This window comes from Streptomyces sp. NPDC001744 (genome assembly GCF_042892575.1).
Classification (GTDB): Bacteria; Actinomycetota; Actinomycetes; order Streptomycetales; family Streptomycetaceae; genus Streptomyces.
In genome coordinates, this window is record NZ_JBIAUG010000007.1 from 56,074 (window position 1) to 168,835 (window position 112,762).

Here is a 112,762-nt window from a genome sequence, read left to right on the forward strand (position 1 = left end):
GGTCGGTGGTGGACAGGACCGGGTAGGTCGCCGGGAAGAGGTACCCCTCGGGGTTGCCCCGGGCCTCGGCGGGCAGGGGGAGCGCGGCTCCGGCCGCGGTCGCGGTCTTCCGGGCGGTTCCCCGGGGGAGGCCGAGCGCCCGGTCGACGGCCGTGTAGACCTGGGCCGACCGCCAGCCCTCCGGGACGAGCAGGGGACGGGGCCGTTCGGCGGCCGGTCCGCCGCGTGCGAGCAGCAGCGCCACGGCGACCGCGACGGCCGCGGCGAGGACGGCTCCGAGGAGGAGGGCCACGCGGCCGCGCCGGGTGAGACGGGGACGGCGGGGCGGCCGGGGAAGGGAAAGACGGCGCGGGGGCGCGTACGGGGACGGCGACCGGTACGTCATGGGCGCACGCTAACCCGGCCCGTACGAAAATCGGGGGAACCCGGGCACGCGGCGGTCACCGGCCCCCGGGACGGACGATCACCCGTTCCGGCGCGCGACCGCCGTCGCGTCCGCCGGGGCTCCCTCCTCCGGCGCCGTACGGGCGTCCCTGCGGACCAGGGCGGCGTACCGTCCGTCCCGGGCGAGCAGTTCCTCGTGCGTCCCGCGCTCCACGATCCGGCCCTCCTCCAGGACGACGATCTGGTCGGCGTCGCGGACGGTGGAGAGGCGGTGGGCGATGGTGATGGTGGTGCGGTCGGCCGAGAGGGCGTCGACGGCCCGCTGCACGGCGTGTTCGGTACGGGTGTCGAGGGCGCTGGTGGCCTCGTCGAGGATCAGTACGGGCGGGTCGCGCAGGATGGTGCGGGCGATGGCGAGGCGCTGCTTCTCCCCGCCCGAGAAGCGGTGGCCGCGCTCGCCGACCAGGGTGTCGTAGCCGTCGGGGAGCGCGGCGACGTGGTCGTGGATGTGGGCGGCGCGGGCGGCGGCCTCGATCTCCTCGTCGGTGGCGTCCGGTTTGGCGAAGCGGAGGTTGTCGGCGACGGAGGCGTGGAAGAGGTACGTCTCCTGGGAGACGACGCCGATCGCGCGGGCGAGGGTGTCGAAGTCCAGGTCGCGCACGTCGACGCCGTCGAGGGTGACGCGCCCGTCGGTGACGTCGTACAGCCGGGGCACGAGGAGGCCGAGGGTGGACTTGCCGGAGCCGGTGGGGCCGACGACGGCCAGGCTGCCGCCGGCGGGGACGGTCAGGTCGACGGCCTCCAGGGTCGCGCGGCCGGGGGCCTCGGGGTCGTACCGGAACTCGACCTTCTCGAAGGAGACCTCGCCGCGGACCACGGGCAGCCGGACGGGTTCGGCGGGCTCGGTGATGTCCACGGGCAGGTCGAGGTATTCGAAGATGCGCTGGAACAGCGCGAGGGAGGTCTGCATCTGCACACCGGTGGAGAGCAGGCTGACGGCGGGCCGGAAGAGGCCCTGCTGGAGCGAGACGAAGGCGACGAGCGTGCCGAGGGAGATCGCGGTGCCGGCCGAGCCGACCGCCAGGCCGGCGGCCCAGTAGATCAGGGCGGGCATGGCGGCCATGACGATGCCGATGGTGGACATCCGCCAGCGCCCGGCCATGGAGGAGCGCACCTCCAGGTCGACCAGGCGCTCGGACTCCTCGGCGAAGGTCCTGGTCAGGGAGTCGGCGCGGCCCATCGTGCGGCCGAGCAGGATGCCGCTGACCGAGAGGGACTCGGTGACGGTCGCGGCCATGGCGGCCATCTGCTTCTGCCGCCGGGTGGTGATCCTCTTCCGTTCGCGGCCGACGCGGCGGCTGATCCAGACGAAGACCGGCAGCAGGAGCAGGGAGACGAGGGTGAGGCGCCAGTCGAGGGCGAGCATGGCGACGACGGTCGCGACGACGGCGGTCAGGTTGGAGACGAGGGAGGTGGCCGTGGAGGTCACGGTCGCCTGCATGCCGCCGATGTCGTTGGCGATGCGGGACTGGACCTCGCCGGTGCGGGTGCGCGTGAAGAAGGCCAGCGACATGCGCTGGAGCCGCTCGTAGACGGCGGTGCGCAGGTCGTGCATGACGCGCTGGCCGACGGTGGTCGAGATGAGGGTCTGGAGCACGCCGAAGACGTTGGTCAGGACGGCGGTGACGATCATGCCGAGGGCGAGCAGGCCGAGCAGCCCGGTGCGGCCCTGGGGGATGGCGACGTCCAGGATCTCCCTGAGCAGGAACGGCGAGGCGACCGAGACGAGCGAGGCGGCGCCGACCAGGAGGCCGACGAGCGCGAGGCGCGCGCGGTAGGGGCGGAAGAGCCGCAGGATGCGCCGCACCTGGGCGGGCTCCTTCGACTCCCCCGGGTCACGGGGCGGAGGGGTCCATTCGGACCGGTCGTGGGGGCGCATGGGCTCCTTCGGGGGTTCGCTGTCGAACAGAGCTTAGGTCACTGTTACCTATGCTCACAATGAACTGCGTCCTGATATTGTTCCCGTATGGACACCCCCGACCGTACGAGCGGCGCCGACCGTACGAACGACACCGGACCGTCGGACGGTCCCGGACCCGCGGACGGCCCCGGCCGCGCGAGCCGCACGGCCGGGGCGGGCAGCACGGACGGGACCGACGCCGACGGGCTCCTCGCCGAACAGCTGCTGCGGCTCACCCGCCGTCTGCACCGCGTCCAGAAGCGCCACCTGGAGCCGGTCGGCATCACCCCCGCGCAGTCCCGGCTCCTCCGCACGGTCGCGTCCTTCGGGGAGCCGCCCCGGATGGCCGACCTCGCGGCCCGTCTGGAGGTCGTCCCCAGGGCGGTGACCAGCCTCGTCGACGGCCTGGAGGCGGCCGGCCGGGTGCGCCGGGCGCCCGACCCGGACAACCGCCGCGCGATCAGGATCGAGCTGACCGACGCGGGCCGCGCCACGCTGGGAGAGCTGCGCAACGCGCGCCGGGCGGCCGCGGAGGACATCCTTGATCCACTGACCGTCGACCAGCGCGAGGTCCTCGGAGGACTGCTGTCCGCCCTGGTCGCCCCCGGCCCGGAGGGCGGCTGCTGACCCCTCGGGCACGCCGCGCCGAAGGGGAGCCCGACATGCCGCTGCTGGAACCGAACCCCCGGACCCTGCGCCCCGGCGTGAAGCGGACCCCGGCCCCGGACCGCGTACCGGACCTCAGGGCCGGGGGGACGCCCCGGCGGCTGCGCGAGGAGCTGACCGAGCTGCTCGGCCCCGGGAAGGTCCTGTCGAAGGTCTCCGACCTGGTCCGCTACGCCTCCGACGCGAGCCCCTACCGCTTCGTCCCGCAGGTCGTCGTGGTCGCCGAGGACATCGACGACGTCTCCGCCGTCCTGTCGTACGCGCGCGGCAAGGGCCGCGCGGTGGTCTTCCGGGCCGCCGGCACCAGCCTCAACGGGCAGGCGCAGGGCGAGGACGTCCTCGTGGACGTGCGCCGCCACTGGACGGGGGTGGAGGTCCTGGACGGCGGCGCCCGCGTCCGGGTCCGCCCCGGCACCACCGTCGCGCGGACCAACGCGGCGCTCGCCCCGTACGGCCGCACCCTCGGACCCGATCCCGCCAGCGCGATCGCCTGCACGGTCGGCGGGGTGGTCGCCAACAACGCCTCGGGCATGACGGCGGGCACGACCCGCGACGCGTACCGGACCGTCGCCTCGCTCACCGTCGTCCTGCCGGGCGGCACGGTGGTCGACACCGGGGACCCGCGCGCCGACGAGGAGCTGGCGCGGGCCGAGCCGAAGCTCTGCGCGGAACTGCTCGCGCTGAAGGCGGAGATCGAGGCGGACGCCGGACTGACCGCGCGGATCCGGGCCAAGCACGCGCTCAAGAACACCAACGGATACCGGCTCGACGCCTTCCTCGACGGGGAGACGCCCGCCGGGATCCTGCGGGGCCTCATGGTCGGCTCCGAGGGCACCTTCGGCTTCATCTCCGAGGTCGTCCTCGACACCCTGCCGCTGGACCGCGAGGTCTCCACGGCCCTGCTCCTCTTCCCGTCGCTCCCGGCCGCCGCCGCCGCCGCGCCCCTGTTCAACGGGGCGGGGGCGCTCGCCGTCGAGCTGATGGACGGCAACACCCTGCGGGCCTCGGCGGGCGTGGCGGGTGCCCCGGCGGACTGGGCGGAGCTGCCGGGGCCGACGGCGGCGCTCCTGGTCGAGTTCCGGGCGCCGGACGCGGCGACCCGGGAGGCGTACGAGCGGGCGGCGGAGGAGGTCCTGGCCGGGCTCGACCTGGTCGCCCCCGTCGCGTCCGCGGAGAACGCGTTCACCCGCGACCCGGAGCGGATCGCCGGGTACTGGAAGGCCCGCAGGGCGTTCGTGGCGGCGGTCGGCGGTGCCCGCCCCTCGGGCACGACCCTGATCACCGAGGACTTCGCGGTGCCGCCGCACCGGCTCGCGGAGGCGTGCGCCACGCTGCTCGACCTCCAGGCCCGGCACGGCTTCGACGCGGCCGTGGCCGGGCACGCGGCCCACGGGAACCTGCACTTCCTGCTCGCCTTCGACGCGGGCGACCCCTCCGACGTCGAGCGGTACGCGGCCTTCATGGACGAGTTCTGCGCGCTCGTCGTGGAGCGGTTCGACGGTTCGCTGAAGGCCGAGCACGCCACCGGCCGCAACATCGCACCCTTCCTGGAGCTGGAGTGGGGGCCGAAGGCGACCGAGCTGATGTGGCGGACCAAGGAGGCCATCGACCCGGCCGGGGTCCTCGCACCCCGGATCGTCCTGGACCGCGACCCGCAGGCCCATCTGCGCGGTCTGAAGACGATCCCGACGGTGGAACGGACCGCCGACCCCTGCATCGAGTGCGGGTTCTGCGAACCGGCGTGCCCCAGCCGCGACCTGACGACCACTCCGCGCCAGCGGATCGTGCTGCGCCGGGAGATGCTGCGGCAGGACGACGGCTCGCGGGTCGAGACCCGCCTCCTGGAGGCGTACGGGTACGACGCCGTCGACACCTGCGCCGGGGACTCCCTGTGCGCGTCGGCCTGTCCGGTCGGCATCGACACGGGCGCGCTGATGAAGGGGTTCCGGCACGAGCGGCACTCCCCGCACGAGGAGCGGATCGCCGCCCTGGCCGCGCGGGGCTTCCGTCTCGTGGAAGCCTCGGCGCGGCTCGCGGTCGCCGCCGCGGACCGGGTCGGCGACCGGGTCCTGACCCCGGTGACGGGGCTCGTCCGCAAGGCGGTCCGCCCCGACCTCGTCCCCGGGTGGCTGCCGGAGATCCCGGGCGCGGCGGCGCGGCGGCTGCCCCGGACCCACCGTCCGGCGGCGGTCGCCGTCTACTACCCGGCCTGCGTGAACCGCGTCTTCGGGAACCCGGACGGAGAGCCCGGCCCCTCGCTCCCGGAGGCCGTCGTCGCGGTGTCGGCGCGGGCCGGGCGGCCGGTGTGGATCCCGGACGACGTGGCCGGCACCTGCTGCGCGACGATCTGGCACTCCAAGGGGTACGAGCGGGGCAACGAGGTGATGGCGAACCGGATCGTCGAGGCGGCCTGGGGGTGGACGGCGGGCGGGCGGCTGCCGCTCGTGGTGGACGCCTCCTCGTGCGCGCTCGGCATCGCGCGCGAGGTGGTGCCGTACCTGACGGAGGAGAACCGGGCGCTGCACGCGGAGCTGACGGTGGTGGACTCGCCGGTGTGGGCGGCGGACGAGCTCCTCCCCCGCCTCCGGGTGCGCCGCCGGGTCGGGTCCGCCGTGGTCCATCCGACGTGTTCGGCGCTGCGCCTGGGCGGCGGGGAGAAGCTGACCGAGGTGGCCCGGGCGTGCGCGGAGGAGGTCGTGGTCCCGGCCGACGCGGGGTGCTGCGCCTTCGCGGGCGACCGGGGCATGCTGCACCCGGAGCTGACGGCCTCGGCGACGGCCCGCGAGGCGGCCGAGGTCACCGCCCGGCCGTTCGACGCGCACTTCTCGGCCAATCGGACGTGCGAGATCGGGATGGACCGGGCGACGGGCCGGACCTACGGGTCGGTGCTGCTCGGTCTGGAGCGCGCCACCCGTCCCTGACCCTCCGTCGGGCGCCTCGCGTCCCCGGTCGGCGGGCCCCTCGCCCGGTCGACGGGCCCCTCGCCCGGGCGGCGAGGGGCCCTTCGTACGTTCGGGTGAGGCACGGGGGCGGTGCGGTTCCGCCCGGGGTCCGGAACAGTACAGTCCGGTCATCCGTCTCCCGTGTCCCGCCGGCACCCTTGCGGGCCGCCGGCCGCCGGGGCCAGGGTCCTGTGCGGGATTCATGAAACGGCCGTGCCCACACAGCTCCGGGAGGTTCCATGAACGAGCAGACACCGCGCACTCCGAGCCGGCGTACGGTCCTCAGGACCACGGCGGGGGCCGCCGGGGCGGGGCTCGGTCTCGCCGCCGGTACCGGAACCGCCCACGCCGCCCCGTCCGCCCCCGCCGCCGTGCCGCGGCGGCGGGGCGCCACCATGGCCGGGGTCCCCTTCGAGGCCCGCTCCACGGTCCGGGTGGGCATCGTCGGCTTCGGCAACCGGGGCGCCTCCATGATCGGCCACTTCCTCGCCCACTCCTGGGTGCGGGTGGTCGCCGTCTGCGACCCGGTGCGCGAGAAGGCCGAGCGGGCCGCCGCGCAGGTCGTCGCCGCCGGACGGCCGGCCCCCGCCCTGTACGCCAACGGCGAGGAGGACTACGCGAACCTGTGCGCCCGGACCGACCTCGACTTCGTGTACGTGGCGACCCCCTGGGACAGCCACTTCGCCGTCGCCCGGGCCGCGCTCCTGAACGGCAAGCACGTGGGCGTGGAGTGTCCGCTCGCGATGGAGCTGGACCAGCTGTGGGAGCTGGTCGACCTGTCGGAGCAGACCCGCCGGCACTGCCTGCAGCTGGAGAACTGCTGCTACGGCCGGAACGAGATGCGGGTCCTGCGGATGGCGCACGCGGGGAAGTTCGGCGACCTCCTGCACGGGGCGGGGGCGTACAACCACGACCTGCGCGCCCTGATGTTCTCGCCGACGTACTACGAGGGGCCCTGGCGCCGGCTGTGGCACACGCGGCTGCGCGGCGACCTCTACCCCAACCACGGCTTCGGCCCGGTCGCGAACTACATGGACCTCAACCGGGGCGACCGGGCGGTGCGCATCAGCAGTTTCGGCACCCCGGCGCTCGGACTCGCCGAGTACCGCGCGGAGCACGTGCCGGCCGGCGACCCGAGCCGGAAGGAGACGTACGTCGGGAGCGACCGGACGATCAGCCTGGTGCAGACGGCCAGGGGCCGGGTGATCCGCCTGGAGCACGACGTCTCCACCCCGCACCCGTACAGCAGGATCAACAGCCTGGGCGGCACCCGGGGCGTCTTCGAGGACTATCCGGCCCGCATCTACCTGGAGCCGGACCACAAGGACGACCAGTGGGGCGACTTCTCGGCGTACGCGGCCGAGTTCGACCACTGGCTGTGGAAGGAGCACGCCAACCCGCCGGGCGGACACGGCGGAATGGACTACCTCATGGTTTACCGCCTGGCGCAGTGCCTCCAGAAGGGGCTGGTGCCGGACTTCGACGTGTACGACGCCGCCACCTGGTCGGCCCCGGTGCCGCTGAGCCACGCCTCGATCAAGGCCGGCGGGGTGCCGCAGGAGATCCCCGACTTCACCCGGGGCGAGTGGCGCGCGGCCCGTCCGGGCGTGGACTCGGCGAAGCCCCGCTGAGGCACCGTGCCCGGCCCCCGTGCGGAGGGGGCCGGGCACGGCCCCGTTCAGCAGCGGCGCAGGTCCCGGGTCACGGTGCCCTGGACCGTCGTCAGGGTCCGGTCGTGACAGCCCCCGGAGCCGTACAGCCGGTAGCGCTCGGTCGTGGTGCCGACGGCGTGCCGCTCCTCGCGCGGCACGCCGGTGGTGTACGTCGCGTCGCCGGTGTACGTGTGGTCCAGGCGGGACCGGGACAGGCGCCGTCCGTCGCGCAGGACGAGGGTGTCGGCGCGGTCCCCGAGGGTGAGGACGGTCCGCAGCCGGTCGCCGGCGCCGACCGTGGTCTCGCCGTCCATCGTGTACGCGCGGTCGGTGCGGGTGACCGTGCGGCCGCTGGTCACGGTCTCCCGGTCGGTCCAGCGGCCGGTGAACGCGTCCGGGTTCTCCCCCTCGCCCCAGCGGTGCGCGGAGGTGTGCCCGACGGTCCGGGTGACGGTGGTGACGACCCGGCCGTGCGAGGTGTCCAGGTGGCCGCCGACGGTGAGGCGGTGACCGGCCCCGGTGTCGACCCGGTGGAGGGAGTCGGAGGAACCGGGCGTGTACACCGAGGAGTTGACCGGATCGCTCTCCTCGTGCCGGTCGAGGCCGCCGGTGACGACCCGGCTGCCCTCGTCCTGCCAGAGGAGGACGTTGGTGGGCGCGGACCAGCCCGGCAGACCGGCCGGGACGCCGGCGACGGCGACCTCCACGCGGTGGGGGCGCCCGTCGTTGAGGACGGCGGCGAAGGGGGTCAGGTCGTAGACGACCGGCTGGACGTCGAAGGCGCGGGGGGCGGGGGTGACGTACCAGAGGAAGGGGTTGGACCAGCCGCCGGTCCAGACCGTGGGGAAGGGGGCGGCGATGCCGGCGAGGCGCCCGTCCACGGAGACGCGGACCTCGCGGTGGGGTCCGCCGGCCGCCCGGCAGGAGTAGGGGGCGGTGTCGGGGACGGAGAGGTACCAGTACTCCTCGCAGCCCCCGCCCGACCCGGTGGCGTACACCTCGGCGAGGACGCGTTCGGTGTTGCGCGGGGTGGTGAGGGTGGGGCCGGTGAGCGGGAGCACCCGGTCGGGGGTGTCGGCGGCGGGCTTCACCCGGCCCCGGGCGGTGTGGAAGGTGAGGGTGACGCGGACGTCGAGGACGCCGGTGTACGTCTCGTTCACGACGTTGCCGATGAGCATCTCGACGGGCTGCGGGCGGCTGAGGGTGTCGCGGTACCGGGTGACGTCCTTCTCGACCGACCAGGTGATGCCGTCCGGCGAGGGCTGGGGCGTGGAGGTGCGGAGGATCTCGACGCCGCCGACGGTGACGTGTCCGAGCCGGTCGTACTGGCGGCCCTTCACCTTGCCCTCGAGACGCAGGACGACCTTGTTCCAGCGGGTGCCGCACTCCGCCGGCGGGACGTAGCTCCCCCGGTAGGGGGTGAAGTCGCGGAACCGCGCCGCCGCGAGGGTGACTTCGCAGCTGGGGGTCCCGGGGACGGCGACGGGCGGGGCGGCGGTGACCGGGTCGTGCCAGTCGGTGGTGAACTCGGCCGGGGGCGTCGGGCCGTCCGGCACCCCGGCGGTCGCCGGCTGGGCGGTGAACAGCGCGCCGGCGGCCAGCAGCAGCGCGCCGATCACGCTCGTGATCCTGAGTGGTCTCATGGGGCGGAAGTGAAGCGCGAGGGGGCGCGGCCGGTCCAGAGGACGAAGAGCGGACATGGCGCGATCTGTCCCTCATGGGGAAAAAACGATCGCCTCCCTCCGGTGGGGAAAGCCCACCTGGCACGGCTGACCGGGCCGTACACGCGCGGGGACCCGTGCCGGATCTCCGGACACGGCCGGCGCATCCGGCCGCCTTGTCCTTCCCCGGCGGCCCGAAGGGCTGCCGCGTGGCCCGGGACCGGTGCCCCGGGGCCCTGCTCCCGGCCGTGCGCCCCCGCACGGGTGGACCGGGAACAGGACTCGGCAACGGTCCCCGCAGCGGCCGGCCGGGGCTACTCCTGTCCGGCGCAGGGGTCGCAGCAGGAGGGGGCCGGTTCGACGCAGACGCTGACGGTGTCGGTGTTGTTGGTGGTGTCGGGGTCCTTCTCGTTGGCGGTGGCGGTGGCGGTGTTGCCGGTCGGACCGGCCTTGGTGGCCTTGGCCCGCAGCACGAGGGTGGCGGTGGCGCCGTCGGCCAGGTCGCCCACGGTCCACCGCCCGGTGGCCGGGTCGTAGCTTCCGTCCGTGCCGTCGGCGGACAGGAAGGCGAGGCCGTCGGGGAGCCGGTCGGTGACGGTGACGCCGCTGGAGTCGTTCGGGCCGGTGTTGCGGACGGTGATGCGGTAGGTCACCGTCTGGCCGACGGTGACGGTGGTCGCGTCGGCCGCCTTCGTCACGGCCAGGTCGGCGGCCGGCCTGACCTCCGTGATCTGCTCGTTGGAGGTGGACGTCAGGGGCTCCGGCGTGTCGCCGAGCCGGTTCTCGTAGGCGGCGGTCGCGGTGTTGCTGATCTGCTTGCCGCCGGCGGCCCGGTCGATGACGGCCCGGTACTCCACCGTGGTCCCTGCCGGAAGGGCCTCGGTGTTGGGCAGGCTGCCCCCCTGACCGCCGGAAGCGCCGTTGCCGAGATGGAAGACGACCTTGTTCGCCGCGGCGTCGTAGTACGCCTGGTCGTCGCCCCGGGCGTCGCTCTTCGCCCCGGCGTTCGGGCCGTCGACGACGCGCAGGGAGCCGGGCAGGTACGTCATGCCCTGGGGGACGACGTCGCTCAGGACGAGGTTCTCGGCTCCGCCGCCGCCCTCGTTCCTGGCGGTGATGCGGTACGTGACGACGTCACCCACCTCCAGCGGCCCTGCGGGAACGGCGGTCTTGGCGAGCTCCACGTGGGGAGCGGTGCCGAAGAAGATGCCGTCCAGGAAGTTGCCCACGCTGCGGTTGCCGCCGGCGGCGGAGAGGGAACGGAAGGCGAAGCGCGTCGTCGTCTGGCCTGCCGGAACGGTGTACGTGCCGGTGTAGTAGCCCCAGGCGGTGGTGCCGTCGGTGAAGCGCCTCTGCTCCACCGTGTTCCCCGGCGCCCCGATGTCCAGCGCCATGGTGTCCTGCCCCTGGCGGCCTCGGTGGTACAGCCGCCAGTACAGCTTCGTACCGGGCGTGGTCGGCAGGTCCTGGTAGAGCGTGGAGACCTCGTTCGCGTTGAGTTCGGCGAACTGGGCGCCGTCGGCCGCCGGCACGCCCTGGAACCCTGACTGCCACAGCTCGATCCTGTGGTCGGAGGCGGTGGTGAGCCAGCCGGGGACTCGTTTCGCCGCCTGCGTCTGCGAGGCGTCCGGCAGGATCTCCACGCCGGTCACGGCGGGCTGTTCGAAGCTGCCGTTGGCCAGGGTGACGCGGAGCGGAGCAGCGGGAGGTGTGGTCATGGTTCTTCCCCTCGGGTCGGCGCTTCGGAGGTGCGCCGCCGGCCGGCCGGTGCGCGCCGTGGCGGAGCCGAAGCATCCGTAGCGCATCGCATCCGCACGGATGCGTAAAGTGACGAGGAGGGGGGTTCGGCCAATCCCGCTGGGCACGTTTACAGAATCCGCCTCCGGGGTCACTCCCTCCGGACCGTCCCGCGGGAGGCCGGGGTGACCACAGCCGTCCCCCATGCCTCTCGCCTCTCCCCCGCCCGCCCCGCGATGGCCGAAAGCCTCCGCCGCTCCTTCGCGGTCGCCCCTGCTCGGAGTGAATCGGCCACCGGCGAAGTTGACGCTCCCGCGCGGTGGCGCGATCGGGGAGGAACGACGCGGTGACCGGGGCCGGACGTCACGACGGCCCTCATGACGTGTTGCGGTCGTGAGGGCCGGTGTCACGCTCTCCCGGGTTCCGCCCCGGCGCCCCGGATCTCCGGTGCGGGCCCCGCGCGTGCGGACGGGACTACGGGACTACACGTAGCCGAGCGCGAAGACCGCGCCGATCCCGCCGAGCACCATGAAGGCGGGCGTGAGGACCTTCAGCTCGACCCGGCTGCCGGCCCGGAACCGCATGAACTTGGGCGGGCCGACCGGGTACCAGAACTTGCGGCCGACGGGTATGGGCCAGAGGACCGGACAGCCCGACACCGTCAGGGCGTCGCCGATGTCGTGCACGAGGGCACCGAGGACGATCGGCAGCCCGAGCCACAGGTACTCCTGGCCGGGACCGGTGAAGAACCAGTTCGCGCCGTTGCCGGGGTCCTCCAGGACGTCCGCCATGATCCAGGCGCCGGCCGCGCCGAGCAGCCAGACCAGGACGTCGCTGGACGCCCGGGCGGCCCGCCAGAGGAGACCCTCCACGGCCAGGACCGTGTGGACGAAGAGGAGGGCGAGGACCGCCCACCGGCCGCCGCTGACCGCCGCCGCGGAGGCCCCGACGCCCATCAGGACCGCCCAGAGCCAGGTGTGGGTGAGGGTCCGGTGTCCCCCGGTCCGCCGGGGGTCGGCCTTGGAACGGGTGGCCTTGTAGACGGCGTACGACAGCTTGTCGATGATCCCGCAGAGGATCTTGGAGAGGGGCCCGAAGGAGCGCGATATGGTCGCGGACTTGTGGTCGAGGTCGGGAGCGAGGGCCGCCCCCGCGCAGATGAGCGCGCCGACGACGAGCACCGGCCAGGGCATCGGGCGGTCGTAGGCCGCCGCGAGGGCCCCGGCCCCCAGCCAGGCCGCCGCTCCGGACAGTGAGTGCGCCGGTCCCATCATGAGTGGCCCGCCCCGTTTCTCCCCTGCCGGATCGTTCGTTCGACGCCCGGTCGACGGACGAGCCTACCGCCGATGATCACCGCCGGCGACGGCCGGTTCCCTGATCCGGACGGAATCCAGGCAAGATGGGAGCGTGACCCTCATCGATCAGCTTCCGCCGACCGCCGACCCCGACGCCCTCTTCGAAGCCTTCTCCTCCTGGGCCGAGGAGCGGGGCATCACGCTCTACCCGGCCCAGGAAGAGGCGCTGATCGAGGTCGTCTCCGGGGCCAACGTCATCCTGTCCACCCCCACCGGATCGGGAAAGTCGCTGGTCGCGGCGGGTGCGCACTTCACCGCGCTCGCGAACGACCAGGTGACCTTCTACACCGCGCCGATCAAGGCGCTGGTGTCGGAGAAGTTCTTCGACCTGTGCAAACTCTTCGGCACCGAGAACGTCGGCATGCTGACCGGCGACGCCTCCGTGAACGCGGACGCGCCGGTGATCTGCTGCACGGCGGAGGTCCTCGCCTCGATCGCGCTGCGGGACGGCAAGTACGCCGACATCGGCCAGGTCGTCATGGACGAGTTCCACTTCTACGCCGAGCAGGACCGCGGCTGGGCCTGGCAGATCCCGCTGCTCGAACTCCCCCAGGCGCAGTTCGTCCTGATGTCGGCGACGCTCGGCGACGTGTCGATGTTCGAGAAGGACCTGACCCGGCGCACGGGCCGGCCGACCTCGGTGGTCCGCTCCGCGACCCGGCCGGTGCCGCTCTCGTACGAGTACCGGCTCACCCCCATCACGGACACCCTGACGGAGCTCCTGGAGACCAGGCAGGCGCCCGTCTACATCGTGCACTTCACGCAGGCGCAGGCCGTCGAGCGCGCGCAGTCGCTGATGAGCATCAACATGTGCACGCGCGAGGAGAAGGACAGGATCGCCGAGCTGATCGGCAGCTTCCGCTTCACCACCAAGTTCGGCCAGAACCTCTCGCGGTTCGTGCGCCACGGCATCGGCGTGCACCACGCGGGCATGCTGCCGAAGTACCGGCGGCTCGTGGAGAAGCTGGCGCAGGCCGGTCTGCTGAAGGTGATCTGCGGGACGGACACGCTCGGCGTGGGCGTGAACGTGCCGATCCGCACGGTCCTCTTCACGGCCCTCACCAAGTACGACGGCAACCGGGTGCGCACGCTGCGCGCCCGTGAGTTCCACCAGATCGCGGGCCGGGCGGGCCGGGCCGGTTTCGACACGGCGGGGCTGGTCGTCGCGCAGGCGCCCGAGCACGTCATCGAGAACGAGAAGGCGCTCGCGAAAGCCGGCGACGACCCGAAGAAGCGCCGCAAGGTGGTCCGCAAGAAGGCCCCGGAGGGCTTCGTCGCCTGGAGCGAGACGACGTTCGAGAAGCTGATCGCCGCCGATCCGGAGCCGCTGACCTCCCGCTTCAAGGTCACCAACATCATGCTCCTCTCGGTGATCGCCCGTCCGGGCAACGCCTTCGAGGCGATGCGCAAGCTCCTGGAGGACAACCACGAGCCGCGCAAGGCGCAGCTGCGGCACATCCGCCGGGCCATCGCGATCTACCGCTCGCTGCTCGACGGCGGTGTGGTGGAGCAGCTGGACGAGCCGGACGCCGAGGGCCGCACGATCCGGCTCACCGTCGATCTCCAGCAGGACTTCGCGCTCAACCAGCCGCTGTCCACGTTCGCCCTCGCCGCGTTCGACCTGCTCGACCCGGAGTCCCCCTCGTACGCCCTGGACATGGTGTCCGTCGTCGAGTCGACGCTCGACGACCCGCGCCAGATCCTCGCCGCCATGCAGAACAAGGCGCGCGGGGAGGCCGTGGGGCGGATGAAGGCGGACGGCGTCGAGTACGAGGAGCGGATGGAGCGGCTCCAGGAGATCTCGTACCCGAAGCCGCTGGAGGAGCTGCTCTGGCACGCGTACGACGTCTACCGGAAGTCGCACCCGTGGGTGGGCGACCACCCGGTGTCGCCGAAGTCGGTCGTCCGCGACATGTACGAACGCGCCATGTCCTTCACCGAGTTCACCTCCTGGTACGAGCTGGCGCGGACCGAGGGGATCGTCCTGCGGTACCTGGCGAGCGCGTACAAGGCACTGGACCACACCATCCCGGACGACCTGAAGACCGAGGACCTGGAGGACCTGATCGCCTGGCTGGGCGAGATGGTGCGCCAGGTGGACTCCTCGCTGCTCGACGAGTGGGAGCAGCTGGCGAACCCCGAGGTCCAGACCGCCGAGGAGGCCCAGGAGAAGGCCGACCAGGTCAAGCCGGTCACGGCGAACGCCCGCGCCTTCCGGGTCCTGGTGCGCAACGCCATGTTCCGCCGGGTGGAGCTGGCCGCCCTGGACAACGTGGACGCGCTGGGCGAGCTGGACGCGGAGTCCGGCTGGGACGCGGACGCGTGGGGCGAGGCGATGGACGCGTACTGGGACGAGTACGACGACCTCGGCACGGGCCCGGACGCGCGCGGCCCGAAGCTGCTCGCCATCGAGGAGGACGCGGCGCACGGCCTGTGGCGCGTCCGGCAGACCTTCGCCGACCCCAACGGCGACCATGACTGGGGCATCGGCGCGGAGGTGGATCTCGCGGCCTCCGACGAGGAGGGCCGCGCGGTCGTCCGCGTGACGTCCGTCGGACAGCTGTAGGAGGAGTTCCGTGGTGACCAATCCCGCCGAGAGGCTGGTCGACCTGCTCGACCTGGAGCGGATCGAGGTCGACGTCTTCCGCGGGCTCAGCCCGCACGAGTCGTTGCAGCGGGTCTTCGGCGGGCAGGTCGCCGGCCAGGCCCTGGTGGCGGCGGGCCGCACCGTGGAGAAGGAGCGGCCGGTGCACTCGCTGCACGCCTACTTCCTGCGGCCGGGCCGGCCCGGGGTGCCGATCGTGTACCAGGTGGAGCGGGTGCGCGACGGGCGCTCGTTCACGACCCGCCGGGTGACGGCGGTGCAGGAGGGGCGGACGATCTTCAACCTGACGGCCTCGTTCCACCTGCCGGAGGAGGCCGGGTTCGAGCACCAGCTGCCGCCGCGGCACATGACGGACCCGGAGAGCCTGCCGAACCTCGCGGACGAGATCCGCGACCACCTGGGGGCGCTGCCGGAGGCCCTGGAGCGGATGGCCCGCCGGCAGCCCTTCGACATCCGGTACGTGGACCGGCTGCGGTGGACCGGGGAGGAGGTCGAGGGCGCGGACCCGCGCAGCGCGGTGTGGATGCGGGCCGTGGGGCCGCTGGGCGACGACCCGCTGATCCACACCTGCGCCCTGACGTACGCCTCGGACATGACCCTGCTGGACGCGGTGCGGATCCCCATTGAGCCCCTGTGGGGTCCGCGCGGGTTCGACATGGCGTCGCTCGACCACGCCATGTGGTTCCACCGGCCGTTCCGGGCGGACGAGTGGTTCCTGTACGACCAGGAGTCCCCGATCGCCACGGGCGGGCGGGGACTCGCGCGGGGCCGGATCTACGACCGGGAGGGCCGGCTCCTGGTGTCCGTGGTCCAGGAGGGCCTGTTCCGCAGGCTCTGAGGACCCGGGGGCTCACTCGGACCCGGTGGCCGCCCCCGGCGGGTCCAGGCCCGGCAGGGCGTCCTGCTCGACCTCGTGGCGGCGGGCGCGGATGTCCGGGCCCGGCGGGTGGAGCTTGGCGTCGCAGGCCGGGCCGAGTCCGGTGCGGCGCGAGCCCGCGCCCGTCAGGGGGCGTCCGCAGAGCCGGCAGCGCACTCTTTCCGGTCCTTCCTCCGCGAGGGGGCCGATCGTCATTGCCAGTGGTTCGTCGCGCATGCTGAGATCAAACCCCATTCGGACGAGGAGCAGCCATGAGCCTGTACGACATCCCGCTGAAGACCCTGACCGGCGAGCCGGTCACCCTGGCCGACTACCGGGACCGCGCGGTCCTGGTGGTGAACGTCGCCTCCAAGTGCGGCCTGACCCCGCAGTACGCGGGCCTGGAGCGGCTGCAGAAGGAGTACGGGGAGCGCGGCCTCACCGTGCTCGGCGTGCCCTGCAACCAGTTCGCGGGCCAGGAGCCGGGCAGCGCGGAGGAGATCCGGACCTTCTGCTCGACCACGTACGGGGTGACCTTCCCGCTCCTGGAGAAGACGGACGTCAACGGCGAGGACCGCCACCCCCTCTACGCGGAGCTGGTGAAGGTCGCGGACTCCGAGGGCGAGGCCGGTGACGTGCAGTGGAACTTCGAGAAGTTCCTGATCGGCCGCGACGGCGAGGTCACCCGCTTCCGTCCGCGCACCGAGCCGGACGCCCCGGAGCTCGTGGCGGCCATCGAGGCGCGACTTGCCTGACACGGAGGTCGTCGGACGTCTGCGGGCCGCCGGCTGCGTCTTCGCCGAGGAGGAGGCCGCGATGCTGCTCGCGACGGCCGGCGGGCCCGCCGAGCTGGACCTGATGGTCGAGCGGCGGGCGTCGGGCCTGCCGTTGGAGCACGTCGTGGGCTGGGCCGGGTTCGCCGGACTGCGGATCGCCGTGGAGACGGGGGTGTTCGTGCCCCGGCGGCGGACCGAGTTCCTGGTCGAGCGGGCCGTGGCGCTGGCCGCGCCCGGCGCGCTCTGCGTCGATCTGTGCTGCGGTTCCGGAGCGGCGGGCGCGGTGCTGCTCGAACGGGTCGGGGGCGCGGAGGTGCACGCCTCGGACATCGAGCCGGCGGCGGTGGCCTGCGCCCGGCGGAACCTCGAACCGCGCGGCGGCCGGGTGTACGAGGGGGACCTGTTCGCGCCGCTGCCGCCGGGGCTGCGGGGCCGGGTCGAGATCCTGGTCGCCAACGTGCCGTACGTGCCGACCGGGGAGATCGGGCTGCTGCCGGCCGAGGCGCGCGACCACGAACCGCTCGTCACGCTGGACGGCGGCCCGGACGGGCTCGACGTGCTGCGGCGGGTCGCCGCCGGGGCGCCGGAGTGGCTGGCGCCCGGCGGCCATCTGCTGGCCGAGACGAGCGAGGGGCAGGCGGACCGGGCGGTGGAGGCGGTCTCCGCGTGCGGCCTGGAGGCGCGGATCGTCACGTGCGAGGAGCGGTACGCGACGGTGCTCGTCGCCACGCGGAGGGCGTAGCGGGACGGCCGCGGCCGCCGCGTGACGTGTACGGGGCGGTTGCGACTGCCGCGTGACGTGTACGGGGCGGTCGCGGCCGCCGCGTGCGGGGCGGGGCAAGTCGCGGCCGCCGGTCGTGCGGGGCCCTTTCCCGCGCCCCGTACGGCCGTCCCGTACGGGGCCGCGGGCGCCGCGGGGGTCGGGCGGCTCAGCGGCCGAAGGTGTCGATGTTCTCCACGAGCCAGCGTCCGTCCCGCCGCACGACGTCCACGGCGAACATGGCACCCGCGTAGACGCCCTGGTCCTGGGCCTTCGGCTGCCGCTTGCCGGTCCCGCCGGTCCCGGCCGTGCTCACGCTGCTCTGGTCGGCGTAGACCAGGACCCGGGCCCGGTCGCCGTCGATCCGCTCGACCGCGCTGTCGGTGACCGTCGTGGTGATCACCGTCTTCTGCTGGGCGGCCTGGGCGAGGACCCCGCCGAGCAGCGTCCGGTGCTGGGCGACGGCCTTGCCCGTGAGGAGCGTCTTCCCGGCCTGCTCGAAGGGGGTCGTGTCGGCGTGGTCGTAGGAGAAGAGGGCGGCGACGGCCGCGGAGGTCTGGCCCTTGATCTCGCTGGTGCGGGCGAGGTCGGTGAGGGCCGTGTTGGAGCGCGCCGGGTCGTCGCGGAGCTCCGACGCCCTGTGGTACGCCCAGCCGGAGAAGCCGCCGAGGAGGAGCGTCAGGACGCACAGGACCACGAGGGGGACGAGGGGGCGCGGCCGTGCCCCGCCCCCGGACTCCCCGGCGGACGCCGCCCGGTCCCGGGGCCCGCCGCGACCGGGACGGGCGGTGTCCCCGTCGGCGGTGCTCCCGCCGGCGTCCCGTTCCGGCGTCCCGTCCGCCGCCGTCCCCCGCGCGGGCTTCGCCGTCGTTCCCCGCCGGGTCCGCGGGGCGGTCTCGGTCAGGAGGCCCACCGGCGTACGGGACCGGTCGTCACCGGACGGCCGGGAGGCGGTCTCCTCGGGGGCGGGAGCGGGCGCCGACGGGGCGGCTAGGGCCTGGCGGCGGCGCTGGCGGTTGAGGTGGTGACGGGGCGTCGGCATCGTGCGTGTCCTTTCGGGTGCGGGCGGTTCACGTGGTACGGCCCGGTCAACCGGACGCCGTGCCGCCCACGGGGGCCTGCCCCAGGCCGCTGAGCTTCCACTGCCCGTCGGCGCGGGTGAGTTCGCCCAGCATGCGGCTGTCCTTGTCCGTGCTCTTGTTGTCGGGCGTCGTGACCGTGACGCGCAGGGCGACGAGCAGCCGGGCGCGGCCCGCCCGGTCGTCGAGTTCCGTGACGGCACCGGACAGCACCCGGGCCGTGGTCACCGTCTTCGCGCTCTTCACCTGGCTGGTGAACTCCTGGCGTCCGCCCACGAGCTGCTTGTGCAGCTCCCCGGTCGTGGAGGATTCCCAGAGGTCGAGCCCCTGCTCCACGCGCCGGTGGTCGAGCGTGTTGAGGTTCTGCACGGCCTGCTCCCCCGCCGCGAGCGCCCGGTCGCGCTGCACGGCGTACGCGGCGGAGTCGTCGTGGGCCGCGGCGTACCAGTCGTGGCCGGTCCAGGCCGCGAAGCCACCCGCGACGAGGGTGAGCCCGAGGGCCGCGGCCAGGACCGGCCGGATGCCCGCCGGGGTGCGGACCGGGCGTTTCATGGGGTGCTCCCGTCTCCCGCTCATCGTCAGCGGGCCTTGATGTCGGCGATCAGCCACCGGTCTCCCCGGAACTTCGCGGTGACGGTGAGCTGGGCCGCGGCGGTCGTGGCGGGGGCCTTGTCCCGCCGTGAGGTCTGGTCGAGGAAGACGAGGAGGCGCGCGTCGTCCCCGTCGAGCTCGATCACTCCGACGCGGACGGCCTGGGTGGTGAGGGTGACGCGCTGCTTGACCAGGTTCGCGCGGACCTGGGCGAACAGGTCGCCGTACTGGCGGGCGGCGCGTCCGGTCAGCACGGTCCGGGCGGAGCGCTCGGCCGCGTCGGCGCTGGAGGGGGCGTAGGAGAAGATCCGGGCGAGGCCCTCGCCGACGTCGCCGCCGACGCGGGTGGTGGCGGCGACGTCGGTGAGCGCGTGGTTGCGCGCGGACGGGGTGGAGCGGAGCTGGTGGGCGCCGTAGAAGAACGCGCTTCCGCCGAGGAGCAGGGCGACGACGGCCGCGGGCAGGGCGATCCTCCGCCACGGGGAGGTGGAGCGGCATCCGCCCTCGTCCTCCGGCGGCTCCTCTTCCGCCTCTTCCGTCTCCTCGGCCTTCTCGGCCTTCTCGGGCTTCTCGGGCTTCTCGGGCTTCTTCGTCTCCGGCGCCTTCTTCGTCTCCAACGCCTTCTCGGGCTTCTCGGCCTTCCCCTCGGTGTTTTCCGTCCGGTCCCCGGGCCGCTCGTCCGGGTCGGTGACGGCTTCGGCCCCGGGCGCCGCCCCGGCCGTGTCCGGGACCGGCTCCGTCCGACGCACCGTCTCCGCCGTCTCCGCCTTCTCCTCGGTTCCGGTTCCCCGGGCCGCCCCGCGCAGCAGTCGTGTCACTCGTCCTCGCTCCCCTCGGCTCCGGCGACGGGCACCGCGCTCAGCGCGGCGACCTTCCAGGTGTCCTCGCCGGTGCGCGTCAGGACGGCCTCCAGACGCTTGCGGTCGGTGGTCGGGGCGCCGCCTCCCCGGGGGGTGACGTCGACGCGGACGGTCGCGACGAGCTTCGCCGTGCCGGCCCTCGCGTCCAGGGCGGTCAGGGCCGCTTCGGTGACCGTGGCGCGCGCCGAGGCTCCCACCGCGGGCTCGGTGCGCCCCAGCTCGGTGTGGAGCGGCCCGGTGGACGCGTCGCGCCAGGCCCGGACGCCCGCTTCGGCGTGCTCGCGGGTCGAGGCGTCGAGCGTGTTCAGTACGGTGACGCGGTCCCGGCCCTCGGCGAGCGCGGTGTCCCGCTCCCGGCCGAAGGCGAGGCCGTCGTCGGCGCGGGCCTGCGCGTAGGTCCACGCGCCGGTCCCGCAGAACCCCAGGGCGACGACGAGGACTCCGGCGCCGAGCGCCCTCGCCCGCTTCACCGCGTGCTCCCGGTGCCGAGGCCGAGCAGTCCGGCCATGTCGGTCGCTCCGGCGTTCTGGCCGGGCAGGGCGAGCGCGCCGGGCAGCGACTGCCGCTCGTCCGCCGTGCCGGCCGGGCCCCCCGCGCTGCCCGAGGGCAGGGAGCCGGCCCGGGCCGGGACGGGCACGCCCCCGCCCTTCGGGGCGTGGGCCGAGCCGCGCACGTTGACCCCGGAGGAGGCGGGGGCCGTGCAGGAGGCGCCGGTGTTGAGGGCGGGCGCCGTCCCCAGGTCGAGCCCGTTGCGGTAGCGCGTGCCACCGTACCCGCTGGTGCAGGGCAGCGGCTTGAAGAAGGTGACGGCCATCCCGAAGTTGACCTTTCCTCCGTCGACGGCGGTGGCTCCGGCCGAGACGGCCGCCGGGAGCTTCACGAGCAGTTCCTCGATGCCGCGCTGCCGGGTGACGGCGACCTCCGAGGTGGTCAGGAGGTTGGCGAGGACGACGCCGAGGCTCGGGTCGAGGTCGCGCAGGAGCCCGCTGACCTGGCCCGCCGCGTCGGGCGTGACGGTCAGGAGGCGGCGCAGGTCGGCGTCGGAGCCCTTGAGGGTGGCGGCGAGGTCGCGCGCGCCGGTGGCGAAGCCGCGGATGGCGCGGCTCTCGTCGGCCTGGGTGCGCAGGACGACCTCGCCGTCCTGGATGAGCCGGGTGGTGGACGGCAGCGCCCGGTCGGCGGCCTGGACGAACCTGCTGCCGTTGTCGAGGAGGACCTGGAGGTCGTCCCCGTGCCCCTCGAACGTCTTGCCGAACTCGTCGACGACCGTGCGCAGGGACTCCAGCGGTACGGAGTTGGTGAGGTCGTTCATGCTGGCGAGCACGTCGGTGACCGGTGCGGGCACCTGCGTGTCGGTCTGTTCGATGCGGGCGCCGTCGGCGAGGAAGGGACCGCCGTCGCTCTCGGGGCGCAGGTCGATGTACTGCTCGCCGACGGCGGAGAGCCCGGCGACCACGGCCCGCGCGTCGGCGGGTATCCGGGGGGCGGACTTCTTGATGCGCAGCTCGGCCACGACCCCGTCGGCGGTGAGGTCGATGTTGCCGACGCGCCCCACGGAGACGCCCCGGTAGGTGACGTCGGAGTGGGTGAACAGTCCTCCGGTGCGGGCGAGGTGGACCTTGACGACGTAGTGGTCGGTGACGCCCGCGTAGCGGCCGAGGTCCGCGTAGCGGATGCCCAGGAAGCCGAGCACGAGGACGGCGATGACCAGGAACGCGAGGTTCTTCAGCAGTACGGTACGGGTGATCACCGGTTCCCGCCTCCGTTCGTCGGTGTGGTGACCGGCAGCGGCAGGGCCGTTCCCGTGCCCGGGGCGGTGCCGTTCCCCCCCTGCTTCCGGAGGCCGGCCGTACCCGGGTCCGGGGTCGGGGGCTGGGGCGGGATGGTCGGGGTCTCGTCCCTGGGGACCAGCGGCGGGATCACCTTCGTGCCGGAGGCGGAGGCGAGGTGCAGATAGGCGTTGAGGTAGTCGCCCTTGATGCCCCGCATCACCTCGTCGGTGAAGGGGTACGTCAGCATCACCTGGAGCGATTCGGGCAGGTCGGCACCGGCGTCCGCGAGGGCCGTCAGGGTCGGCGCGAGGGCCTTGAGGTCGGCGACCATGTCCTTCTTGCTCGCGTCGACGGTGGTGACGGCGACGCCGGACAGCGTGTCCAGGGCGCGCAGCATGGTCAGCAGGGAGCCCCGCTGGTTCTCCAGCGTCTTCAGGCCGGGCGAGAGGCCGGTGAGGACCGTGCCGACGTCGTCCTTGCGGCCGGCCAGGGTGGCGGAGAGCCGGTTGACCCCGTCGAGGGCGCGGGTGATGTCGCCGCGGTGGGCGTCCAGGTTCGTCACCAGCGTGTCCACCCGCCTCAGCATCGAGCGGACTTCGGGCTCGCGTCCGCCGAGTGCCGTGTTCAGCTCCTTGGTGATGGTCTTGAGCTGGTTGACCCCGCCGCCGTTGAGCAGCAGGGACAGGGCGCCGAAGACCTCCTCGACCTCCGTGTTGCGGCTGGTGCGCGCCAGCGGGATGACGCTGCCGTCGGTGAGCCGTCCGCCGCCGTCCGCGCGGGCGGCGGCCTGCTGGACGCCGCCCCGGCCCTTGCCGTTCCCCTGCGGGGCGACGAGCTGGATGTACTTCTCGCCCAGGAGGCTGGACTGTTCGAGGCGGGCGCCGGCGTCGGCGGGCAGCTCGACGTCACCGTTGATCTTGAGGGTGACGCGGGCGGTCCAGGTGCCGGGCACCAGCTCGATGGCGGTGACCCGGCCGACGGCGACGTCGTTGACCTTGACCGCGGACTGCGGCACGAGGCTCAGGACGTCGTCGAGTTCGGCGGTGACCGTGTACGGGTGGGAGCCGAGGTCGGCGCCGCCGGGCAGCGGCAGGTCCTGGATGCCGTCGAACCGGACCGGGACGGCGGGGACCCCGCCGAGGACGACGGCCAGGCCCAGGCCGACCGCGATCACGCCGACGGCTCCGGCTCCGGCCGCCTTCCGGGAGGGGAGGGTGCCGCGCTTCATCGCTTCTCCTCTCCGGTGCTCGCCGAGGAGGCGCCGGCCACGGGCAGCGGGAGCAGCGGTCCGCCCATGCTGATCTCGTTGAGGTTGGCGCGACCGTCGAGGGTGCGGGTCTTCGGGTTGTACGCGTTGACGACGTTCCCGGCGGCGAGCGGGGCGGTGTCGAGCGCCTCGGCGAGGGAGGCGCGCTGGTCGACGAGGGTCTGGGTGAGGGGCACGAGCCGGTCGACGTTCTTCTTCAGCTCGCCGCGGTTGTCCTTGATGAACGTCTTGACCTGGGCGAGGGCCTTGCCGAGTTCCCTGAGGGCGCCGGCGAGGTCGTTCTTGTTCTCGGCGAAGTAGCCGACGACCTCGTCCAGGCGCTCCTGCGCGGTGCGGACGTCGCCGTCCTTCTTCTTGAGCATGGTGGTGAAGGTCTGGAGCTGGCCGAGGGTGGTGAACAGGTCGTCGCTGCTGCCGTCGAGGGTCTTGGCGGCCTTGCCGAACTGTTCGATGGAGGTGCCGATGGCCGCGCCGTTGCCCTTGAGGTTCTTCGCGCCGGTGTTCAGCAGCTCGGACAGGGCCCCCTCGGAGTTGGCGCCGTTCGGGCCGAGCGCGTCGCCCAGTTCGGTGATCGAGGCGTAGAGCTGGTCGATCTCGACGGGGACGCGGTTGCGGTCGGCGGGCAGTTCGGCTCCGTCGGTGAGGGCGGGGCCGGAGCTGTAGGCGGGGGTGAGCTGTACGTAGCGGTCGGCGACGATGCTCGGGGCGACGACGAGGGCCCGCGCGTCGGCGGGGACGCGTACGCCCTCGTCGAGGCGGAGTTCGACGCGCACCCGGGTGCCCTCCGGCTCCACGGACTCCACCTCGCCGACCCGCACGCCGAGGACGCGCAGGTCGGATCCGGCGTAGATGCCGACCGCCCGGTCGAACCAGGCGGTGACGCGGGTCCCGGCGGGGTCGAGGACGTGCTGCGCGACGGCGACTCCGCCGGCGGCGAGCACCACGAGGGCGAGTCCGGCCGCGAGGGGCGCTCTGGGTCTGGTCATCATTCACCGCTCCCCTTGGCCGTCGCCGTCTGTTTCGGCGGCAGGCATCCGGTCTTGGGCTGCGAGGTCTCGGGCAGGTAGGCGCGCGGCACCACGCCGCACAGATAGCTGTCGAACCAGCGGCCGCTGCCGAGGGTGTTGCCGACGAGCCGGTAGTACGGGCCGACGAGCGCGAGCGTCTTGTCGAGCTGGCCGCTGTTCTTCTCCAGGACGCCGGTGACGCGGCTGAGGGCCTTGAGGGTGGGTCCGAGCTGCCGGTCGTTGTCGCTGACGAGACCGCTGAGTTCGGTGCCGAGTTCCCTGCTGCCCTTGAGCAGGGCGCGGATGGCGTCGCGGCGCTTCTGGAGCTCTCCGAGCAGGGAGCCGCCGTCCTCGATGAGCGTCTCGAAGCTGGACTTCTTGTTCTCCAGGGTCTTGGTGAACTTCTTGCTGTTCTCCAGGAGCCTGGCGAGTTCGGCGTCGCGCTTGGAGACGGTCCTCGACAGTTCGGACAGGCCGTCGGCGGCGCTGCGCACGTGCGGCGGCGAGTTCTTGAACGTGTCGGAGATGGTCTCGAAGCTCTTCGCCAGCTTCTTGGTGTCGATGGCGTCGACGGTTCCGCTGAGGTCCTGGAACGCCTGGGTGACGTCGTACGGAGAGGTGGTGCGGGTCTGCGGGATGCGGGTGCCGGGGTCCTGCGGGGCGGCGCCCAGCGGGTCGAGCGCCAGGTACTTCTCGCCCAGGAGGGTCTTGATGGCGATGGCGGCGGTCGACCGGTCGCCGACCCAGGCGTCGCCGACCTCGAACGTGACCTTGACCTTGGGGCCGTCGAGGGCGACCCCGGTGACCTTGCCGACCTTGACGCCGGCGATGCGCACCTCGTCGCCGGAGTCGAGTCCGGCGGCCTCGGTGAAGTCGGCGCTGTAGGAGGTGCCGCCGCCCACCAGGGGAAGCCGTTCCACGTTGTACGCCAGGGCTCCCAGCAGGGCGAGGAGGACCAGGCCGACGAGGGCGACGCCGACGGGGCTGCGTTCCTTGACGGGCTTGAGCAGGGGGCGGGGGCTCATCCGCGGCACCTCGCTTCGGTCACGGCGATGCCGGTCGGCGGCTTGGAGCCGTCGGAGGTTCCCACGCCGCTCACGCGCGCCTCGCAGAGGTAGAGGTTGAACCACGATCCGTACGAGGTCAGCCGGGCCAGCGCCGTCATCTTCGCGGGGGTGTTGGCGAGGAACTGTTCGAGGCGGGGAGCGTGGTCGCCGAGGGTTCCGGAGAGCCGGCCCAGCTCGGCGATGTCCTTCTTGAGGGGGGCGCGGCTCTCCTGGAAGAGCCCGGCGGTCGTGGTGCTGAGGTCGCCGATGGCCTTGACCGCCTCGCCGAGGGGCTTGCGGTCGGCGTTGAAGCCGGTGACGAGCTTCTGGAGGGTGACGACGAGGTCGTTGAAGCCGGCCTCGCGGTCGTTGAGGGTGCCCAGGACGGTGTTGAGGTGGGTGACGACCTCACCGATGACCTTGTCCTTGGCGGCGACGGTCCGGGTGAGGGAGCCGATGTGGCGCAGCAGGCTGTCGACGGTTCCGCTCTCGCCCTGGAGGACCTGGACGAGCGATCCGGCGAGGTCGTTGACGTCGTTGGGCGAAAGGCCCTCGAACAGCGGCTTGAACCCGTTGAACAGCAGCGTCAGGTCGAGCGCGGGCGTGGTGCGCTCCAGCGGGATGGTGTCCCCGGCCCGGAGGGTGCCCTCCAGGTCCCCGCTGCCCCGGTCGAGGGAGACGTACCGCTGTCCGACCATGTTGAGGTACTTCACGGCGGCGGTGGCCGACCGGGGCAGGGTGCGGTCCTCGCTGACCGTGAAGGTGACCTGGGCGGTGCGCCGCTGGACGACGCGCACGTCGGTCACCTCGCCCACCTTCACCCCGGCGATGCGCACGGAGTCGCCCTCGGCGAGTCCGGTGACGTCGGTGAAGAGGGCCCGGTACGAGCGGGTGTCGGAGCCGACGCCGGTGTTGGCGATGCTGAAGCCGAGCACGGTGGTGGCGAGGGCCGTGACGAGGACGAAGGCGAGGGACTTCAGGATGGTCCCGGTCAGGCCCCGGCGGCGGGTGTGGGCGGGTGGCGTCGTCATCGGAGGGTCACCTCCGCGCCGCGGAACGCGGGACCGGCCAGCAGGCTGCTCCAGTCCGGCAGGTCGCCGGGGCTCTTCTTCGCCGCGGGGGCGAGGAGTTCGTTGACGAGGTCGTTCTCCTGCGGGGAGTTGGCGGGGCCGAGGTCCTGCGCGGCCGCGGCGGACGCCCGCGCGGCGGGCGCGGCCGGGACGCCGAGGTAGGGCACGGGGTAGCAGCGCGGGCCGCCGCCGGAGCCGTAGGAGGGGGCGTCGCGGCCGGGGACGTAGGCGCCGCGCGAGGGCACGGTGGTGACGTCCACGTGGATGCCGGGCTGGTTGGTGCCCTTGCCGAGCGCCTTGTCCATGGCGGGCACGAACTGGGCGAGGGTGCGCAGGGTGCAGGGGAAGGACGGGGAGTACTCCGCGATCCGTTCCAGGGTGGGCCTGCTGGTGGCGCTGAGCCGGATGATGTTGTCCTTGTTCTGCCGCAGGAAGGTCGTCAGGTCCTCGGCCGTCCGGGTGGTGGCGCCGAGGGTGCCGGCCAAGGCGGTCTCCTTCTCGGCGAGGGTGCCGCTGGTGGTGGTGAAGTCGGTGAGCGCGGTGACGATGTCCGGGGCGGCGTCCGCGTAGAGGTGGCTGACCTTCACGAGTTCTTTCAGATCACGGGTGAGGGCGGGCAGCTGGGGGTTGAACTCGCGCAGGTGGGCGTCGAGTTGGACGAGGGTTTCGCCGAGCTTGTCGCCGCGTCCCTCCAGGGCCCTGGAGACGGCGGACAGGGTCGCCGACAGTTTCTGCGGCTGGACGGCGGTGAGCATGGGCAGGACGTTGTCGAGGACCTGCTGGAGTTCGACGGCGTTGCTGGAGCGGTCCTCCGGGATGACGGAGCCGGGGCGCAGGGGACGCGCCGAGGAGCCGCCGGGCGGTACGAGGGCGACGAACCGTTCGCCGAACAGCGTCGTCGGCAGCATCTGGGCGCGCACGTCGGAGGGGACGTGGTCCAGGGTGCCGGGACGCATGGCGAGGGTGAGCCGGGCGCCTCCGCCGCCGGTGGCGTCGATGGCGCGGACCTCGCCGACGACGACGCCGCGCAGCTTCACCTCGGCGCCGAGGTGCATCTCGTTGCCGACGCTGCCGGTCTCGACGACGACCGGGTCGGAGTCGGTGAACTTCTTGTCGTAGACGGCGACCGCCAGCCAGGCGAGCAGGGCGGGCACCAGCAGGAAGACGACGCCGGCGAACCGGCGGCGCAGGATTTCTCCTCGTGGATCGTTCATCTCACCCCGCCACCTTCACGGTCGTGGTCGCGCCCCAGAGGGCCAGCGACAGGAAGAAGTCGGTGACGCTGATCAGCACGATGGCGTTGCGCACCGAGCGGCCGACGGCGATGCCGACGCCGGCGGGGCCGCCGGAGGCGCGGAAGCCGTAGTAGCAGTGGGCGATGATCACCATCACGCTGAAGATCAGCACTTTGAGCACCGACAGGAGGACGTCCGTCGGTGACAGGAAGAGGTTGAAGTAGTGGTCGTAGGTCCCCTGGGACTGGCCGTTGAAGAGGACCGTGACGTAGCGGGAGGCCAGGTAGGAGGAGAGCAGGCCGATCGCGTACAGGGGGATGATGGCGACGACGCCCGCGATGATGCGGGTGGTGACCAGGTACGGCATGGAGCGGATGCCCATGCCCTCCAGGGCGTCCACTTCCTCGTTGATGCGCATGGCGCCGAGCTGGGCGGTGAAGCCCGCGCCGACGGTCGCGGAGAGGGCGAGCCCTGCGACGAGCGGGGCGATCTCGCGGGTGTTGAAGTAGGCGGAGACGAAGCCGGTGAAGGCCGCGGTGCCGATCTGTTCGAGGGCCGCGTAGCCCTGGAGGCCGACGACGGTGCCGGTGGCCAGCGTCATCGCGATCATAACGCCGATGGTGCCGCCGATGACGCCGAGGCCGCCGGAGCCGAAGGCGACCTCGGCGAGCAGGCGCTGGACCTCTTTGAGGTAGCGGCGCAGGGTCCGGGGTATCCAGAGCAGGGCTCTGACGTAGAACAGGAGCTGGTCACCGGACCGGTCGAGCCAGACGAACGGGGAGGCCATCGGTCTCAGCCTCCCTTCGGCGGGACGATCTGGAGGTAGATGCCCGTCAGCACCATGTTCACGAAGAACAGCAGCAGGAAGGTGATGACGACGGACTGGTTGACGGCGTCGCCGACCCCCTTGGGACCGCCCCGGGGGTTGAGCCCCCGGTAGGCGGCGACGATGCCCGCGATGAACCCGAAGATCAGGGCCTTCAGCTCGCTGATGTAGAGGTCGGGGAGCTGGGCGAGGGCGGAGAAGCTGGCGAGGTAGGCGCCCGGGGTGCCGTCCTGGAGGACGATGTTGAAGAAGTAGCCGCCCAGGGTGCCGACGACGGAGACCATGCCGTTGAGGAGCACGGCGACCGCCATGGTGGCGAGGACGCGGGGGACGACCAGGCGCTGCACGGGCGAGACGCCCATGACCTCCATCGCGTCGAGCTCCTCCCGGATCTTGCGGGAGCCGAGGTCGGCGCAGATGGCGGAGCCGCCGGCGCCGGCGATCAGGAGGGCGACGATGAGCGGGCTGGCCTGCTGGATGACGGCCAGGACGCTGGCGCCGCCGGTGAACGACTGGGCGCCCAACTGCTGGGTGAGCGAGCCGACCTGAAGGGCGATCACGGCGCCGAACGGGATGGAGACGAGCGCGGCGGGCAGGATGGTGACGCTCGCGACGAACCAGAACTGCTCGACGAACTCCCGGAACTGGAAGGGCCGCCGGAAGACGGCCCGGCTCACCTCGGCGGTGAGGGCGAAGAGACGGCCGGTCTGCCGCAGCGCGCCGGCGATCACGAGCCGCTCCCGGGGGCGGGCATGGACAGCGTGGGCGCCGCGGCGTCCTTCGTGTACGTCTCGTGGATGGCGGCGCGGGCGGCGGGCGGCAGCTGGTCGAGCATGCCGAGGACGCGCTCCCGGCGCCGGGCGACCGCGGCACGCGGCGGCAGGCCGGGGGACGGCTCCAGCTGCGGCACGATGACGCGGGGTTCGGCCACCCGGCCGGCGGAGGCGTCCGCCTCGGCGGCCAGGGTGGCGGCGTCCTTCTCCTCGGACATGCCGATGGGACCTTCGCGGCGGCCCGCGAGGAACTGGGTGACGACCGGTTCCTCGCTGGTGAGGAGGACCTCGCGCGGGCCGAAGGTGACGAGGTTGCGCCGGAAGAACATCCCCATGTTGTCGGGGACGGTGGCGGCGATGTCCAGGTTGTGGGTGACGATCAGCATCGTCGCGTCGATCCGGGCGTTGAGGTCGATCAGGAGCTGGGAGAGGTAGGCGGTGCGGACGGGGTCGAGACCGGAGTCCGGTTCGTCGCACAGCACGATCTGCGGGTCGAGCACGAGCGCGCGGGCGAGGCCGGCGCGCTTGCGCATGCCACCGCTGATCTCGCCCGGCAGTTTGCCCTCCGCGCCCAGCAGGCCGACGAGGTCGATCCGCTCCATCACGATGCGCCGGATCTCCGACTCCCGCTTGCGGGTGTGCTCGCGCAGCGGGAAGGCGATGTTGTCGAACAGGGTCATGGAGCCGAAGAGGGCTCCGTCCTGGAACATGAGGCCGAAGAGTTTCCGGGTCTCGTAGATGTCGCGTTCCGGGCTGCTGACCATGTCGACCCCGTTGATGAGGACACGGCCGCGCTGCGGCTTCAGCAGCCCGATGAGCGACTTGAGGAAGACCGTCTTACCGGTACCGGAAGGGCCGAGCATCACGCTCACCTCTCCGGCCGGCAATGTCAGTGTCACGTCCTGCCAGATGTTCTGCTTGCCGAAGGACATGGTCAGACCCTCAACGACAACTTCGATTCCCATTTCACCTCCAGCAAGCGCGCGCCGGGCGTGTGCCGCGGGCGCACGGTAAGTCGGTGCGGATCACCTGGACAATAGGCGGGCACCAGAAACCTTGATCCGCTTCCGCTTTTATCACCGCGGAGACAAGATCGGGAACGGTTTTTGTCTCCGCCGGGACAGGGCGGGCACCGCGCCTCGGGGGGACCTGCCAACAGGGCCCCGTCGGCCGGGTCCCATCCGGCCGGCAGGCCGGGCGGAACACCATCCGCCGCAGGAGCGGCCCGTGAAAACGCGCCGACCTGCGACCGAGCGCCACCCGGGGAACGCTACGGCCGAGTAACCTCATCGGGCAATACCAAGTTCCGAGTTTTCGCAAGACGGCACAGCACATCGGAATACTTGTCAGCGGATAAACAATTCCACCGCGCGACTTGTCACCGGGGGAGCAAAAAATCCCTCCGCCCGGCCACGTGGCCACATATGCGAACGCCGCGCCGGCACCTCCCGGACGATCGATCAGAATTGTCGACATTGCGCACGCCGGAACCAAGAGGCTTCCCGCTACCGCTCACCGGCCTGACAGGCAATACGACGTCTTCAAAGAATCTTGTACTGCGGCATTGTTCAGCCAAGTTTCCCGCAAGTAACGTCAGGTTTCGCAGCCCGGGTCACCGGGGTGCCGGCCGCTCGTTCGTCCCCCATGGCGGCCACCCTCTGCCGGTCAATCCCCAAGGAGAGTCCCAGAGCCATGAAGTCGATCAGAAACCTCGCCGTCGTCGCCGGAGCAGCCTCGGCCGCGTTCGCCCTCGCGGTCTCGCCGGCCTCGGCCGTCGCCTCGACCGTCTGGACCGTCACCCCGTCGCCGGCCAACATCACCGCGGTGAACAGCGGAAACATCGTGCTGAGCGTCAACGGCCTCGCCATGACGTGTACGCAGTCCACCGCCGCGGCCACGCTGCAGAGCGCCACGGGCAACCCGGCGACCGTCGGCACCATCAACTCCATCGCCTTCGGCGCCGCCGGTGCGCCCTGCACCAGCCTCCTGGGCAACGTGACCACCGTCGCGACCACCCCCTGGACCATCGTGGCGCAGGACTACACCGCCTCGACCGGCGTCACCAAGGGCTACGTCGGCAACGTCGACGCCAAGGTGACCGTCGGCGCCTGCAACTTCCGCGTCACGGGCAAGGCGTCCGGCACGTACACCAACTCGACGGGCAAGCTGGCCATCGCCAGCACGGCCGGCGAGCTCACCGTCGTCTCGGCGACCAACTGCGGCACCGCCATCCCGGTCGGTGCCAAGCCCACCTTCAAGGGTGACTACCTGGCCAAGGTGAGCGGCACCAGCACCATCCCGAAGATCGTCGGCAGCAACCCGTAAGAAATCGGGCAACCCGCGTCCGTCCGGCCGGTGATCCCGGCCGGACGGACGCGGCTCTGTCCGCCTCCCCGCCCGGCGACGGCCGGGCGGGGAGGCGGGCGAACCGTTCCGAGCGCGTCGGACGGCACGACCGTTCCGGCATCCGACCACGACCCGGAGGAACCCAGCACCGTGAAGAAGCCGACCGGAAAGCTGGCCGTCACCGCCGGGGCGACCGTGTCCGCGTTCGTCCTCGCGGTGTCGCCGGCCTCGGCCGTCGCCTCGACGACCTGGACCGTCACGCCCTCGCCCGTCGCCTTCTCCTCGGCGAGCGGCACGAACCTCACCCTCGGCCTCAACGGCTTCTCCGTGGTCTGCGGTCAGCCGGGCATCTCGGGCACCCTGGAGAGCGCCACCGGGAACCCGGCGGCCATCGGCAACGTCACCGCCCTCGTCTTCGGCACGTCCTGCGCCAGTCCCCTGGGCAACGCGACCGTCGCCCCCGCCCTGCCCTGGAGCATCGTCGCCCTGGACCACACCGCCACCACCGGTGTCACCAAGGGCCACTTCGGCAACGTCGATCTCAAGACGACCGTCGGTGCCTGCTCCTTCCGCACGACGGGCAAGGCGTCCCTCACCTACACCAACTCGACCGGCAGGCTGGCCGCCAACAGCGTCGCCGGCGAGCTGACCGTCGTCTCGGCGGTCAACTGCGGTGCCGTCGTCCCGGTCGGCTCCAAGCCGACCCTGAAGTTCGAACACTCCATCAGGAAGACGGGGACCACCACCGTCCCGACGATCGTCGGCACCAACCCGTAGGAACGCGTCCTCCCGCGTCCACGAGCCGACCGCACCCTTCGCCGGCGTTTCCCGCCGGCACACGAACGACCCGAGCGGAGCAGCAGATGAGAGGCCCCGGGCCCACCCCCCGACCGTCCCGTTCCCGCGCGCGCGGTGCGACGATCGCCGCGTTCGTGGCGCTCGCCCCCCTGCTTCCGGCGGCGGCCGTCGCCGTGGGGACGCTGAAGGTCGACGCCGCGTTGCCCTACGTCTGCACCCTGCCCTCCGGGCAGCAGTCCGCGACGGTGCGGATCGCCGCGGCCTTCCCCGACCGGGTGGTCGCGGGCGAGGACATCCGGTTCACCGACGTCACCACGACGGTGGAACTCCCCGCGGCGGCGGTGGCCGACCTCACCGCGCTCAAGGCCGCCACCGTACGGCCGGAGACGCGCCTCACGGTCGGCGTGGCCCAGGACGGGCAGCGCGCGGAAGCCACGTGGAGCGGTACGGCACAGCCGTTCGGCACTCCCGCCGAAGGGCCCCTCACGCTCACCACGACCGGTGACGTCCCGATCCTGACGACGGGCAGCGCCGGCGACCTGGTCCTCACCGCCGGCAACCTGGACATCGACCTCGCCCTGAGCACGGCCGAGGGTGCGCCCACCACCCCCGGGGCCCTCTCCGTCGCCTGCGTCCCGGAACAGGAGGAGAAGGACCGCCGGGCGCTCGCCACGGTACCGGTCCGCCCCGCCGCCACCGGGGAGCCGGGCACGGCTCCGGCGCCTTCGGCCGACCCGTCCTCGGCCACCCCCACGGGCTCCCTTCCCACCCCCTCGGCGCAACCGTCGCTTCCGGCGGAGCGGGAGACCCCGGAAGGGGCGGACGCGGCCTCGGACACCCCCACGGCCGGACTCCCGACGGGCATAGACCCGGACACACCCCACATGAACCCGAAACCCCGTCCCCCGGAGTACCGGCCGCCGGCGCCGACCTGCCTGCACGAGAAGCCGGACAGCATGTCGCTGTCGGCGTACATCGCCGGTTACGCCAACGCGCGGAAACTGAACGGCGCCGCCCTCATCCCGCCGGTCTGCGTCCTGGTCCAGCAGGGGAACACCTCGGTCGATTTCCTGGAGGACGGCCTCCACTTCACCCAGAAGTCACGCGCCTCCCTCTCCTACGACGGGCTCACCCGGACCCCGCCCTTCAAGGCCACGCTCCTCGGCTTCGACTTCGCGCCGATCACGGCGACCATGTCCCTGGAGCAGAAGGGTCCGATGACCGTCGCATCGGACATGCGGCTGGGCGGCACCGAAGGCCTCAGCTCCGGAAAGACCTACGCCCGCGTCCCCCTCGTCCTGCACGTCCTCGATGTCGAGGTCAACGGCACCAAGCTGGACGTCGGCCCCTCCTGCCGCACCGTGACACCGCTCTCCTCCCCCGAACCCGACCCCACCCGTTACCCCGGGAACCACCTGGTGCTCGTGGGCCGGAGCCTCCAGGACCCCGCCATCGGCCTGTTCGGCTACAGCCTCACCACCGGCGGCCCCCTCGTCGGAGAAGTGACCATCCCCGCCTTCAAGAGCTGCGGCGCCAACGGCGAGAACCTCGACCGGCTCCTCACGGCCTCGATCTCCGGCCCCGGGAACTACATCAAGCAGATCCAGGGCCAGACCTGCGGCATCCTCACCGCCCCCCCCTCTCTGGACCGGCAATGCACCTCGGACCTCCAGCCGTACGTGGTCCCCAGGCCCGAGCGCTGACCCACCCGTCGAGTTCCCCCTTTTCCCCAGGAAGGCTTCCACCGTGCCCCTCGTCTCCGCCCGTACGAAACTGGCCACCGTCTCCGCCCTCACCGCCCTCGGCGCCTTCGCCTCCACGGGCATGGCGACCGCGGCCGCCCCCCAGCTGAACGGCGGCTGGGCGCCGTCCACCCGCTGTCCCGTGGACGCGCCGGCGATGCTCGCCACCGACGGTCTCGACCAGGCGCCGCAGTGCGTCGCCTCCTTCTCCCTCAGCGGTTCCATCAAGCTGGGCAACACCACCGTGACCACCGGGAAGACCGACCTCCAGATCGGCACCATCCAGAACTCCGACGGCACCAGCTCGGTCGTCGCCCCGGCCTCCGGCGCGATCATCGCCGACTCCGCCACCGTCCCCGGGGGCCTGCTCGGCCTGATGTGCCCGAGCGACATCCCGTTCATCACCAGCATCTGCAAGCAGCTCTCCGACGGCAGCCTCAACAAGATCACCGCGACCCTGGAGTCGGTCGGCACCCCCTCGGACTTCGACCAGATCGCCGGCGTCCTCACCGACCAGCCGATCGTGACCATCCCGGTCCGCATCCGCCTGCAGAACCCGTTCCTCGGCAACAACTGCTACATCGGGACGAAGGAGAAGCCGATCCTGCTGCGTCCGCGCAACCGCACGGCGCCCGAGTTCGGCTTCGAGCGGTTCAACGGCGACGGCTCGGCGAACGAGGAGGGCGACATGAGCCGCCTCAACCTCCTCGGCGCCACCCAGTACGACAACACCTTCGCCGTCCCCGGCGCCAGCGGCTGCGGCCTCGGGCTGCTCGGCCTGATCGACGGCGCGGTCAACCTCAAGACGGGGCTGCCCTCCGCCGCCGGAAAGAACAGCCTCGTCCTGAACAACACCCAGACGTACCTGACCGGTCTCTACGCGCCGGGCCTCGTCGCCCCCGACGCCGGAAAGACGCTGTCCCAGAACTGGCACTCCGCCGTCAAATAACGGCCACTCAGGGGCGATTCCCGGCCTACTCGGCGACATACGGTCTCCCCGCACGGCAACTCCTGCGCAAGTTGTGTACAGCGCACAGCAGTTGATCTAGCTTCAACAGGCCCTGTCGGTACGCACTGACGGCCGTGGCGGCGCCCCGCACGACAGCGGGGCGCCGCGCCGCCGTTCCCCCACCGGTCGCGCAGAAGAACAAAGGGATCGGTCCATGCCCCCCATCGCACAGTCACCGCACATCGGTGAACCGCTCGACCCGCTCCCCCGGGAGTTCGCCGCCCTGATGAGGCCGGAGATCCCCGGACTCATCAAGGAGATCGGGGTGGAGGTCCAGCGGACCTACCCGGTGTACGCCCACCTCTTCAGCGGGCCCCACTCGGACGCGATCCGCCAGGGAGTGGAGCAGGCCCTGACGGCCTTCGTGGAACGGGTCGCCGACCCGGGGGTGAACGCCCCCTTCCGGGACGAACTGCTGCGCAAGTTCGGCCGGGTGGAGGCGTACGAGGGGCGCGACCTCGACACCCTGCAGGGCGCCTACCGCCTCGGCGCGCGCATCGCGCTGCGCCGGGCCAAGAGCATCGGGCGCACGTACAACCTCTCCCCCACCCTCATCCTGGCCTTCGCGGACGCCCTCTTCGCCTACGTCGAGGAGCTGGCGGCCCTCTCCCGCGAGGGGTACGCGATGGTCCAGTCCCGCGCGCTGTCCGACGTGGCGGCGCTGCGGAGGAAACTGCTCCACCTCGTCGTCGCCGGCCCGCCGCTGCCCCGCGCGGCCATCACCGAACTGTGCCAGGAGGCGTCCTGGCAGCTCCCGGCCGAGTGCACCATGGTCGCCCTGCGCCCGCCGGTCGCCGAACCGGCCCAGACGGGTCTCGACCGGGACGTCCTCGCCGACCTGACCCTCCCCGAGCCGCACCTGCTCGTCCCCGGCCCGCTCACCGCCGAACGCCTCGCGATGCTCGGTTCCGCCCTGGCCGGCACCCCCGCCGTCATCGGTCTGACCGTGCCGCCGGGAGAGGCCGGACACTCCATCCGCTGGGCGCGGCGCGTCCTGCGTCTCATCGACGACGGCATCGTGGCGGACGCCCCCCTGGTCCACTGCGAGGACCACCTGACGACGCTGTGGTTACTCTCCGACCCGGCCCTCGTGGCCCAGCTCGCCAAGCGCGAACTGGCCCCGCTCGACGGGCTGTCCGGCACCCGCCGGGAGCGGCTGGTCGAGACCCTGCGCGTCCACGTCTCCACCCGGGCCCCCGCCGAGCAGGTGGGCGAGATGCTGGGCGTGCACGCCCAGACGGTCCGGTACCGGCTGCGGAACCTGGACAGCCACTTCGGCGACCGCCTGCTGGACCCCGACCGCCGCTTCGCCCTCGAAGCGGCCCTGCGCTCCCTGCACCTGTACGACAGGAAGCGCGCGGACTGAGCCGTGTCCGTGTCCCCGGCCGGGGGGTGGGCCGACCGAAGTCCGGGGTCCTCCCCGGCCCCCGCGGAAAGCGTTTTCGAAGAAGCCCCGCACCCCCGGACGGGGTGCGGGGCGGGAGGGGCCGGGCGGGCCCTACTTGCCGATCGTCCTGCTGATGACCAGGCGCTGGATCTCGCTGGTGCCCTCGAAGATCGTGTAGATGGCGGCGTCCCTGTGCATGCGCTCCACCGGGTACTCGCGGGTGTAGCCGTTGCCGCCGAGGATCTGGATGGCCTGGGCCGTGACCTTCTTGGCGACCTCGCTGGCGTACAGCTTGGACATGGAACCCTCGGCGGAGGTGAAGGGCTTGCCGGCGGTCGCCATCCAGGAGGCGCGCCAGACGAGGAGGCGGGCCGCGTCGATCTGGGTGGCCATGTCGGCGAGCTGGAAGGCGACGCCCTGGTTCTCGATGACCGGGCGGCCGAACTGGACGCGGGTCTTCGCGTAGTCGAGGGCCACCTCGTACGCGGCGCGGGCGGTGCCGACGGCCATGGCGCCGACGGCGGGGCGGGACGCCTCGAAGGTGGCCATGGCGGCGTTCTTCACGCGCTCGCCGCCCGCCTTCGCCTTCTCCCGGGCGCGGGCGAGGCGCTCGTCCAGCTTCTCCTTGCCGCCGAGGAGGCAGTGGCCGGGGATCCGGACGTCCTCCAGGACGACCTCGGCGGTGTGGGAGGCGCGGATGCCGTGCTTGCGGAACTTCTGCCCCTGCGAGAGGCCGGGGGTGTTCGGCGGCACGATGAAGGAGGCGTGGCCCTTGGAACCGAGTTCCGGGTCGACGACGGCGACGACGACGTGGACGTTGGCGATGCCGCCGTTGGTCGCCCAGGTCTTGGTGCCGTTGAGGACCCACTCGTCCTTGGCCTCGTCGTACACGGCCCGGGTGCGCATGGAGGCGACGTCCGAGCCGGCGTCGGGCTCGGAGGAGCAGAAGGCGGCGACCTTGACGTCGTTCGCGTCGCCGTACATCTGCGGGACCCAGGTGCCGATCTGCTCCTCGGTGCCGTTGGCGAGGACGCCGACGGCGGCGAGGCCGGTGCCGACGATGGCGAGGGCGATGCCCGCGTCGCCCCAGAAGAGCTCCTCCATCGTCAGCGGGACACCGAGGCCGGTCGGGTCGAAGAACTGCTGGGCGTAGAAGTCGAGGGAGTAGATCCCGAGCTTGGCCGCCTCCTGGATGATCGGCCAGGGGGTCTCCTCACGCTCGTCCCACTCGGCGGCCGCGGGACGCATCACATCGGCGGCGAAACCGTGGAGCCAGTCGCGCACCTGCTCCTGGTCCTCGTTGAGTTCGAACGTGAACTCGCCCATTTTCCCTCCCAGCAGTATGTTACTTGCGGTAACAACAGTCTGTTACCGGTGGGTAGAGGCTGTCAACCTGCGGGGACGTGATCCGGCCCGACCGGCACCGGAACCCGGCCGGGTGTTACGTTGCGAGAGCCCCACACAGGGCAGGAGCGCGGAACGGCAGGACCGCGCCACCGCGGAACGGCACGGCCGGGGAGAGACACACATGGACATCGCACACCGGACCACCGACCAGCGGACGCCCGCCGAGCAGCGGCGGCGCGAACTGCTGGAGGCGGCGGACCGGGTGGTGCTCCGGGAGGGCCCCCAGGCCTCCATGAACGCGATCGCGGCCGAGGCCGGCATCACCAAACCGATCCTCTACCGGCACTTCGGCGACAAGGGCGGCCTCTACCGCGCCCTCGCCACCCGGCACACCGACGCCCTCCTCGCCGCCCTGCGGGCCGCGCTCGACGCCCCCTCCGACCGGCGCCGGCGGGTCGAGTCCACCCTCGACACGTATCTCGCCTCGATCGAGGCGATGCCCCAGGTCTACCGCTTCCTCATGCACCCGGCGGAGGAGACCCACCAGACCGAGCAGGGCTTCGACGTCGGCCGCCACTCGGCCCCGCTGCTCCGCCGCATGGGCGAGGAGCTGGGCCAGGTCATCGCCGAGCGCGTCGATCCCGGACCCGGCGCCCAGAACCAGGCACGGATCTGGGGGCACGGCATCGTCGGCATGATGCACGCGGCCGGGGACTGGTGGCTCGGCGAGCGGCCCTGCTCCCGCGCCGAGCTGGTGCGCAGCCTGGCGGACCTCCTCTGGGGCCGGCTCGCCGAGGCCGACGACCGTCCCGGCGGCCCGGGTTTCTAGGCCGGGTCCCCCGGGATCACGCCCGCAGTGCCTCCGCCGCCGACGCCCCGTCGCCCCACGCCCGCTTCCGGACCGCGCGCAGCAGCCGTGACTTCCGCCACCCCGTGACGCGGTCCGCGTAGACCCCGCCCTCCAGGTGGTCGGTCTCGTGCTGGAGGCAGCGGGCGAAGAAACCCGTCCCCTCGATCCGCACCGGGGACCCGTCGAGGCGTACGCCCTCCACCACCGCGCGGTCGAAGCGGGGCGTCGGGGCCTCCAGACCCGGCAGGGAGAGACACCCCTCCGGTCCCCGGACCACGTCGCCGTCCGCCGCCACCAGGCGCGGGTTCACCACGTGCCCCAGGTGGCGGTTCTCCTCGTCGTCGGGGCAGTCGTACACGAAGACCCGCAGGCCCACGCCGACCTGGTTCGCCGCCAGGCCCACCCCGTTCGCCGCGTACATCGTGGCGAACATGTCCTCGACCAGCCGGGCCAGCCGGGGGCCGAAGTCGGTGACGGGTTCGCAGGGGGCGCGCAGGACGGGATCGCCGAGCAGGGTCATCGTCCGGACCAGGCCGGAACTGCCGGGGATGGGGCGGTTTCGCATGGCGGCAAGGGTACGGTCCGCCGTGACCTCGGCGTTTCGTGCGGCCGGTCGGCGGTGCCGCTGTTCGGGCTCCTGGCCGGATCTCGATAGGCTGAGCCCGGACCGACGCGAGGAGGAACAAGAACGATGTCAGGACACCCCGGTAATCCAGAGCCGCTGTCGCCGCGCGCCAAGCTGGCCGTGACGGCGGGCAAGGCCGCGGCCGCGGTGTCGCGGGCGGCGGGGCGCGGCAGCGGATCGGTGATCGGAGGCCGGGTGGCGCTGAAGCTCGACCCCGACCTCCTCGGGCGGCTCGCCCAGCATCTGGACGTCGTCCTGGTGTCCGCGACCAACGGCAAGACGACCACGACCCGGCTGATCGCGGAGGCGCTCCGGGCCGCGGGCCCCGTCGTCTCGAACGCCCTCGGCGCCAACATGCCCGCCGGCATCACCTCGGCGCTCGCCGGCGGTTCGGACTCCAAGTACGGCGTGATCGAGGTCGACGAGAAGTACCTGGCCGGCGTCGCCCGCGACACCACGCCCAAGGTGATCGCGCTGCTCAACCTCTCGCGCGACCAGCTCGACCGCGCCGCCGAGACCCGGATGCTCGCCGAGAAGTGGCGCGAGGGCCTCAACGGCACGAAGGCCGTGGTCGTCGCCAACGCCGACGACCCGCTGATCGTGTGGGCCGCCTCCTCCTCGCCCAACGTGGTGTGGGTCGCCGCCGGCCAGGAGTGGAAGGACGACGCCTGGTCGTGCCCCGCCTGCGGCGGCGTGATGCAGCGTCCCGGCGACGACTGGTTCTGCGGCGAGTGCGGTTTCCGCCGTCCCGCGCCGAGCTGGGCGCTCAGCGGTGACCACGTGCTCGACCCGCACGGTTCGGCCTGGCCGATCCGCCTCCAGCTCCCCGGCCGCGCCAACAAGGCGAACGCCACCACCTCGGCCGCCGTCGCCGCCGTCTTCGGGGTGCCGCCGCAGGTGGCCCTGGAGCGCATGTACCAGGTGCAGGCCGTGGCCGGCCGGTACGACGTGGTCTCCTTCCAGGGCCGCGAGCTGCGGCTGCTGCTCGCCAAGAACCCGGCCGGCTGGCTGGAGACGTTCTCCCTCATCGACGGCCCGCCCGCGCCGGTGATCCTCTCCGTCAACGCGCGCGGCGCCGACGGCACGGACACCTCCTGGCTGTGGGACGTGGACTACGGCCGGCTCGCCGGCCACCCGATCATGGTGATCGGCGACCGCCGGCTCGACCTGGCGGTCCGCCTGGAGGTCGCGAACGTGGACTTCCGCGTCTGCGAGACGCTGGACGAGGCCGTCACGATGGCCCCGCCCGGCCAGATCGAGCTGATCGCCAACTACACCGCCTTCCAGGACGTCCGCCGCCGCGTCGGCAACTGACCCGTAGAGGACATGCAGCATGACTGACAGCAGCCTGCGCCTGGTCTGGGTCTACCCGGACCTGCTCAGCACCTACGGCGACCAGGGCAACGTCCTCGTCGTCGAGCGCCGCGCCCTGCAGCGCGGTCTCAGCGTCGAGCGCGTCGACGTCCGCAGCGACCAGCCGGTGCCGACCTCGGGCGACATCTACCTGATCGGCGGCGGCGAGGACCGCCCGCAGCGGCTCGCGGCCGAACGCCTCCGGCGGGACGGCGGGCTGAGCCGGGCCGCCTCCAACGGCGCGATCATCTTCTCGGTCTGCGCCGGGTACCAGATCCTGGGCCACGAGTTCATCAACGACCTCGGCGAGCGCGAGGCCGGTCTCGGCCTGATCGACGTGGTCTCGACACGCGGCGAGGGGGAGCGGTGCGTCGGTGACGTCCTCGCGGACATCGACCCGCGCCTGGGCCTGCCCCAGCTGACCGGGTTCGAGAACCACCAGGGCATCACCCACCTCGGCCCGTCGGCCCGGCCGTTCGCCCGGACCGTCCTGGGCAAGGGCAACGGAACCGGCGACGGCACGGAGGGCGCGTACAACGACACGGTCTTCGGCACCTACATGCACGGCCCCGTCATGGCGCGCAACCCGCAGATCGCGGACCTGCTCCTGAAGCTGGCGCTCGACGTGAACGCGCTGCCGCCGACCGACGACCGCTGGTACGAGGCGCTGCGCGCCGAGCGCATCGCGACGGCCACGCAGCCCGCCTGACCCTCCGCGCTCCCCGTACACGCGTACGGTGTCCACGGTGCGGACGTCCGGTTCGGTCCCGCCACCCGGCGACGATAGGGTGGCGGAGATCCAGCCGGACGACGTGGTCCGGGAGTCGGCCCACGTTGCAAAGGTTTTCGGGCTATGCGCATTGGTGTGCTCACCTCCGGCGGAGACTGCCCCGGTCTGAACGCGGTCATCCGCTCCGTCGTGCACCGCGCCGTGGTGGACCACGGTGACGAGGTCATCGGTTTCCACGACGGGTGGCGGGGCCTCCTGGAGTGCGACTACCGCAAGCTGGACCTCGACGCGGTGGGCGGCATACTCGCCCGCGGCGGCACCGTCCTCGGCTCCTCGCGGGTCCAGCCCGCGCACCTGGTCGACGGGGTCGAGCGGGCCCGGGGCCACGTCGCGGACCTGGGCCTGGACGCCATCATCCCGATCGGCGGCGAGGGCACGCTGAAGGCGGCGCACCTCCTCTCCGAGGCGGGCCTGCCCATCGTCGGCGTCCCGAAGACCATCGACAACGACATCGCCTCCACCGACGTCACCTTCGGCTTCGACACGGCCGTCACCGTGGCGACCGAGGCCCTGGACCGGCTGAAGACCACCGCCGAGTCCCACCAGCGGGTCCTGGTGGTCGAGGTCATGGGCCGTCACACCGGCTGGATAGCGCTGCACTCCGGCATGGCGGCCGGCGCGCACGCGGTCGTCGTCCCGGAGCGGCCCTTCGACATGGACGAACTGACCGCCCGGGTCGGCGCCCGCTTCGCGGACGGCAAGCGCTTCGCGATCGTGGTGGTCGCGGAGGGCGCGAAGCCGCGCGAGGGCTCGATGGAGTTCAGGACCGCCGGAACCGACATCTACGGGCACGAGCGCTTCACGGGCGTCGCCAACCAGCTCTCCGCGGAGCTGGAGCGCCGGCTCGGCAAGGAGGCCCGCCCGGTGATCCTCGGCCACGTCCAGCGCGGCGGCACCCCGACCGCGTACGACCGCGTCCTCGCCACCCGCTTCGGCTGGCACGCGGTGGAGGCGGCGCACCGGGGCGAGTTCGGCATGCTGACCGCGCTGCGCGGCACGGAGATCACGATGGTCCCGCTGGCCGAGGCCGTGGAGAGCCTCAAGACGGTCCCGGCCGACCGCTACGCCGAGGCGGAGTGCGTGCTCTGACGGCTTCCGCGCGGGACACCCGCCCCCGGTCGTGATCGCGGCCGGGGGCGGTTCTAGTCTGGTGCGGACAACAAGCACGAATCGGGCCCCGGGAGCGTACGGATGGATCACAGCGGGCACGGCACGACCACGGATCTGCCGCCGTTCACGCTGGGGCGGGGGCTGGAGTTCTCTCCCGACCTCTTCTTCCTGGTCGGCTGTCTGGCGGCGCTCGGCCTGTACGGGTGGGGCGTGGCGCGGTTGCGGCGGCGCGGGGACGCGTGGCCGGTGAGCCGGACGGTGTTCTTCGCGATCGGCGTGCTGACCATCGCGCTGGTGATGTGCACCCGGCTCAACGACTACGGCATGGTCATGTTCAGCGTGCACATGGTGCAGCACATGGTGATCTCCATGCTGTCGCCGATCCTGCTGCTGCTCGGCGCGCCGGTGACGCTGGCGCTGCGGGCGCTGCCGGTGGCGGGACGCGGCTCCACCGGGCCGCGCGAGCTGCTCCTGAAGCTGCTGCACAGCCGGTACGTGAAGGTGGTCACGCACCCCGGCTTCACGATCCCGATGTTCATCGCGAGCCTGTACGCCCTGTACTTCACGCCGCTCTTCGACTTCCTGATGGGGTCGAAGCCCGGTCACCTCGGGATGATGGTGCACTTCCTGATGGTCGGCGTGGTGTTCTTCTGGCCGATCATGGGCGTGGACCCGGGACCGCACCGGCCGGGGTACGTGATGCGGATGCTGGAGCTGTTCGCGGGCATGCCGTTCCACGCCTTCTTCGGCATCGCGCTGATGATGGCCACCGAGCCGATGGTCAAGGCGTACGAGAACCCGCCGGCCTCGCTGGGGATCGACGTGCTCACCGACCAGAACGCGGCGGGCGGCATCGCCTGGGCGTTCAGCGAGATCCCCTCCGTGCTCGTCCTGATCGCGCTGGTCTACCAGTGGTACCACTCCGAGCAGCGGCAGGCGGTCCGCACGGACCGGGCCGCCGACCGGAACGGGGACAAGGAGCTGGAGGCGTACAACGCGTACCTGGCGTCGCTCCAGGCGCGGGGGCGCTGATCCCCCGAAGCCCCTGGGCTTCCCCGGGGTCCCCGGTCGGGCCCGGTGCCGCGTGCGGCGCCGGGCCCGTTCCGCGTGCGAGGCCGGTTTCCCGGCGCGCGCCGGCGCGTCCGGGGGTGGCGCGCGTGCCCCTCGCCGGGTGACGATGGTCGGGACGGCTTCCGCGGCCCCGGTCGGGAGGAGGACGGACCGATGTCCGGTCCCGTGAGGACGATGACGGTGCTCACCTGCGCCGCGCTGGTGCTGACGACGGCGTACACGGTGGCGCTCGGCAGCAGCGGCTGGCTCTGGTTCGGCATGATGGTGCTGCTCGTGGCGACGGCCGGGGTGGCCGCGTCGGAGAGCGCGACGGCTCCGGACGGCCGGGGCGGCCGACCACCGCGGCGGTCCGGCCCCATGTCCTGACCACCGCCCTCCCCGGGACCGCGCGGACTACGCGCGGGGGGCCAGGACGATCCAGACCTGTCCCGGGGCGAAGGCCAGGGGCGCACCGTCCGGGGTGGTGAAGGCCGTACCCGACGAGGCGGAGGGCCGGGACCAGCGGGCCTCGTGGGCGCGCCCGTCGCGCAGGACGAGTGCGGTGCCGCTCCCGACGGTCTCGGTGTAGGGGGAGGCCGCGCCGTTGCGGTCGTGGAAGGCGGAGGGGCGGACGGTGACGCGCTGGACGACGACCGTCGCCGGGGCGAGCGGGCCGGTGTCGGTGGCGCGGGCCTCCCGGCCGTCCATGGCGACCCGCCAGGCGCGGTCGGCGGCGGACCAGGTGAAGGCGTAGCGGGCCGCCGGGTAGCGGACGGCCGAAAACGTGGTCGGGGTGCCTCCGGACGGGGCGGGGCCGAAGCGGAAGCCGATGTCCCGGACGTCCCCCGTATCCGGGGCTGCGGCGAGGGCGCGGCCGGGGCGCAGGTAGAGGTTGTGCGGGGCGGCCCGGTCCGGGGAGCGCGAGAAGGCCCCGGGCGCGGTGCCCTCCGTGACGCGCCGGAGCGGCGCGGCGGCCAGCAGGGGGTTCAGGGCGGACTGCGCCCCGGAGTAGGCGAGGGCCGGCCGGTCGAAGGCACCGAGCAGGGCGATGTCGGACTCGCGGGCGCTGCGGACGGGTCCGACGCGGGCGGGGAGCCGGGAGGAGTAGACGGCCAGGAGCCGGGTGGCTCCGCCCTCGACCTGTTCGACGTAGACGAGGTCGGCCGCGCCGAGACCGGTGTGCGGGCGGGCCGCCGCCACGTTGTCGATCTTGACGGCGAGGACGGGGCCGGGCCGGGCGGGGAGGCCGGTGAGGGGCGAGCGGCCCTCTGCGCCGGGGGGCCGGTCCGGCGCGACCGCGCCGGAGCAGCCGTACAGTCCGGCCGTCGTCAGCGCGCAGAGCAGAGCGGCGACGATCCGGCCGGGGCGCCCGGTTCCGTGCTTCTTCGTCATGATCGGCACTCCCCTACCAGTGGACCACGGGCCCGTGTGCGGATACAACGGGCGGAACGGGAAGACGAACGGTTGGACAGTCGGGCAGTCGGACGGACGAACGGGGTCACGAGTGTTCTACCACCTGATGAAGTACGTACTGCTGGGGCCGCTGCTCAAACTGCTGTTCCGGCCCCGGATCGAGGGACTCTCGCACGTCCCGGCGGAGGGGGCGGCGATCGTCGCGGGCAACCACCTCTCCTTCTCCGACCACTTCCTGATGCCGGCCGTCCTGGACCGGCGGATCACCTTCCTCGCGAAACAGGAGTACTTCACGGGGCCGGGGATCAAGGGACGGCTCACGGCCGCCTTCTTCCGGGCCGCCGGGCAGATCCCGGTGGACCGGTCGGGCAAGGAAGCCGGGCGGGCGGCGATCCGCGAGGGCTTGTGCGTGCTCGACCGGGGCGAGTTGCTCGGCATCTACCCCGAAGGGACCCGTTCGCACGACGGGCGGCTCCACAAGGGCAAGGTGGGCGTGGCGGTGATGGCGCTGCGGGCCGGGGTGCCGGTGGTGCCCTGCGCGATGGTGGGAACCTTCGAGATCCAGCCGCCGGGGCGGGTCGTGCCGCGGATCCGCCGGGTCACCATCCGGTTCGGGGAGCCGATGGACTTCTCGCGGTTCGCCGGGCAGGAGGAGGAGAGGGCAGTGGTCAGGGCGGTCACGGACGAGATCATGTACGAGATCCTGCGCCTGTCGGGACAGGAGTACGTGGACGAGTACGCGGCGGTGGTGAAGGCCGCGGAGGCCGGGGGCGGGGAGCCCGGCGGGTCCTCGGACGGGGAGTCGCGAAAGTTCCCCGGCGGGGAACGCTGAGGGCGGATCCGCGCACGGCGCAATCCCCTGGGCCCGCGCACCGGTCGGCCGTAGCGTCCGGGGCATGACCAAGGGACACGCGTTCGTACTGGGAGCGTCGGGACAGGTGGGGCGGGCGGCCGTACGGGCCCTCGTCACGGACGGCTGGGAGGTGACGGCCGCCTCGCGGGGCGGCGGCAGGGACGACGGGTGGCCGGAGGAGGTCCGGTCGGTGCGGCTCGACCGCACCGAGGAGGGGGCGCTCGCGGCGGGCCTCGGCGACGGCTGCGACGTGCTCGTGGACATCGTCGCGTACGACAGGGACCACGCGCGGCAGTTGACCGGGCTCGCCGGCCGGATCGGGTCGGCGGTGGTGGTGTCGAGCGGCGCGATCTACGAGGACGACCGGGGGCGCAGCTTCGACACCCAGGACGAACCGGACGGCTTCCCCGCCTTCCCGGTGCCGATCCCGGAGGAGTGGCGGACGGTCGCGCCGGGCGACAGCACGTACGGGACGCGGAAGGTGGCCCTGGAGCGGGAGCTGCTGGCGGCGGGCGACGCGCTGCCGACGACGCTGCTGCGGGCGGGCGCGATCCACGGGCCGCACTGTCCCGGTCCGCGCGAGCTGTGGTTCGTGAAGCGGGCGCTCGACGGACGGCCGGTGCGCGTCCTCGCGTACGGCGGGAGGTCGCGGTTCCATCCGGCGCACGTGGACAACCTCGCGGAGCTGATCCGGCTCGCGGCGGCGAAGCCGGGGACCCGGGTGCTCAACGGCGCCGACCCGCAGGCGCCGACGGTGGCGGAGATCGGGGCCGCGATCGACGCGGTCCTGGGGGCGGAGAGCGAGAGGGTGCCGATCGAGGGGCCGCCGGAGGGCCTGGTGGGGCTCACCCCGTGGACCTCGGAGCACCCGATCGTCTACGACATGTCGGCGGCCGAGCGGGAGCTGGGGTACCGGCCGGTGGTGTCGTACGCCGATTCGCTGCCCGCGACGGTGGAGTGGTTGGCCGGGCGGGTGGCGGAGCGGGAGTGGCGGGAGGCGTTCCCGAACCTCGCGAAGTACGGGGTGGACTGGTTCGACTACGCGGCGGAGGACGCGTGGCTCGCGGCGCGCCGATGACGACAGGGTGAGAGGGGGCGGACCGCCGGCGGTCCGCCCCCTCTCACCGCCGTGCCCGTGCCGTTACGGCCGCGGGGTGGCGTGCGGGGCGCAGGTCTGGTCCCGCGCGTCCAGCTTCCCGGTCAGCAGGTACGCCTCGACCTTGGTGTTGAGGCAGGGGTTGACCAGGTTGGTGATGCCGTGCGATCCGGCGTCCTTCTCCGTGATCAGGCGCGAGCCCTCGAAGCGCTTGTGCAGTTCGACGGCGCCGGCGTACGGGGTGGCGGCGTCGCGCTCGGACTGGGCGATGAGCACCGGCGGCAGGCCCTTGCCGGTCTTCACCTCGACCGGGCTGCGGCGCGGCGCGGACCAGGTGGCGCAGGGCAGGTTCATCCAGGCGTTGGCCCAGGTCATGAACGGGTACTTCCGGTGGAGGCGGGTGTTGTCCCGGTCCCACTTCTTCCAGCTGGTCGGCCAGGGGGCGTCGGCGCACTCGACGGCGGTGTAGACGGCGTTGCCGTTCTCCGAGGCGATGTTGCCGGCCGTGTCGGTGAGGTCGGCGGCGGCCGCGTCGATCAGCGGCTGCGGGTCACCGGCGGCGTACGCGCTCCACGCCTCCGCGACCGGGGCCCACATGGAGTCGTAGTAGGGGGCGTTCTGGAAGAAGCCGATCAGCTCGGCCGGTCCGACCTTGCCGCCGAGGGGGTTCTTCTTGGCGGCGGCGCGCAGGGTGTCCCACTGGCCGCGGACCTCGGCGTAGGTGTCGCCGAGGTGGTACGCGGAGTCGTTGCGGGCGACCCAGGTCATCCAGTCCTCCAGGCGGCCCTCGAAGGCCACGTCCTGGTCGAGGTTGACCTCGTACCAGATCTTGTCCCGGGAGGGGTTGACGACGCTGTCGAGGACCATGCGGCGGACGTGCGTGGGGAAGAGGGTGCCGTACACCGCGCCGAGGTAGGTGCCGTAGGAGACGCCGACGAAGTTGAGCTTCTTCTCGCCGAGGGCGGCACGGATGACGTCGAGGTCGCGGGCGGTGTCGGGGGTGGTCATGAAGGGCAGCATGTCGCCGCTCTTCTCGGCGCAGCCCTCGGCGTACTCGGCGGCCAGCTTGCGCTGGGCGAGCTTGTCGGCCTCGCTGTCGGGGACCGGGTCGGCCTTGGGGCCCTTGACGTACTCGGTCGGGTCGACGCAGGAGATGGGGGCCGAGTGGCCCACGCCGCGCGGGTCGAAGCCCACGAAGTCGTACGCCTTGGCGGCGTTCGCCCAGATGGCGTTCTTGGTGGTGACGCGGCGCGGGAAGCGCAGGCCGGACCCGCCGGGACCGCCCGGGTTGTAGAGCAGGGCGCCCTGGCGCTCGGCGGGGGTGCCGGTGGAGGCGATGCGGTCCACGGCGATCCGGATCTTCTTGCCGTGGGGCTTCGCGTAGTCGACGGGGACGGTGACCCAGCCGCACTGGATCGGCTTCTCCAGGCCCCAGTCGGCCGGACAGTCCCGCCAGTCGATGCCCGTCGCGGCGGCCCTGGCGGCGGCGACGGCGACGCCGATCGCCTCGGCGTCCGGCCGGTGGTGGCGCCGGTCGCTGTCGGCGTTCGCCACCGGAGCCGCGAGCGCGCCCGCGACGAGCGCGCCGGTTATCAGAGTGCCGAGCGAGCCGAGCACTGCCGTGCGTCTCACGTGTCCTCCCCCAGAATGGGCGCCACCCCCCGTGGTGACGCCGGGTGTTGGTTTCCGGGGAATCCTTTCGTCCCCCGTGACCGGAGTGAAAGGGCGAACGCGTGTTTCTTTGCCGAACCAATAACCGGTGAACGCCGTACCGCTGAGCGGTGACCTCCGCAAGCGGGTCAGAACGGGGCGAGTGCGGCCAGGGCGGTGTCGAGGAGGCGGCGCAGCACGAGGGCGTCCGGGGCGAGGGCGGTGACCAGGGCGGCGGGGCCGGCGAGCGGGGTGACGACGGCGTTCTCCCCCAGCAGCCGGGTCTCCACCGGCTCCTCCTCGAACGCGGGATCGACCACGAGGAGCTGCCCGGTGGCCCGGTGGCCGCCGAGGACCGCGCCGCCGTCCCAGCCGCCGGGCGCGCCGGGACCGAAGGACAGCTCCTGGTCGAGCAGGGGGCGGCCGGCGCGGCGGACGGTGAGGCGGGTGGTGAGGGTGCCGGGCGGTTCGCCGTGCCGTCCGAGGACCTGCTCCTCGCGCAGGACGAGCCGGGCGGCGGGGGCGAGCTCGACGGTGGTGCGCGCCCGCAGGTGCGAGCCGGCGGCGGAGACCACCTGTTCGGGCAGCCAGCGGAGCACCCCGTCGTCGGCGACGTCGATCCGGACGTCGTACGTGGCGGCGTCGGCGCCCCGGCCGGGCAGGGCGAGGGTGGCGGCGGCCGAGTCGACCAGGAGCCGGGCCCCGGCCCGTACCGCGGCCTCGATCGCGAGCCGGTCGCCGCCGAGCGGGGCGCTCATCGCCCCGACGACGGTGACCCGGGCGTACGGCTCGGGCGCCCGGGTGCGGCGCAGGGCGAGGGGGCCGTCGCTCACCAGGAGCGGCAGCCCGCCACCGGCCTCGGCGGCGATCCGGGCGGTGGCGCGCAGGCTCACGCGGTCCACGCCGCGAGCCGTGCCCGGACCCAGTCGGCGACGGGACCGACGCCGTTCTCGGCGCGCAGGGAGGTGAAGAGGACGGGCAGGTCGCCGCGCTGCTCCTCGGCGTCGCGGGCCATCCGCTCCAGGTCGGAGCCGACGTACGGGGCGAGGTCGGTCTTGTTGACGACGAGGAGGTCGGCGGTGGTGACGCCGGGGCCGCCCTTGCGGGGGATGTCGTCGCCGCCGGCGACGTCGATGACGAAAACCTGGGCGTCCACGAGCCCCCTGGAGAAGGTGGCGGTGAGGTTGTCGCCGCCGGACTCGACGAGGATGAGGTCGAGCGGGCCCACCGCGTCCTCCAGTTCCTCGACGGCTTCGAGGTTGGCGGAGATGTCGTCGCGGATGGCGGTGTGGGGGCAGGCCCCGGTCTCCACGGCCCGGATGCGCTCGGGCGGCAGGACGGCCTCCCGGAGCAGGAACTCGGCGTCCTCGCGGGTGTAGATGTCGTTGGTGACGACGGCGAGGGAGAGGGTGTCGCGCAGGGCGCGGCAGAGGGCGGCGACGGTGGCGGTCTTGCCGGAGCCGACCGGTCCGCCGAGGCCGACGCGCAGGGCGCGGCGGGTGCCGTCGGGGCGGTGGGCGTCGGCGGAGACGGCGCCGTGGTGGGCGTGGGCGTGATCGAGGTGCACGGGGGCTCCGGGGAGTCGCGGGCGGGCTTCGGGCCGGGTCGTCGGGTCGGGTCGGGTCGTCGGGGCACGGGGAAGGGGGCCGCCGGGCCTCAGGAGGCGAAGAGGCGGACCGGCCAGGCCGCGTGCTGTTCGGCGGTGAGGTCGAGCAGGGGCGCGGAGGCGGCGGGCAGGGCGTCCACGCCTTCCCCGGCCGCCGTCGCCGCCCGTTCGGCCACCCGGTCCGTCTCGGGTGCGAGGCGGGCGAGGACGGCGGTGGCCCGGTAGGGGTCGAGGCCGAGGAGGCGCACGACGGCGGTGGCGGGACCGCCGATCGTCTCGTACGCGGCGCAGTGGGCCGCGTCCAGCGGGTCGAGTCCGGCGGCGCGGGCGGCGGCGCCGAGGACGACGGGCTGGTGGGCGCCGCGCGGGAAGGCGGCCGCGAGCGCGTCGAGCCCGGGGTCCGGCCAGGTGGCGCGGGCGGCCCGCATCATCTGCCGGCCGAGCCTGCGGGCGGCGGCGCGCAGGGCGGGCGAGGGGGTGCGGGCGTCGGCCGCCGCGTCGAGCGCGTACGGGTCGAGTCCGTACGCGGCTCCGGCGGCGAGTCCGGCGGAGGTGAGGCCCGTGGTGTGCAGGCGCCCCCGGCAGAACGCCTCCAGGTCGTCGGCGTCCTTGATCCGGCCGGCCCCGACGGCGGCCTCGGCGCCGCCGGAGTGGGCGTGTCCGCCGGCGGGGAACCGCCCGTCGGCGAGCACCAGGAGAGCCGTTCGCGTCGCCATCAGAAGAGGAAGTAACGCTGGGCCATGGGCAGTTCGGCGGCGGGGGCGGGTTCGACCGCCTCGCCGTCGATGGTCACCGTGAAGGTGTCCGCGTCGACCTCGACCCGGGGCAGCGCGTCGTTCTCGCGCATGTCGGCCTTGGTGACCCGCCGGGTGTTCCCGATGGCGGTGAACTCCTTGTCCACGCCGAGGCGTCGCGGCAGGCCGTCCTCGATCGCCGCCTCCGCGACGAAGTTGAACGAACCGGCCGCCGCGGCCTTGCCGAGCGCGCCGAACATCGGGCGCGGCAGGACCGGCTGGGGCGTGGGGACGGAGGCGTTGGCGTCGCCCATCTGCGCGTACGCGATCTGGCCGCCCTTGACGACGACGAGCGGCTTGACGCCGAAGAAGGCGGGCTCCCAGAGCACCAGGTCCGCGAGCTTCCCGGGCTCGACGGAGCCGACGAGGTGGTCCATACCCTGGGCGACGGCCGGGTTGATCGTGTACTTGGCGACGTACCGGCGGGCCCGGTGGTTGTCGGCGCGCCCGTCGCCGGGCAGGGCGCCGCGCCGCTTCTTCATGACGTGGGCGGTCTGCCAGGTGCGCATGATCACCTCGCCGACGCGGCCCATGGCCTGGGAGTCGGAGGAGATGATCGAGATCGCGCCGAGGTCGTGCAGGACGTCCTCGGCCGCGATGGTGGAGGGCCGGATGCGGGACTCCGCGAAGGCGAGGTCCTCGGGGACGGCCGGGTTGAGGTGGTGGCAGACCATCAGCATGTCGAGGTGTTCCTCGACGGTGTTGACGGTGTGCGGCCGGGTCGGGTTGGTGGAGCTGGGCAGGACGTGCGGCTCGGAGACGACGGTGATGATGTCGGGGGCGTGCCCGCCGCCGGCTCCCTCGGTGTGGTACGCGTGGATCGTGCGGCCGGCGACGGCGGCGAGGGTGTCGCCGACGAAGCCCGCCTCGTTGAGGGTGTCGGTGTGGATGGCGAGCTGGGCGCCGGTCTCCTCGCACACGCCCAGGCAGGCGTCGATGACGGCGGGGGTGGCGCCCCAGTCCTCGTGGATCTTGAAGCCGAGGGCGCCGCCGCGCAGCTGGGAGCGCATCGCCTCCCGGGACACGGTGTTGCCCTTGCCGAGCAGGCCGATGTTGACGGGGAAGGTGTCCAGCGCCTCGAACATCCGGGCCATGTGCCAGGGGCCGGGCGTGATCGTGGTCGCCTTGGTGCCCTCGGCCGGGCCGGTGCCACCGCCCACCAGGGTGGTGACGCCGGTGGCGAGGGCCTGCTCGACGACGGTCGGCGAGATGAAGTGGACGTGGGCGTCGACGGCTCCGGCGGTGACGAGGCGGCCGTTGCCGACGATGATCTCGGTCTCGGGGCCGATGACGAGGCCGGGGTGGACGCCGTCCATGGTGTCGGGATTGCCGGCCTTGCCGAGGGCGGTGATCCGCCCGTCCCGGATGCCGATGTCCGCCTTGACGATCCCCCAGTGGTCGATGACCACGGCGCCGGTGATCACGGTGTCCGGGGCGCCCTCGGCGCGGGTGGTGCGGGACTGGCCCATGGACTCGCGGACGACCTTGCCGCCGCCGAAGACGGCTTCCTCGCCCGCCCGGCCGGGGCCGCCGCAGCGGTCCTCCTCGACCTCCACGAAGAGGTCGGTGTCGGCGAGCCGGACGCGGTCGCCGGTGGTGGGGCCGAACAGGTCGGCGTGGACGGCACGACGCAGCTCAGGCACGGGGATCTCCGTCCGCGTCGGCGGGGCCCGCGGGGGTGCCGGGGTCCGGATCGAGGGGCCCCGCGGTCTCGCCGCGCAGGCCGGGCACGACGCGGCGGCCGGCGATCGGGACGAGTTCGACCTCGACGGGGACGCCCGGTTCGAAGCGGACGGCGGTCCCGGCGGCGATGTGCAGCCGCAGCCCGTGCGCGGCGGCACGGTCGAACTCCAGGCCGGGGTTGACCTCGGCGAAGTGGTAGTGGGAGCCGACCTGGACGGGCCGGTCGGCGGCGTTGAGCACGGTGAGGCGGGTGACCGGGCGCCCCTCGTTGAGGACGACGGGGTCCTCCGCGTACAGGATCTCTCCGGGAATCATCAGCGGCGTCCCGTCCGGGCGATGGGGTCGTGGACGGTGACGAGCTTGGTGCCGTCCGGGAAGGTCGCCTCGACCTGGACGTCGTGGATCATCTCGGGGACGCCCTCCATGACGTCCTCCCGGGTGAGCACCTCGCGGCCGGAGGCCATCAGCTCGGCCACGGTCCGGCCGTCGCGGGCGCCCTCCAGGACGTGGGAGGTCAGCAGGGCGACGGCCTCCGGATGGTTGAGCCGTACGCCCCGGGCCCGGCGCTTCTCGGCCACGTCGGCCGCCACATGGATGAGCAGGCGCTCCTGCTCGTGCGGGCTCAGCTGCACTCTTCCCCCTCGCGGTCGCCGCCCGGGACGGGACCCGGACAGCTGCGGACCCTACCGAGCTTCAACACTTCGTTGAACCGCCCGGACGGGGCGCACGGCGAGACATTGCACGTTGAGGTGGAAGACTTTCCGGCTCGTTAACTCCGGCTTTGCGATCCCATGATCATCGGACCGGCGGGCGCCGAAGGGGGCACCCCCCGAGGCACGTCGCGCCTCCCGGAGGCCCCGACCCCCGGGACACCCGCCCCCTCAGGGGGCTCCGGGGTCGCGGTGGCGGGCGGCGAGGCCGAAGTGGCCCTGTTCGCCGGAAGCGGAGCCGATCGGGCGGAAGTCGGAGACCGAGCGGATCACCGCTTCCTCCTCCGGCCGCGCCTCCGCTTCGAGTTCTTCCAGGTCGGCGGCGGAGACCAGGGCCACGAGGGGCTTTCCGTGGCGGGTGACGACGACGCGCTCGCCGCCGTACACGACGCGGTTGATGAGGTCCGCGAGCTCAGCCCGCGCTTGCGTCACCGGGATCTCGTAGGTCATGCTCCCCATCTTACGGTCTGTACGTCCTGTACATTTTTTACCGATGGAGGCACACGTCATGGACGCTCGTCATGTCCTGCCGGAGTTCACCGAGCGGGCCGCCTTCGGGCTCCGGACCCTCGACCCGTACGCGAAGCTGTTCGAAGCCCGGATCGTCTTCCTCGGCACGTGGCTCGACGAGACCTCGGCCAACGACGTGATCGCCCAGCTCCTGCACCTGGAGTACGCGGCGCCCGACCGGGACATCGCGCTCTACCTCAACTCTCCCGGCGGCCCGATCAGCGCCATGACCGCGATCCACGACACGATCCGGACGCTCGCCTGCGACGTGGCGACGACCTGCCTGGGCCAGGCCGTCTCCACCGCCGCCGTCCTTCTCGCCGCCGGCACGCCGGGCAAGCGGGCGATGCTCCCCGGCGCCCGGGTCACGCTCCGGCAGCCCTCCCTGGACGAACCCCTGCGGGGACAGCCGAGCGACCTCGACGTCCATGCCCGCGAACTGCTCCGCCAACGCGCCCTCATGGCCGGGATGCTCACCGAGCACACCGGACGGAGCAGGGAGCGGATCGACTCCGACCTCGAGCGCCTCACGGTCCTGGACGCACCGGCCGCGATCGAGTACGGGCTGGTGGACCACGTGATCACGACCCGGCGCGCCGCCACCGGCGCCACGGCGCGGTGAGCGGCCCGTGCTCCCCGAACCGCCGCCGCTGCCGGCCCTGACGCGGGCCGAGGGCGACCTGGTCGACGCCTACCTCGCGGCCGCCGATCTCCTGGGGAGGATCAATCCGTCCCGGAGCGCGCACACCTACGGGGCCCTGCGGGCGGCCCAGGCACTGGTGCGGCAGGCCGAGGCGCTGCGCGCGGCCCTGACGCTCATGCACACGCGGGGCGAGAGCGAGGTCCACGCGGAGACCCTGGCGCGCGCCCTCCGCGCGCTGGACGGAGAGCGCCGGACCGGCCGGGTCACGCTTCCCCGGACACGGGCGAATTGACATTCCGGCATGTCGTGTCGAGGGCCGGACGGCCGACGGCGGCCGCGGAACCGCTCCTCCGTTCGGTGGAGACGGCAAGCGGGCGCACGGCGGGGGCGAGTTGCGCGCCGACGGTACACATCTGGCGGAATCGGGCGTTCCGTTGCCTGGTGCGGGGGCCGTCGGTCAAACCTCCGAGGACCACGAAAGTGCCCTGTCCACCCGAATGGTTCAGTCGTGAGGAGCCTCACAAATAGTCTCTTCCACTCGGATTTCGACCATGAAGTGGGGCAAGATCCCTGCCGACGACAAGCCCCCGCCATCCGAGGCGGGGCGGTCCGGGCGGACGCCGAGTCCTGCCGCCGTCCGGACGTCTGGTCGACAGGATTGGACCGGCAGGAGTGGAGGACCCGAGCAGTACGGGCCGTACGCGCTGTTTCCGCAGCGGAGCCGGCCCTCGGGGTGAAGCCGCGACCGCGGCCGGGCATCTTCGCCTGCCCGAACCCGACAGGTCATCCTTCACAGGCGGCTGACGAAGGGTTGCGCATGACTGCGCAGATGCACGTCCCGTCCCTGCTGTCCCGGGCCGGAGCCGTCTCGGCTCTCACCCTCGCCGCCGTCGGCGGCACACTGCTCGCACCGGGAGCGACGCCGGAAGCACAGGCGACGACCTCGTACGCGAACAAGGCGCTGAGCATCGCCGCCTCCAAGAAGGGGGCTCCCTACCGGTACGGGGCCGCGGGCCCCTCCCGGTTCGACTGCTCCGGTCTGACGCTCTACGCCTACAAGAAGGCGGGCAAGTCGCTGCCCCGCACCGCGCAGCAGCAGTACAACAAGACCCGGCACGTCTCCGCCTCCGGCCGGCAGAAGGGCGACCTCGTCTTCTTCCACTCCGGCGGGCGGGTCTACCACGTGGGCATCTACGCCGGGAACGGCCGGATCTGGCACTCGCCCAAGACCGGCTCCTGGGTGAAGCTCGACAAGATCTGGTCGTCGAAGGTCCTCTACGGACGCGTCCGGTGACCCCGCCCGGGCGCTGAGCGGACGCACGCCCGGGCGCCGGACGGACGCGAGCCCGGGCGCCGGGCGGACCCGGGAGACGGCGCCGGAGGGACGGTGGCGCCACCGCCCCCTCCCCCGCCGCGCCCCGCTCCGTACGGGACCCGGTCCGCCCCCGCCCGCGCGGGGCGTCCGTCACAGGCTCGCCACCGGGGCGGCCACCGTCCACGGCAGGGTGATCCGGACCGTCTTGCCGCCCGTCGCCGTCGGGGTCACGGTGAGGCGCCCCCCGGCCTCCGCGGCCAGGGAGCGGATGATGACCAGGCCCCGGCCGTTGTCCTGCTGGACCGCGGCGGGCAGCCGCCGGGGCAGGCGCGGATGGCTGTCCGTGACGCCGATGTGGAGCCGTTCCTCGCGCTCCAGACAGAGGTCCACCGTGAAGGTGGGCGACTGGCCGAAGGTGTGCACGACGGCGTTGGTGGCCAGCTCCGAGACGATCAGCCGGACCGCGTCCGCGCGGTCGGCGGCGTCGTCCAGACCCCACCCGGCGAGCACCTCCGTGACGTACCGCCGGGCCGTGGAGACCGAAGCGGGTTCGCTCGGCAGCGTGACGGATGCTTCCTGATGGTCTGCCATGACGACGCTGTCCCTTTCCCGCCGGGGCCGGTGCCCCGGATTGCGCTTCGCGCCAGATTCCCACCGATGGTGCCGCGCCGGGAGGCGTTCCCCCGGGGCAAGGGCGCATCTGTCGCCCGAAGCGGTGAACTCCGGCGTTCCCGGACGCCCTTGGGCGCCCCCCGGCCGGAAAGCCGCTTCCCCGGCGCGTCAGACGGCGGGCGCGGTCCGCAGGACCGTCTCCACCGCGCGCCCGATCTGCGCGTCCGTCAGGTCGGCGCGCGCCGTGAGGCGCAGGCGCGAGACGCCGTCGGGCACGGACGGGGGCCGGAAGCAGCCGACCGCCAGCCCCTGTTCCCGGCAGTCCGCCGCCCAGCGCAGCGCCGCCTCCGGAGAGGGCGCGCGGACCGACACCACGGCCGCGTCGGGCCGCGTCACGGACAGACCGGCACCGCTGAGCAGTTCGTACAGGGTGGTGGCGACGGTACGGACCCGCCCGGCGAGCCCCGGTTCGGCCTCGATCAGCCGCAGGCTCGCGAGCGCGGCGCCCGTGGCGGCTGGGGCGAGACCGGTGTCGAAGATGAAGGTGCGGGCCGCGTTCACCAGGTGCTCGATCACCCGGGCCGGGCCGAGGACGGCGCCGCCCTGGCTGCCCAGGGACTTGGAGAGGGTCAGGGTGGCCACCACGTCCTCCGCCCCCGCGAGCCCGGCCTCGTGGAGGGCGCCCCGGCCGCCGTCGCCGAGGACCCCGAAGCCGTGGGCGTCGTCCACCACCAGGCCGGCGCCGTGCGCGCGGCAGGCGGCGGCGAGTGCGGGCAGCGGGGCCCGGTCGCCGTCCACGGAGAAGACGGAGTCGCTGACGACGAGGGCCCGGCGCCCCGGGTGCGCCTCCAGGGTCTTGCGCACGGCCTCGGGGTCGGCGTGCGGGACGACGGCGGTCTCGGCGCGCGCCAGACGGCAGCCGTCCACGATCGAGGCGTGGTTGGAGGCGTCCGAGACGATCAGGGCGTCCCGGCCGGTGAGCGCGGTGAGCGCGGCGAGGTTGGCGGTGTAGCCGGAGGAGAAGACGAGGGCCGCCTCGAAGCCGCAGAAGCCGGCCAGTTCGCGCTCCAGACGGGTGTGCAGCCGGGTGGTGCCGGTGACGAGCCGGGAGCCGGTGGAGCCGGCGCCCCAGCGGCGGGCCGCGTCGGCCGCCGCCCCCGTGACCTCGGGCCTGCGCGTGAGACCGAGGTAGTCGTTGCCCGCCAGGTCGAGGAGGTCCGACGCGGCGGCCCGGGGGCGCAGCGTGCGGACCAGACCGGCCTCGGACCGGCGGCGCGCCTCGGTGTCGGTCCAGTCGAACGCGGTGCGGCGCGGGACCTCGGTCCGCGCGTCGTCGGCCTGTGGCATGGGGCGATCCTCCGGCGGCGCCCCCGGTCGGCCGGCCGGCGCCTTTTGTAGGCAGCGCACAGACCCTAGCCGCAGGGCGGCACGGTCGTGGTGTGGTCATCCACACACCACGATCGGGGGCGATTGTTCGGTTCCTCCTTGGCCCGGAGGCGGGCGGTAGGCCAGGATCAGCGGTTATGGACCTGCTGAACACGCTGGTGGAGAAGGGGTTGCGGCGCGAGCCGCCGACCCGTGAAGAAGCGCTCGCCGTCCTGGCGACCTCCGACGACGAACTGCTCGATGTGGTGGCGGCGGCCGGCAAGGTGCGCCGTCAGTGGTTCGGGCGGCGGGTGAAGCTCAACTACCTGGTCAACCTGAAGTCCGGTCTGTGCCCCGAGGACTGCTCGTACTGTTCGCAGCGGCTCGGCTCCAAGGCCGAGATCCTCAAGTACACCTGGCTGAAGCCGGACGAGGCGTCCCGGGCCGCCGCGGCGGGTGTCGCGGGCGGCGCCAAGCGGGTGTGCCTGGTGGCGAGCGGGCGCGGCCCGACGGACCGGGACGTGGAGCGGGTCGGCAGGACCATCGAGGCCATCAAGGAGGAGAACGAGGGCGTCGAGGTGTGCGCCTGCCTCGGTCTGCTCTCGGACGGCCAGGCGGAGCGGCTGCGGGAGGCCGGGGCCGACGCCTACAACCACAACCTGAACACGTCCGAGGCGACGTACGGGGGGATCACCAGGACCCACACGTACGCGGACCGGGTGGACACCGTGCGCAAGGCGCACGCCGCCGGGCTCTCGGCCTGCTCGGGTCTGATCGCGGGCATGGGCGAGGCCGACGAGGACCTGGTCGACGTCGTGTACGCGCTGCGGGAGCTGGGCTCGGACTCGGTGCCGGTCAACTTCCTCATTCCGTTCGAGGGCACCCCGCTCGCCAAGGAGTGGAACCTGACGCCGCAGCGCTGTCTGCGCATCCTGGCGATGGTCCGGTTCGTCTGCCCCGACGTCGAGGTGCGGATCGCCGGCGGGCGCGAGGTGCACCTGCGCACGCTGCAGCCGCTCGCGCTGCACATCGCGAACTCGATCTTCCTGGGCGACTACCTGACCAGCGAGGGCCAGGCCGGGCAGGCCGACCTGGAGATGATCGCGGACGCGGGCTTCGAGGTGGAGGGCGCGGGCACGCCGACGCTGCCGGCCCACCGCGCGGACGCGCTCGCGGCGGCCGGTGGCTGCGGCTCGGGCGCGGAGGCCGGTGGCGGCTGCGGTTCGGGCGCCCCGGTGGAGGACGCGGGCGGCTGCGGCTCGCACGGGGGCGGCGGCTGCGGTCCGTGCGGGGGACACGACGCCCCGTTCCCGGAGACCGCAGAGGCCACGGATGCCACGGAGGCCCCGGCGGACGGGACCGCGCCGGGCGGTGCCCGGACCGATCTGGTGGCGGTGCGGCGCCGGGGAGCCGGGACGGATCTCGCCCCGAATGCGTAACGACGAACTCCTCGCCCTGGACCGGGCGCACGTCTGGCACCCGTACGGCCCCATGCCGGGCCGTACGGACCCACCGGTCGTCGCGTCCGCGTCCGGGGTGCGCCTCCGGCTCGCCGAACCCGTCGAGGGGCAGGACGAGTTGGTGGACGGCATGTCCTCGTGGTGGGCGGCGGTCCACGGCTACAACCACCCCGTGCTCAACGAGGCGGTGCGCGGCCAGCTCGACCGGATGAGCCACGTCATGTTCGGCGGGCTCACCCACGAGCCGGGCGTCCGGCTCGCGAGCCGGCTGGTGGAGATCACCCCCGGGCCGCTGCGGCACGTCTTCCTCAGCGACTCGGGGTCCGTAGCCGTCGAGGTGGCGGTCAAGATGTGCCTCCAGTACTGGCGTTCGCTGGGCCGTCCGGAGAAGCGACGCCTCTTCACCTGGCGCGGCGGCTACCACGGGGACACCTGGCAGCCGATGTCGGTGTGCGACCCCGAGGGCGGGATGCACGAGCTGTGGTCGGGGGTCCTCCAGCCGCAGGTGTTCACGGACGCCCCGCCGGCCGCGTACGAGGAGTCGTACGCGGAACTGCTGCGGACCGGGATCGGGCGGCACGCGCACGAGCTGGCCGCGGTGATCGTGGAGCCGGTGGTGCAGGGCGCGGGCGGGATGCGCTTCCACGACCCGGCGTACCTGCGGGTGCTGCGCGAGGCGTGCGACGCGCACGGCGTGCTGCTGGTGTTCGACGAGATCGCGACCGGTTTCGGGCGGACGGGCACGCTGTTCGCGGCCGACGCGGCCGGGGTCTCCCCCGACGTGATGTGCGTGGGCAAGGCGCTGACGGGCGGTTACCTGTCGATGGCCGCCACGCTCTGCACGAGCCGGGTCGCCGACGGGATCTCGCGGGGCGAGGTGCCGGTCCTGGCGCACGGGCCCACCTTCATGGGCAACCCGCTGGCGTCGGCGGTGGCCCTGGCCTCGATCGACCTGCTGCTCTCGCGGGACTGGGAGGTCGAGGTCAAGCGGATCGAGGCCGGACTGCGCGACGGACTCGCCCCGGCCGCCGGCCTGCCGGGCGTGCGCGACGTGCGGGTGCTCGGCGCGATCGGGGTCGTCCAGCTCGACCACGAGGTGGACATGGCGGCGGCGACGCGCGCGGCGGTCCGGGAGGGCGTGTGGCTGCGCCCGTTCCGGGACCTGGTCTACACGATGCCGCCGTACGTGACCGGTGACGAGGACCTGGCCCGGATCTGCGCGGCGGTACGGGCCGCCGCCGCGGCGGGCTGAGAAGAAGGAAGAGGAGCGGACCGTGGGAATCGTCGTCGTCAGCGGTACGGGGACCGAGATCGGCAAGACGGTCGTGACCGCGGCCGTGGCCGCCGTCGCGACCGCCGCCGGGCGTTCGGTCGCCGTCCTGAAGCCCGCGCAGACGGGGATCGGGCCGGACGAGCGGGGCGACGCGGACGAGGTCGTACGGCTCTCGGGCGCGGCGGCCTCGGCCGAGCTGGGCCGCTTCCCGGAGCCGCTGGCCCCCGGCACGGCCGCCCGGCGGGCCGGACTCGCGCCGGTCGGGCCCGGGGAGGTCGCCGAGGCCGCCCGGAAGCTGGCCGCCGGGCACGACCTGGTCCTCGTGGAGGGGGCGGGCGGGCTGCTCGTCCGCTTCGACGAGGAGGGCGGCACCCTGGCGGACGCGGCGGCGCTGCTCGGCGCGCCGGTCCTGGTGGTGGCCCCGGCCGGGCTCGGGACGCTCAACTCGACGGCCCTGACCGCCGAAGCGCTGCGGACACGCGGCATCCGGCACCTGGGCGTGGTGATCGGCAGCTGGCCCGCCGCGCCGGACCTCGCGGCGCGCTGCAACCTGGCCGACCTGCCGGAAGCGGCGGGCGCGCCGCTGCTCGGAGCCGTACCGGAGGGGTCCGGGGCCCTCGCCCCGGCGGAGTTCCGCCGGGCGGCGGAAGGCTGGCTGGGACCCGCCCTGGGAGGAACGTGGGACGCGACCGCGTTCGCGGCGGCGGCCGGGGGCTGAGCGGGGCGGGGCCGTACGGGCGGGAGCGGGGCCGCGCGGACGGGTCCCGGCCGTACCGGCGGGGCGTCCGCGCCCGTACGGCCGGACGGGGCCGCGGTCCGTGTCGCAGGGCGGTGGCGGCGCCGGTTCCCTAGGGTGGACGCATGCGTGCCCACGTACAGGAGATCGTCTTCGACTGCGCCGATCCGGCGGCCCTCGTCCGCTTCTGGGCCGGGCTCCTCGGCGGGACCCCGGTCGACCGGAGCGGCGACTGGTCCTTCGTGGACCCGCCGGGCTCCGCCCGCCTCGCCTTCCAGCGGGTGCCGGAGGGCAAGGCGGTGAAGAACCGGGTGCACCTCGACCTGAGGGTGGAGGAGCCGGTGCGGGCCGCCGAGGAGGCGCTGCCCCTGGGCGCGGTCCGCGTCGGCGATCCGGTCACCGACGCGCAGGGCACCTTCCAGGTGATGCGGGACCCGGAGGGGAACGAGTTCTGTTTCGTGTCGGACTGACCCGTGCGCCGCGTCGCGCCCCGGGCACCGACCGGCCCCCGGGCCGGCCCACGGGGCACGTCCCGGGCCGGTTCGCGCTCCGGGCCGCCCGCGGGGTCCCGGGCCGGCTCGTCCGCCGCACCGACGGACCGGTCCCCCGGCGCCGGCGGACCGGTCCCCCGCACCGACGAGGAGCCCCGATGACACCGTCGCGTCCCGCGCCCGGCCGCCCGCCCCGGGTGCACCACCCCCTCTTCGCCCGTTTCTACGCCCGCTGCAGCGCCGCCGCCGAGACGCGGGGCGGGCTGGGCGCCCTGCGCGCGGAGCTGCTCGCCGGGCTCACCGGCCGGGTCGTGGAGGTCGGGGCCGGGAACGGCCTGAACTTCGCGCACTGTCCGGCCGGGGTCTCCGAGGTCGTGGCCGTCGAGCCGGAGGCCCGGCTGCGCGGGCTCGCGGAGGAGGCCGCGCGGCGGTCCGCCGTTCCGGTGAGCGTGCTGCCGGGCACGGCCGAGGCGCTGCCGGCCCGGGACGGCGCCTTCGACGCCGCCGTGGTCTCGCTGGTCCTGTGCACGGTGCGGGACGTGCCGGCGGCCCTCGCGGAGCTGCGCCGGGTCCTGCGCCCCGGCGGGGAGCTGCGCTTCTTCGAGCACGGAGCGGCGGACACACCCGGCCTGGCGCGGGTCCAGCGGGGCCTCGACCGCACGGTGTGGCCGCTGCTCTTCGGTGGTTGCCACACCTCCCGCACCCCGCTGGCGGCGATCGGGGAGGCCGGGTTCGACCTCGTCTCGTACCGCTCCTTCGACCTCCCCGGGGGCAGGCCGCGACTGCCGTCCTCCCCCTGCGTCCTGGGGGTGGCGCGCCGGTGAGAGCCCGTCCCGCCCCGGGGAATCCCCTGGCGGGGCCGAGCGGCCCCGTGATGGGATCCGGCCATGATCGATCTGCGGATACGCGCCGCCACCGTCACCGAGGCCGGGGCCGTCCTGGCCTTCTGGCGGGAGTCGGCCGAGGGAACCTCCGTCTCGGACGACCTGCCGGGCGTGACCCGGCTCGTGGAGCACGACCCCGGAGCGCTCCTCCTCGCGCTGGAGGGAGAACGGATCGTGGGCTCCGTGATCGCGGGCTGGGACGGCTGGCGCGCCTCCCTCTACCGGCTCGCCGTCCTGCCCTCGCACCGTCGCCGGGGCGTCTCCACCGCGCTTCTGCGGGCGGCGGAGGAACGGTTCGCCTCACTCGGTGGACGGCGGGCGGACGCGATGGTCCTGGAGGCGAACGGAACGGGACGGATGCTCTGGGCGTCGGCCGGGTACGAGCGCCAGGAGCAGTGGCGCCGCTGGGTGAAACCGCTCGGTTGACGAGGACCGGGGGCAGCCACCACCGCACTTTGCCTTTCCTTTACCATGGTGTCCCGTTCCTTCGATCGAAAGGTGTGAGCGTCCGCCCATGGGCGAGCCCCCCAGTAGCACTGATCCCCACCGTTTCCCCCGTCCCGGTCCCGCCGGCCGACGTCGAGCGGTCCTTCCCCCCTTGGCCGATCATGGGACGGAGGTGAACCGATGACCGAAGTGCTTCTGCTCCTCCTCGCGCTCCTCCTCTCCCTCGCGTGCGGCGCCTTCGTCGCGGCCGAGTTCTCGCTGACCACGGTCGAGCGCGGCGAACTCGAAGCCGCGGCGAAGCGCGGCGAGCGCGGCGCGGCGGGCGCGCTCAAGGCCGTCAGGTCGCTGACGTTCCAGCTCTCCGGCGCCCAGCTGGGCATCACCGTCACCAATCTGGTGGTCGGCATGCTCGCCGAGCCGTCGGTCGCCAAGCTGATCCGGGGTCCGGTCGAGGCCCTCGGCCTCTCCCGTTCGGTGGCCTCCTCGGTGGCCCTGGTCCTGGGCACCGCGCTGTCCACCGTCGTCCTGATGGTGGTCGGCGAGCTGGTTCCCAAGAACTGGGCCATCTCCTCGCCGCTCGCGGTGGCGAAGGTGGTGGCCACCCCCCAGCGCGTGTTCACGGCCGCCTTCAGGCCGCTGATCAGCCACCTCAACAACACCGCCAACCGCATTCTGCGCCGGCTCGGCATGGAGCCGACCGAGGAGCTGGCCTCCGCGCGCTCCCCGCAGGAGCTGATGGCGCTGGCGCGGCACTCCGCGAAGGAGGGGGCCCTGGAGGCGGACACGGCCGAGCTGTTCGTCCGCACCCTCAACCTGGCGGAGCTGACCGCCGAGAACGTGATGACGCCCCGCGTGCAGGTCACCGCCCTGGAGGCGGGGGCCACCGTCGAGGACGTGGCCAACGCGACCCGCGCGACCGGCCTGTCCCGCTTCCCCGTCTACCGGGGCAGCCTCGACGCGGTCGTCGGCATCGCCCACATCAAGGACGTGCTCGCGATACCGGTCGCGGAGAGGCCGCGCCGCCGGGTCGTCGAGTTGCTGCGCGAGCCGCTGCTCGTCCCCGAGACGCTGACCGTGGACAGGCTGCTCGACCGGCTGTCGGGGAAGCAGACGATGGCGGTCGTCATCGACGAGTACGGCGGCACGGCCGGTGTCGTCACCCTGGAGGACATCGTCGAGGAGGTCGTCGGCGAGGTGCGCGACGAGCACGACCCGCACGAGACGCCGGACCTGGCGCCGGCCGGCGAGGACGCCGACGGGCGCGCGCTCTGGTCGGCCGACGGCGCGACCCGCACCGACCAGCTCGGGACGATCGGCCTCAGGGTGCCCGACGGGCCGTACGAGACGCTCGCGGGCGTCGTCGCCCACGAGCTGGGCCGCATCCCCGCCGTCGGTGACGGCGTGGAGCTGGCCGGCTGGCGGCTCGACGTGGTGGACGCCTCGGGCCGGCGCGCGGCCCGCGTACTGCTGCACGCCCCCGTGCCCACCGCCGGGGACGAGACCGGGGAGGCCGGCCGATGATCGTGATCCAGCTGTTGGTCGGTCTGCTCACCCTGGTCGTCAACGCCTTCTTCGTCGGCGCCGAGTTCGCCCTGATCTCGGTCCGCCGCAGTCAGATCGAACCCCTCGCGGACGCCGGGAACCGGCGCGCGCGCAGCGTCATCTGGGGGCTGGAGCACGTCTCCGCGATGCTCGCGGCGGCGCAGCTCGGCATCACCCTGTGCACGCTGGTCCTCGGCATCGTCGCGGAACCGGCCATCGCGCACCTGCTCGAACCGGTCTTCGACGCGGTCGGCGTCCCGCACGGCCTGGTGCACCCGATCTCGTTCGTGATCGCCCTGTCGGTCGCGACGTATCTGCACATGCTGCTCGGCGAGATGGTGCCGAAGAACATCGCGCTCTCCGAGCCCTCGCGCTCCGCGCTGCTCCTCGGACCGCCCCTGGTGACGCTGGCGCGGGCGCTGCGGCCGGTGATCTTCGCGATCAACGCCTTCGCGAACGCCCTGCTCAAGCTGTTGCGGGTGGACGTCAGGGACGAGGTGTCCGCGACCTTCTCGGACGACCAGCTGGCCCGGATGGTCACCGACGCGGGCGACGCCGGGCTCCTGGACGACCGGGCCGCCGAGCGGCTGCACGACGCCCTGGAGCTGGGCCGCCGTCCCGTACGGGACGTGGTGATGCCCTCGGAGAAGGTGGTGTACGCGCGGGTCGGCACCACCCCCGAGGAGCTGGAGGCGCTGTCCTCCCGGACCGGTTTCTCCCGCTTCCCGGTGGTCGACGAGGAGCGGCGCATCCTGGGCTACCTGCACGTCAAGGACGCCCTGGACGCCACGCCGCGCGACCTGCCGTTCCCGGCGGCGGCGCTGCGGCCGATCGCCCGGGTCCGGGCGGCGACCCCGCTGGACGACGCCCTGACCGCGATGCGCCGCAGCAGGACGCACCTGGCGGCGGTCCTGGACGAGGACGGCGGACCGGCCGGCCTCGTGGCGATGGAGGACGTCCTGCGCGAGCTGGTGGGACGCCCGGCGGCGCCGTAGCCGGCCGGCGGAAGGGGACGAGGGGCCCCGGGAACCGTCCCGGGGCCCCTCGCACCCGTTCAGAGCGCGGTGGCGGCCAGCCAGTCGTCGAGGAGGCCCCGGTCGCCGGTGTGCGCGAAGCACGGGTCGCCGGCCCCGTACCTGCGGTGCAGGAGCAGGAGCAGCTCCCCGGCGTCCGCCTCGACGGCGGCGGTCGGCTCCGCGCCGTCGCTCCCCCGGGTCCAGGTGAAGCCGCCCCCGCCCAGGGCGAGGGTCCAGACGGCGCCGGCGTCCCGGGCGGTGAGCCGGAGGACCGCTCCGTCCCGGCCGAGCTGGGAGAGGGGTTCCGCGATCCGGGGGATGTAGGGGGCGTCCGCGAGGAAGTGGTCGACGGCGGCGGCCGCCGTGCCCGGGTCGAGGGGTCCCATCCGGCCGTGGACGGCGCGTTCGGCGTCGGCGAGGTGGACGAGGGTCTCGAAGAGCACGTGGCGGGGGTAGTGGCGGACGTGCGGGTCCGCGCCCGGGGACCAGACCGGGGCGTCCGGGTCGGCCTCGCGGGCGGTGGCGGCGAACCGCGCGGCGCCCGCGACGAGCCAGCCGGGGTACGCGGCGGGGTCGTCCGGCAGGCCGAGGGGGACGTCCCCGGCGAGGACGCGGGTGGCGGGACGGGTCCGTACGAGGTGTTCGGCCCAGCGGTGGACGGTGCCGACGTGCCGGGTGAGGTCCGCGAGGGTCCAGTCGGGGCAGCCGGGGACGGGAAGCGCGGGGTCGGCGTCGCGGACGACGGCGGCGAAGCGCCGGGCGTGGTCGAGGACGGCCTCGCAGGCGGCGTCGTGGGGGTCGCCGGTGAGGCCGAGGGCCCCGGAGACCTTGAGCAGCCCGTCCCGCCGGGGGCCCTCGGGCTCGCGCAGGGCCACCGCGCGGAGCAGCCCGTCGAGGGTCCGCCGGTCGGCCGCCGTGAGCCCGGCGAGGGGGCGCCCGGCGTTCTCCAGCCACGTGACCGCCGTGCCGGGATCGAGGACCTCGTCGGCGCGGGTCTCGACGGCCGTCACCAGGCCGGCCAGGGCCTCGGCCAGGGCGCTCAGCAGCGCGTCGCTCATCGGATTTCCCCTCCCGGGTTCCCCACGGCATGACCGGCATACCGCGCGGTATGATCGCTCCGCCATGGAGATCAATGCCACGTACAACAGTTTCGTCGCCCTCGGCGACAGCTTCACAGAGGGTATGTCGGACCTGAGGCCCGACGGCTCCTACGGCGGCTGGGCCGACCTCCTGGCCGGCCGGCTCGCCGCCCGCTCCCCCGGCTTCCGGTACGCGAACCTCGCCGTGCGCGGCAAGCTCATCCGGCAGATCGTCGAGGAGCAAGTCGGCCCGGCCGCAACGATGGAGGCCGATGTGGTGACCCTCGTCGGCGGCCTCAACGACACCCTGCGCCCCAAGGTCGACATGGTGCGGGTGCGGGACCTCCTCACCGAGGCAGTGGAACGCCTCACACCCGCCTGCGGACAGCTGGTCCTCATGCGCAGCCCCGGCCGGAACGGTCCCGTGATGGAGCGCTTCCGGCCCCGGATGGAGGAGCTGTTCGCCCACATCGACGCGCTCGCCGCCCGGCACGGGGCCCTGGTCGTCGACCTGTACGGGGCTCCGTCGCTCGGGGACCCCCGGCTCTGGGACGTGGACCGGCTCCACCTGACGGCCGAGGGGCACCGGCGGGTCGCCGAGGCCGTGTGGCAGGCGCTCGGCCTGGAGCCGGCGGAGGACTGGCGGGCGCCGCTGCCGCCGGCCGCGCGGACCCCCTGGGCCAGCCGGCGGGTCGCCGACGCCCGCTTCGCCAGGCAGCACCTGGGCCCCTGGATCGGACGGCGGCTGACCGGCCGCTCCTCCGGCGACGGCCGCCCGCCCAAGCGCCCGGAACTCCTCCCGTACGAGCCCCCGACCGGCCCCTGACCGGGGCGGCCGGAGGGGGCGCGAGGAGTCCGGCGGGTGCGCCCGGAGGGGGCGCGGGGCGCGGGCGCGTGACCCGCGTCTCGTAGCAAGCTCCACATCGAACGGCGGCGCCGACCTGCAGAAACCGCCAGGTAAACTCTGTCCACGTGACTGCTGTGACTGCGAAGCCCCGCATCCCCAACGTTCTGGCCGGCCGCTACGCCTCCGCGGAGCTCGCCGTCCTCTGGTCCCCCGAGCAGAAGGTGAGGCTGGAGCGCCGGCTGTGGCTCGCCGTGCTGCGCGCGCAGAAGGACCTCGGGATCGAGGTTCCGGAGGAGGCCCTCGCCGACTACGAGCGCGTCCTCGACCAGGTCGACCTCGGCTCCGTCGCCGAGCGCGAGAAGGTCACCCGGCACGACGTGAAGGCCCGCATCGAGGAGTTCAACGCCCTCGCCGGTCACGAGCACGTCCACAAGGGCATGACCTCGCGCGACCTCACCGAGAACGTCGAGCAGCTGCAGATCCGGCTCTCCCTGGAGCTGATGCGGGACCGCACGGTCGCCGTCCTCGCCCGGCTGGGCCGGCTCTCCGCCGAGTACGCGGAGCTGGTGATGGCCGGCCGCTCGCACAACGTCGCCGCGCAGGCCACCACCCTCGGCAAGCGGTTCGCGACGGCGGCGGACGAGCTGCTCGTGGCGTACGCCCGCCTGGAGGAGCTGCTCGGCCGTTACCCGCTGCGCGGCATCAAGGGCCCGGTCGGCACCGCGCAGGACATGCTGGACCTGCTCGGCGGCGACGCCGGGAAGCTGGCCGAGCTGGAGCGGCGGATCGCCGGGCACCTCGGCTTCGCGCACGCCTTCACCTCGGTGGGCCAGGTCTACCCGCGCTCGCTCGACTACGACGTGGTCACCACCCTCGTCCAGCTGGCCGCCGCGCCGTCCTCGACCGCCAAGACGATCCGTCTGATGGCGGGCCACGAGCTGGTCACCGAGGGCTTCAAGCCCGGCCAGGTCGGCTCCTCGGCGATGCCCCACAAGATGAACACCCGCTCCTGCGAGCGCGTCAACGGCCTCATGGTCATCCTGCGCGGCTACGCCTCGATGACCGGCGAGCTGGCCGGCGACCAGTGGAACGAGGGCGACGTGTCCTGCTCCGTGGTCCGCCGGGTCGCGCTGCCGGACGCCTTCTTCGCCCTGGACGGCCTCCTGGAGACCTTCCTCACCGTGCTCGACGAGTTCGGCGCCTTCCCGGCCGTCGTGGCCCGCGAACTCGACCGCTACCTGCCCTTCCTGGCGACCACCAAGGTCCTCATGGGCGCCGTGCGCGCCGGGGTCGGCCGCGAGGTCGCCCACGAGGCCATCAAGGAGAACGCCGTCGCCTCCGCCCTCGCCATGCGCGAGCGGGGCGCCGAGCGCAACGAGCTGCTCGACAAGCTGGCCGCCGACGAGCGCATCCCGCTGGACCGGGCGGAGCTCGACGCGCTGATGGCGGACAAGCTGTCCTTCACCGGCGCCGCCGCCGACCAGGTCGCCTCCGTGGTCTCCCGCGTCGAGGAGATCCTCAAGCAGCACCCGGAGGCCGCCGCCTACACCCCCGGGGCGATCCTCTGACCCCGTCCCCCCGGTTCACCCGGCAGGAGCTGGAGGCCGCCCGCGACCGCGTCGTCCCGGACGTGGTCGCGCCCGGCCTGTCGGTGCTCTTCTGCGGGATCAACCCGGGTCTGATGACGGCGGCGTCGGGCCACCACTTCGCCCGGCCCGGCAACCGGTTCTGGCCGGTGCTGCACCTGTCGGGGTTCACACCGAGACAGCTGCGGCCGGACGAGCAGGAGGAACTCCTGACGTACGGCCTCGGGATCACGAACGTGGTGGCGCGGCCGTCCGCGCGGGCCGACGAACTGACCCGCGAGGAGTACCTGGAGGGCGGGCGGCTGCTGACCGCGCGGGTGGAGCGGCTGGCGCCGCGCTGGCTCGCGATCGCCGGCGTCACGGCGTACCGCGCGGCCTTCGACGAGCCGAAGGCGGTCGTCGGACCGCAGGAGCGGACGATCGGGACCACCCGGATCTGGGCGCTGCCCAGCCCGAGCGGCCTGAACGCCCACTGGTCGACGGCGGCGACGGCCGAGGAGTTCGCCCGGCTCCGCGAGGCCGCGCGGAAGCCGGACGCGTAGGACGGTCCGGCTCCGGGGATTCGGCGTCGGACCCGCCGGGGTCCGGCGCGGTGGGCGGGACGGCCGTCGTGTCCCTTCCGTTTCGCGCCCTCGGCCTCCTCGCCGCGCGCCGCCGTCCTTCCGCTCCTCGGCGGTCGCCGGGCGCGCACCGTGGGCCGCGGAGCCGGTCGCGGACGCGGTGGCGCCCCCGCCGCCCACGGCGGACACCCGCTCCGGAACGTCACTCAAGCGTGACGGGGGCGACCCTCCCCGGGGCCGGACCCATTGAGTACCATCCGCCTGACAGGTGCGCGAGCTGGGAGGACACACGGTGGGGCGGCTGACCGGCGGAGACCCGTCTCTGCTGCGGCGGATCAACTCCGCGGTGGTACTCCATGCGCTGCGGGGCGCCGACGCGCCCACGCTCACGGACCTGACCCGCGTCACCGGCCTGTCGCGGCCCACCGTCGAGGGGGTCGTCGAGGGGCTCATGGAGGGCGGACTCGTCGTCGAGTCGGCTCCCGAGGAGGGCGAGGCCCGGCGCCAGGGGCGTCCGGCGCGGAGGTTCCGCTTCCGCGCGGAGGCCGGCCATCTGCTCGGCATCGAGATCGGCCCGCACCGGGTCGCCGCCCTGCTCTCCGGTCTGGACGGGCGGATCATCGGCGCCGGCTCCCGCGAGGTGTCGGAGTCGGCGCCGGCGGACGAGCGGCTGGACCGGGTCCGCGCGGTCGTCGCGGACGTGCTGCGCAGGGCCGGGGTCGCCCGGTCCAGTCTGCGGGCCGTGGGCGTGGGGTCGCCCGGCATCGTGGAGGCCGACGGAACGGTACGGCTCGGCACGGCGCTGCCCGGATGGACGGGCCTGGCCCTCGGCGAGCGGCTGCGGCGCTCCTTCCGCTGTCCGGTGATCGTGGAGAACGACGCCAACGCGGCGGCCGTCGCCGAGCACTGGAAGGGTGCCGCGACCGACTCCGACGACATCGTGTTCGTCCTGGCCGGGCTGAGCCCGGGGGCCGGTTCGCTGATCGGCGGCCGGCTGCACCGGGGCTTCGGCGGGGCGGCCGGGGAGATCGGCGCCCTGCACCTCCTCGGCCGGGGCGTCACCCCCGAGCACCTGCTCTCGACGACGGACGAACCGCTGCACCCGCTGGACGAGCAGGCGGTCGCCGAGGTCTTCGCGCTGGCGCGCGAGGGCGACGCGCGGGCCGGGGCGGCGGTGGAGCGGTTCATCCAGCGGCTCGTGCACGACGTGGCGGCGCTCGTCCTGGCGATCGATCCCGAACTGGTGGTGATCGGCGGCTGGGCGGCCGGTCTCGACGGGGTGCTCCCGCCGCTCCGCGAGGAGTTGGCGCGGTTCTGCCTGCGGCCGCCCCGGGTGGTGCTGTCCCTGCTCGGCGAGGCCGCGGTGGGCACGGGGGCGCTGCGGCTCGCCCTCGACCACGTCGAGGAGCAGTTGTTCGCGGTCGACGGCACGGTGACGGCCCGCCGCTGAACCGCCGGAGGGGCGGTCCCGGGGCGGGCCGGTGCCCGGTGTCGCCGGGCGTGAGCCGTGGCCGGACGCTACGAGGCCATGACCAGGTCGCCGGAGTCGCCGAAGGTCAGGCGGCAGGTGTCGGCGCGGTAGGTGGCCACGGAGACGGCGGCGGTACGGCCCCCGGAGAGGTAGCGGGTGGTCACCACGAGGACGGGTGCGCCCGGCAGCCGGTCCAGCTCCTTGGCGTCGTCGGCGCGGGCGGAGCCGAGTTCGACGGAGCGGTCCTGGCCGTCGAGGGCGAGGCGCCGGAGTTCGCGGAGCACGGCGCGGGCGCGGGCCGGTCCCGCGGGGACGTCGAGGGCTCCGAGGCCGGGGACGGAGGCGGCCGGCACGTAGATCAGCTCGGCGGCGACCGGCTGGCCCTGGGTGATCCGGAGGCGGCGGACGACATGGGTCCGCTCCTTCCCACCGGTCTCCAGGAGGCGGGCGACGGCCGGCGGAGCGACGTCGGAGGCGGAGTCCAGGGACTGCCACGCCTCGTCCCCGGCGCCCGGCCAGCCGTGCTGGGCGGTGGAGACGTCCACGCCGACGCGCGGCGGGGCGACCGTGGTGCCGACGCCCCGGCGGCGCTGGAGGCGCCCTTCCAGCTCCAGCTGCTCCAGGGCCTGCCGGAGCGTGGCGCGGGCGACGCCGAAGCGCGCCGCCAGCTCGCGCTCGTTGGGCAGGATCTCCCCGACCGTGAAGTCCGAGTCGAGCGCTTCGCCGATGACTGTCTTGAGGTGCTGGTACTTCGGCTCCGCCACCGATGCCAGCTGCGTGGTCCCCACCCTGATCCTCCGCAATTCGCCGTGTCCCGCGGCGTTTTCCGCGCCCTTGTTTATTAAAGGTTCCTGCACTAACTCTGCGACCATAAAACGCGCCACCCCCTTGGTCAAGACCAATCCTCCCGCCAAAACCCCGGGGCGCGGCCTCCGGCCTTGATCGTTCACAGGACGTTCGCACCCCCGTGGCACTCCGGTGACGGAAAACCCCCTCTTCCGGGGCGGGAAGGCCGTGGTTCGTGCGGTCGGGCGGCGGGGGACGCCGGCGGCCGCCGCGAGGCGGTCTTGTGCGGCGGGCGTCCGCGTAGTGGGCTTGCCCGCCATGAGAAGAGAGAGCACGGCCACGAGGAGCACGGGGCGGCGGGGGACGGCGGTCCTGCTCGCCGCCCTCGTCGCGGCGCCCCTGGCGGTGGGCGCGCCCGCCCGGGGCGCGGAGGCGGCCGGTCCGCCCGTGACGGAGGGGGCGGCGCGGATCGCGTCCGGGACCGGGACCGGGACCGGGTGGTACGCAGGGGCGGGGAGCACGCTGGGGGCCGGGTCCCACGGTCCGGCGGGGGTCGCGGCCGGGCCGGGAGGGAGCGGCCCGGCGGCGATCCCCGGCCCGTCCGCCGTGCGCGGGCTCGGGTTCGACCTCGACACGGCGACGATCCCCGCGCTGCGGGAGCGCATGGAGCGGGGCTCGCTGACCTCGACGGCGCTGACCCTGGCGTACCTGCGCCGGATCGAGGCCGTCGACCCGAAGATCCACGCGGTCCTGCGCACCGACCCGACGGCCCTGCTGCAGGCGGCCGCCAGTGACGTCCGGCACCGGCTGGGGAGGGTCCGCGGCCCGCTCGACGGCATCCCCGTCCTCGTCAAGGACAACATCGGGACACGCGGCCTGTCGACGACGGCCGGATCGCTCGCCCTGGCCGGGAGCCCGCCGGGCCGGGACGCGGCGCTGGTGACGAGGCTGCGGGCGGCGGGCGCGGTGATCCTCGGGAAGACCAACATGTCCGAGTGGGCCAACTTCCGGGCGGCGCGGCCGACGTCCGGCTGGTCGGCGACGGGCGGCCAGACGAACAACCCGTACGTCCTGGACCGCAACCCCTGCGGGTCCTCGTCGGGGTCGGGCGCCGCGATCGCCGCCTCGCTCGCGCAGGTGGCCATCGGCACGGAGACGGACGGTTCCGTGGTGTGCCCGGCCGGGATGAACGGGGTGGTCGGCCACAAGCCCAGCCTGGGCCTGGTCAGTCCGGCGGGCGTGGTCCCGATCTCGGCCGAGCAGGACACGGCCGGCCCGATGGCGCGCAACGTGACCGACACGGCGCTCACCCTGGCGGCGCTCAGCGGCCGCGACACCGTACGGCCCGGCTCCCCCGGCCTCACGGAGGCGGCCACGCGGCCCGCCGGGCTGCGCGGCAAGCGGATCGGGCTGTGGCGGCTCCCCTCGCTCGGGCCCGAGGTGGACGCCCTGATGACCCGGACGGCGGCGCGGCTGCGGGAGGCGGGGGCGCAGGTGGTCGAGGTGGTGCCGCCGTACCAGGAGAGGCTCGCCGAGCTGGAGTTCCCGGCGCTCCTGAGCGAGTTCCACCGGGACATCGACGCCTACCTGGCCACGCGCGGGGGGCCGCGGGACCTCGCCGGGCTGATCGCCTTCAACCGCGCCCACCCGGCCGAGCGGTCCTGCTTCGCGGGGCAGGAGCTGTTCGAACAGGCGCTGGCCGCGCCGCCGACGACGGACCCGGGGTACCGGGCGACGCGGGCGGAGCTGAAGGACCTCTCCCGGCGGTCCATCGACGAGACGCTGGCCGCGTACCGTCTGGACGCCCTCGCGGCCCCGACGAACCCGCCCGCGTGGACGACCGACTGCGCCCGGGGCGACAACGACGTGATCCCGTCGTCCACCCCGGCCGCCGTGGCCGGTTACCCGTCGCTGTCGGTGCCCGCCGGTTTCGTGGGCGAGCTGCCCGTCGGCCTGCTCCTGATGTCGGGCGACCACCGGGACGCGGAGCTGCTCTCGCTGGGGGCGGCGGTGGAACGGCGGCTGGACGCGTGGCGGGCGCCCCGGTACCTGCCCACGCTGCCGGCCGGCGCGCCGGGCTCTTCCGGCTCCTCCGAGTAGGAGGACGCGGGCGGCGGACCCACCGGGCCGGACCCTCACGGGCCGGACCCGTCCCGGTGGGTCCGCCGCGGTGCGTCCGTCGCGCCGTCTCCGTCGCGGTGGGTCCGTCTCCGCCGCGCCGTCTCCACGCCCCGCGCGAAGCGCTCCTCGCGCGGGGTGCTCGGGGCGTCCGGGGCTCTCGGGGAGAGCGCCACGTTATGGCCAAGTGGTATTACCCCTCCCGTCCCCCGCTTCGGAATCATGGGGCATGTCCATGCCGAATCACCGCCCCGCCGGCGGCGTTCCGGCATGCGCGCGGCTCCTCGCGGGCCGCACGCCCCCCACACGCGCGCCCACCCGGCGCGCCCCTCCGAATCGAGGAACCATGCGCTCTTCACGGCTCCTGCCCGCCCTCGCGGCGGCGGCGGTCTCCGTCCTCGCCCTCCTCTCCCCCACCGCGAGCGCGGCCCCGGCGCCCGCGGCACCGGCCACGCAGCCCATCATCGGCGGGGGCTACGCCTCCAACGCCCCGTGGGCGGCCCGGCTGCTCTCGAACGGCCGGGAGACCTGTTCGGCCACGATCATCGCCCCGACCTGGATCCTCACCGCCAAGCACTGCGTCACCGGCGGCGGGCTCTCGTTCCGGATCGGCAGCCTCGACCAGTACAGCGGCGGCACCACGGCCAACGGCGTCCAGACCTACACGCACAGCGCGGACCTGGCCCTCGTCCGGCTCGACCGTTCCGTGCAGGCGACCTACGCGACGCTCGGGCAGCCGGGCACCGTGCGCGTCGGCCAGAACGTCCAGGTGTACGGCTGGGGCGCCACGTCCCAGTGCGGCTCGGAGGCCACCTGCCAGTCCCGCTACCTGAAGGTCGCCAACGTCACCGTCACCAGCGGCTGCACCGACGCCTACGGCGGCTCCGCGATCTGCGCCCGCCGGGGCGACGGCATCACCGCGGGCGGCGACTCCGGCGGTCCGATGACGGCCGCCGGCGTCCAGGTCGGCGTCGCCTCCACCAGCGACCGCCAGACCACCACGGCGTACACCAACGTGACGGCGTACCGCTCCTGGATCCAGTCGATCGCGGGCGTGTGACGCCCGTCCGCACCCGTTCCCGACCCTCTGGCGGGTGAAGGGCCCCCACCGCGCGGCGCGGTGGGGGCCCTTCACCCGTTCCGCCGACGGGCCGTCAGAGTCCTGCCAGGCCGAGGAACTTGTCGGGGTTGCGGATGATGTGGACGGTCTGGACGCGGCCGTCCCTGACCTCGACCTGGATCACCGTGTCGGGGCGCCCGTCGGCGAACACGACCAGGGCCGGGGCTCCGTTGAGCTCGACCGGACGGAGGTCGTACCGGGGCTCCGCGTTCCCGAACACGGCGACGAGGAAGCGGCCGACCTTGCCGGCGGTCTCGATGACCCGCAGCGGCGCCCTGGCCCTGCCCCCGCTGTCGCCGACGAGGCGCGCGTCCGGGGCGAGCAGGGCGAGGAGCCGCCCGAGGTCGCCGCCGGCCGCGGCGGCGAGGAACCGTTCGGTGAGGTCGCGGCGTTCGGCCGGATCGACGTCGTAGCGCGGCCTGCCCTCGTCCACGTGGCGCCGGGCCCGCCCGGCGAGCCGGCGCACGGCCGGCTCGGAGCGGTCGAGGACGGTGGCGATCTCCCCGTACGGGAAGCCGAACGCCTCGCGCAGCACGAAGACGGCCCGTTCCAGGGGCGAGAGGGATTCGAGGACGACGAGGACGGCGAGCGAGACGGAGTCGGCGAGCAGGGCGCGCTCGGCGGTGTCGGGGGCCGCCGGGCCGAAGTCGGTGACGACGGGCTCGGGCAGCCAGGGGCCGACGTAGGTCTCGCGGCGGACGTGGGCGAGGCGCAGCCGGTCGATGGCGAGGCGGGTGGTGATCCGTACGAGGAAGGCGCGCGGCTCGCGGACGGCGGTCCGGTCCTCGGCGGTCCAGCGCAGCCACGCCTCCTGGACGACGTCCTCGGCGTCGGCGACACGGCCGAGCATCCGGTAGGCGACGCCGAGGAGGACCGGCCGGTGCTCCTCGAAGAGTTCGGTCGGGGCGTCGGTCGGGCTGCCTGTCGGGGTGTCGGTGGGGCTGCCAGTCGGGGTGTCGGTGGGCACCCGCCCATCCCAGCCCACCGGTCCCGCCCTGTCCAGCCGGTCCGGCCGTGAAGGCGGCGCGGTCCCGTCCGCCCTCCCCCCCGCCGTCCGCGACCGGCGGCCCCGCCCCGCGACCGCGTTCCCGGCTCTTGGACCCCTGCCTCTTGAACTCCTGGCTACCGACCGGTAATTCTTACTGACGGGTCGTCCAAGAGTGTCACGACAGGGAGTGCGCATGCCCGCACGGATCACGTTCACGACCGAGACCCCCACGGGTCCCCGCAGCACGTCCCTGGTGTACGAGAGGAGGGGCGCGGGCGAACCGCTCCTCCTGCTCCACGGCATCGGGCACCACTGGCAGGCGTGGGAGCCCGTCCTCGACGTCCTGGCCACCGAGCGGGACGTGATCGCCGTGGACCTGCCCGGCTTCGGCGCCTCGGACGGCCTGCCGGAGGGCTGCGCCTACGAACTGTCCACCGTGGTCTCCGTCCTCGGCGCCTTCTGCGGGGCGATCGGCGTCGAACGTCCGCACGTGGCCGGGAACTCGCTCGGCGGACTGCTCGCGCTCGAACTCGGCCGGGAGAAGCTGGTGCGCTCGGTCACCGCCCTCTCCCCCGCCGGCTTCTGGACGGAGGCCGAGCGGCGGTACGCCTTCGGGACGCTGCGGGGCATGCGCGGCGCGGCCCTGTCCCTGCCCGTCCCGGTGATCGGGCGGCTCTCCCGCACGGCCGCCGGACGCACCGTCCTCACCAGCACCATCTACGCCCGGCCCGCACGGCGTTCACCCGAGGCGGCCGTCGCCGAGACCCTCGCGCTGCGCGGCGCCACCGGCTTCCACCAGACCCTGGCGGCGGGCCGTGCCGTGCGGTGGCGCGACGACCTTCCCTCGGTGCCCGTCACCGTCGCCTGGGGCAGCCGCGACCGGCTGCTCCCGCACCGCCAGGGCGTCCGCGCGAAGCGGGTCCTGCCCGGCGCGCGGCTCGTCCGGCTGCCCGGCTGCGGCCACGTGCCCATGAACGACGACCCGGCTCTCGTCGCGCGCGTGATCCTGGACGGCAGCCGCTGAGACCGGCTCGTCCGTACGGGTGAACAGGCCGGTGCCCAGGGCGGCACCGGCCCCCACGAGCAGGCTGCCGGCGGCCTGCGGGACGCCGAAGGCGGCGTCCGCGACCAGGGCGGCGCTCAGCGCGGCGGCGACCGGGATCGCCCCGGTGAAGAGGGTGGCGCGCTCCATGCCGATCCGCTGGACGCCCATGTAGAAGAGGACGAATCCGACGACCGTGGCCAGGGCCGCCTGCCAGACCAGGGCCCCCGCCTCCACGCCCGTCGGCGTCCGTACGAAGTCCGCGCCGTCCACGGCCAGGCCGCACAGCGCCGACTCCACCGCGCCGACCCCGCAGACCGTCGCCGTGAGCAGCTTCGGGCCGAGCAGTCGCAGCACCGGGACGGCGAGCACCGTGAACCCCACCTCGCCCGCGAGCGCCGCCACCGACCAGCCGATCCCGGCGGGGTCCGTACGCCCCCAGCCCTGCACGGTGAACGCGCCGGCGGCGACGAGCAGCGCCCCGTACAGCACGGCGCGGGCGGGCCTGCGCCCCTCGGCCAGCGGGACCAGGACGGCGACGACGACCGGCGCGCAACCGACCAGGACGCCCGGGACGGCCGGCTCGGCGGTCCGCTCGGCGGCCAGGACCGCGAGGTTGAAGCCGACCATGCCGACGGCCGCGAGGGCGGCGATCCGCACCCAGTGGCGGGGGGTCAGGAGCCGGAGCGGGAGGAGGCCGCCGCGGCCGAGCAGCGGGAGCAGGAGCAGACAGGCGGCGCCGTAGCGGAGTGCCTGTCCGCCCGCGTACGGATAGGCACCCAGCAGGCTGTTGGCGGTGAAGGAGGCGCCGACGAGGGCGTAGGCGAGGGTCACGACCAGGACCCCGCGCAGGGAGTTCACGTTCATGGTCCCGACGTTAGGAATCCGCGCGGTTCCGGTGGAGGTCCACTTCCGCGGCGGCATCGGGGACCACTTCGGGCGGGACGACGGGGGGCGGCCGGGTCCTGCGGGCCCGACCACCCCCGGCCCTTCCCCCCCCGGCCCTTCCCCTCCGGGCCGGTGTCCCCTCGGGGACAGTCCTTCCCGGTCGGTACTCCTTCCCGACCGGTGCTCCTCCCCGACCGGTGCTCCCTCCCGACCGGTGCTCCTCCCCGGCGGCCGGGCCGATCGCCGTGCCGACGGCCGGGCCCCGTCGCGGGCGCTCCGTCAGTCCGGCTTGCCCAGCAGCCGGGTCACCTTCTCCCCCACCGCGGGGCCGAAGCGCCCCTCGCACTCCACCCCCACGGCCACCGCCAGGTCCCTGCCGTGCAGGTCGGCCAGCGCCTCGGCCAGCTCCGCGAACGCGGCGGCCGCCGCGCGGCCGCGGGCCACGCCCGTCGCCACCGTGGCCGCGCCGATCAGAGCCGCCGGCCACCACCAGGCGGACAGCAGGAGGTACGCCAGGCCCCAGGCCGTGAGGCGGGCCGCCGCGCTCAGGGCCGTGCGCGCGGCGGCCAGTTCGGCCCGGACGGAGTCGGGGGCGAGGAGCCACAGATGGGGCCAGGCGAGGGCCAGGTCCAGATGGTAGGCGCGCCGGACGCGCCGGTCCGGGGCGGTGACCCTGTCACCGGTCCAGAACGGGTGCCGGGGCGGAACCGGGGAGATCCGGTCGCGGGCGGCGCGGCACAGTTCCGCCCGCTCCGTGAGGACATCGGCGTCGGCGGCGCCGCCGATCCGGGCACGGCCCGCGGCGACCAGGGCCGCCCGGTACCCCGCGTCGGCCTCCCGCCAGCGGCGCGCCCGGCGCCCGGCCAGACGGCGGGTCAGCGGTCCGCGCGCGTCGGCGAGCCACGCCTTCTCGACCAGTGTTCCGACGGCCTGGGCGACGGCTCCGGTCATCGCGGCTCCGGCCAGCACGGCGACCGCGGCCACCGCGAGGGACCCCACGCCGTGGGCGCCGGGGGCGGCCGCCAGGGAGTCGAGCCGGGTCCGCAGCCGCCCGGCGTCGTGCCAGTGGCTCTGGCCCAGGGTGACCGCCGCGGCCACGGACACGAGGTACACCAGGCCGGGGACGGCCAGGAGCGCCATCCAGCGCTCGGCGAGCCTCCCGCCGAGCGCGCCGAGGAACGCGTTCACGGACGCAGTCCGACCTCGCGCAGCGGCCCGCCGAAGACGCGGCAGACCGGCGGCCCGCCGCCTTCGGACGCCGGTGCCTCGACGCGGGCGCAGTGACCGCGCGGACAGGCGAGGACGTGGAGCCGGGGGCGGCCGGAGCCCGGGTAGCTCCGGTAGGCGGGCGGGGCGTCCGTACGGTAGGAGCCGAGGCCCGCGCTGTGACCGGCGGCGAGGAGCCGGTCCTCCAGTTCGTCGAAGGCGTCCTCCAGCTCCCCGGGGGGACACCCGTTCCGCACCCGGTCGACGATGTCCCCGACCAGGCGGTCTCCCTCCGCGCCGAGTCCCGGCATGCCCGGCGAGGACGCGAGCCGGTGGCAGAGCGCCGCCAGCCGTTCGTGTCCGGTCCCGCCGGCCGCCGCGTCGGCGCCGTCTTCCGCGGCGCCGTCGCCGAGTCCGCTCACTGCCGCACCTCCGTGGATCGGCCGACCGCTCGCGCAGTATAACGAGCCTGCTTAGCAAGGTACTTGGGTACGATCGGGTACGGGGTTCCCTTCGTCGAGAGCCCGTGACGAGACATGACACCCGGGGGGGTCGGTGATGTCGGAGGCACACGGAACGGCCGGAGGAACCATCGGGCAGGTGGCCGCGCTGGTCGGGCTGTTCGACCGCACGGGCGAGCGCGCCTGGCTGGACGCCGCCGTCGGGACGTGCCGGGCCGCCCTGGACGGGGGACCCGCGACCGGGAACGCGCGGGTGTCCTGGCTCCAGGCGCTGCGCACCGTCCTGACGAAGCGCTGGTGGTCCTTCCGGGAACGCCCCGACCTCGACGGGGCGATCCGCCTGGGGCACCTGCTGGCGGCCGGGAACGCCCCCCTCGAACAGGACCTGCGCCTCCTGGGGTGCGCGCTCGCGGACCGGTTCGACCTCGACCGGAACCCCGCGGACAGGGACGCGGCGATCACCGTCCTGCGGAGGGCCGCCGGGATGCCCCCGGACGGGACGGAGCAGCCGTCGCTGACGCTCGACAGACTCGGCACCCTGTTGTCGGAGCGCGCCGCGGAGACGGGCGACGGGGCCGGGGCGGCGGAGGCCGTGCGACTGCTGCGCCGCGCCCTGGACCTGCTCCTCACCGGGGACCCGCACAACACGGCGGACATCGCCGCCGTCCGGCACGGCCTGGCGCTGGCCCTGAGCCGTACTCCCGGGACGGGCGGAACGCCCTCCGCCCCGCGCGAAGCCGCCGGACTCCTGCGGGCCGTCGTGGCCGCGACGCCGCCCGGTTCGCCGGAGTACGCGCCGGTACTGCTCCAGCTCGCCGAAACCCTCCGCAGGCAGGCCGAGACGACCTGGTCGGCGGACGACGTCGAGGCGATGGTCGCGGCGGCCAGGACGGCGCACGCGGCGGCGCCGGCCGGACGTCCCCAGCACGCCCACGGCCTGGCCGTGCTGGGGATCGCCCTGAGGCTCGCGGCCGAACACTCCGGGGAAACCGGGCCGCTGCGCGAGTCGGTCGCGCTCCTGCGCGCGTCCGTACGGGCCACGGACCCGGCCGACCGGTCGCGCCCCTCCCGGCTGAACAGCCTCGGCAACGCCGCGCACCGGCTCGGTGAGCACACCGGTGACGTGACGCTGCTGGACGAGGCCGTGAGCCGTCTGCGCGAAGCCGTCGCGGAATCGCCCTCCGGCGACCCGGACCGCTTCGTCCGCGTCGCGAACCTGGCGCTCGTCCTGCGCGAGCGCTACCACCGGACCGGCGACCTCGCGGTCCTGCGGGAGGCCACCGGACTGGCCCGGTCGGCCGCGCGCTCCTCCCGGTCGCCCGTGGTCCCCGGCACCGACCTCGCCAACCTCGGCGTCATCCTCCAGACCTGGTACGACCGGACGGGGGACGCCGCGGCCGCCGCCGAGGCCGTGGAAGTGGCCCGGCGGGTCCTCGACCGGACCCCCGAGGGGAGCGCCCACCTCGCCACGCGGCTGAACCACCTCGGCAACGCCCTGCACAAGCGCTACCAGGCCCGGGGCGACCCGGCCGACCTGGACGAGTCCGTCGCCGTCCTCGGCCGGGCCGTGGCGGCGACGGCCTACGGCAAACCGGAGCACGCGAGCCACCTGCAGAACCTGGGGCTCGCGCAGCTCACCCAAGCACGGGCGGCCGGGGACGACGCGCTGCTGAACCGGGCGGTGGCCACGCTCGGCCGCGCGGTGTACGCGTCGCCCCCCGGCTCCGTCCGCACCGCCGGGTACCTCCAGTCGTACGCCTCCGCGCTCCGGTCGCTGCACGGGGCGCACGGGGACCCCGCCGTCCTCCGCGCGGCCGAGGACGCGTACCGGCGGGTCGCCACGGACGCGGTCCTCCCGGTCGCCGACCGCATCCGCGCCGCCTGCGACTGGGGCGCGGCCGCCGGTGACGCGGGCCGGTGGGAGGAGGCCCTCGCCGGATTCGAACTGGCCCTCTCGCTGCTGCCGTTCGGCCTGACCGGGCGACTGCTGCGCGGTGACCGGCAGCACCGGCTCGGCGGTGTCCAGGGGCTGGCCGCCGACGCCGCCGCGTGCGCCGTGCAGCTCGGGAGGCCCGAGCACGCGGTGCTGCTGCTGGAGCAGGGACGCGGCGTCCTGCTCGGTCAGACGATCGCCGCGCGCGCCGAACTGGAGCGGCTGCGGGCCGCGCACCCGGAGGCGGCCGGGCGCTTCGCGCGGATGCGCGACCGCATCGACGCGCTGGAGTCGGAGGCCGCCGACCAGGAGGCCGCCGATCCCGGCTCCGACGCGCGGCACGCCCTCGCGGCCCGGTGGGAGCGGCTGGTCGGCGAGATCCGCGCACTGCCGGGCTTCGAGGGGTTCCTCGGCGCCCCGGCGTACGACGAGATCCTGGCGTGCGCCGGGCAGGGTCCCGTGGTCATGGCGTACTCCAGCGTCTACCGCAGCGACGCGCTGGTCCTGCTGCCCGGGGGCGTGCGGGCCGTGCCGCTGCCGCACGTGAGCCCCGGGGCGGTGGCGGAGCGGGTGGCGCGGCTCGACGCGGCGCTCGCCGCCGCGACCTCGCCCGCCGGGGAGCGGAGCGCACAGGAGGCCGTCGCGGACGTGCTCGCCTGGACCTGGGACCACGTGGCCGAACCGGTCCTCGGCCGGCTCGGACTGCTCGACGCGCCGGCCGGCGACGACTGGCCCCGGCTGTGGTGGTCGCCGGTCGGCGCGCTGACCGCGCTGCCGCTGCACGCGGCCGGGCACCACGGCGACCCGCCGGGGCCCCGCCCCCGGGCCGTCCTCGACCTGGTGGTCTCGTCGTACACGCCGACCGTCCGCGCGCTGGCCTACGCGCGGCGGCGCGCGCCGGCCCGGCGCCCCGGCGGTCCCCTGCTCGTCGTGGCCGTGCCCGACGCCCCCGGAACGCGCCCGCTCGGCGGTGTCCGCCGGGAGGTGAGGGAGCTGGGCGCGCTGCTGCCCACCCGGGTCGTCTCCGGCCCGGGGGCGACGTTCACCGGCGTCCTGAGCGCGCTGCCCGCGCATCCGTACGTGCACTTCGCCTGCCACGGGGTGAGCGACCCGGACGACCCGTCCCGGGCGCGTCTCCTGGTGCACGACCACCGGGAGAACCCCCTGACGGTCCAGCACGTCTCCCGTCTGGAACTGCCGGACGCCACGCTCGCCGTGCTGTCCGCCTGCGAGACCGCGCGGGGCTCCGAACAGCTCGCGGACGAGTCCCTCCACATCACCTCCGCCTTCCGGATCGCCGGTTACCCGCACGTGATCGGCACCCTGTGGCCGGTGCACGACGCGGTGGCGGGGCGGGTGACCAGGAGCCTCTACCGCCATCTGCTCGGCGACGGGGACGCCGGGGCCGGGGAGCTCGACGCCGGCCGGGCGGCCCTCGCGCTGCACCGGGCGGTCCGGCAGTGCCGCGACGCCTTCCGGGACAGCCCCAGCCTGTGGACGGCTCACGTGCATTCCGGAGCCTGACGAACCCGAGGGAAGGAACCCACCACGACATGGCCCCCCGATGGCGCAGGAAGCGGAACGACGACGCGGGACGGGACGAGCCGTCCGCGGCCGGGAGGAAGCCGCCCTCGGCGGCGGACCTGGTCGTGACGATGGTGGGGGAGGACGGACGGGAGGAGGAGATCGTCCGGGTCGGCCTCCCGCCGCACGAGCTCCTCGGGATGAAGGCCAACGCCACCTACGAACGCCTGGGCCCCGTCCACCCCGAGACCCTGCTGGCCTTCCGCGCGTACACGCGGGCGCTGGCACGGATGGAGGACCGCCACGAGGAGGCCCGGGAACGGTTCATGGACCTGGTGCGCCTCCAGGCGGAGACGCTCGGTTACGTCCACGAGGAGACCCTGACGACCGCCGCCGACCTGGCCGGCCTCCTCCGGGACACGGGTGACTTCGTGAAGGCGGAGGAGGTATGGCGCAGCGTGTGGACCAGCCGGAGCGAGCTGTTCGGCCCCGGCGATCCGCGGACCCTGGACGCGGCGAGCGGTCTGGCGAGGGTGCTGGAGCACCTGCGCCGGGAGCCGGAGGCCGTCGCGCTCCACCAGGACGTACTGGAACGCAGGACCCTGCTGCTCGGGCCGGACGCCCCGGCGGTGCTGGCCGACGCCGGGCTCCACACCGCGGCGCTGTGCAGGGGCGGCCACTGGGACGAGGCCGAACCGGCCCTGCGCGACCTCCTCGCCCGTCTGGAGCGCCGCGGCGAACAGGACGGCCCCGTCGGCCTCTCCGCCCGGGCCAACCTCGGCGCCGCCCTGTGCCGGCTGGGCCGCCTCGACGAGGCGGAGGCGGTGATGAGCGACGTGCTCGCCGTCCAGCGACGGACCAGGAGCGCGGACCATCCGGAGGTGATCTCCTCCCGCAACAACCTCGCGGCCGTGCTGCACGCCCGGCAGCGGTACGCGGAGGCGGCGGCGATCCTGCGCGAGATCCTCGCGGCCGTGTCCGGGAAGCACGGGGACGGCCACCCGGACACCGTCCACGCCCGTGACAACCTGGCCAACGTGCTGATCGACGACGGCGAGCACGACGAGGCCGCGCGGCTCCTCGCCCGCTGCCGCGACGACTACGCCCGTGTCTTCGGCCCGCACCATCCCCTGACCCGGAAGGCGGCCGAGCGCCTCGACTGGCTGCGGGAGAATCCGGTGCCGCGGCGATCCCGCCGGGACCGCTCCCCGTGAGGGGGCGGGACCGCCGGGAGGGCCCGGACCGCGCGGTTTCCGGAAGGCCCGGACCATGACGAGGGAACAGGACATTCCGCATGCGGACCCAGGGGCAGCCCGCGTGGGAGCTGCTGCTTCCGGCCGCCGGAGCACCGGCGCGGCGGCGGGGACGGGCGCTCCAGGAGGCGCTGCGCGAGGCGGTGCGTTCGGGACGGCTCGCGGCCGGGACGCGCCTGCCGTCCAGCCGTGAACTCGCGGCCGACCTGGGCGTCTCCCGGGGCCTGGTCACCGAGGCGTACGAGCAGCTGACCGCCGAGGGCTACCTGCGCAGCGACCGGGGCGCGGGGACCTGGGTGGGCGGCGCCGCCCGGGCGGCCGTGCGCGGGGCCCGCGACCCGGCCGCCGGAACGCCGGGCGTCCGGGTGGACTTCCGCCCCGGGACGCCGGACCTCTCGCTCTTCCCGAGGAGCGCGTGGGCGGCGGCGCAGCGGTCGGTCCTGGCGCGGCTCCCCCACTCCGCGCTCGGCTACCCGGACCCGCGCGGACTGCCCGGACTCCGCGAGGAGCTGGCCGGGATGCTGGCGCGGCGCCGGGGCGTGGTGGCCGATCCGGAACGGCTCGTGGTCTGTTCGGGCGTCGCGCAGGCGTCGACGCTCATGGGCTTCGCCCTGCGGGCGCGGGGGCTGCGCGCGATCGGCGTCGAGGACCCCGGCAGTCCGGAGCACGGGCGGCTGTTCGCCTCGACCGGCATGGAGGCGGTGCGGCTGCCGCTGGACGGGGAGGGCCTGCGGCCGGGGCCGCTCGCCGCCGCGGGGGTACGGGCCGTGGTCGTGACCCCCTCGCACCAGTTCCCGTCCGGGATCGGCTGGTCGGCGGAGCGCCGCGCCGCCCTCCTCGACTGGGCGCGGACGGTCGACGGCTACGTGCTGGAGGACGACTACGACGGCGACTTCCGGTACGACCGGGCGCCGGTCGGCGCGCTCCAGGGCCTCGATCCGGAGCGGGTCGTCTACACCGGGTCGGTCAGCAAGTCGCTGGCGCCCGGACTGCGGCTCGGCTGGATGCTCGTCCCGGAGGAACTGGTCGACGAGGTGGTGGAGCGGAAGCGGACGATGGACCTGGGCAACCCGGTGCTCGACCAGGCCGTGCTGGCGGAGTTCGTGGCGCGGGGCGGGTACGACCGGCAGCTGCGCCGCTGCCAGCGGGCCTACCGGGAGCGGCGGGACGCGCTGATCGCCGCGCTCGCCCGGCACCTGCCCGGCACCGAGGTGAGCGGCATCGCGGCCGGTCTGCACGTCATCGCGCGCGTACCGGCGCGCTTCGGGCCGACGGAACGCTTCCTCGCCCGGGCGGCGGAGGCGGGGGTGGCGCTGCGGACCCTGGAGGAGTACGGCACGGCGCGGCCGTCGGACGGGGCCGTACGGCTCGTCATCGGGTACGCGCACCTGCCGCCCCCGGTCGTCGCGGAGGGGGTCGGGCGGATGGCGGGAGCGGTGGGCGGGACGCCCCGGGCCGACGACGGGGCGGCACCGGGTCGTCCGTGAGGGGGCCGGGGCCCCGCGGGCGATCTGTTCACGCGGGGTTCGCGCGGGCGCCGCCCCCGGCCGTTAGGCATGGGGCGTACCGCCCGTGACCGGAACCGACCGCCCCGGAGGCCCTCCATGTCCCACCCCGTGCCCGACCCCTCCCCCTCCCCCGCCCGGCGCGGCGTCCTGCGCGGCTCGCTGGCCGCCTCGGCCGCGCTCGCCCTCGGCGGCACCGGCCTCGCGGCCCCCGCGTTCGCCCTCTCGGGGCGGCCCCGGGCCGCGTGGGGCGTACAGACGGGCGACGTCACGGCCTCCTCCGGCCTGGTGTGGGTGCGCTCCGACCGGCCGGCCCGCGTGATCGTCGAGACCTCCGCGACCGAGTCCTTCCGGCGGGCACGCCGCCACCACGGACCGCTGGTCGGCGCGGGCACGGACTTCACCGGCACGACGGCCCTGCGCGGCCTGCCGGCGGGCGAACAGATCCACTACCGGGTCACCCTGGCCGACCCCGACGACCCGCGCCGGACGGGCGAACCGGTCGTCGGCACGTTCCGCACGGCCCCGGACCGGCGCCGCGACGGCGTCCGCTTCCTGTGGTCCGGGGACGTCGCGGGGCAGGGCTGGGGCATCAACCCGGACGTCGGGGGCTTCCGGGCGTACGACGAGATGCGCCGCCTCGATCCGGACTTCTTCCTGTGCAGCGGCGACTCGGTCTACGCGGACGGGGTGATCGAGCCGAGCGTGACCCTGCCGGACGGGAGGGTCTGGCGGAACGTCACGACGCCGGAGAAGTCGAAGGTCGCCGAGACCCTGGCCGAGTACCGGGGCAACTTCCGGTACAACCTCCTCGACCACAACGTCCGGGCCTTCAACGCGCGGGTGCCGTCGGTGGTGCAGTGGGACGACCACGAGGTGCGGAACAACTGGTACCCGGGGCAGATCCTGGACGACCCGCGCTACACGGAGAAGGACGTCGACGTCCTCGCCGCCCGGGCGGCGCGCGCCTTCGCCGAGTACACGCCGGTCTCCACCCTCCACGCGCGCGGCGGGCGCGAGCGGCGGATGTACCGGGTGGTGCGGTACGGGCCGCTGCTCGACGTGTTCGTGCTCGACATGCGCTCGTACCGGAACGCCAACTCGCCGGGCCGACAGACCGACGACACCACCGGCATCCTCGGCGCGGAGCAACTGGCGTGGCTGAAGCGGGAGCTGGCCGCCTCCACCGCCGTGTGGAAGGTGCTCGCGGCGGACATGCCGATCGGCCTGGTCGTCCCCGACGGGGCGGCGGACTTCGAGGCGATCGCGCAGGGCGATCCGGGCGCGCCGCTGGGCCGGGAGCTCCAGATCGCGGAGCTGCTGCGGTTCGTCAAGCACCGGCGGATCACCGGCACGGTGTGGCTGACGGCGGACGTGCACCACACCTCGGCGCAGCACTACGCGCCGGAGCGGGCCGCGTTCAAGGACTTCGCGCCCTTCTGGGAGTTCGTGTCCGGGCCGCTGGCGGCGGGCGGTTTCCCGGCGAACGCGCTGGACGGGACCTTCGGCCCGGACCGGGTGTTCGTACGGGCGCCCGAGCGCGGGAACGTGTCCCCGATGGAGAGCCCGCAGTACTTCGGCGAGGTCTCCATCGACGGCCACGGCGGGGACCTGACCGTGCGCCTGCGGGCGGAGGGCGGGCAGGTCCTGTTCACCAAGGTCCTGCGGCCGGGGCTCGTCGGGCAGTGAGACGGGGACGTCCGGTGACGCGGGGCGTCCGGCGACACGGGACGCCCGGTGACACGGGACGCCCGGTGACACGGGACGCCCGGTGACACGGGACGCCCGGTGACACGGGACGCCCGGTGACACGGGACGCCCGGCGACACGGGACGCCCGGTGACACGGGACGCCCGGTGACGCGGAGTCGTTCGACGGCACCGTGAAGTCCAGTGGCGCGAGGTCGTCGCACGGCACCGGGCCGGGGGCGGCCCTCGATGCGAAAACCCCTGTTCAGGACCGTTGTCAGTGGCGGGTCCTACGGTTTTTCCCATGACGCGATCCGTACAGACGCCCGCCTGCGCACGCCCGTCCGCACCGGTGTCCACGGGCTCCGGCCGGCCGGCCGGCCCGGAGGCGGCGGTCGAGGCGCTGCTCGACGCGGTGCGCGCCGGCCGGGCCCACCAGGTGCCGGAGCTCCTGGAGCCGCTGGACGCCGCCGCCCGCAGGAAGGCCCTCGGGAGGCTGAAGGCGCTGCGCTCCGAGGTGCGCGCCTGGGACGGGAAGCGGTGGGACGAGGCGGGCCGGGTCCGGCGCGCCCTGTACGTGGCGGGGGCCGGTTGCCACACGGACGCGGCGGCGACCGCGGCCTGGCTCGGCGGACGCGACCTGGCGGGGTGGGACCCCCGGCACGACGCCCTGGTCCTGTCGGTGGTCGCCGACCGGGACGCGGCGTGGATGGCGGACGTGGCGGAGCGGCTCGCCGGGCGGCGGGCCGTCGCGGAGAGCGGCTACGAGCTGATCCACGGTCTCGTGGTGCGCTCCGGGTGCCCGGTGCCGGCGACCGACGGCTACGTCCTGGGGTGGACGCGGAGGATCACCGGCGGGAAGCTCCTCCAGCGGCTCCGTGAGGACCCGCAGACCCCGGTCCTGGTGGCGCACGCGCTCGCGATGGGCGAGACCCCCGACCGGCTGGCCCGGCCGGTCGGCCCGGAGGCGCCGGCGCACTGGCCCACGGCGATCACGGCGCTCGTCGCGGAGGGGGTGCTCGACCGGGCCGGGGTGATGGACCAGTGCGTGTCGCGGCTGCTGCGCGGCGGGCGGGCGCGGGACCTGCGGTTCCCGCTGGAGGTGCTGCGGCTCCTCGCGCCGACCGGGGAGGAGCTGCGGGAGCGGGTCCCGGACTGGGTCGGGATGGCGGCCGACGCGCCGTCGCCGGTGGCCGGGTACGCGCAGGAGGTCCTCGCGGGGCTCGCCGCGGCGGGGGCGCTGCCGGCCGGGGCGCTGGCCGAGATGACGGGCGCGGTGCTCTTCCGGACCGAGAAGAAGCTGGTGCGGGCGCAGTTGGCGCTGGTCGGCCGGGTGCTGGCGCGGGACCCGGGGGCGGCCGGGGAGCTGCTTCCGGCCGTGGCGGAGGCGTTCGGGCACGAGGACACCGGCGTCCAGGAGCGGGCCCTCAAGCTGGTGGGCAGGTACCTGTCCGCGGTGGACGCGGAGGTGCGGGGCGAGCTGGCCGAGGCGGCCGGGCTCCTCGGACCGGCGCACCGGCGGGCGGCCGCGGAGGTGTTCGGGGACGCCCTGGCGGAGGCCGTCACCGGGCCGTACGAGGAGATCCTGCCGCCAGTGCCGGGACCGGAACCGGTGGCGCCCGCGGCGTCCACGGTCGCGGAGCTGGTGGAGGAGCTGGTGGAGGAGGACCTCATGGAGGACCCCGTGGCGTTCGAGCGGGCGTTCGACGGCCTGGTGCGGCACGCGCACCGGGACCGGGCGGCGGTGGTGGAGGCGGTGCGGGAGGCGTTCCCGAAGGCGTCCTGGGAGACGGTCCACCGCTTCGCGCACCACACCCACGGGATCCACGTGGTGCTCGCGGCGCTGCTCGGTGCGGTGGAGCGGTCGGTGATCGACGTCCACCGGGCGGAGGTGCCCGGCCGGGACTCCTGTGCCCACGAGGGCCTGTCGGGAATCCTCGACGCGCGGTTGTGGGAGGCCGCCGCGCTGATCGGCACGGACGAGCTGCCGTTCCCGCTCGCCACGCCGACCCTGCGCACCGGCGGGATCGACCCGCTGGTCCTCGTGGAGCGGCTGCGGGCCTACCGGGACGCGGGCGTGGAGCCGGCCCCGGTGGATCTGGCCCAGGCCCTGGTCCGGGTCCTGCGCGCCGATCCGGCGGCGGGGCGGGCGGCCGGGGAGGCGGCGGCGCTCGGCACGGCGGCCGGTCTGCGGCTCGCCGCCTGGCTGCGGGACGAGGACGCGTTGGGGGCGACCGTGCGGTTCTTCCCCCGGGGGGACCGGCGGTCCTCGGGGGAGGGGTGGCTGATCGACCGGATCGTGGTCGGGTTCGGTGAGCGCGCGGTGGTGCGGGAGGAGTTCCCGGCCGCCTTCCACTGGCTGGGCGGCACCCTGCGGGAGACCCCCCGCCGCTGCTGCCACTGGATCGACCACCGGGCGCAGTGGGCCCCGGTGCTCCCGGCCGACCGCGAGGTCCTGGCGGCCTGTCTGCTCCCGGCCATGGCGCACTCCGTCGACGGGGACCAGCGCGGGGCGACCGAGCCGCTGACCGGGCTGGCCGAGGCCGGGGGGCCGGTCGGCCGTGCGGTGCACCTGGCCCTGGCCTTCGGGCTGGGCTGCGTCGACGCCGACGACCGGCTGCGCGCGGTGGACGCGCTGCTCGTCCTGGCGTCACGGGGCGAGCTGAACGGCCGGGCGCTCGGGACGGAGCTGGCGTGGCTGGTGGCGGAGGGGTCGCTCAAGCCGAACCGGTTGACGGACGCGCTCCGGACGGCCTCCGCCACCGGGGCGTACGGGACGGTCTGGACGGTCCTGGAGGCGATGCTGCCGGAGCTGCTCGGCGCGGAGAAGCCGGTGCGGGGGCTCGGGGAGATGCTGGCGGTCGCGGCGGACTGCGTGGAGCGGTGCGGGGCGCGGGGCGGGCTCGCCGGGCTGGAGGGGGTGGCCTCGGCACGGGGTTCCTCGCAGCTGGTGGTCCAGGCCGGGCGGCTGCTGAACGCACTCGGACAGGGGGCCGATCAACCCCTGGCGGAAACGGCCTGAATCGGTCTTCAGGGCACCAGCCGGGCACTTAACCCATCAGTCACAGAGCGTTCGCGATCACGCAACACCGCTGGGCCACAGTGAGGTCATGACCGATGTGACGTCCTCGAAGAGCACCCGCCGCCCGCACCACTGGCGGCACGACCTGATCGAGCTGGCCGGCCTGTTCACCGCCGTGGTGGCGGCCGACACGATCGCCAAGACCGTGGTCAAGGGACCCGACGGCCCCTACCTGCTGGTGTTCTCGGCGATCGCGCTGGTCGCCACCGCGGCCTTCCACACCTGGTGGGCACGGAGGCACGGTCACGCCCCACCCGCCGGTCCGCCCGGCCGCTCCCCCGCGACACGGCCGGAGCCGGACACCGGCGTCCCGGAGGAGTCCGGGACGCCGGGCGGGACCACGCTGTGGCGGATGCGCACCACCGTCGCGGACACCCCGGGCAGCCTCGCCGCCCTGTGCACGGCCCTCGCCCGGCTGGGCGTGGACATCCTCACCCTCCAGACGCACCCGCTGGCCGACGGCACGGCCGACGAGTTCCTGCTGCGCGCCCCCGCCGGCCTCTCCGCCCGGACCCTCGTCCACGAGACCTCGGCCGCCGGGGGGCGGGACACCTGGACCGAACGGGCCGACGCCCACGATCTGGTGGACACGCCCACGCGGGTGCTCGAACTCGCCACCCGTACCGCGCTGGACGCGGCCGAACTGCCGCTCGCGCTGCGCCGGCTCCTCGGCCGCTGCACCCTCCACTCCGTACCGGCCGTCTCCCTCGCCGGCCGCCCCACCGGTGAACAGGTCCCGGTCGAAGGGGTCCTGGAGGAGACCGTGATGCGGCTGCGCGACCCGCACGGCGGCACGCTCGTGGTCGAGCGCCCCCATCTTCCCTTCACCCCGACCGAGTTCGCGCGGGCCCGCGCCCTGGTCGAGCTCGACGCGCGGCTCGGCCCGCGCGTCCCGCGCGTCCGGGACGTCCTGACCCTGCCCGGGGGCAACGAGATCACCGTCCGCCGCGCCGACCGGCGCGACCTGGCCGCCGCGCGGGCCATGCACGACCGCTGCTCGGCCCGCACCCTGGGCCTGCGCTACCACGGTCCGGTCCGCGACGCCGACCGCTACCTCGACCACCTGCTCAGTCCCCGCTTCGGGCGCACCCTCGCCGTGCGGACCGCCTCCGGCCGCCTCGTCGCCCTGGGCCACCTGCTGTGGGACGGGGACGAGACCGAGGTCGCGCTGATCGTCGAGGACGACTGGCAGCGGCGCGGCATCGGTTCCGAACTCCTCGGCCGGCTCGTGGCGATGGCCGAGGAGGCCGGCTGCGACAGCGTGTACGCCGTGACCCAGGCGTCCAACACGGGGATGGTGGCCGCGATGCGGGCGCTGAACCTGCCGCTGGACTACCAGATCGAGGAGGGCACGCTGGTGATCACCGCCCGGCTGTCCCCGGCACCGCGTCCGGACGCGCGGACCCCGCGGCACGGAGAGGCCCGGCCGGCGGAGCGCTGAGCGCCCGCGTCAGGTCCTGCCAGAGGTCCTCGACGTCCTCCAGACCGACCGACATGCGCAGCAGCCGGTCGCTGACGCCCGCCGAGCGCCGGTCCCCCTCGGCCACGATCCGGTGGCTGATGGAGGCCGGGTGCTGGATGAGGGTGTCGACGCTGCCGAGGCTGACCGCCGGGGTGATCAGCCGCACCCCGGCGATCACGTCGTGCGGGTCCCCCGCCACCTCGAAGGCGATCATCGCGCCGCCGATCCGCGGGTAGTGGACGCGGGTGATCCGGGGGTCCGCGGCGAGCCGCCGCACCAGCTCCGCGGCCGTCGCGGAGGCCGCCCTCACCCGCACCGGCAGGGTGGACAGGCCGCGCAGGAGGAGGTAGCCGGCCAGCGGGTGGAGCACTCCGCCGGTGGCGAAGCGGACCTGGCGGAGGGTGCGGGCGAACTCCTCGTCGCAGGCCACGATCCCGCCCATGACGTCGCCGTGGCCGCCCAGGTACTTGGTCGCGCTGTGCAGCACGATCCGGGCGCCCTGTCCGGCCGGCCGCTGGAGGACGGGGGTGGCGAAGGTGTTGTCGACCAGGAGCGGCACCGAGCCGCAGGAGTGGGCGAGGGCCCGGACGTCGGCCTCGGCGAGCGTGGGGTTGGCCGGCGTCTCGACCATGATCAGGCCGGTGTCGGGCCGGATCGCGTCCGCGATGCCCGCCGGATCGGTCCAGGTCACCTCGGTGCCGAGGAGACCGGCGTCGAGGAGGTGGTCGCTGCAGCCGTACAGGGGGCGGACCGCGACGACGTGGCGCAGGCCCTGGCTCGCCCGGGCGAGCAGGACGGCGGTCAGGGCCGCCATGCCGCTGGCGAAGGCGACGGCCGACTCGGTGCCCTCCAGGCGGGCGAGCGCCTCCTCGAAGCGCGCGACGGTCGGGTTGTCGAGCCGGGCGTAGACGGGCGGGCCGTCGAGCCGGGCGCCGGTGGTGGCGAACTCGTCGATCCGGGCGGCCTCGGCGCGGGCGTCGTACGAGGGATAGGTGGTGGACAGGTCGAGCGGCGGGGCGTGCAGTCCGAGCGCGGCGAGGTCTTCGCGGCCGGCGTGCACGGCTTCGGTGGCGAGGGCCCTCGGGGTGGCCGAGGGGTCGAGATCCATGGCATCCATGGGCGGCACTGTGAACGGATACCGGGCGGTAGCGGGAAATCGCCGTGCTACGTTCGCCCGATGGCCGATTCCGTCGTACTGGACACGGTCGATCTGCACATTCTTCGCCTCCTGCAGAACGACGCCCGGACCACCTACCGCGACCTCGCCGCCGAGGTCGGCGTCGCTCCCTCCACCTGTCTGGACCGCGTGGCCCGGCTGCGGCGCACGGGCGTGGTCCTCGGACACCAACTACGTCTGGATCCGGCCAAACTCGGCCGGGGACTCGAAGCGCTCCTGCTCGTCCAGGTCCGTCCGCACCGAAGGGAACTGATCGGTCCGTTCGTCGAACGGATCCGGGCGCTCCCGGAGTCCCGGGCGCTCTTCCACCTCACCGGGCCCGACGACTACCTGGTCCACGTGGCCGTGGCGGACCCCACCGACCTGCAACGACTCGTCCTGGACGAGTTCACCTCCCGCCGGGAGGTGGCCCGGGTCGAGACCCGGCTGATCTTCCAGCAGTGGGAGTGCGGACCCCTCCTCCCGCCCGCGGGGGCCCCTTGTCGGCCGACCGAACCCGGCCGAGGATGACGCGGGCCCGCCGGAGGCGTCAGGATGCCCTCCATGCCAGAGATCTCCAGCAGCCCGCTGCCCCGCCAGGTCGCCGACGACCACGTCGACGCACTCATCGCCCTCGACCCGATCACCGGTACGTACCTGGGAGTCAGGGAGAGCGCCGGACTGCTGCCCGACTTCTCGCCGGCGGGCCGGGAGGCCGTGGCCGATCTCGCCCGCCGCACGCTCGCCCGGCTCGACGGGGCCGAGCGCGCGCCGGGCGCGGACGGTGACGCCGAGCGGCGGTGCGCGCGACTGCTGCGGGAACGCCTGACGGCGGAACTGGCCGTGCACGAGGGTGAGGAGCACCTGCGCACCGTCAGCAACATGCGCTCGCCCGCGCACAGCGTCCGCATCGCCTTCACCGTGATGCCGACGGAGACCGAGGAGGACTGGACGGCGGTCGCCGCCCGGCTGCGCGCGGTCCCGGCCGCCCTCGACGGCTACCGCTCCTCGCTCGCGCTCGGCCTGGAGCGCAGGCTGTACGCGGGGCCGCGCGCCACCGCCACCTTCGTCGGCCAGCTCACCGAATGGGCGGGCGGCGAGGGCGGGGGACCCGGCTGGTTCGAGGAGTTCGCCGCCGGGCCCGGCACGCTCCCCGGCGGCCTCCGCGCCGAGCTGGCGGCGGCGGCCGGGGCCGCCACCTCGGCCGTCGTGACGCTGCGGGACTGGATGCGGGACGTGTACGCCCCGGCCGTCGCCGGCGCGCCGGACACGGTGGGCCGCGAGCGCTACCGGCGCTGGTCGCGCTTCTTCAACGGCACCGACCTGGACCTCGACCACGCCTACGCGTACGGCTGGTCCGAGTACCACCGCATCCTCGGCGAGATGCGGACCGAGGCCGGGCGGATCCTGCCCGGCGCGGACCCGTGGGAGGCGCTCGCCCACCTGGACGAGCACGGCGCGCACATCGAGGGCGTCGACGAGGTCCGGGTCTGGCTCCAGCGGCTCATGGACGAGGCCGTCGAGGCGCTCGACGGCACCCACTTCGAACTCGCCGAGCGGGTGCGCCGGGTGGAGTCCCGCATCGCCCCGCCCGGCGGCGCCGCCGCGCCGTACTACACCGGCCCGTCCGAGGACTTCTCCCGGCCCGGCCGCACCTGGCTGCCCGTGGACGGCACGACCCGCTTCCCGGTGTACGACCTGGTGTCGACCTGGTACCACGAGGGCGTGCCCGGGCACCACCTCCAGTCCGCGCAGTGGGTGCACGTCGCCGACCGGCTCTCCCGCTACCAGGCGACCATCGGCAAGGTCAGCGCCAACATGGAGGGCTGGGCGCTGTACGCGGAACGCCTGATGGACGAACTCGGCTTCCTGCCCGACGCGGAACGGCGCCTGGGATACCTCGACGGCCAGATGATGCGCGCGTGCCGGGTCGTCGTGGACATCGGCATGCACCTGGGCCTGGAGATCCCGGCGGACTCGCCCTTCCGTCCGGGCGAGCGGTGGACCCCGGAGCTGGCCCAGGAGTTCTTCCAGCTCCACAGCAGCCGCCCGCCGGCCTTCGTGGAGAGCGAGATGACCCGCTACCTCTCGGTGCCCGGACAGGCCATCGGCTACAAGCTGGGCGAGCGCGCCTGGCTCCTCGGCCGGGCCAACGCGCGGGCGGCGCACGGCGACGCGTTCGACGCGAAGGCGTGGCACATGGCGGCCCTCTCCCAGGGGCCGCTGGGCCTGGACGACCTGGTGGACGAGATCTCACGGCTCTGAGGCGGGAGCGGGAGTTCCCGGCCGCCCGCCCGAGCGGCCGGGAACTCCCCCGCCGTCCTTCCTCCCCGACCGTCGCGCGCTCCCCGGGCGCCACCGGCCGGCGCGTCCTCAGCCGTCGAGCGCGTCCCCGCCGGTCCGCAGCCGCACCGCCGACCCGTGCCGCGCCTTGACGACCTCCAGTTGGGCGGGGATGCGCCGCCGCAGGTCACCGACGTGGCTGACGATGCCGACGCTGCGGTCCCGTTCCCGGAGCGAGTCCAGGACGTCGAGGACCTCGTCGAGGGTCTGCTCGTCGAGGCTTCCGAAGCCCTCGTCGATGAAGAGGGTGTCGAGCCGGACCCCGCCCGCCTCGTCCGTGACGACGTCCGCGAGGCCGAGGGCGAGGGCGAGCGAGACGAAGAAGGTCTCGCCGCCGGAGAGCGTGGCCGTGTCGCGCTCGCTGCCGGTCCAGGCGTCCACCACGTGCAGCCCGAGGCCGGCCCGTTTGCCGCCGGAACGCGCGTCGGAGTGGACGAGGGTGTAGCGGCCCGAGGACATGCGCCGGAGGCGGGCGGTGGCGGCGGCGGCGACCTGTTCGAGCCGGGCGGCCAGGACGTACGACTCCAGGCGCATCCGGCGCTCGTTCTCGGCGGAGGTGCCGGCGGTGAGTCCGGCGAGGCGGGCCACCCGCTCGTACTCCTCGCGGAGCGGTCCCAGCTCGCGGACCTCGGCGGCGACCCGCCGGGAGAGTCCGGCCAGGCCGGTGACCCGCTCGCGGGCGGCGGCCAGGGCCGAGTCGGCCTCGCGGAGCGCGCGTTCCGCCGCCGCGTGGGCGGCCTCGGCGGCGGCGGGGTCGGCGGGCGGGAGCGCGGCGGCGGCCGCGGTGCCCGGTTCGGCGAGCCGGTCCGCGACGACGGCCTCCTCCGCCTGCCAGGCGTCCAGACGCCGTTGGAGGTCGCGGCGCTCCTCCTCCCGCAGGAGGGCGGCGGCTGCCTCGTCGGGGGTGGTGAAGCCGGCGCGGTAGGCGGCGTCGGCGAGCCGGTCGTCGGCCTCCTTCAGCCGCCGGGCGGCGAGGTCGGCGGAGGCCACGGTGCCGGCGGCGTCGGCCAGGAGGGCGATCCGCCGCTCCAGGCGGGCGGCGTGTTCGGCCACGGTGGCGAACGCGCCGCGCCCCCGGGCGACCTCCTCGTCGAGTTCGGCCCGCTCCCGGTCCAGGGCCTCGCACCGCGCGGTCCGCGCGGCGACCCGCCGCTCGGCCTCCCGCTGCGCCCCCGTCCGTTCCTCGTGCTCCCGCTCGGCCCGCGCGAGCGCCTCGCGCGCGGCGTGCGCCTGTCCGGCGAGCGCGTGGGCCTCGGCGTGGAGCCGTGTCAGCTCCTCCACCTCACCGGCGAGTTCCTCGGCGGTGGGGTCGGCGGCGGCCGTGTCGCCGTCCGGGCCGGTCCGGGCCTCCGCGCGGGCCGCGGCCCAGGACTCCCGGGTGACCGCCAGTTCGCGCTCGGCGGAGGCGCGGGCCTCCTCCGCCGCGGTGTGGGCCGCGTAGGCGGCCTCCTCCGTGGCGCGGTCGACGTGGTCGGCGGTGGTGCGGGCGGGGGCCGGGTGGACGGTGGAGCCGCAGACCTGGCAGGGGTCGCCCAAAACAAGGGTAACCGCGAGTTCGGCGGCGATGCCCTCCAGGCGGCGGGACTTGACGTCGAGCCATGCCTCGTGGGCGTCGTTCCGCCGCTCGCGCGCCTCCGCGAGGCGGAGTTCGGCCGCCCCGGCGTCCCGGGCGAGGGCATCGCGGCGGCGGGCCGCGGCGAGCCGGCGGCGGGCGGGTTCCAGGCGTCCGGCGAGGTGCTCGGCGCGGGCCACCGCGTCCCGCGCGGCCTCGACGCGCCCGGCGAGCGCGGCGCGGCGCGGCTCCCAGCCGGCCAGCCGGTCGGCCGCGTCCCGCAGGACGTCCTCGTCGGCGCGCGCCTCCCGTACCAGGACGGCCCGTTCCTCCGCGACGGCGGCGGCGCGCCGCTCTGCGCGGCGGGCCGATTCGAGTCCGCCGAGCTCGCCGCGGAGCCTGTTCTGCAGGGCGGAGAGCTGTTCGGTCCCGGCGTCCGCGAGGTCGGCGGGCAGCAGGGCGCGGGTCCGTCCGAGGGCGGCCAGCGCGGTGGCGTGCTCGCGCCCGGCGTCCCGGCGCAGGGCCAGGGCGGGGGCGACCCGGTCGGCCCTCAGGGCCCGGTCGAGGGCGGTCCGGAGGCGGTCGCGTTCGGGCGCCCGACCGGTGAGCCGTTCGCGGCGCAGGAGGGCGTCGGCGTGGCGGGCCTGGCGGGCGGCGAGGTCGTTCTCCGCGTCGAGGGCGGCGCGCGCCGCGCCCCGCGCGCGCTCGCGGGCGGCGAGCCGCACGCGGGCGACGTCGAGGGCCTCGTACGCCTCGGAGCGGGCGACGGCGGCCCGGGTGAGGACGGATGCGGCGAGCCCGGGATCTCCGGGCCGTTCCTCGACGGGGGTGCGGGCCGCGCCCAGGCCGCCGGCGGCCTGGGCCATGCGGTGGGCGAGGGCGAGCAGCCGTTCGTCCCCCTCCCGCACCCGCTGTTCGGTCACGCGCCGCAGGTCGGCCAGGCGTTCCTCGACGGCGGCGAAGCGCCGGGTGTCGAAGAGGCGGCCGAGGAGCTTGCCCCGGGCCTCGGCGTCGGCGCGCAGGAAGCGGGCGAAGTCGCCCTGCGGGAGGAGGACGACCTGGCAGAACTGCTCGCGGCTCATGCCGAGGAGCTGGGTGATCTCCTCGCCTGTCTCCTGGTGGGAGCGGCTGAGGCCGGTCCAGGCGCCGGTGGCGGGGTCGTACGCGCGCAGCCAGGTCTGCGCCTTCTCGGTGGTGAAGCCGGTGCCGCGCTTCTTGGGCCGCTGCTGGGCCGGGCGGCGGGTGATCTCCAGGCGCCGGTCCCCCACGGTCAGTTCGAGGAGGACCTCGGTGTACGTGCCGGCGGGGGCGTGGTCGCTGCGCAGGGTGGCGCCGGGGGTCTGGCGGACGCCGGGCACGCTGCCGTAGAGGGCGAAGCAGACGGCGTCGAGGACGGAGGTCTTGCCCGCGCCGGTCGGTCCGTGGAGCAGGAAGAGCCCGGCGGAGGAGAGGGCGTCGAAGTCGATCGTCTGCGTGGTGCCGAAGGGCCCGAACGCGGTGATCTCCAGGCGGTGCAGTCTCACCGGCCCGCCTCGCGTTCGGCCGTGCCGACCCGTACGTCGTCGAAGGCGCCGTACAGGACGGCCCGTTCCGCTCCGTCGAGTGCCGCGCCGCCGCGTACGTGGGCCACGAAGTCCTCCGCGATCTGCCGGTCGCTGCGGTCCCGGAGCCGCCGGGCGTAGGAGTCGCCGGAGTCGCCCCCGGTCCGCTCGGGGTCGAAGACCAGGTGGAGGGTGTGCGGGAAGCGTGCGGCGAGCCGGTTCATGGGGTCGGCGGGCCGTACGGGGTCGGTGAGCGTCGCCTCGACCCAGGCCCCTTCGTGGCGGGCGAGCGCGGGGTCGGCGAGGAGGTCGTCCAGACGGCCCCGGAGCCGGGCGAGGGGGCGGGGGACGGGGCAGTCGAGGCGTTCGGCGTCGAGTTCCGCGCCGTCGGGTCCGGCCGGGCCGAGATCGACGAGCCACATGGTCTTGCGGTGGCGGGCCTCGGAGAAGGAGTACGCGAGGGGGGAGCCGGAGTAGCGCACGCGGGGGGTGAGGGCCTGGCTGCCGTGGAGGTGTCCGAGAGCGACGTAGTCGACGCCGTCGAAGATCCCGGCGGGGACGGCGGAGACGCCGCCGACGGTGATGTCCCGCTCGCTGTCGCTGGGGGCGCCGCCGGCGACGAAGGCGTGGGCGACGACGACGGAGCGGGTGCCGGCGGGCCGCCGGGCGAGGTCGGCGCGGACCCGGTCCATGGCGGCGGTGAGCACGGCCTCGTGGCCGGTCCTTCCGGCTCCGAGCCGTTCGCGGACGAGGGCGGGCTCCAGGTAGGGCAGGCCGTAGAGGGCGACGTCGCCGTGGGCGTCGGTGAGGACGACGGGGGTGCCGATGCCGTCGGGGTCGGTGCGGAGGTGGATGCCGGCCCGTTCGATGAGCCCGGCGCCGACGCCGAGGCGGCGGGCCGAGTCGTGGTTGCCGGAGATCATGAGGGTGGGGACCCCGGCGTCGGCGAGCCGGTGCAGGGCGGTGTCGAAGAGCTCGACGGCGGGCAGCGGGGGCACGGCCCGGTCGTAGACGTCCCCGGCGACGAGGACGGCGTCGACCCGGTGCTCGTGGACGGCGGCCACGAGGTGGTCGAGGAACGCGGCCTGGGCGCCGAGGAGTCCGACGCGGTGGAAGGACCGGCCGAGGTGCCAGTCCGAGGTGTGCAGGAGCCTCACGATGCCGTCCCACCCCGCATGTGTGCCGCTCCTCGCCGCCGGTTCCCGTCGTGTGCGTCCACCACGCTATCCCGAGCGGGGGCGGGGACGCGGCCGTCCTCGTCGCCCGGCGGCCCGGGACCGCCCGTCACGCGTCACGCGCCGCACTCCACTTCTCGTACGTCACGGTGCGCACGTCACACGTCGCCGTACGCCTCGCCGCCGAGTTCGAACACGGCCGCGCCCGCCGTGGCGGCGGCGAGCCAGGCGCGGAAGGCGGGGACATCGGCGTCCGGGAGGCCGATCTCGATCGTGACGGCGTCGGCGTACCGCACGTCGCGGACGGCGCGGCCCGTCGCCCGCAGGTCGTTCTCGAGCCTGCCCGCCCGCTGGTGGTCGACGGTGACGGTGGCGAGCCGGAAGCGCTGCCGGGTCACGGTGCCGAGCGCGTCGATGGCCTCGCCGACCACTCCCCCGTACGCGCGGATCAGGCCGCCCGCGCCGAGCTTCACGCCGCCGTAGTAGCGGGTGACGACGGCGGCGGCGTACCGCATGTCGCGGCGCAGCAGCATCTGGAGCATGGGGACGCCCGCCGTGCCGCCCGGTTCGCCGTCGTCGCTGGCCTTCTGCACGGAGGCGTCGGCGCCGAGGACGTAGGCGAAGCAGTTGTGGGTGGCGGTCGGGTGCTCCGCGCGGACGCGCGCGACGAACTCCTGCGCCTCCCGCTCGTCGGCGACGGGCGCGAGCGCGCAGAGGAAGCGCGAGCGGTTGATCTCGGTCTCGTGCACGCCCTCGCGGGCCGGGGTGCGGTACTGCTCCTGCATCCGGCCAGCCTACGTTCCGCCGGCCCGGTGCTCCCCTGCGGCCGGTCCGGGGGCGGTGACCGGCCGGAGGCGGCGACCGCCGGTCGGCCGGGAACGCCGGTCGGCCGGGAACGCCGGGAATCAGGGGCCGGCGCGGCTCGTTCCCCGGGAGACGGATCACGCAGAGGAGAGGCAGCAGAGACGATGAGCGCCGACAGCACGACCACCGGTCCCGCCGAGTACTCCGCGTCGGGGGCGGTACGGCGGATCCTGACGTCCACGGGTGACACCTGGGCGGTGGTGGGCCTGTCGGACAACCGGGCGCGGGCGGCCCACGGGGTCGCGGCCGTCCTCCAGCGCTTCGGGAAGCGGATCGTCCCGGTCCACCCGAAGGCGGAGACGGTCCACGGCGAGCGGGGCTACGCGTCCCTCGCGGACATCCCGTTCCCGGTCGACGTCGTCGACGTCTTCGTCAACGGCGACCTCGCGGGCGGGATCGCCGACGAGGCCGTGGCGATCGGCGCCAAGGCGGTCTGGTTCCAGCTGGGCGTGGTCGACGAGGCCGCCTTCGCCCGCGTCCGCGGGGCGGGCCTGGACATGGTGATGGACCGCTGCCCCGCCATCGAGATCCCGCGCCTGGGATAGGGCGTCCTCCCGGCCGGCGGGGCCGGCGGTCCCGTTCACGCGGCGACGGTGGCCCGGGGCCCGTCCGCCGTGCGCCCCTTGCGCAGCATCCGGGCGGTGACCGCGCTGAGCAGCAGTCCTCCGGCGGCCAGCGCGGCCGCCCCCGCCGGGACGGCGAGGACGTCGTGCCCGCGGGCGAGGAAGGCGCCGCCGAGCCAGCTGCCGAGCGCGATGCCGACGCAGAAGGCCGAGTTGTTGACGCTGAGCGCCATCGCGGCCGACGTGGGACCCGCGGAGGCGACGATCTGGGAGTTGAGCGCCGGGATGGTGGCGAAGTACGCGGCGCCGAGGACGCAGAAGAGGACGGCCACCGCCCAGGCGTTGTCGGCGAGCAGGGTGAGCAGGAGCAGGGCCGCGGCGACGGTCCCCAGCGTGCCGGACACGGCGGCGGACAGGCTCCGGTCGGCGGCCCGGGCTCCGATCACGTTGCCGGCGATGCCGCCCAGTCCGTAGAGCCAGAGCAGGACGGTGACGGTGGAGGACTCGAATCCGGCGGCGTCCGTCAGGTAGGGGGACGCGTACGTGTAGAGGGCGAAGACGCCTCCGGTCCCCAGCACGATGACCAGGGCGACCAGGACCATCGGCAGGGGAATGGCGAAGCCCCGTCGGCGGCCCGCGGCGGTGGCGCGGGGGGCGTCCGGTCCGGCGGGCGGAGGCTCCGGGACGTTGTGGCGCAGGAGCAGCAGCGTCGACACCGCGCTGAGGGCGGCCAGGACCCAGAAGGTGGCACGCCAGCCCCAGGCGTGCCCGACCAGGGTTCCCGCCGGCACGCCGACGACGGTCGCGAGGCCGATGCCGAGGGTGATCCTGGCCCCCCACGCGGCTCGCCGGTCCGGGGGCGCCATGTCCCGTGCGGCCGCGACGAAGACGGCGATGAGGGTGGAGTGGGCCAGGGCGCTGACGATCCGGCCCGCGACCAGCCAGGCGAAACCGGGGGCGAGTGCGGCGACGACGTTCCCGAGGACGAACACGCCCATCATCCCGGGCAGCAGGACGGCTCTGCGCGTCCGGGCCGTGAGGGCCGTCAGGCACGGTCCGGCGACCACCACGACCAGCGCGTACACACTGATCAGCATGCCCACCGCGCTCAGGGAGACGCCGACGCGGCCGGCGATGTCGGGAAGGATTCCGGCGATGACGCTCTCGGCGGTGCCGACGCAGAAGGTGCACAGCATCATCGCGAGGACGGGCAGGGGCATGGGGCGCTCCTCGGGGCGGATCGGTGGGGGCACGGGCCCGTGCCCCTCGCCGGGGCCGTCTCCCGACGGCGGGAGGTCCTGACGAGGGGCACGTCGGCTCAGGGCGCGTCGGCGGTGACGGCCTTCCCGCCGTCCTCCCGCACCGGGGTTTCCGGTGCGGTGAGCAGGGCGTCGAGGGCCCGCACCTCCTCGTTCCGAACCCGGGCCCGGGCCCGCCGGGACCAGGCGCGCATCACGGGCCGCTCGACTCCCGCGTACAGCAGCCAGGCCAGCAGCAGGCTCGCCGCGGCGACGAGCGCGGCGACGCCGGCCGCTTCCGCGAGGGAGTCCGCCTCCCGGAACCCGAGCCGTTCCTGGGTGAAGGACAGCAGGGTCTGGTGCACCAGGTAGAAGGCGAACGAGACCTCACCGAGCCACACCCACGCGCGACCGCCGAGCACCGTCCCGGTGCCCTGCGCGTCCCTCGCCGCGGTGGCCGCGACGAGGAGGGCGAACGGGACGACGACGACCGCGTTCAGGGAGAACAGGAAGGGCGCTTCGAGGCTCACCGCGTAGGCGGCGGCGGTGAGGCCCAGGGCCGGCAGGACGCCCAGTCCGATCCACCTGCCGGTGAGCACGATCCGGGCCATCAGGATGCCGAGCGCGAAGTCGAGGACCCGGGTGGGCGGGAAGATGTAGACGAACCACATCTGGCCGATCGAGTGGCCGTACAGCGGGGAGTTGGCGTGGTTCGGGCCGAACCGCTCCCCCGCGGAGAGCAACAGGGCCACGAGCGGGAGGAGCACGATCGCCGCGGCGGTCCCGCCGGCCCACCACCACAGCCGTCGGCTCCCGATCCGGCACACCGCCCGGTGCAGCACGGGGAACAGCAGGTAGAAGAGCAGCTCGCAGGAGAGCGACCAGCTGGGGTTGTTGATGCTGAAGAAGACGTCGTCACGCGGTATCCACGCCTGGAGCAGCAGGAAGTTGGGGACGGCGCGGTCCGCGGTCGCGGAGGCCGACGCGTACAGGACGAGGGCGAGCACGAAGGTGACGACGTGGTTGGGGTAGATCTTCGCCAGTCGGCGTCCCCAGAAGGCGGGGGCGTCGTCCTTGTCCCTGGCCGACCAGGTCAGGACGAAGCCGCTGAGGACGAAGAAGAAGGTGACGCCCGCCCAGCCCCCGTTCTTCAGGGCGGCGGCGAACGGGCCGTGCTCGCCCTCGGGGGTCGAGTAGGCGTCGAGCAGCGAGAGGTGGAAGAGGAACACGAGGAAGGCGGCGAGGAACCGCATGCCGGTGAGGGAGGAGAGCCGGGCGGAGGGGCCGGGCAGGGAAGGGGAGGAGGACACGGCGAGGACCACCTGGGAGGAAGGGGACGGTGAGGGATCGGGTCAGGCGGGGCGTATCGTCTGGGCGTGCCGGAAGAAGCCGGTGGGGTCCCAGGCGGCCTTGGCCTTCTGGAGCCGCCGGTAGCCGCCCTTGTAGTAGAGGTCGTGCCAGGGGACGCCCGAGGTGTTCCAGCGGGGGTCGCCGAGGTCGGTGTCGGCGTAGTTGACGAAGCAACCGTCGTTGGTGTCGTTCGGCACCGGCACCCCGCCGGTCGAGGCGAACATGTCGCGGTAGCACTCGCGGACCCAGCCGATGTTGGCCGCGTCGTCGGCCGCGTCGTTCCAGACCGAGACGACCTGGTACTTCAGAACGGAGTCGCGCTGGGGCACCGCGGTGGCGTGGGCGGGAACCCTGTTCACCGCTCCCCCGTAGGAGGCGATCATCAACAGGGCGCCGGGGTTGTGGAAGTCGTCGCGCGTCAGATGCCGGTAGGCCGCCGCGATCTGCTCGTCCGTGTAGGTGCGCTTCGCGTAGGCCGACTTGCCCTTGAACCTGACCGTGGGGTCGGGCCCGGTGAAGCCCGGCCACTGGGTCGAGTGGAGCCAGGGCACGCGCCGGTACTGGCGCACCTGCGGCTTCACCCCGACGCCGGCGGACACCGCGTCGACGTAGCTCCGCAGCATGCGCTCGGCGCCGGGGGCGCCGGCGTCCACCAGCGAGTCGAGCACCACGGCACCGGCCGACTTGTGGAAGGGCTTGAGCTGGCTGAACAGCGCGGTGTACGGGGAGTCGGGGGCGCTGTTGCGGGCGTGCCAGTCCCCGTGGTTCCACATCAGCCGGGTGAAGCGGGCCTCGTTCAGGTCCTGCCAGGGCCAGGCGACCTCGCTGAGCCACACCTCGCGGGGCGGCGCCGGAAGCTGATCGGCCGGTTCGGCCCCGGTGGCGTCGGGCGACCGGAGCCAGTAGCGGGTCACCACGCCGAAGTTGCCGCCCCCGCCCCCGGTGTGCGCCCACCAGAGCTCCCGGTGGGGGTCGTCCGGCTCGCGGGTCGCGGTGACCGCACGCGCCTTTCCGTCGGCTCCGACCACGACGACCTCGATGCCGTACAGATGGTCGACGGCGAGTCCGTCCCGTCGGCTCATCGAGCCGTAGCCACCGCCCTGGATGTGTCCGCCGGCCGCGACGCTGGGGCAGTTCCCGGCCGGGAGGTAGACGCCCCAGCCCTTGTAGAGGCTCTCGTAGACGCGGCCCAGCGGGGTGCCCGGCAGGACGGCGAAGGCGCGGCGCCCGGCGTCGTACGAGACGCCGGTCATCCCCGAGAGGTCCAGGACGACCGCGATGTCCTCGTGCGTGGTGAAGTCCTCGTAGCAGTGGCCGCCGCTGCGCACGGCCAGCCGCCGTCCGGAGTCCACCGCTTCCTGGACGGTTCCGACGACCTCGTCGGTGGTGCTGACGAGACGGATCTGCTCCGGGCTGCCGACCCAGCGCTGGTTGGTGCCGCGGCGCAGGTCGGCGTAGCGGCGGTCGTCCGGGCCCACCAGGACCGCCCGGGCGCCCGGATCCGCGGGCGGCTTCCGGGCTCCGGCGGCGTCCGCGGTACCGTGCCCGGTCGCGCCGATCGCGAAGGCGCCGCCCGCGGCGGCCGTACCGGACAGGAACATGCGGCGTTTCATCGTCTTCATGAGGTGATTCCTTGTGGTCGTGACGAGGTGTGCCCCGCGCGGCGTTCCGGGCGCGCGGGACGGCGGAGGGATACCTCAGCCGGCGTCGGTGTCGAGGCGCACGCCGAACCAGGTGAGGGTGTCGACGACGCGTCGTGCCCCGACGGCGTCGGGTGCGGTCGGGCCCGTGACCACACCGCGCTCGCCGAACTCCCGCAGGACGGCGGGGGAAAGGGCCAGGCCGGTGCCGGGGAACAGACACCTCTCGGCGTAGTGGACGCTGCGGTCGACGGTGACCGAGGGGCCGGTAGCGGTCCACAGGAGGTGCGGGGCGCGGGCCCCGCTCGCCGCCAGGCGCGCCCAGCGGTCGGTGGTGAGGTCGTGCCGCAGCGCGGCGTACACCAGGTGCGCGCCGGCGAGTCCGGCACGTCCGCGCATCGCCTTGGCCTCCCAGCCGCCGACCAGGTCGAGGCGTGCGTCCGCCGCGGCGTCGGCGCCGGGGACCGAGTACTCGATCGCGAGGGGGAGCGGGGGCGGCGGGGTGCCTGCGGCGACCGCCGTCTCCAGGGCGGTCAGCACCCTGTCCATGACCTGCCGGTAGCCGGTCACGGAGTGCACGGGCCCCATCGTGGCGGTACGGTCGCCGGCCGCGGCGGCGAGGATCGCCGCGGGACCGGCGTCGGCCCGCAGCGCGGGTCCGCCGGGGAGGAGCACACCCTGGACGTTCTCGTCGGTCTCGCCCCCGGTGTGCGGAAGAGAGGCGGAGGGCGGGGTGTGACGGTGGTCGAGCCACAGGGCCGTCCCCGCTTCGGCGGCCTTCCGCAGGGCGCCGGCGGGGCGGGTCGGTAACGGTGCGAGCAGCTTCAAGAGGATCCCCCTGGTGATGTGGGTCGCCGGGCGGCCGTCCGCCGCGGTCAGGGACGGTCGTGCCAGCGCAGGCGTCCGGGCGTGGCGCGACGGGCCGTCGTCCCTGCCTCGTAGGGCAGGGATCCGTCCGGCATGTGGATCACTTCCATCTGGATGCCGATGGGAGTGCCGAAGTACAGCCAGCGGTCCCCGGCGATCGGTCCGGAGGTGATCGTCTCCGGTTCGCCCATCAGCGTCACGCCGGGCCGCCGGCGCAGGTGGTCCGCGGCGGCGTCGACGTCGTCGACGTAGAAGGCGAGGTGGTGGCCTCCGACGTCGCTGTTGCGAGGGGGCCGTCCGCGCAGGGCGTTCGTCCCGCACTGCGTCAGTTCGCAGTTGGCGGTGGGGCCGGTGCGCAGCACCACGCACCGTGTCCGTTCGGCCCCGGGCGGCCAGTGGTCCGCGCGGTCCGCCGGTGGTCCGCCGTGCGCCCCCTCGACGACTTCGGCGCCCAGCACCCCGGTGAAGAACTCCACCGCCGCGTCCAGGTCGGCCACGGTGTATCCGACGCAGTCGACGCCCAGCAGGCGCAGCGGTCCCTCCCCGTCGGCGTCCGGCGGCCCCGGGGGCACGAACCGCCCGGTCGCGGCGGTCCGGGGCCCGGGGCGCGGAGGACCGCACAGGGCGAGCATCATGCCCCAGGGGCTCAGGAACCAGCGGCGCTCGTCGTCCGGTCGTACGCCGCGGTTCCCGGTGGGGCCCAGGCGCACCACGTCCGCGGCACGCAGGCGTGCCTCGGCGGCGTCCGGGTCCGCCACCCGCAGGGTCAGGTGGTGGCCTCCGACGTCGTTCGGTCCGGGCGGTGCGGCGACCTGGTCGGGTGCCGTGTACTGGAAGAGTTCCAGGTTGCTGTACGGGCCGAGCCTGACCAGGGCGACATGGGCCACGGCCCGGGGGTGGACGCCCAGCCGGCGGCTCATCCGGTCGCCGGACGGGTCCTCGACCGGGCCCTCGCGGTAGCACAGTTCGCCGCCGAGCACCTCGGTGAAGAAGTCGACGGCCCCGTTCAGATCGGGCACGGTGAACGCGTAGTGGTCCACTGTCCGCGCCGTCGGCAGCCCCCCGAGCACGGGTGCGGAAGACGGCTCCGTGGCGGTGCCGCGCATGATGTCCCCCCTTCGGAAGCCCGCCGTGCCCCCGGCACCGCGCGGGCACGACGAATGCCCCGGGTCACCGGGCCGCCGCACAGAGGCGGGCGGCCCGTTCGACCGGAGGCGACAGTAGAGCAATGTCGTTGCGCCCGCAAGGAAAACCCGAACCGGCCCCACGCGCGACCGCACCGACAGGGCAGGAATGACCTGCCAATTCACCGGATCCGCCGAACGGCGCGAGATTGTCACGTCATCAAGTTCCCCCAAGATCATTGTGCGAGCATGAAAAAGTGTGAGCGCACCGCAGGTTTACCTTCAGTAGCGGCGGCCGTATCCTGTCCACGAGGCCGGCCGCCCCGGCCGTCACCGCGGGGCTCCGGCCCGCCCCTCCCCACCTCCTCCGCTCCGGAACGGACGGCCCTTCGGCCACATGAAGAAGGCAGCAGTCATGCGATCGCGCAAGGAAGACAGCGTCGAGCTGTGGAGCCAGTTGTCGGTACTGGTCGCGGAAGTCGGCACCCTGCTGGACCGGCAGCTGTCCGAGGAATTCGGGCTGGGACTCACGGACTTCCTGTCCCTGCAGGCCCTGAGCACCGGCGATCCGGCCGGCATGCGGATGAACGAACTGGCCCAGCAGCTCGGGCTCAACCAGTCCTCGGCGACCCGGGCGGTGGCCCGCCTGGAGAAGCGCGAGTTCGCGGAGCGCGCCGCCCACGAGACCGACCGCCGCGGCGTGGTCGTGCGCATCACCGACGCCGGCCGCTCGGTTGTCGCGGACATAGGCGTGCTCTTCCGCCAGGAGGTGGGCATGGCCCTCGAAGTGGCGGCCCTGGACAGCAGGACCAGTTCGGTGGTGGCCCGGCTGCGCTACACCCCGACGCTCGACCGCTGACCCGCGCCGCTCCCCTCCGGGCCGCCCCGCCCCGTACCGAAGCCCCTGCCGCGACCGGCAGGGGCTTTCGCACGCCACGGCCACCCCCGGACGACACCCCGCAAGGGAACCGAACTTCCTTGCGCAAGCACGACTCCCCCTCGGTCAACCTGCCCGACCGCTGGCCATTTCCCGTCGCTTCAGCCCTTCGTCTCGAAGATTGTACTTGCGCGCGCAATGAAACTCGTGGCAGGGTCGTGGCCGACGGGGGGCCGCCACGCACCGTGGCCGGGTCCAGCGGCGAAGGCTTCGGCCTCGCCCCGCGGACACTCATTCACGCTGCCCCGAATCGATCCACGACGGACAACCGACACTCTTCGTCGAAGGACGGAATCCTGATGCAGCAAGACATCCAGACCACGCGCGGCAACGACGGTCTCTTCGCGGTGGGCAGCCCGGTGACGCACTGGTCGGTGCAGACCAGCAACCCTGTGCAGTACGAGATCCGGGCCGGCGAGAACCTCCTGGACCCGCGGAACCCCACGATCCTGGAAGACGCCGTGGGCGGCACCGGTCTGCGCCGTTTCGTCGTCACCGACACCGTGGTCGACTCCCTGTACGGCGAGCGCGTCCGCGCGTACTTCGAGCACCACGGCGTCGAGCACCGGGTCCTCGTCCTGGAGGACGGGGAGACGCACAAGTCGATGGACGCGGTGCTGCGCGTCGCCGAGGCCCTGGACTCCTTCGGCATCGACCGCAGGCGCGAGCCGGTGATCGCGATAGGCGGCGGGGTCCTCATGGACATCGTCGGCTTCGCGGCCAGCCTCTACCGGCGCGCGACCCCGTTCATCCGGATCCCCACCACCCTGATCGGCCTCGTCGACGCGGGAGTCGGCGCGAAGACCGGAGTCAACCACAACGGCCACAAGAACCGGCTCGGCACCTACTTCCCGGCCGACCGCACCCTTCTGGACCGCACCTTCCTCGCCACCCTCGACGACCGGCACATCAGCAACGGCCTCGCCGAGATCCTCAAGATCGCCCTGATCAAGGACGCCCGCCTCTTCGACCTGCTGGAGCAGCACGGCACCGGTCTCCTGCGCGACAAGATGCAGAGCCCGGCGTCCGGAGTCGGGCTCACGCCGGCGGACGCCCCGGTCGACCAGCGGCTCGCGGCCCGCGGACTGCACCTCGACCCCGCGACCGAGGTGGTCGAACGCGCCATCCACGGCATGCTGGAGGAGCTCCAGCCCAACCTGTGGGAGAAGGTGCTGGAGCGGGTCGTCGACTACGGCCACACCTTCAGCCCGACCATCGAGATGCACGCGCTTCCCGCGCTGCTGCACGGCGAGGCCGTCGCGGTCGACATGGCCCTCACCACCGTGATGGCCGAGCGCCGCGGGCTGGTCAGCGCCCACCAGCGCGAGCGCGTCCTCGACGTGATGCACCGGCTCGGCCTGCCGTCCTGGCACCCCCTGTGCGCCCCGGAGGTGCTGGTGCCCGCGCTGCGGGACACCGTCCGCCACCGCGACGGCAAGCAGCGCCTGCCGCTGCCCGTCGGGATCGGCAGCGCGCTCTTCGTCAACGACGTCACCGAGGCCGAGCTCGCGACGGCCGCGGAGCGGCTGGCGGAGCTGTCGGCGGGGGTGCCCCGTTGAACGGCGTCCGCGCGGCCCGCGTCCGGCCGCCCCTCGCCCCCGCGGGTACCCTCCGCGCTTCCCCCGGGTTCTCCTCGGCCGGAACGGTGACGGACGCCGCGATCGTCCACGGGGTGCACGGCGCGGCCGGACGCACCCGCTGGAAGTGCTTCGCCGGCCGACGGCAGCTCGCCTCCCCCACCGAGGCGGTCGAATGGGCGTCCGTCCCTCCCGGCGGGCTCAGCGGTGAACACCGGCACACCCGGACGGAGGAGATCTACCTCGTCCTGCACGGCCACGGGGAGTTCCTGTTCAACGGCCGCCCCCACCCTGTCGCCCCGGGATCCCTCGCCCTGACGGCCCCGGGCAATGTGCACGGGTTGCGCAACACCTCCGACACCGACCTCGACTGGTGGGTGATCGAGACCCTCTCGCCGAGCACGAACGCCGTCCTGTCCGGAGCCGACCACACACCGGAGGTGCCCGCCATGGGCGAGCCCGTCATCCACGACCTCTTCAAGGAGCGCGCGGTGTCGACCGCGGGCGTCTTCGACGGTCCGCTGAAGAGCGTCGAGGTCGTCGAACTCGACGCGGGGGAGCGGCGGGCGCTGGGCCGCACCGACGCGGAACTGGCGGTGTTCGTCCACGGTGGCCGCGGCCGGGCCACGGCCGCCGACAGGACGTCGGTGGAGCTGACGGCGAACACCTGCGTCACCCTCGGCGCCGGCACGACGACCAGGATCGAGGCAGGAAGCGCCCTGAGGCTGCTGGTCGTGACGCTGGCCGTGCCGCAGCACACTCCGGAGGCGAAATGATCATCTCGACCCTGGACGAGACGGTACGGGCGGCGACGAACACCGGTCCCGGTGCCGCGGCGGCCCGGTGGCAGTGCCTGGTCCGCAGGGGCATGCTGCACAGCGAGTGCGAGGCGGTCGAGCACTGGGCCCTGCCGCCGGGCGCGTCCCTGGAGCTGACCTCCGGCCACGGAGTGGAGGAGGCCCTGCTCGTCCTGGACGGTGAACTCCTCGTCTCCTCGGCCCACGGCGAACGGCGGGTACGAGCCGGGCAGATCGCCCTCGTTCCGTACGGGACCGGGGGAACGGCGCGGGCGGGCGGGCGTCCGGTGCGCCTCCTCACCGTCCGCGCGCTGGCCCCTCTCGTCTCGGACCGGCTGCCACCGCGCGTCCCCGAACTCGTCGCCCCCGGACCGCGGTCATGAAGCCGTCGGCAGAAGGGAACACCATGCGTGCTGTCGTCCTCTCCGCGTACGGCGGCCCGGAACGCCTCGGAGTCGCGCGCCTTCCGGAGCCCGCCGTCCCGGACGCGTCCGGGATCCTGATCCGCGTCGCGGCGGCCGCGGTCAACCCCGTCGACCTCCAGACGCGCGCCGGGCTGCACGCGGAGCACAGTGCCGTCCGGCTCCCCATGGTCCTCGGCTGGGACGTGGCGGGAACCGTCACGGCCGTCGGCCGCGACGCCGGCGCCTTCCGGCCGGGCGACCAGGTCGTGGCGATGTCCGCGCAGATGGCGACGGGCCGGGGGACGTACGCCGAGACGGTGTCCCTCCCCGCGGACATCGCGGCACCGGCCCCCCGTTCCGTCCCGCTCACCGCGGCCGCGGGCCTGCCGCTGGCCGGGCTCACCGCCCAGCAGGCGCTCGACGCCCTCGGCCTGCCGGAAGGCGCCACGCTGCTGATCACCGGAGCCGTCGGCTCGGTCGGCGGGCTCGCGGTGCAGCTGGCCGCGCTGCGGGGACTGCGGGTGGTGGCGCAGGTCCGCCGGACCGCCGACGCCGACGAGGCACTGGCACTGGGAGCGCGGGACGTGCGGGTGGGCACGGAGCCGTCCGCCGTGGCGGGCCCCGCCGTCGACGGACTGCTGGAGACCGCGGGCCTGCCCTGGGCCATCGGCGCCGTACGGGACGGCGGACGCTCGGTCTCCGTCGTGCCGACCAGGCGTCCGGCCGCCGAACGCGGCATCACGGCGACGGTCAACCACGTCGAACAGGACGGCGCCCGCCTGACCGAGCTCGCCGGCCTGGTCGACCGCGGCGCTCTGCGGCTGAGGACGGCCGGGGAGTTCGGCTTCGACGGCGCGGCCGAGGCACACCGCTCGCTGGCCCGGGGCGGTGTGCGGGGCAAGCTCCTGCTCCTCCCGTGACCGTGACCACCCGTACCGAACCGTTCCGGCACCGAGGATCCAGCCTGTGACAGAGCCGTACGGAGACGAGGATCCCGACGTCGCCACCGACGCCGACTCCCGCATCTGGGAGAGGCTCCGCCCCCTGTTCACCACCGTCGAGTACCGGATGGACCGCACGCTCCAGAGCCGTCACGGCGTGAGCCTGGCCTCGCTCATGACGCTCGGCGCGGTGGCGCGCGGCCGTCCGGAGCCGGCGACGGTCGGGGAGGTGGCCCGGCGGCTGGGCGTCACGGCCTCCTCGGCGAGCCGGGCGCTCGCGCAGCTGGAGCGTTCGGGCTGGGTGAGGCGCGTTCCCTCCCCCGCGGACCGGCGGACCAGCCGCGTGGAGATGACCCGGGCGGGCCACGACAAGTGGGAGGAGGCCCGTCACACCCTCGACCGCGAGTTGGACGCGGCCTTCCGGGTGCTGGCCTTCGACGAGCGGTACGCCCACGTCGTGGCCCGGCTCTGCCGGGCCCCCGGAAGCGTCCCGCGCCGGGAGCGGCCCGCTCCTTCGTGACGGTCCGCGCGGGGCGCCGGACCGTGCCGGACGCCGGGGACGGCGCGGGGAGGGCGGGGAGCGGGAACGGCCGCCCTCACGCCGTCCGCGCGGGCCACGCGGCCATGGCGAACTCGGCCACCCGTTCCAGTTCCGCCGCGCTCGCGCCGTCGCGCGCCTGCTGGGACATCCCCTGGACCACGGCCGCG

General features: G+C 74.1%; 100 protein-coding genes, 1 pseudogene and 1 riboswitch (2 of these 102 running past the window's edge). Of the genes and pseudogenes, 53 read left to right on the forward strand and 48 right to left on the reverse strand.

Annotated features, from left to right (window positions below; translation table 11 throughout):
• On the reverse strand, positions 1-385 hold the 5' portion of the coding sequence (gene mltG / locus ACFYZY_RS10865; protein ID WP_388692074.1) for an endolytic transglycosylase MltG. The gene continues 497 nt to the left of window position 1, outside the view; 385 of the gene's 882 nt are visible here — the first part of the coding sequence; its start codon is at positions 383-385; the stop codon falls past the left edge of the window.
• Between the two features lie 78 nt (positions 386-463).
• Positions 464-2,323 carry an ABC transporter ATP-binding protein gene (locus tag ACFYZY_RS10870; protein ID WP_388692077.1) on the reverse strand — a complete coding sequence of 620 codons (1,860 nt, stop codon included), beginning with the start codon at positions 2,321-2,323 and terminating at the stop codon, positions 464-466.
• Positions 2,324-2,410: 87 nt separating this feature from the next.
• On the opposite strand from ACFYZY_RS10870, the gene ACFYZY_RS10875 reads away from it, so the two are divergent.
• The 3 genes from ACFYZY_RS10875 (at position 2,411) to ACFYZY_RS10885 (ending at position 7,583) form a co-directional block, all read left to right on the forward strand.
• Positions 2,411-2,971, forward strand: a complete 561-nt coding sequence (locus ACFYZY_RS10875; RefSeq protein ID WP_388692080.1) for a MarR family winged helix-turn-helix transcriptional regulator — start codon at positions 2,411-2,413, stop codon at positions 2,969-2,971.
• Between the two features lie 35 nt (positions 2,972-3,006).
• Positions 3,007-5,931 (forward strand): FAD-binding and (Fe-S)-binding domain-containing protein, encoded by a 2,925-nt coding sequence (locus ACFYZY_RS10880; protein WP_388692082.1) that lies wholly within the window; start codon positions 3,007-3,009, stop codon positions 5,929-5,931.
• Between the two features lie 260 nt (positions 5,932-6,191).
• Positions 6,192-7,583 carry a Gfo/Idh/MocA family protein gene (locus ACFYZY_RS10885; protein WP_388692085.1) on the forward strand — a complete coding sequence of 464 codons (1,392 nt, stop codon included), beginning with the start codon at positions 6,192-6,194 and terminating at the stop codon, positions 7,581-7,583.
• A gap of 47 nt (positions 7,584-7,630) precedes the next feature.
• Here the strand turns inward: ACFYZY_RS10885 and ACFYZY_RS10890 are convergent, their stop codons facing one another.
• The 3 genes from ACFYZY_RS10890 to ACFYZY_RS10900 form a co-directional block, all read right to left on the reverse strand.
• Complete coding sequence (locus ACFYZY_RS10890; protein ID WP_388692088.1) at positions 7,631-9,247, reverse strand: peptide-N4-asparagine amidase; 1,617 nt, start codon at positions 9,245-9,247, stop codon at positions 7,631-7,633.
• Positions 9,248-9,579: 332 nt separating this feature from the next.
• The gene (locus tag ACFYZY_RS10895; RefSeq protein WP_388692091.1) at positions 9,580-10,983 is read right to left on the reverse strand and encodes an isopeptide-forming domain-containing fimbrial protein; all 1,404 of its coding nucleotides are present in this window, start codon (positions 10,981-10,983) and stop codon (positions 9,580-9,582) included.
• Between the two features lie 501 nt (positions 10,984-11,484).
• A complete protein-coding gene (locus ACFYZY_RS10900; RefSeq protein WP_388692094.1) occupies positions 11,485-12,276 on the reverse strand; it encodes a metal-dependent hydrolase in 792 nt (263 codons plus the stop codon).
• Positions 12,277-12,409: 133 nt separating this feature from the next.
• Between ACFYZY_RS10900 and ACFYZY_RS10905 the strand changes: the two genes are divergently transcribed.
• Both ACFYZY_RS10905 and ACFYZY_RS10910 read left to right on the forward strand, forming a co-directional pair.
• Entirely contained in the window at positions 12,410-14,923 is a 2,514-nt protein-coding gene (locus tag ACFYZY_RS10905) for a DEAD/DEAH box helicase (protein ID WP_388692096.1), read from the forward strand.
• Positions 14,924-14,936: 13 nt separating this feature from the next.
• Positions 14,937-15,800, forward strand: a complete 864-nt coding sequence (locus ACFYZY_RS10910) for an acyl-CoA thioesterase (RefSeq protein WP_388692099.1) — start codon at positions 14,937-14,939, stop codon at positions 15,798-15,800.
• Between the two features lie 12 nt (positions 15,801-15,812).
• Here ACFYZY_RS10910 and ACFYZY_RS10915 read toward each other — a convergent pair whose 3' ends face one another.
• A complete protein-coding gene (locus ACFYZY_RS10915; protein ID WP_388692101.1) occupies positions 15,813-16,055 on the reverse strand; it encodes a DUF6011 domain-containing protein in 243 nt (80 codons plus the stop codon).
• 35 nt (positions 16,056-16,090) lie between these two features.
• Between ACFYZY_RS10915 and ACFYZY_RS10920 the strand changes: the two genes are divergently transcribed.
• Complete coding sequence (locus tag ACFYZY_RS10920) at positions 16,091-16,573, forward strand: glutathione peroxidase (protein ID WP_388692104.1); 483 nt, start codon at positions 16,091-16,093, stop codon at positions 16,571-16,573.
• On the forward strand, positions 16,566-17,336 hold the full coding sequence (locus tag ACFYZY_RS10925) for a putative protein N(5)-glutamine methyltransferase (RefSeq protein ID WP_388692107.1): 771 nt from the start codon (positions 16,566-16,568) through the stop codon (positions 17,334-17,336). Before ACFYZY_RS10920 ends, ACFYZY_RS10925 begins: the two co-directional genes overlap by 8 nt.
• A gap of 187 nt (positions 17,337-17,523) precedes the next feature.
• Here ACFYZY_RS10925 and ACFYZY_RS10930 read toward each other — a convergent pair whose 3' ends face one another.
• From ACFYZY_RS10930 to ACFYZY_RS10990, 13 genes are read right to left on the reverse strand one after another with little or no spacing between them, the layout of a single operon-like run.
• Positions 17,524-18,396, reverse strand: coding sequence for a hypothetical protein (locus tag ACFYZY_RS10930; protein ID WP_388692110.1), 873 nt, complete (start codon positions 18,394-18,396; stop codon positions 17,524-17,526).
• 46 nt (positions 18,397-18,442) lie between these two features.
• Positions 18,443-18,985 carry a hypothetical protein gene (locus ACFYZY_RS10935; protein WP_388692113.1) on the reverse strand — a complete coding sequence of 181 codons (543 nt, stop codon included), beginning with the start codon at positions 18,983-18,985 and terminating at the stop codon, positions 18,443-18,445.
• A 26-nt stretch (positions 18,986-19,011) separates the two neighbouring features.
• Positions 19,012-19,842: a hypothetical protein gene (locus ACFYZY_RS10940; protein ID WP_388692114.1), complete on the reverse strand. Its 831-nt coding sequence runs from the start codon at positions 19,840-19,842 to the stop codon at positions 19,012-19,014.
• Positions 19,839-20,354, reverse strand: a complete 516-nt coding sequence (locus tag ACFYZY_RS10945) for a hypothetical protein (protein ID WP_388692117.1) — start codon at positions 20,352-20,354, stop codon at positions 19,839-19,841. Before ACFYZY_RS10945 ends, ACFYZY_RS10940 begins: the two co-directional genes overlap by 4 nt.
• Entirely contained in the window at positions 20,351-21,634 is a 1,284-nt protein-coding gene (locus ACFYZY_RS10950) for an MCE family protein (RefSeq protein ID WP_388692119.1), read from the reverse strand. Before ACFYZY_RS10950 ends, ACFYZY_RS10945 begins: the two co-directional genes overlap by 4 nt.
• Positions 21,631-22,884 carry an MCE family protein gene (locus ACFYZY_RS10955; RefSeq protein WP_388692122.1) on the reverse strand — a complete coding sequence of 418 codons (1,254 nt, stop codon included), beginning with the start codon at positions 22,882-22,884 and terminating at the stop codon, positions 21,631-21,633. The genes ACFYZY_RS10950 and ACFYZY_RS10955 overlap by 4 nt, the downstream gene beginning before the upstream one ends.
• Positions 22,881-23,909: an MCE family protein gene (locus ACFYZY_RS10960; RefSeq protein WP_388692125.1), complete on the reverse strand. Its 1,029-nt coding sequence runs from the start codon at positions 23,907-23,909 to the stop codon at positions 22,881-22,883. Before ACFYZY_RS10960 ends, ACFYZY_RS10955 begins: the two co-directional genes overlap by 4 nt.
• On the reverse strand, positions 23,909-24,955 hold the full coding sequence (locus ACFYZY_RS10965) for an MCE family protein (protein WP_388692128.1): 1,047 nt from the start codon (positions 24,953-24,955) through the stop codon (positions 23,909-23,911). The genes ACFYZY_RS10960 and ACFYZY_RS10965 overlap by 1 nt, the downstream gene beginning before the upstream one ends.
• Complete coding sequence (locus ACFYZY_RS10970; protein ID WP_388692131.1) at positions 24,952-26,007, reverse strand: MCE family protein; 1,056 nt, start codon at positions 26,005-26,007, stop codon at positions 24,952-24,954. The genes ACFYZY_RS10965 and ACFYZY_RS10970 overlap by 4 nt, the downstream gene beginning before the upstream one ends.
• Complete coding sequence (locus tag ACFYZY_RS10975; protein ID WP_388692134.1) at positions 26,004-27,260, reverse strand: MCE family protein; 1,257 nt, start codon at positions 27,258-27,260, stop codon at positions 26,004-26,006. The genes ACFYZY_RS10970 and ACFYZY_RS10975 overlap by 4 nt, the downstream gene beginning before the upstream one ends.
• Before the next feature lies 1 nt (position 27,261).
• Positions 27,262-28,068, reverse strand: coding sequence for an MlaE family ABC transporter permease (locus ACFYZY_RS10980; protein ID WP_388692137.1), 807 nt, complete (start codon positions 28,066-28,068; stop codon positions 27,262-27,264).
• Positions 28,069-28,073: 5 nt separating this feature from the next.
• Positions 28,074-28,838 (reverse strand): MlaE family ABC transporter permease, encoded by a 765-nt coding sequence (locus ACFYZY_RS10985; protein ID WP_388692140.1) that lies wholly within the window; start codon positions 28,836-28,838, stop codon positions 28,074-28,076.
• Positions 28,835-29,845, reverse strand: coding sequence for an ABC transporter ATP-binding protein (locus tag ACFYZY_RS10990; protein ID WP_388692143.1), 1,011 nt, complete (start codon positions 29,843-29,845; stop codon positions 28,835-28,837). The genes ACFYZY_RS10985 and ACFYZY_RS10990 overlap by 4 nt, the downstream gene beginning before the upstream one ends.
• Positions 29,846-30,572: 727 nt before the next feature.
• On the opposite strand from ACFYZY_RS10990, the gene ACFYZY_RS10995 reads away from it, so the two are divergent.
• The 5 genes from ACFYZY_RS10995 to ACFYZY_RS11015 all read left to right on the forward strand — a co-directional run bounded on the left by ACFYZY_RS10995 (position 30,573) and on the right by ACFYZY_RS11015 (position 36,141).
• Positions 30,573-31,205, forward strand: a complete 633-nt coding sequence (locus ACFYZY_RS10995; RefSeq protein ID WP_388692146.1) for a hypothetical protein — start codon at positions 30,573-30,575, stop codon at positions 31,203-31,205.
• A 171-nt stretch (positions 31,206-31,376) separates the two neighbouring features.
• The gene (locus ACFYZY_RS11000; RefSeq protein WP_388692149.1) at positions 31,377-32,003 is read left to right on the forward strand and encodes a hypothetical protein; all 627 of its coding nucleotides are present in this window, start codon (positions 31,377-31,379) and stop codon (positions 32,001-32,003) included.
• Between the two features lie 155 nt (positions 32,004-32,158).
• On the forward strand, positions 32,159-33,727 hold the full coding sequence (locus tag ACFYZY_RS11005; RefSeq protein ID WP_388692151.1) for a DUF6801 domain-containing protein: 1,569 nt from the start codon (positions 32,159-32,161) through the stop codon (positions 33,725-33,727).
• A 43-nt stretch (positions 33,728-33,770) separates the two neighbouring features.
• Positions 33,771-34,715: a hypothetical protein gene (locus ACFYZY_RS11010; RefSeq protein ID WP_388692153.1), complete on the forward strand. Its 945-nt coding sequence runs from the start codon at positions 33,771-33,773 to the stop codon at positions 34,713-34,715.
• A 214-nt stretch (positions 34,716-34,929) separates the two neighbouring features.
• Positions 34,930-36,141 carry a helix-turn-helix domain-containing protein gene (locus ACFYZY_RS11015; protein ID WP_388692155.1) on the forward strand — a complete coding sequence of 404 codons (1,212 nt, stop codon included), beginning with the start codon at positions 34,930-34,932 and terminating at the stop codon, positions 36,139-36,141.
• A 132-nt stretch (positions 36,142-36,273) separates the two neighbouring features.
• Here the strand turns inward: ACFYZY_RS11015 and ACFYZY_RS11020 are convergent, their stop codons facing one another.
• Positions 36,274-37,488 (reverse strand): acyl-CoA dehydrogenase family protein, encoded by a 1,215-nt coding sequence (locus tag ACFYZY_RS11020; RefSeq protein WP_388692158.1) that lies wholly within the window; start codon positions 37,486-37,488, stop codon positions 36,274-36,276.
• A gap of 202 nt (positions 37,489-37,690) precedes the next feature.
• Here ACFYZY_RS11020 and ACFYZY_RS11025 point away from each other — a divergent pair, with 202 nt between their 5' ends.
• Positions 37,691-38,338, forward strand: a complete 648-nt coding sequence (locus ACFYZY_RS11025) for a TetR family transcriptional regulator (protein WP_388692160.1) — start codon at positions 37,691-37,693, stop codon at positions 38,336-38,338.
• 16 nt (positions 38,339-38,354) lie between these two features.
• Here ACFYZY_RS11025 and def read toward each other — a convergent pair whose 3' ends face one another.
• Positions 38,355-38,924, reverse strand: coding sequence for a peptide deformylase (def, locus tag ACFYZY_RS11030; protein ID WP_388692163.1), 570 nt, complete (start codon positions 38,922-38,924; stop codon positions 38,355-38,357).
• A 126-nt stretch (positions 38,925-39,050) separates the two neighbouring features.
• On the opposite strand from def, the gene ACFYZY_RS11035 reads away from it, so the two are divergent.
• The 5 genes from ACFYZY_RS11035 to ACFYZY_RS11055 all read left to right on the forward strand — a co-directional run bounded on the left by ACFYZY_RS11035 (position 39,051) and on the right by ACFYZY_RS11055 (position 43,674).
• A complete protein-coding gene (locus ACFYZY_RS11035; RefSeq protein ID WP_388692165.1) occupies positions 39,051-40,298 on the forward strand; it encodes a MurT ligase domain-containing protein in 1,248 nt (415 codons plus the stop codon).
• A gap of 19 nt (positions 40,299-40,317) precedes the next feature.
• Entirely contained in the window at positions 40,318-41,046 is a 729-nt protein-coding gene (locus ACFYZY_RS11040) for a type 1 glutamine amidotransferase (RefSeq protein WP_388692168.1), read from the forward strand.
• 144 nt (positions 41,047-41,190) lie between these two features.
• Positions 41,191-42,216: a 6-phosphofructokinase gene (locus tag ACFYZY_RS11045; RefSeq protein ID WP_388692171.1), complete on the forward strand. Its 1,026-nt coding sequence runs from the start codon at positions 41,191-41,193 to the stop codon at positions 42,214-42,216.
• A 102-nt stretch (positions 42,217-42,318) separates the two neighbouring features.
• Entirely contained in the window at positions 42,319-43,269 is a 951-nt protein-coding gene (locus ACFYZY_RS11050) for a cytochrome c oxidase assembly protein (protein WP_388692174.1), read from the forward strand.
• Positions 43,270-43,461: 192 nt separating this feature from the next.
• Entirely contained in the window at positions 43,462-43,674 is a 213-nt protein-coding gene (locus ACFYZY_RS11055) for a hypothetical protein (RefSeq protein ID WP_388692483.1), read from the forward strand.
• Positions 43,675-43,701: 27 nt separating this feature from the next.
• On the opposite strand, the gene ACFYZY_RS11060 is transcribed toward ACFYZY_RS11055, so the two are convergent.
• A complete protein-coding gene (locus ACFYZY_RS11060; RefSeq protein WP_388692177.1) occupies positions 43,702-44,679 on the reverse strand; it encodes a DUF3048 domain-containing protein in 978 nt (325 codons plus the stop codon).
• A 112-nt stretch (positions 44,680-44,791) separates the two neighbouring features.
• On the opposite strand from ACFYZY_RS11060, the gene ACFYZY_RS11065 reads away from it, so the two are divergent.
• Positions 44,792-45,532, forward strand: a complete 741-nt coding sequence (locus ACFYZY_RS11065; protein WP_388692180.1) for a lysophospholipid acyltransferase family protein — start codon at positions 44,792-44,794, stop codon at positions 45,530-45,532.
• Between the two features lie 64 nt (positions 45,533-45,596).
• Positions 45,597-46,631 (forward strand): NAD-dependent epimerase/dehydratase family protein, encoded by a 1,035-nt coding sequence (locus tag ACFYZY_RS11070; protein WP_388692182.1) that lies wholly within the window; start codon positions 45,597-45,599, stop codon positions 46,629-46,631.
• Between the two features lie 63 nt (positions 46,632-46,694).
• Here the strand turns inward: ACFYZY_RS11070 and ACFYZY_RS11075 are convergent, their stop codons facing one another.
• The 8 genes from ACFYZY_RS11075 to ACFYZY_RS11110 form a co-directional block, all read right to left on the reverse strand.
• The gene (locus ACFYZY_RS11075; protein ID WP_388692185.1) at positions 46,695-48,281 is read right to left on the reverse strand and encodes an alpha/beta hydrolase; all 1,587 of its coding nucleotides are present in this window, start codon (positions 48,279-48,281) and stop codon (positions 46,695-46,697) included.
• Positions 48,282-48,448: 167 nt separating this feature from the next.
• A complete protein-coding gene (locus ACFYZY_RS11080) occupies positions 48,449-49,192 on the reverse strand; it encodes an urease accessory protein UreD (protein ID WP_388692466.1) in 744 nt (247 codons plus the stop codon).
• A complete protein-coding gene (gene ureG / locus ACFYZY_RS11085) occupies positions 49,189-49,866 on the reverse strand; it encodes an urease accessory protein UreG (protein WP_388692187.1) in 678 nt (225 codons plus the stop codon). The genes ACFYZY_RS11080 and ureG overlap by 4 nt, the downstream gene beginning before the upstream one ends.
• An 89-nt stretch (positions 49,867-49,955) precedes the next feature.
• A complete protein-coding gene (locus ACFYZY_RS11090; protein WP_388692190.1) occupies positions 49,956-50,621 on the reverse strand; it encodes an urease accessory protein UreF in 666 nt (221 codons plus the stop codon).
• On the reverse strand, positions 50,621-52,342 hold the full coding sequence (locus tag ACFYZY_RS11095) for an urease subunit alpha (RefSeq protein ID WP_388692192.1): 1,722 nt from the start codon (positions 52,340-52,342) through the stop codon (positions 50,621-50,623). The genes ACFYZY_RS11090 and ACFYZY_RS11095 overlap by 1 nt, the downstream gene beginning before the upstream one ends.
• A complete protein-coding gene (locus tag ACFYZY_RS11100; protein WP_388692194.1) occupies positions 52,335-52,697 on the reverse strand; it encodes an urease subunit beta in 363 nt (120 codons plus the stop codon). Before ACFYZY_RS11100 ends, ACFYZY_RS11095 begins: the two co-directional genes overlap by 8 nt.
• Positions 52,697-53,014: an urease subunit gamma gene (locus ACFYZY_RS11105; RefSeq protein ID WP_388692196.1), complete on the reverse strand. Its 318-nt coding sequence runs from the start codon at positions 53,012-53,014 to the stop codon at positions 52,697-52,699. Before ACFYZY_RS11105 ends, ACFYZY_RS11100 begins: the two co-directional genes overlap by 1 nt.
• Before the next feature lie 249 nt (positions 53,015-53,263).
• Complete coding sequence (locus ACFYZY_RS11110; protein WP_388692197.1) at positions 53,264-53,542, reverse strand: type II toxin-antitoxin system Phd/YefM family antitoxin; 279 nt, start codon at positions 53,540-53,542, stop codon at positions 53,264-53,266.
• 58 nt (positions 53,543-53,600) lie between these two features.
• On the opposite strand from ACFYZY_RS11110, the gene ACFYZY_RS11115 reads away from it, so the two are divergent.
• From ACFYZY_RS11115 to ACFYZY_RS11125, 3 genes are all read left to right on the forward strand, one after another.
• Positions 53,601-54,224, forward strand: a complete 624-nt coding sequence (locus ACFYZY_RS11115) for an ATP-dependent Clp protease proteolytic subunit (RefSeq protein ID WP_388692199.1) — start codon at positions 53,601-53,603, stop codon at positions 54,222-54,224.
• Between the two features lie 7 nt (positions 54,225-54,231).
• The gene (locus tag ACFYZY_RS11120) at positions 54,232-54,537 is read left to right on the forward strand and encodes a hypothetical protein (protein WP_388692201.1); all 306 of its coding nucleotides are present in this window, start codon (positions 54,232-54,234) and stop codon (positions 54,535-54,537) included.
• A 391-nt stretch (positions 54,538-54,928) separates the two neighbouring features.
• Positions 54,929-55,059, forward strand: a riboswitch (cyclic di-AMP (ydaO/yuaA leader).
• Positions 55,060-55,062: 3 nt separating this feature from the next.
• The gene (locus ACFYZY_RS11125) at positions 55,063-55,539 is read left to right on the forward strand and encodes a C40 family peptidase (protein WP_388692202.1); all 477 of its coding nucleotides are present in this window, start codon (positions 55,063-55,065) and stop codon (positions 55,537-55,539) included.
• Between the two features lie 171 nt (positions 55,540-55,710).
• On the opposite strand, the gene ACFYZY_RS11130 is transcribed toward ACFYZY_RS11125, so the two are convergent.
• Together ACFYZY_RS11130 and ACFYZY_RS11135 are read right to left on the reverse strand one after the other, a co-directional pair.
• Positions 55,711-56,151 (reverse strand): ATP-binding protein, encoded by a 441-nt coding sequence (locus ACFYZY_RS11130; protein WP_388692204.1) that lies wholly within the window; start codon positions 56,149-56,151, stop codon positions 55,711-55,713.
• Between the two features lie 189 nt (positions 56,152-56,340).
• Positions 56,341-57,519 (reverse strand): 8-amino-7-oxononanoate synthase, encoded by a 1,179-nt coding sequence (locus tag ACFYZY_RS11135; RefSeq protein WP_388692206.1) that lies wholly within the window; start codon positions 57,517-57,519, stop codon positions 56,341-56,343.
• 176 nt (positions 57,520-57,695) lie between these two features.
• Between ACFYZY_RS11135 and bioB the strand changes: the two genes are divergently transcribed.
• The 8 genes from bioB to ACFYZY_RS11175 all read left to right on the forward strand — a co-directional run bounded on the left by bioB (position 57,696) and on the right by ACFYZY_RS11175 (position 65,365).
• Positions 57,696-58,976, forward strand: coding sequence for a biotin synthase BioB (bioB, locus tag ACFYZY_RS11140; protein WP_388692208.1), 1,281 nt, complete (start codon positions 57,696-57,698; stop codon positions 58,974-58,976).
• Positions 58,969-60,249, forward strand: a complete 1,281-nt coding sequence (locus ACFYZY_RS11145) for an adenosylmethionine--8-amino-7-oxononanoate transaminase (protein WP_388692210.1) — start codon at positions 58,969-58,971, stop codon at positions 60,247-60,249. Before bioB ends, ACFYZY_RS11145 begins: the two co-directional genes overlap by 8 nt.
• A gap of 22 nt (positions 60,250-60,271) precedes the next feature.
• The gene (bioD, locus tag ACFYZY_RS11150; protein ID WP_388692212.1) at positions 60,272-60,988 is read left to right on the forward strand and encodes a dethiobiotin synthase; all 717 of its coding nucleotides are present in this window, start codon (positions 60,272-60,274) and stop codon (positions 60,986-60,988) included.
• Positions 60,989-61,131: 143 nt separating this feature from the next.
• Positions 61,132-61,476: a VOC family protein gene (locus tag ACFYZY_RS11155; protein ID WP_388692214.1), complete on the forward strand. Its 345-nt coding sequence runs from the start codon at positions 61,132-61,134 to the stop codon at positions 61,474-61,476.
• 179 nt (positions 61,477-61,655) lie between these two features.
• Positions 61,656-62,321 (forward strand): class I SAM-dependent methyltransferase, encoded by a 666-nt coding sequence (locus tag ACFYZY_RS11160; protein WP_388692216.1) that lies wholly within the window; start codon positions 61,656-61,658, stop codon positions 62,319-62,321.
• Between the two features lie 63 nt (positions 62,322-62,384).
• Positions 62,385-62,807 (forward strand): GNAT family N-acetyltransferase, encoded by a 423-nt coding sequence (locus ACFYZY_RS11165; protein WP_388692218.1) that lies wholly within the window; start codon positions 62,385-62,387, stop codon positions 62,805-62,807.
• Positions 62,808-63,008: 201 nt separating this feature from the next.
• Positions 63,009-64,349: a hemolysin family protein gene (locus tag ACFYZY_RS11170; RefSeq protein ID WP_388692220.1), complete on the forward strand. Its 1,341-nt coding sequence runs from the start codon at positions 63,009-63,011 to the stop codon at positions 64,347-64,349.
• Positions 64,346-65,365 (forward strand): hemolysin family protein, encoded by a 1,020-nt coding sequence (locus tag ACFYZY_RS11175; protein WP_388692222.1) that lies wholly within the window; start codon positions 64,346-64,348, stop codon positions 65,363-65,365. The genes ACFYZY_RS11170 and ACFYZY_RS11175 overlap by 4 nt, the downstream gene beginning before the upstream one ends.
• Positions 65,366-65,424: 59 nt before the next feature.
• Here the strand turns inward: ACFYZY_RS11175 and ACFYZY_RS11180 are convergent, their stop codons facing one another.
• Entirely contained in the window at positions 65,425-66,444 is a 1,020-nt protein-coding gene (locus tag ACFYZY_RS11180) for a maleylpyruvate isomerase N-terminal domain-containing protein (protein WP_388692223.1), read from the reverse strand.
• Positions 66,445-66,508: 64 nt separating this feature from the next.
• Here ACFYZY_RS11180 and ACFYZY_RS11185 point away from each other — a divergent pair, with 64 nt between their 5' ends.
• The 4 genes from ACFYZY_RS11185 to ACFYZY_RS11200 all read left to right on the forward strand — a co-directional run bounded on the left by ACFYZY_RS11185 (position 66,509) and on the right by ACFYZY_RS11200 (position 70,908).
• On the forward strand, positions 66,509-67,291 hold the full coding sequence (locus ACFYZY_RS11185) for an SGNH/GDSL hydrolase family protein (protein ID WP_388692225.1): 783 nt from the start codon (positions 66,509-66,511) through the stop codon (positions 67,289-67,291).
• Between the two features lie 146 nt (positions 67,292-67,437).
• Entirely contained in the window at positions 67,438-68,880 is a 1,443-nt protein-coding gene (gene purB, locus ACFYZY_RS11190) for an adenylosuccinate lyase (RefSeq protein ID WP_388692227.1), read from the forward strand.
• A gap of 62 nt (positions 68,881-68,942) precedes the next feature.
• Positions 68,943-69,440, forward strand: coding sequence for a G/U mismatch-specific DNA glycosylase (gene mug / locus ACFYZY_RS11195; protein ID WP_388692229.1), 498 nt, complete (start codon positions 68,943-68,945; stop codon positions 69,438-69,440).
• Between the two features lie 310 nt (positions 69,441-69,750).
• Entirely contained in the window at positions 69,751-70,908 is a 1,158-nt protein-coding gene (locus ACFYZY_RS11200) for an ROK family transcriptional regulator (protein ID WP_388692468.1), read from the forward strand.
• 68 nt (positions 70,909-70,976) lie between these two features.
• Here the strand turns inward: ACFYZY_RS11200 and ACFYZY_RS11205 are convergent, their stop codons facing one another.
• Entirely contained in the window at positions 70,977-71,717 is a 741-nt protein-coding gene (locus ACFYZY_RS11205; protein ID WP_388692231.1) for a GntR family transcriptional regulator, read from the reverse strand.
• 316 nt (positions 71,718-72,033) lie between these two features.
• On the opposite strand from ACFYZY_RS11205, the gene ACFYZY_RS11210 reads away from it, so the two are divergent.
• Positions 72,034-73,815 (forward strand): amidase family protein, encoded by a 1,782-nt coding sequence (locus ACFYZY_RS11210; RefSeq protein WP_388692233.1) that lies wholly within the window; start codon positions 72,034-72,036, stop codon positions 73,813-73,815.
• A gap of 364 nt (positions 73,816-74,179) precedes the next feature.
• Complete coding sequence (locus ACFYZY_RS11215; RefSeq protein WP_388692235.1) at positions 74,180-74,893, forward strand: S1 family peptidase; 714 nt, start codon at positions 74,180-74,182, stop codon at positions 74,891-74,893.
• 94 nt (positions 74,894-74,987) lie between these two features.
• Here ACFYZY_RS11215 and ACFYZY_RS11220 read toward each other — a convergent pair whose 3' ends face one another.
• On the reverse strand, positions 74,988-75,920 hold the full coding sequence (locus ACFYZY_RS11220) for an RNA polymerase sigma-70 factor (RefSeq protein WP_388692237.1): 933 nt from the start codon (positions 75,918-75,920) through the stop codon (positions 74,988-74,990).
• A 214-nt stretch (positions 75,921-76,134) separates the two neighbouring features.
• Between ACFYZY_RS11220 and ACFYZY_RS11225 the strand changes: the two genes are divergently transcribed.
• The gene (locus ACFYZY_RS11225) at positions 76,135-76,965 is read left to right on the forward strand and encodes an alpha/beta fold hydrolase (RefSeq protein WP_388692239.1); all 831 of its coding nucleotides are present in this window, start codon (positions 76,135-76,137) and stop codon (positions 76,963-76,965) included.
• A gap of 96 nt (positions 76,966-77,061) precedes the next feature.
• On the opposite strand, the pseudogene ACFYZY_RS11230 reads toward ACFYZY_RS11225, so the two are convergent.
• The 3 genes and pseudogenes from ACFYZY_RS11230 to ACFYZY_RS11240 form a co-directional block, all read right to left on the reverse strand.
• Positions 77,062-77,907, reverse strand: a pseudogene (locus ACFYZY_RS11230) (EamA family transporter); the annotation flags it as partial.
• 243 nt (positions 77,908-78,150) lie between these two features.
• Positions 78,151-79,059, reverse strand: a complete 909-nt coding sequence (locus ACFYZY_RS11235) for a hypothetical protein (protein WP_388692241.1) — start codon at positions 79,057-79,059, stop codon at positions 78,151-78,153.
• Positions 79,056-79,499 carry a hypothetical protein gene (locus ACFYZY_RS11240; protein ID WP_388692243.1) on the reverse strand — a complete coding sequence of 148 codons (444 nt, stop codon included), beginning with the start codon at positions 79,497-79,499 and terminating at the stop codon, positions 79,056-79,058. Before ACFYZY_RS11240 ends, ACFYZY_RS11235 begins: the two co-directional genes overlap by 4 nt.
• 178 nt (positions 79,500-79,677) lie before the next feature.
• Here ACFYZY_RS11240 and ACFYZY_RS11245 point away from each other — a divergent pair, with 178 nt between their 5' ends.
• The 6 genes from ACFYZY_RS11245 (at position 79,678) to ACFYZY_RS11270 (ending at position 91,964) form a co-directional block, all read left to right on the forward strand.
• Positions 79,678-82,995: a CHAT domain-containing protein gene (locus ACFYZY_RS11245; RefSeq protein ID WP_388692245.1), complete on the forward strand. Its 3,318-nt coding sequence runs from the start codon at positions 79,678-79,680 to the stop codon at positions 82,993-82,995.
• Between the two features lie 29 nt (positions 82,996-83,024).
• Positions 83,025-84,209: a tetratricopeptide repeat protein gene (locus ACFYZY_RS11250; RefSeq protein WP_388692246.1), complete on the forward strand. Its 1,185-nt coding sequence runs from the start codon at positions 83,025-83,027 to the stop codon at positions 84,207-84,209.
• An 80-nt stretch (positions 84,210-84,289) separates the two neighbouring features.
• Complete coding sequence (locus ACFYZY_RS11255; RefSeq protein WP_388692247.1) at positions 84,290-85,735, forward strand: PLP-dependent aminotransferase family protein; 1,446 nt, start codon at positions 84,290-84,292, stop codon at positions 85,733-85,735.
• Between the two features lie 117 nt (positions 85,736-85,852).
• On the forward strand, positions 85,853-87,442 hold the full coding sequence (locus ACFYZY_RS11260) for an alkaline phosphatase D family protein (protein ID WP_388692249.1): 1,590 nt from the start codon (positions 85,853-85,855) through the stop codon (positions 87,440-87,442).
• 303 nt (positions 87,443-87,745) lie between these two features.
• Positions 87,746-90,463, forward strand: a complete 2,718-nt coding sequence (locus ACFYZY_RS11265; RefSeq protein WP_388692251.1) for a DUF6493 family protein — start codon at positions 87,746-87,748, stop codon at positions 90,461-90,463.
• A gap of 88 nt (positions 90,464-90,551) precedes the next feature.
• Positions 90,552-91,964, forward strand: a complete 1,413-nt coding sequence (locus ACFYZY_RS11270) for a GNAT family N-acetyltransferase (protein ID WP_388692253.1) — start codon at positions 90,552-90,554, stop codon at positions 91,962-91,964.
• Here the strand turns inward: ACFYZY_RS11270 and ACFYZY_RS11275 are convergent.
• A complete protein-coding gene (locus ACFYZY_RS11275) occupies positions 91,885-93,102 on the reverse strand; it encodes a trans-sulfuration enzyme family protein (protein ID WP_388692255.1) in 1,218 nt (405 codons plus the stop codon). The genes ACFYZY_RS11270 and ACFYZY_RS11275 overlap by 80 nt on opposite strands.
• 60 nt (positions 93,103-93,162) lie before the next feature.
• Here ACFYZY_RS11275 and ACFYZY_RS11280 point away from each other — a divergent pair, with 60 nt between their 5' ends.
• Both ACFYZY_RS11280 and ACFYZY_RS11285 read left to right on the forward strand, forming a co-directional pair.
• The gene (locus tag ACFYZY_RS11280; RefSeq protein ID WP_388692256.1) at positions 93,163-93,672 is read left to right on the forward strand and encodes an Lrp/AsnC family transcriptional regulator; all 510 of its coding nucleotides are present in this window, start codon (positions 93,163-93,165) and stop codon (positions 93,670-93,672) included.
• Between the two features lie 33 nt (positions 93,673-93,705).
• Entirely contained in the window at positions 93,706-95,406 is a 1,701-nt protein-coding gene (locus tag ACFYZY_RS11285) for a DUF885 domain-containing protein (RefSeq protein WP_388692258.1), read from the forward strand.
• 108 nt (positions 95,407-95,514) lie between these two features.
• Here ACFYZY_RS11285 and ACFYZY_RS11290 read toward each other — a convergent pair whose 3' ends face one another.
• The 3 genes from ACFYZY_RS11290 to ACFYZY_RS11300 all read right to left on the reverse strand — a co-directional run bounded on the left by ACFYZY_RS11290 (position 95,515) and on the right by ACFYZY_RS11300 (position 100,537).
• Entirely contained in the window at positions 95,515-98,559 is a 3,045-nt protein-coding gene (locus ACFYZY_RS11290; RefSeq protein ID WP_388692259.1) for an AAA family ATPase, read from the reverse strand.
• Entirely contained in the window at positions 98,556-99,734 is a 1,179-nt protein-coding gene (locus tag ACFYZY_RS11295) for an exonuclease SbcCD subunit D (protein WP_388692261.1), read from the reverse strand. The genes ACFYZY_RS11290 and ACFYZY_RS11295 overlap by 4 nt, the downstream gene beginning before the upstream one ends.
• 176 nt (positions 99,735-99,910) lie before the next feature.
• Entirely contained in the window at positions 99,911-100,537 is a 627-nt protein-coding gene (locus tag ACFYZY_RS11300) for a YigZ family protein (RefSeq protein WP_388692263.1), read from the reverse strand.
• 183 nt (positions 100,538-100,720) lie between these two features.
• Between ACFYZY_RS11300 and ACFYZY_RS11305 the strand changes: the two genes are divergently transcribed.
• Positions 100,721-101,161: a CoA-binding protein gene (locus tag ACFYZY_RS11305; RefSeq protein ID WP_388692265.1), complete on the forward strand. Its 441-nt coding sequence runs from the start codon at positions 100,721-100,723 to the stop codon at positions 101,159-101,161.
• 35 nt (positions 101,162-101,196) lie between these two features.
• Here the strand turns inward: ACFYZY_RS11305 and ACFYZY_RS11310 are convergent, their stop codons facing one another.
• The 5 genes from ACFYZY_RS11310 to ACFYZY_RS11330 form a co-directional block, all read right to left on the reverse strand.
• The gene (locus tag ACFYZY_RS11310) at positions 101,197-102,399 is read right to left on the reverse strand and encodes an MFS transporter (RefSeq protein ID WP_388692267.1); all 1,203 of its coding nucleotides are present in this window, start codon (positions 102,397-102,399) and stop codon (positions 101,197-101,199) included.
• A gap of 98 nt (positions 102,400-102,497) precedes the next feature.
• Positions 102,498-103,727: an acyltransferase family protein gene (locus tag ACFYZY_RS11315; protein WP_388692269.1), complete on the reverse strand. Its 1,230-nt coding sequence runs from the start codon at positions 103,725-103,727 to the stop codon at positions 102,498-102,500.
• Between the two features lie 42 nt (positions 103,728-103,769).
• Positions 103,770-105,389, reverse strand: coding sequence for an FAD-binding oxidoreductase (locus ACFYZY_RS11320; protein WP_388692271.1), 1,620 nt, complete (start codon positions 105,387-105,389; stop codon positions 103,770-103,772).
• Between the two features lie 75 nt (positions 105,390-105,464).
• Positions 105,465-106,235 (reverse strand): hypothetical protein, encoded by a 771-nt coding sequence (locus ACFYZY_RS11325; protein WP_388692272.1) that lies wholly within the window; start codon positions 106,233-106,235, stop codon positions 105,465-105,467.
• A gap of 47 nt (positions 106,236-106,282) precedes the next feature.
• Positions 106,283-107,380 carry a VOC family protein gene (locus tag ACFYZY_RS11330; protein ID WP_388692274.1) on the reverse strand — a complete coding sequence of 366 codons (1,098 nt, stop codon included), beginning with the start codon at positions 107,378-107,380 and terminating at the stop codon, positions 106,283-106,285.
• Between the two features lie 433 nt (positions 107,381-107,813).
• On the opposite strand from ACFYZY_RS11330, the gene ACFYZY_RS11335 reads away from it, so the two are divergent.
• The 6 genes from ACFYZY_RS11335 (at position 107,814) to ACFYZY_RS11360 (ending at position 112,574) form a co-directional block, all read left to right on the forward strand.
• Positions 107,814-108,257, forward strand: a complete 444-nt coding sequence (locus ACFYZY_RS11335) for a MarR family winged helix-turn-helix transcriptional regulator (protein ID WP_388692276.1) — start codon at positions 107,814-107,816, stop codon at positions 108,255-108,257.
• Between the two features lie 377 nt (positions 108,258-108,634).
• The gene (locus tag ACFYZY_RS11340) at positions 108,635-109,894 is read left to right on the forward strand and encodes a sedoheptulose 7-phosphate cyclase (protein WP_388692278.1); all 1,260 of its coding nucleotides are present in this window, start codon (positions 108,635-108,637) and stop codon (positions 109,892-109,894) included.
• Between the two features lie 86 nt (positions 109,895-109,980).
• Entirely contained in the window at positions 109,981-110,688 is a 708-nt protein-coding gene (locus ACFYZY_RS11345; RefSeq protein ID WP_388692279.1) for a cupin domain-containing protein, read from the forward strand.
• The gene (locus ACFYZY_RS11350; protein WP_388692281.1) at positions 110,685-111,092 is read left to right on the forward strand and encodes a cupin domain-containing protein; all 408 of its coding nucleotides are present in this window, start codon (positions 110,685-110,687) and stop codon (positions 111,090-111,092) included. Before ACFYZY_RS11345 ends, ACFYZY_RS11350 begins: the two co-directional genes overlap by 4 nt.
• A gap of 23 nt (positions 111,093-111,115) precedes the next feature.
• Positions 111,116-112,033: an NADP-dependent oxidoreductase gene (locus ACFYZY_RS11355; protein WP_388692283.1), complete on the forward strand. Its 918-nt coding sequence runs from the start codon at positions 111,116-111,118 to the stop codon at positions 112,031-112,033.
• A 46-nt stretch (positions 112,034-112,079) separates the two neighbouring features.
• Positions 112,080-112,574 (forward strand): MarR family winged helix-turn-helix transcriptional regulator, encoded by a 495-nt coding sequence (locus ACFYZY_RS11360; RefSeq protein ID WP_388692285.1) that lies wholly within the window; start codon positions 112,080-112,082, stop codon positions 112,572-112,574.
• 76 nt (positions 112,575-112,650) lie between these two features.
• Here the strand turns inward: ACFYZY_RS11360 and ACFYZY_RS11365 are convergent, their stop codons facing one another.
• A protein-coding gene (locus tag ACFYZY_RS11365) for a TetR/AcrR family transcriptional regulator (protein WP_388692287.1) crosses the window boundary here: on the reverse strand, positions 112,651-112,762 show its final stretch. Its footprint extends 497 nt past the window's final position; only the last 112 of its 609 coding nucleotides appear in the window; its start codon lies beyond the right edge, outside the window; its stop codon occupies positions 112,651-112,653.

What these genes read in the sequence shown, in the direction of transcription:
- ACFYZY_RS10870 (WP_388692077.1), bottom strand. Translation starts at nt 2,323, where the DNA reads ATGCGCCCCCACGACCGGTCCGAATGGACCCCTCCGCCCCGTGACCCG.
- ACFYZY_RS10875 (WP_388692080.1), top strand. Translation starts at nt 2,411, where the DNA reads ATGGACACCCCCGACCGTACGAGCGGCGCCGACCGTACGAACGACACC.
- ACFYZY_RS10880 (WP_388692082.1), top strand. Translation starts at nt 3,007, where the DNA reads ATGCCGCTGCTGGAACCGAACCCCCGGACCCTGCGCCCCGGCGTGAAG.
- ACFYZY_RS10885 (WP_388692085.1), top strand. Translation starts at nt 6,192, where the DNA reads ATGAACGAGCAGACACCGCGCACTCCGAGCCGGCGTACGGTCCTCAGG.
- ACFYZY_RS10890 (WP_388692088.1), bottom strand. Translation starts at nt 9,247, where the DNA reads ATGAGACCACTCAGGATCACGAGCGTGATCGGCGCGCTGCTGCTGGCC.
- ACFYZY_RS10895 (WP_388692091.1), bottom strand. Translation starts at nt 10,983, where the DNA reads ATGACCACACCTCCCGCTGCTCCGCTCCGCGTCACCCTGGCCAACGGC.
- ACFYZY_RS10900 (WP_388692094.1), bottom strand. Translation starts at nt 12,276, where the DNA reads ATGATGGGACCGGCGCACTCACTGTCCGGAGCGGCGGCCTGGCTGGGG.
- ACFYZY_RS10915 (WP_388692101.1), bottom strand. Translation starts at nt 16,055, where the DNA reads ATGCGCGACGAACCACTGGCAATGACGATCGGCCCCCTCGCGGAGGAA.
- ACFYZY_RS10920 (WP_388692104.1), top strand. Translation starts at nt 16,091, where the DNA reads ATGAGCCTGTACGACATCCCGCTGAAGACCCTGACCGGCGAGCCGGTC.
- ACFYZY_RS10930 (WP_388692110.1), bottom strand. Translation starts at nt 18,396, where the DNA reads ATGCCGACGCCCCGTCACCACCTCAACCGCCAGCGCCGCCGCCAGGCC.
- ACFYZY_RS10935 (WP_388692113.1), bottom strand. Translation starts at nt 18,985, where the DNA reads ATGAAACGCCCGGTCCGCACCCCGGCGGGCATCCGGCCGGTCCTGGCC.
- ACFYZY_RS10955 (WP_388692122.1), bottom strand. Translation starts at nt 22,884, where the DNA reads ATGAAGCGCGGCACCCTCCCCTCCCGGAAGGCGGCCGGAGCCGGAGCC.
- ACFYZY_RS10960 (WP_388692125.1), bottom strand. Translation starts at nt 23,909, where the DNA reads ATGACCAGACCCAGAGCGCCCCTCGCGGCCGGACTCGCCCTCGTGGTG.
- ACFYZY_RS10965 (WP_388692128.1), bottom strand. Translation starts at nt 24,955, where the DNA reads ATGAGCCCCCGCCCCCTGCTCAAGCCCGTCAAGGAACGCAGCCCCGTC.
- ACFYZY_RS10970 (WP_388692131.1), bottom strand. Translation starts at nt 26,007, where the DNA reads ATGACGACGCCACCCGCCCACACCCGCCGCCGGGGCCTGACCGGGACC.
- ACFYZY_RS10975 (WP_388692134.1), bottom strand. Translation starts at nt 27,260, where the DNA reads ATGAACGATCCACGAGGAGAAATCCTGCGCCGCCGGTTCGCCGGCGTC.
- ACFYZY_RS10980 (WP_388692137.1), bottom strand. Translation starts at nt 28,068, where the DNA reads ATGGCCTCCCCGTTCGTCTGGCTCGACCGGTCCGGTGACCAGCTCCTG.
- ACFYZY_RS10990 (WP_388692143.1), bottom strand. Translation starts at nt 29,845, where the DNA reads ATGGGAATCGAAGTTGTCGTTGAGGGTCTGACCATGTCCTTCGGCAAG.
- ACFYZY_RS10995 (WP_388692146.1), top strand. Translation starts at nt 30,573, where the DNA reads ATGAAGTCGATCAGAAACCTCGCCGTCGTCGCCGGAGCAGCCTCGGCC.
- ACFYZY_RS11015 (WP_388692155.1), top strand. Translation starts at nt 34,930, where the DNA reads ATGCCCCCCATCGCACAGTCACCGCACATCGGTGAACCGCTCGACCCG.
- ACFYZY_RS11020 (WP_388692158.1), bottom strand. Translation starts at nt 37,488, where the DNA reads ATGGGCGAGTTCACGTTCGAACTCAACGAGGACCAGGAGCAGGTGCGC.
- ACFYZY_RS11025 (WP_388692160.1), top strand. Translation starts at nt 37,691, where the DNA reads ATGGACATCGCACACCGGACCACCGACCAGCGGACGCCCGCCGAGCAG.
- def (WP_388692163.1), bottom strand. Translation starts at nt 38,924, where the DNA reads ATGCGAAACCGCCCCATCCCCGGCAGTTCCGGCCTGGTCCGGACGATG.
- ACFYZY_RS11035 (WP_388692165.1), top strand. Translation starts at nt 39,051, where the DNA reads ATGTCAGGACACCCCGGTAATCCAGAGCCGCTGTCGCCGCGCGCCAAG.
- ACFYZY_RS11040 (WP_388692168.1), top strand. Translation starts at nt 40,318, where the DNA reads ATGACTGACAGCAGCCTGCGCCTGGTCTGGGTCTACCCGGACCTGCTC.
- ACFYZY_RS11045 (WP_388692171.1), top strand. Translation starts at nt 41,191, where the DNA reads ATGCGCATTGGTGTGCTCACCTCCGGCGGAGACTGCCCCGGTCTGAAC.
- ACFYZY_RS11050 (WP_388692174.1), top strand. Translation starts at nt 42,319, where the DNA reads ATGGATCACAGCGGGCACGGCACGACCACGGATCTGCCGCCGTTCACG.
- ACFYZY_RS11055 (WP_388692483.1), top strand. Translation starts at nt 43,462, where the DNA reads ATGTCCGGTCCCGTGAGGACGATGACGGTGCTCACCTGCGCCGCGCTG.
- ACFYZY_RS11060 (WP_388692177.1), bottom strand. Translation starts at nt 44,679, where the DNA reads ATGACGAAGAAGCACGGAACCGGGCGCCCCGGCCGGATCGTCGCCGCT.
- ACFYZY_RS11070 (WP_388692182.1), top strand. Translation starts at nt 45,597, where the DNA reads ATGACCAAGGGACACGCGTTCGTACTGGGAGCGTCGGGACAGGTGGGG.
- ACFYZY_RS11090 (WP_388692190.1), bottom strand. Translation starts at nt 50,621, where the DNA reads ATGGCGACGCGAACGGCTCTCCTGGTGCTCGCCGACGGGCGGTTCCCC.
- ACFYZY_RS11100 (WP_388692194.1), bottom strand. Translation starts at nt 52,697, where the DNA reads ATGATTCCCGGAGAGATCCTGTACGCGGAGGACCCCGTCGTCCTCAAC.
- ACFYZY_RS11110 (WP_388692197.1), bottom strand. Translation starts at nt 53,542, where the DNA reads ATGACCTACGAGATCCCGGTGACGCAAGCGCGGGCTGAGCTCGCGGAC.
- ACFYZY_RS11115 (WP_388692199.1), top strand. Translation starts at nt 53,601, where the DNA reads ATGGACGCTCGTCATGTCCTGCCGGAGTTCACCGAGCGGGCCGCCTTC.
- ACFYZY_RS11125 (WP_388692202.1), top strand. Translation starts at nt 55,063, where the DNA reads ATGACTGCGCAGATGCACGTCCCGTCCCTGCTGTCCCGGGCCGGAGCC.
- ACFYZY_RS11130 (WP_388692204.1), bottom strand. Translation starts at nt 56,151, where the DNA reads ATGGCAGACCATCAGGAAGCATCCGTCACGCTGCCGAGCGAACCCGCT.
- ACFYZY_RS11135 (WP_388692206.1), bottom strand. Translation starts at nt 57,519, where the DNA reads ATGCCACAGGCCGACGACGCGCGGACCGAGGTCCCGCGCCGCACCGCG.
- bioB (WP_388692208.1), top strand. Translation starts at nt 57,696, where the DNA reads ATGGACCTGCTGAACACGCTGGTGGAGAAGGGGTTGCGGCGCGAGCCG.
- ACFYZY_RS11145 (WP_388692210.1), top strand. Translation starts at nt 58,969, where the DNA reads ATGCGTAACGACGAACTCCTCGCCCTGGACCGGGCGCACGTCTGGCAC.
- ACFYZY_RS11155 (WP_388692214.1), top strand. Translation starts at nt 61,132, where the DNA reads ATGCGTGCCCACGTACAGGAGATCGTCTTCGACTGCGCCGATCCGGCG.
- ACFYZY_RS11160 (WP_388692216.1), top strand. Translation starts at nt 61,656, where the DNA reads ATGACACCGTCGCGTCCCGCGCCCGGCCGCCCGCCCCGGGTGCACCAC.
- ACFYZY_RS11165 (WP_388692218.1), top strand. Translation starts at nt 62,385, where the DNA reads ATGATCGATCTGCGGATACGCGCCGCCACCGTCACCGAGGCCGGGGCC.
- ACFYZY_RS11170 (WP_388692220.1), top strand. Translation starts at nt 63,009, where the DNA reads ATGACCGAAGTGCTTCTGCTCCTCCTCGCGCTCCTCCTCTCCCTCGCG.
- ACFYZY_RS11175 (WP_388692222.1), top strand. Translation starts at nt 64,346, where the DNA reads ATGATCGTGATCCAGCTGTTGGTCGGTCTGCTCACCCTGGTCGTCAAC.
- ACFYZY_RS11180 (WP_388692223.1), bottom strand. Translation starts at nt 66,444, where the DNA reads ATGAGCGACGCGCTGCTGAGCGCCCTGGCCGAGGCCCTGGCCGGCCTG.
- ACFYZY_RS11185 (WP_388692225.1), top strand. Translation starts at nt 66,509, where the DNA reads ATGGAGATCAATGCCACGTACAACAGTTTCGTCGCCCTCGGCGACAGC.
- ACFYZY_RS11210 (WP_388692233.1), top strand. Translation starts at nt 72,034, where the DNA reads ATGAGAAGAGAGAGCACGGCCACGAGGAGCACGGGGCGGCGGGGGACG.
- ACFYZY_RS11215 (WP_388692235.1), top strand. Translation starts at nt 74,180, where the DNA reads ATGCGCTCTTCACGGCTCCTGCCCGCCCTCGCGGCGGCGGCGGTCTCC.
- ACFYZY_RS11225 (WP_388692239.1), top strand. Translation starts at nt 76,135, where the DNA reads ATGCCCGCACGGATCACGTTCACGACCGAGACCCCCACGGGTCCCCGC.
- ACFYZY_RS11250 (WP_388692246.1), top strand. Translation starts at nt 83,025, where the DNA reads ATGGCCCCCCGATGGCGCAGGAAGCGGAACGACGACGCGGGACGGGAC.
- ACFYZY_RS11255 (WP_388692247.1), top strand. Translation starts at nt 84,290, where the DNA reads ATGCGGACCCAGGGGCAGCCCGCGTGGGAGCTGCTGCTTCCGGCCGCC.
- ACFYZY_RS11260 (WP_388692249.1), top strand. Translation starts at nt 85,853, where the DNA reads ATGTCCCACCCCGTGCCCGACCCCTCCCCCTCCCCCGCCCGGCGCGGC.
- ACFYZY_RS11265 (WP_388692251.1), top strand. Translation starts at nt 87,746, where the DNA reads ATGACGCGATCCGTACAGACGCCCGCCTGCGCACGCCCGTCCGCACCG.
- ACFYZY_RS11270 (WP_388692253.1), top strand. Translation starts at nt 90,552, where the DNA reads ATGACCGATGTGACGTCCTCGAAGAGCACCCGCCGCCCGCACCACTGG.
- ACFYZY_RS11275 (WP_388692255.1), bottom strand. Translation starts at nt 93,102, where the DNA reads ATGGATGCCATGGATCTCGACCCCTCGGCCACCCCGAGGGCCCTCGCC.
- ACFYZY_RS11280 (WP_388692256.1), top strand. Translation starts at nt 93,163, where the DNA reads ATGGCCGATTCCGTCGTACTGGACACGGTCGATCTGCACATTCTTCGC.
- ACFYZY_RS11285 (WP_388692258.1), top strand. Translation starts at nt 93,706, where the DNA reads ATGCCAGAGATCTCCAGCAGCCCGCTGCCCCGCCAGGTCGCCGACGAC.
- ACFYZY_RS11300 (WP_388692263.1), bottom strand. Translation starts at nt 100,537, where the DNA reads ATGCAGGAGCAGTACCGCACCCCGGCCCGCGAGGGCGTGCACGAGACC.
- ACFYZY_RS11305 (WP_388692265.1), top strand. Translation starts at nt 100,721, where the DNA reads ATGAGCGCCGACAGCACGACCACCGGTCCCGCCGAGTACTCCGCGTCG.
- ACFYZY_RS11310 (WP_388692267.1), bottom strand. Translation starts at nt 102,399, where the DNA reads ATGCCCCTGCCCGTCCTCGCGATGATGCTGTGCACCTTCTGCGTCGGC.
- ACFYZY_RS11320 (WP_388692271.1), bottom strand. Translation starts at nt 105,389, where the DNA reads ATGAAGACGATGAAACGCCGCATGTTCCTGTCCGGTACGGCCGCCGCG.
- ACFYZY_RS11330 (WP_388692274.1), bottom strand. Translation starts at nt 107,380, where the DNA reads ATGCGCGGCACCGCCACGGAGCCGTCTTCCGCACCCGTGCTCGGGGGG.
- ACFYZY_RS11335 (WP_388692276.1), top strand. Translation starts at nt 107,814, where the DNA reads ATGCGATCGCGCAAGGAAGACAGCGTCGAGCTGTGGAGCCAGTTGTCG.
- ACFYZY_RS11340 (WP_388692278.1), top strand. Translation starts at nt 108,635, where the DNA reads ATGCAGCAAGACATCCAGACCACGCGCGGCAACGACGGTCTCTTCGCG.
- ACFYZY_RS11350 (WP_388692281.1), top strand. Translation starts at nt 110,685, where the DNA reads ATGATCATCTCGACCCTGGACGAGACGGTACGGGCGGCGACGAACACC.
- ACFYZY_RS11355 (WP_388692283.1), top strand. Translation starts at nt 111,116, where the DNA reads ATGCGTGCTGTCGTCCTCTCCGCGTACGGCGGCCCGGAACGCCTCGGA.